113 protein-coding genes and 5 tRNA genes (2 of these 118 running past the window's edge) are annotated in these 110191 nt (G+C 67.1%); 81 read left to right on the forward strand and 37 right to left on the reverse strand.

The window, feature by feature from the left end:
* Positions 1-116: the 3' end of an NAD(P) transhydrogenase subunit alpha gene (locus IAE60_RS08160; RefSeq protein ID WP_187574494.1), read on the forward strand. 991 nt of this gene lie to the left of the window's left edge; 116 of the gene's 1107 nt are visible here — the last part of the coding sequence; its start codon lies off the left edge, out of view; its stop codon occupies positions 114-116.
* A 16-nt stretch (positions 117-132) separates the two neighbouring features.
* On the opposite strand, the gene IAE60_RS08165 is transcribed toward IAE60_RS08160, so the two are convergent.
* From IAE60_RS08165 to IAE60_RS08175, 3 genes are read right to left on the reverse strand one after another with little or no spacing between them, the layout of a single operon-like run.
* Positions 133-576, reverse strand: coding sequence for a DUF3106 domain-containing protein (locus IAE60_RS08165; protein WP_187574495.1), 444 nt, complete (start codon positions 574-576; stop codon positions 133-135).
* A gap of 3 nt (positions 577-579) precedes the next feature.
* A complete protein-coding gene (locus IAE60_RS08170) occupies positions 580-969 on the reverse strand; it encodes a hypothetical protein (protein ID WP_187574496.1) in 390 nt (129 codons plus the stop codon).
* Positions 966-1535 (reverse strand): RNA polymerase sigma factor, encoded by a 570-nt coding sequence (locus IAE60_RS08175; protein ID WP_187574497.1) that lies wholly within the window; start codon positions 1533-1535, stop codon positions 966-968. The genes IAE60_RS08170 and IAE60_RS08175 overlap by 4 nt, the downstream gene beginning before the upstream one ends.
* Before the next feature lie 245 nt (positions 1536-1780).
* Here IAE60_RS08175 and IAE60_RS08180 point away from each other — a divergent pair, with 245 nt between their 5' ends.
* Genes IAE60_RS08180 through IAE60_RS08190 form a run of 3 tightly spaced genes read left to right on the forward strand, consistent with a single transcriptional unit; the run spans position 1781 to position 3971 of the window.
* A complete protein-coding gene (locus IAE60_RS08180) occupies positions 1781-2077 on the forward strand; it encodes an NAD(P) transhydrogenase subunit alpha part 2 (protein WP_093296220.1) in 297 nt (98 codons plus the stop codon).
* Between the two features lie 14 nt (positions 2078-2091).
* Entirely contained in the window at positions 2092-2583 is a 492-nt protein-coding gene (locus IAE60_RS08185) for a hypothetical protein (RefSeq protein WP_187574498.1), read from the forward strand.
* On the forward strand, positions 2580-3971 hold the full coding sequence (locus IAE60_RS08190; protein ID WP_185895397.1) for an NAD(P)(+) transhydrogenase (Re/Si-specific) subunit beta: 1392 nt from the start codon (positions 2580-2582) through the stop codon (positions 3969-3971). The genes IAE60_RS08185 and IAE60_RS08190 overlap by 4 nt, the downstream gene beginning before the upstream one ends.
* A gap of 28 nt (positions 3972-3999) precedes the next feature.
* Here IAE60_RS08190 and IAE60_RS08195 read toward each other — a convergent pair whose 3' ends face one another.
* A complete protein-coding gene (locus IAE60_RS08195; protein ID WP_187574499.1) occupies positions 4000-4890 on the reverse strand; it encodes a helix-turn-helix domain-containing protein in 891 nt (296 codons plus the stop codon).
* A 382-nt stretch (positions 4891-5272) separates the two neighbouring features.
* A complete protein-coding gene (locus tag IAE60_RS08200) occupies positions 5273-8209 on the reverse strand; it encodes a TonB-dependent receptor plug domain-containing protein (RefSeq protein WP_187574500.1) in 2937 nt (978 codons plus the stop codon).
* Between the two features lie 247 nt (positions 8210-8456).
* Between IAE60_RS08200 and IAE60_RS08205 the strand changes: the two genes are divergently transcribed.
* Positions 8457-9242, forward strand: a complete 786-nt coding sequence (locus IAE60_RS08205; protein ID WP_187574501.1) for a DUF1223 domain-containing protein — start codon at positions 8457-8459, stop codon at positions 9240-9242.
* Between the two features lie 20 nt (positions 9243-9262).
* Here IAE60_RS08205 and IAE60_RS08210 read toward each other — a convergent pair whose 3' ends face one another.
* Together IAE60_RS08210 and IAE60_RS08215 are read right to left on the reverse strand one after the other, a co-directional pair.
* Positions 9263-9751: a hypothetical protein gene (locus tag IAE60_RS08210; protein WP_187574502.1), complete on the reverse strand. Its 489-nt coding sequence runs from the start codon at positions 9749-9751 to the stop codon at positions 9263-9265.
* Between the two features lie 103 nt (positions 9752-9854).
* On the reverse strand, positions 9855-10343 hold the full coding sequence (locus IAE60_RS08215) for a hypothetical protein (RefSeq protein ID WP_187574503.1): 489 nt from the start codon (positions 10341-10343) through the stop codon (positions 9855-9857).
* Between the two features lie 111 nt (positions 10344-10454).
* Between IAE60_RS08215 and pdxR the strand changes: the two genes are divergently transcribed.
* Complete coding sequence (gene pdxR, locus IAE60_RS08220) at positions 10455-11897, forward strand: MocR-like pyridoxine biosynthesis transcription factor PdxR (RefSeq protein WP_187574504.1); 1443 nt, start codon at positions 10455-10457, stop codon at positions 11895-11897.
* A 4-nt stretch (positions 11898-11901) separates the two neighbouring features.
* On the opposite strand, the gene IAE60_RS08225 is transcribed toward pdxR, so the two are convergent.
* Positions 11902-12315 (reverse strand): hypothetical protein, encoded by a 414-nt coding sequence (locus IAE60_RS08225; protein WP_187574505.1) that lies wholly within the window; start codon positions 12313-12315, stop codon positions 11902-11904.
* A gap of 109 nt (positions 12316-12424) precedes the next feature.
* On the opposite strand from IAE60_RS08225, the gene sufT reads away from it, so the two are divergent.
* From sufT to IAE60_RS08260, 7 genes are all read left to right on the forward strand, one after another.
* Positions 12425-12976: a putative Fe-S cluster assembly protein SufT gene (gene sufT, locus IAE60_RS08230; RefSeq protein WP_185895399.1), complete on the forward strand. Its 552-nt coding sequence runs from the start codon at positions 12425-12427 to the stop codon at positions 12974-12976.
* Between the two features lie 52 nt (positions 12977-13028).
* Entirely contained in the window at positions 13029-14126 is a 1098-nt protein-coding gene (locus tag IAE60_RS08235) for a branched-chain amino acid aminotransferase (protein WP_187574704.1), read from the forward strand.
* Positions 14127-15245: 1119 nt separating this feature from the next.
* Positions 15246-17039 carry a S8 family peptidase gene (locus IAE60_RS08240; protein ID WP_187574506.1) on the forward strand — a complete coding sequence of 598 codons (1794 nt, stop codon included), beginning with the start codon at positions 15246-15248 and terminating at the stop codon, positions 17037-17039.
* 209 nt (positions 17040-17248) lie between these two features.
* Entirely contained in the window at positions 17249-18271 is a 1023-nt protein-coding gene (locus IAE60_RS08245) for a hypothetical protein (protein WP_187574507.1), read from the forward strand.
* Entirely contained in the window at positions 18246-19628 is a 1383-nt protein-coding gene (locus IAE60_RS08250; protein WP_187574508.1) for a hypothetical protein, read from the forward strand. Before IAE60_RS08245 ends, IAE60_RS08250 begins: the two co-directional genes overlap by 26 nt.
* 46 nt (positions 19629-19674) lie before the next feature.
* Entirely contained in the window at positions 19675-20238 is a 564-nt protein-coding gene (locus IAE60_RS18770; RefSeq protein ID WP_244966683.1) for a hypothetical protein, read from the forward strand.
* A gap of 143 nt (positions 20239-20381) precedes the next feature.
* Positions 20382-20618 (forward strand): hypothetical protein, encoded by a 237-nt coding sequence (locus IAE60_RS08260; RefSeq protein ID WP_244966684.1) that lies wholly within the window; start codon positions 20382-20384, stop codon positions 20616-20618.
* 123 nt (positions 20619-20741) lie between these two features.
* On the opposite strand, the gene IAE60_RS08265 is transcribed toward IAE60_RS08260, so the two are convergent.
* Positions 20742-20969: a hypothetical protein gene (locus IAE60_RS08265; protein WP_187574509.1), complete on the reverse strand. Its 228-nt coding sequence runs from the start codon at positions 20967-20969 to the stop codon at positions 20742-20744.
* A gap of 204 nt (positions 20970-21173) precedes the next feature.
* Between IAE60_RS08265 and IAE60_RS08270 the strand changes: the two genes are divergently transcribed.
* The 3 genes from IAE60_RS08270 to IAE60_RS08280 all read left to right on the forward strand — a co-directional run bounded on the left by IAE60_RS08270 (position 21174) and on the right by IAE60_RS08280 (position 23791).
* Positions 21174-21389 (forward strand): DUF4287 domain-containing protein, encoded by a 216-nt coding sequence (locus IAE60_RS08270; protein WP_185895407.1) that lies wholly within the window; start codon positions 21174-21176, stop codon positions 21387-21389.
* A gap of 289 nt (positions 21390-21678) precedes the next feature.
* Positions 21679-22446: a 7-alpha-hydroxysteroid dehydrogenase gene (hdhA, locus tag IAE60_RS08275; RefSeq protein WP_187574510.1), complete on the forward strand. Its 768-nt coding sequence runs from the start codon at positions 21679-21681 to the stop codon at positions 22444-22446.
* Positions 22447-22456: 10 nt separating this feature from the next.
* A complete protein-coding gene (locus IAE60_RS08280) occupies positions 22457-23791 on the forward strand; it encodes a serine hydrolase domain-containing protein (protein WP_244966685.1) in 1335 nt (444 codons plus the stop codon).
* A gap of 157 nt (positions 23792-23948) precedes the next feature.
* Here IAE60_RS08280 and IAE60_RS08285 read toward each other — a convergent pair whose 3' ends face one another.
* On the reverse strand, positions 23949-24719 hold the full coding sequence (locus IAE60_RS08285) for an SDR family oxidoreductase (protein ID WP_187574511.1): 771 nt from the start codon (positions 24717-24719) through the stop codon (positions 23949-23951).
* A 451-nt stretch (positions 24720-25170) separates the two neighbouring features.
* Between IAE60_RS08285 and IAE60_RS08290 the strand changes: the two genes are divergently transcribed.
* A complete protein-coding gene (locus tag IAE60_RS08290) occupies positions 25171-25536 on the forward strand; it encodes a GNAT family N-acetyltransferase (protein WP_185895411.1) in 366 nt (121 codons plus the stop codon).
* 125 nt (positions 25537-25661) lie between these two features.
* On the opposite strand, the gene IAE60_RS08295 is transcribed toward IAE60_RS08290, so the two are convergent.
* The 4 genes from IAE60_RS08295 to wrbA are packed head-to-tail and all read right to left on the reverse strand — an operon-like array spanning position 25662 to position 27809.
* Positions 25662-26147, reverse strand: coding sequence for an asparaginase domain-containing protein (locus IAE60_RS08295; RefSeq protein WP_142125875.1), 486 nt, complete (start codon positions 26145-26147; stop codon positions 25662-25664).
* Positions 26148-26167: 20 nt separating this feature from the next.
* Positions 26168-26881, reverse strand: a complete 714-nt coding sequence (locus IAE60_RS08300; RefSeq protein ID WP_187574512.1) for a hypothetical protein — start codon at positions 26879-26881, stop codon at positions 26168-26170.
* Positions 26881-27213, reverse strand: coding sequence for a DUF2069 domain-containing protein (locus IAE60_RS08305; RefSeq protein WP_162110403.1), 333 nt, complete (start codon positions 27211-27213; stop codon positions 26881-26883). Before IAE60_RS08305 ends, IAE60_RS08300 begins: the two co-directional genes overlap by 1 nt.
* Complete coding sequence (gene wrbA, locus IAE60_RS08310; RefSeq protein WP_187574513.1) at positions 27213-27809, reverse strand: NAD(P)H:quinone oxidoreductase; 597 nt, start codon at positions 27807-27809, stop codon at positions 27213-27215. Before wrbA ends, IAE60_RS08305 begins: the two co-directional genes overlap by 1 nt.
* 76 nt (positions 27810-27885) lie before the next feature.
* Between wrbA and IAE60_RS08315 the strand changes: the two genes are divergently transcribed.
* The 3 genes from IAE60_RS08315 to IAE60_RS08325 are packed head-to-tail and all read left to right on the forward strand — an operon-like array spanning position 27886 to position 29998.
* Entirely contained in the window at positions 27886-29163 is a 1278-nt protein-coding gene (locus tag IAE60_RS08315; protein ID WP_187574514.1) for a YihY family inner membrane protein, read from the forward strand.
* Positions 29160-29732 carry a TlpA family protein disulfide reductase gene (locus IAE60_RS08320; protein WP_187574515.1) on the forward strand — a complete coding sequence of 191 codons (573 nt, stop codon included), beginning with the start codon at positions 29160-29162 and terminating at the stop codon, positions 29730-29732. Before IAE60_RS08315 ends, IAE60_RS08320 begins: the two co-directional genes overlap by 4 nt.
* A complete protein-coding gene (locus IAE60_RS08325; RefSeq protein ID WP_187574516.1) occupies positions 29732-29998 on the forward strand; it encodes an acylphosphatase in 267 nt (88 codons plus the stop codon). Before IAE60_RS08320 ends, IAE60_RS08325 begins: the two co-directional genes overlap by 1 nt.
* A gap of 4 nt (positions 29999-30002) precedes the next feature.
* Here the strand turns inward: IAE60_RS08325 and IAE60_RS08330 are convergent, their stop codons facing one another.
* The 7 genes from IAE60_RS08330 to hemA are packed head-to-tail and all read right to left on the reverse strand — an operon-like array spanning position 30003 to position 34904.
* Positions 30003-30401, reverse strand: coding sequence for a hypothetical protein (locus IAE60_RS08330; RefSeq protein ID WP_187574517.1), 399 nt, complete (start codon positions 30399-30401; stop codon positions 30003-30005).
* Positions 30402-30403: 2 nt separating this feature from the next.
* On the reverse strand, positions 30404-31183 hold the full coding sequence (ppk2, locus tag IAE60_RS08335) for a polyphosphate kinase 2 (protein ID WP_187574518.1): 780 nt from the start codon (positions 31181-31183) through the stop codon (positions 30404-30406).
* Between the two features lie 28 nt (positions 31184-31211).
* A complete protein-coding gene (locus IAE60_RS08340; RefSeq protein WP_162110397.1) occupies positions 31212-31550 on the reverse strand; it encodes a helix-turn-helix domain-containing protein in 339 nt (112 codons plus the stop codon).
* 16 nt (positions 31551-31566) lie between these two features.
* A complete protein-coding gene (gene moaB, locus IAE60_RS08345; RefSeq protein WP_187574519.1) occupies positions 31567-32085 on the reverse strand; it encodes a molybdenum cofactor biosynthesis protein B in 519 nt (172 codons plus the stop codon).
* Positions 32086-32111: 26 nt separating this feature from the next.
* Positions 32112-32564 (reverse strand): GNAT family N-acetyltransferase, encoded by a 453-nt coding sequence (locus tag IAE60_RS08350; RefSeq protein WP_187574520.1) that lies wholly within the window; start codon positions 32562-32564, stop codon positions 32112-32114.
* A complete protein-coding gene (gene prfA / locus IAE60_RS08355; RefSeq protein ID WP_187574521.1) occupies positions 32561-33646 on the reverse strand; it encodes a peptide chain release factor 1 in 1086 nt (361 codons plus the stop codon). Before prfA ends, IAE60_RS08350 begins: the two co-directional genes overlap by 4 nt.
* Positions 33624-34904, reverse strand: a complete 1281-nt coding sequence (gene hemA / locus IAE60_RS08360) for a glutamyl-tRNA reductase (protein ID WP_187574522.1) — start codon at positions 34902-34904, stop codon at positions 33624-33626. Before hemA ends, prfA begins: the two co-directional genes overlap by 23 nt.
* A gap of 66 nt (positions 34905-34970) precedes the next feature.
* Here hemA and IAE60_RS08365 point away from each other — a divergent pair, with 66 nt between their 5' ends.
* The 54 genes from IAE60_RS08365 to IAE60_RS08630 all read left to right on the forward strand — a co-directional run bounded on the left by IAE60_RS08365 (position 34971) and on the right by IAE60_RS08630 (position 77572).
* Complete coding sequence (locus IAE60_RS08365) at positions 34971-36662, forward strand: tetratricopeptide repeat protein (protein ID WP_187574523.1); 1692 nt, start codon at positions 34971-34973, stop codon at positions 36660-36662.
* Positions 36659-37309, forward strand: coding sequence for a lipoprotein insertase outer membrane protein LolB (gene lolB, locus IAE60_RS08370; RefSeq protein ID WP_187574524.1), 651 nt, complete (start codon positions 36659-36661; stop codon positions 37307-37309). Before IAE60_RS08365 ends, lolB begins: the two co-directional genes overlap by 4 nt.
* A gap of 2 nt (positions 37310-37311) precedes the next feature.
* Entirely contained in the window at positions 37312-38196 is an 885-nt protein-coding gene (gene ispE / locus IAE60_RS08375) for a 4-(cytidine 5'-diphospho)-2-C-methyl-D-erythritol kinase (protein ID WP_187574707.1), read from the forward strand.
* A tRNA-Gln gene (locus IAE60_RS08380) sits at positions 38195-38270 on the forward strand. The genes ispE and IAE60_RS08380 overlap by 2 nt, the downstream gene beginning before the upstream one ends.
* Before the next feature lie 32 nt (positions 38271-38302).
* A complete protein-coding gene (locus tag IAE60_RS08385) occupies positions 38303-39262 on the forward strand; it encodes a ribose-phosphate diphosphokinase (RefSeq protein ID WP_055940747.1) in 960 nt (319 codons plus the stop codon).
* Positions 39263-39375: 113 nt separating this feature from the next.
* Positions 39376-40029, forward strand: coding sequence for a 50S ribosomal protein L25/general stress protein Ctc (locus tag IAE60_RS08390; RefSeq protein ID WP_162110389.1), 654 nt, complete (start codon positions 39376-39378; stop codon positions 40027-40029).
* Positions 40030-40080: 51 nt separating this feature from the next.
* Positions 40081-40665: an aminoacyl-tRNA hydrolase gene (pth, locus tag IAE60_RS08395; RefSeq protein WP_187574525.1), complete on the forward strand. Its 585-nt coding sequence runs from the start codon at positions 40081-40083 to the stop codon at positions 40663-40665.
* A gap of 69 nt (positions 40666-40734) precedes the next feature.
* A complete protein-coding gene (ychF, locus tag IAE60_RS08400; RefSeq protein WP_187574526.1) occupies positions 40735-41826 on the forward strand; it encodes a redox-regulated ATPase YchF in 1092 nt (363 codons plus the stop codon).
* Between the two features lie 109 nt (positions 41827-41935).
* A tRNA-Tyr gene (locus IAE60_RS08405) sits at positions 41936-42021 on the forward strand.
* 39 nt (positions 42022-42060) lie between these two features.
* Positions 42061-42134: transfer RNA gene (locus IAE60_RS08410), tRNA-Gly, on the forward strand.
* A 54-nt stretch (positions 42135-42188) separates the two neighbouring features.
* Positions 42189-42264, forward strand: a tRNA-Thr gene (locus IAE60_RS08415).
* A 35-nt stretch (positions 42265-42299) separates the two neighbouring features.
* A complete protein-coding gene (tuf, locus tag IAE60_RS08420; protein ID WP_162109794.1) occupies positions 42300-43490 on the forward strand; it encodes an elongation factor Tu in 1191 nt (396 codons plus the stop codon).
* Between the two features lie 101 nt (positions 43491-43591).
* Positions 43592-43667, forward strand: a tRNA-Trp gene (locus IAE60_RS08425).
* A gap of 62 nt (positions 43668-43729) precedes the next feature.
* Complete coding sequence (gene secE, locus IAE60_RS08430) at positions 43730-44119, forward strand: preprotein translocase subunit SecE (RefSeq protein WP_162109801.1); 390 nt, start codon at positions 43730-43732, stop codon at positions 44117-44119.
* A gap of 13 nt (positions 44120-44132) precedes the next feature.
* Positions 44133-44690 (forward strand): transcription termination/antitermination protein NusG, encoded by a 558-nt coding sequence (gene nusG / locus IAE60_RS08435; RefSeq protein WP_162109800.1) that lies wholly within the window; start codon positions 44133-44135, stop codon positions 44688-44690.
* A gap of 197 nt (positions 44691-44887) precedes the next feature.
* Complete coding sequence (gene rplK, locus IAE60_RS08440; RefSeq protein ID WP_162109799.1) at positions 44888-45316, forward strand: 50S ribosomal protein L11; 429 nt, start codon at positions 44888-44890, stop codon at positions 45314-45316.
* Positions 45317-45319: 3 nt separating this feature from the next.
* A complete protein-coding gene (gene rplA, locus IAE60_RS08445) occupies positions 45320-46018 on the forward strand; it encodes a 50S ribosomal protein L1 (protein ID WP_162109798.1) in 699 nt (232 codons plus the stop codon).
* A gap of 473 nt (positions 46019-46491) precedes the next feature.
* Positions 46492-47028: a 50S ribosomal protein L10 gene (gene rplJ / locus IAE60_RS08450; protein ID WP_187574527.1), complete on the forward strand. Its 537-nt coding sequence runs from the start codon at positions 46492-46494 to the stop codon at positions 47026-47028.
* A gap of 60 nt (positions 47029-47088) precedes the next feature.
* Positions 47089-47460, forward strand: coding sequence for a 50S ribosomal protein L7/L12 (gene rplL / locus IAE60_RS08455; RefSeq protein ID WP_142126299.1), 372 nt, complete (start codon positions 47089-47091; stop codon positions 47458-47460).
* A 236-nt stretch (positions 47461-47696) separates the two neighbouring features.
* Positions 47697-51848: a DNA-directed RNA polymerase subunit beta gene (gene rpoB / locus IAE60_RS08460; protein WP_185895429.1), complete on the forward strand. Its 4152-nt coding sequence runs from the start codon at positions 47697-47699 to the stop codon at positions 51846-51848.
* A gap of 87 nt (positions 51849-51935) precedes the next feature.
* Complete coding sequence (gene rpoC / locus IAE60_RS08465; RefSeq protein WP_185895430.1) at positions 51936-56165, forward strand: DNA-directed RNA polymerase subunit beta'; 4230 nt, start codon at positions 51936-51938, stop codon at positions 56163-56165.
* Between the two features lie 235 nt (positions 56166-56400).
* Positions 56401-56775 (forward strand): 30S ribosomal protein S12, encoded by a 375-nt coding sequence (gene rpsL / locus IAE60_RS08470; protein WP_055945224.1) that lies wholly within the window; start codon positions 56401-56403, stop codon positions 56773-56775.
* Between the two features lie 13 nt (positions 56776-56788).
* The gene (gene rpsG, locus IAE60_RS08475; RefSeq protein ID WP_056879074.1) at positions 56789-57256 is read left to right on the forward strand and encodes a 30S ribosomal protein S7; all 468 of its coding nucleotides are present in this window, start codon (positions 56789-56791) and stop codon (positions 57254-57256) included.
* Between the two features lie 176 nt (positions 57257-57432).
* A complete protein-coding gene (gene fusA, locus IAE60_RS08480; protein WP_185895431.1) occupies positions 57433-59529 on the forward strand; it encodes an elongation factor G in 2097 nt (698 codons plus the stop codon).
* Positions 59530-59604: 75 nt separating this feature from the next.
* Positions 59605-60795 carry an elongation factor Tu gene (gene tuf, locus IAE60_RS08485; protein ID WP_162109794.1) on the forward strand — a complete coding sequence of 397 codons (1191 nt, stop codon included), beginning with the start codon at positions 59605-59607 and terminating at the stop codon, positions 60793-60795.
* Between the two features lie 517 nt (positions 60796-61312).
* Positions 61313-61624, forward strand: coding sequence for a 30S ribosomal protein S10 (gene rpsJ, locus IAE60_RS08490; protein ID WP_162109793.1), 312 nt, complete (start codon positions 61313-61315; stop codon positions 61622-61624).
* A gap of 11 nt (positions 61625-61635) precedes the next feature.
* Positions 61636-62289 carry a 50S ribosomal protein L3 gene (gene rplC, locus IAE60_RS08495; RefSeq protein WP_187574528.1) on the forward strand — a complete coding sequence of 218 codons (654 nt, stop codon included), beginning with the start codon at positions 61636-61638 and terminating at the stop codon, positions 62287-62289.
* An 11-nt stretch (positions 62290-62300) separates the two neighbouring features.
* Positions 62301-62906, forward strand: coding sequence for a 50S ribosomal protein L4 (gene rplD / locus IAE60_RS08500; protein WP_187574529.1), 606 nt, complete (start codon positions 62301-62303; stop codon positions 62904-62906).
* The gene (gene rplW / locus IAE60_RS08505; RefSeq protein WP_055941273.1) at positions 62903-63202 is read left to right on the forward strand and encodes a 50S ribosomal protein L23; all 300 of its coding nucleotides are present in this window, start codon (positions 62903-62905) and stop codon (positions 63200-63202) included. The genes rplD and rplW overlap by 4 nt, the downstream gene beginning before the upstream one ends.
* An 11-nt stretch (positions 63203-63213) precedes the next feature.
* On the forward strand, positions 63214-64041 hold the full coding sequence (gene rplB / locus IAE60_RS08510; RefSeq protein ID WP_185895434.1) for a 50S ribosomal protein L2: 828 nt from the start codon (positions 63214-63216) through the stop codon (positions 64039-64041).
* 6 nt (positions 64042-64047) lie between these two features.
* Entirely contained in the window at positions 64048-64323 is a 276-nt protein-coding gene (gene rpsS / locus IAE60_RS08515) for a 30S ribosomal protein S19 (protein ID WP_055941277.1), read from the forward strand.
* Positions 64324-64335: 12 nt separating this feature from the next.
* Positions 64336-64671 (forward strand): 50S ribosomal protein L22, encoded by a 336-nt coding sequence (gene rplV, locus IAE60_RS08520; RefSeq protein WP_055943295.1) that lies wholly within the window; start codon positions 64336-64338, stop codon positions 64669-64671.
* A 2-nt stretch (positions 64672-64673) separates the two neighbouring features.
* Positions 64674-65393, forward strand: a complete 720-nt coding sequence (rpsC, locus tag IAE60_RS08525) for a 30S ribosomal protein S3 (protein ID WP_056878821.1) — start codon at positions 64674-64676, stop codon at positions 65391-65393.
* Positions 65394-65399: 6 nt separating this feature from the next.
* Complete coding sequence (gene rplP / locus IAE60_RS08530; RefSeq protein ID WP_056878822.1) at positions 65400-65813, forward strand: 50S ribosomal protein L16; 414 nt, start codon at positions 65400-65402, stop codon at positions 65811-65813.
* On the forward strand, positions 65813-65998 hold the full coding sequence (gene rpmC, locus IAE60_RS08535) for a 50S ribosomal protein L29 (protein WP_055941284.1): 186 nt from the start codon (positions 65813-65815) through the stop codon (positions 65996-65998). Before rplP ends, rpmC begins: the two co-directional genes overlap by 1 nt.
* Before the next feature lie 12 nt (positions 65999-66010).
* On the forward strand, positions 66011-66277 hold the full coding sequence (gene rpsQ / locus IAE60_RS08540) for a 30S ribosomal protein S17 (RefSeq protein WP_056878823.1): 267 nt from the start codon (positions 66011-66013) through the stop codon (positions 66275-66277).
* A 16-nt stretch (positions 66278-66293) separates the two neighbouring features.
* The gene (gene rplN / locus IAE60_RS08545) at positions 66294-66662 is read left to right on the forward strand and encodes a 50S ribosomal protein L14 (protein ID WP_013535986.1); all 369 of its coding nucleotides are present in this window, start codon (positions 66294-66296) and stop codon (positions 66660-66662) included.
* A 15-nt stretch (positions 66663-66677) separates the two neighbouring features.
* On the forward strand, positions 66678-66995 hold the full coding sequence (gene rplX, locus IAE60_RS08550; protein WP_162109788.1) for a 50S ribosomal protein L24: 318 nt from the start codon (positions 66678-66680) through the stop codon (positions 66993-66995).
* A gap of 11 nt (positions 66996-67006) precedes the next feature.
* The gene (gene rplE, locus IAE60_RS08555) at positions 67007-67549 is read left to right on the forward strand and encodes a 50S ribosomal protein L5 (protein WP_162109787.1); all 543 of its coding nucleotides are present in this window, start codon (positions 67007-67009) and stop codon (positions 67547-67549) included.
* A gap of 20 nt (positions 67550-67569) precedes the next feature.
* Positions 67570-67875, forward strand: a complete 306-nt coding sequence (gene rpsN, locus IAE60_RS08560; protein WP_162109786.1) for a 30S ribosomal protein S14 — start codon at positions 67570-67572, stop codon at positions 67873-67875.
* A gap of 203 nt (positions 67876-68078) precedes the next feature.
* Positions 68079-68477 (forward strand): 30S ribosomal protein S8, encoded by a 399-nt coding sequence (rpsH, locus tag IAE60_RS08565; RefSeq protein WP_162109785.1) that lies wholly within the window; start codon positions 68079-68081, stop codon positions 68475-68477.
* A 17-nt stretch (positions 68478-68494) separates the two neighbouring features.
* Positions 68495-69022, forward strand: coding sequence for a 50S ribosomal protein L6 (gene rplF / locus IAE60_RS08570; RefSeq protein WP_162109784.1), 528 nt, complete (start codon positions 68495-68497; stop codon positions 69020-69022).
* A 29-nt stretch (positions 69023-69051) separates the two neighbouring features.
* Positions 69052-69408, forward strand: coding sequence for a 50S ribosomal protein L18 (rplR, locus tag IAE60_RS08575; RefSeq protein WP_185895435.1), 357 nt, complete (start codon positions 69052-69054; stop codon positions 69406-69408).
* Positions 69409-69564: 156 nt separating this feature from the next.
* Positions 69565-70107: a 30S ribosomal protein S5 gene (gene rpsE, locus IAE60_RS08580; RefSeq protein WP_055941300.1), complete on the forward strand. Its 543-nt coding sequence runs from the start codon at positions 69565-69567 to the stop codon at positions 70105-70107.
* The gene (rpmD, locus tag IAE60_RS08585) at positions 70100-70291 is read left to right on the forward strand and encodes a 50S ribosomal protein L30 (RefSeq protein ID WP_055941302.1); all 192 of its coding nucleotides are present in this window, start codon (positions 70100-70102) and stop codon (positions 70289-70291) included. The genes rpsE and rpmD overlap by 8 nt, the downstream gene beginning before the upstream one ends.
* On the forward strand, positions 70291-70734 hold the full coding sequence (gene rplO, locus IAE60_RS08590) for a 50S ribosomal protein L15 (RefSeq protein WP_082563251.1): 444 nt from the start codon (positions 70291-70293) through the stop codon (positions 70732-70734). Before rpmD ends, rplO begins: the two co-directional genes overlap by 1 nt.
* A 7-nt stretch (positions 70735-70741) precedes the next feature.
* The gene (gene secY, locus IAE60_RS08595) at positions 70742-72103 is read left to right on the forward strand and encodes a preprotein translocase subunit SecY (RefSeq protein ID WP_162109781.1); all 1362 of its coding nucleotides are present in this window, start codon (positions 70742-70744) and stop codon (positions 72101-72103) included.
* Positions 72104-72445: 342 nt separating this feature from the next.
* Complete coding sequence (gene rpsM / locus IAE60_RS08600; RefSeq protein WP_055943298.1) at positions 72446-72802, forward strand: 30S ribosomal protein S13; 357 nt, start codon at positions 72446-72448, stop codon at positions 72800-72802.
* A 12-nt stretch (positions 72803-72814) separates the two neighbouring features.
* Positions 72815-73207, forward strand: a complete 393-nt coding sequence (gene rpsK, locus IAE60_RS08605; RefSeq protein ID WP_055941307.1) for a 30S ribosomal protein S11 — start codon at positions 72815-72817, stop codon at positions 73205-73207.
* Between the two features lie 14 nt (positions 73208-73221).
* On the forward strand, positions 73222-73851 hold the full coding sequence (gene rpsD / locus IAE60_RS08610) for a 30S ribosomal protein S4 (protein WP_055941309.1): 630 nt from the start codon (positions 73222-73224) through the stop codon (positions 73849-73851).
* Positions 73852-73901: 50 nt separating this feature from the next.
* Entirely contained in the window at positions 73902-74900 is a 999-nt protein-coding gene (locus tag IAE60_RS08615; protein WP_185895436.1) for a DNA-directed RNA polymerase subunit alpha, read from the forward strand.
* Positions 74901-75084: 184 nt separating this feature from the next.
* Positions 75085-75459 (forward strand): 50S ribosomal protein L17, encoded by a 375-nt coding sequence (gene rplQ, locus IAE60_RS08620; RefSeq protein ID WP_142124587.1) that lies wholly within the window; start codon positions 75085-75087, stop codon positions 75457-75459.
* A gap of 151 nt (positions 75460-75610) precedes the next feature.
* The gene (locus IAE60_RS08625; protein WP_187574530.1) at positions 75611-76126 is read left to right on the forward strand and encodes a disulfide bond formation protein B; all 516 of its coding nucleotides are present in this window, start codon (positions 75611-75613) and stop codon (positions 76124-76126) included.
* Positions 76127-76177: 51 nt separating this feature from the next.
* Positions 76178-77572 (forward strand): class II 3-deoxy-7-phosphoheptulonate synthase, encoded by a 1395-nt coding sequence (locus IAE60_RS08630; protein ID WP_162109777.1) that lies wholly within the window; start codon positions 76178-76180, stop codon positions 77570-77572.
* 19 nt (positions 77573-77591) lie between these two features.
* Here IAE60_RS08630 and IAE60_RS08635 read toward each other — a convergent pair whose 3' ends face one another.
* From IAE60_RS08635 to typA, 4 genes are all read right to left on the reverse strand, one after another.
* On the reverse strand, positions 77592-81125 hold the full coding sequence (locus IAE60_RS08635; protein WP_187574531.1) for a bifunctional diguanylate cyclase/phosphodiesterase: 3534 nt from the start codon (positions 81123-81125) through the stop codon (positions 77592-77594).
* An 85-nt stretch (positions 81126-81210) separates the two neighbouring features.
* Complete coding sequence (locus IAE60_RS08640) at positions 81211-82812, reverse strand: amidase (RefSeq protein ID WP_185895440.1); 1602 nt, start codon at positions 82810-82812, stop codon at positions 81211-81213.
* Between the two features lie 53 nt (positions 82813-82865).
* Complete coding sequence (locus tag IAE60_RS08645) at positions 82866-83336, reverse strand: DUF2127 domain-containing protein (protein ID WP_187574532.1); 471 nt, start codon at positions 83334-83336, stop codon at positions 82866-82868.
* Between the two features lie 14 nt (positions 83337-83350).
* Positions 83351-85180: a translational GTPase TypA gene (gene typA / locus IAE60_RS08650; RefSeq protein WP_187574533.1), complete on the reverse strand. Its 1830-nt coding sequence runs from the start codon at positions 85178-85180 to the stop codon at positions 83351-83353.
* A 386-nt stretch (positions 85181-85566) separates the two neighbouring features.
* Here typA and IAE60_RS08655 point away from each other — a divergent pair, with 386 nt between their 5' ends.
* From IAE60_RS08655 to prpE, 4 genes are all read left to right on the forward strand, one after another.
* Positions 85567-86064, forward strand: coding sequence for a peptidylprolyl isomerase (locus tag IAE60_RS08655; RefSeq protein ID WP_187574534.1), 498 nt, complete (start codon positions 85567-85569; stop codon positions 86062-86064).
* Positions 86065-86204: 140 nt separating this feature from the next.
* On the forward strand, positions 86205-87407 hold the full coding sequence (locus IAE60_RS08660; protein WP_187574535.1) for a pyridoxal phosphate-dependent aminotransferase: 1203 nt from the start codon (positions 86205-86207) through the stop codon (positions 87405-87407).
* Between the two features lie 79 nt (positions 87408-87486).
* Positions 87487-88473 carry a malate dehydrogenase gene (locus tag IAE60_RS08665; RefSeq protein WP_185895445.1) on the forward strand — a complete coding sequence of 329 codons (987 nt, stop codon included), beginning with the start codon at positions 87487-87489 and terminating at the stop codon, positions 88471-88473.
* A 222-nt stretch (positions 88474-88695) separates the two neighbouring features.
* A complete protein-coding gene (gene prpE / locus IAE60_RS08670; RefSeq protein WP_187574536.1) occupies positions 88696-90597 on the forward strand; it encodes a propionate--CoA ligase in 1902 nt (633 codons plus the stop codon).
* A 3-nt stretch (positions 90598-90600) separates the two neighbouring features.
* On the opposite strand, the gene IAE60_RS08675 is transcribed toward prpE, so the two are convergent.
* Positions 90601-92001: a M14 family zinc carboxypeptidase gene (locus IAE60_RS08675; RefSeq protein WP_187574537.1), complete on the reverse strand. Its 1401-nt coding sequence runs from the start codon at positions 91999-92001 to the stop codon at positions 90601-90603.
* A gap of 73 nt (positions 92002-92074) precedes the next feature.
* Positions 92075-93292 (reverse strand): citrate synthase family protein, encoded by a 1218-nt coding sequence (locus tag IAE60_RS08680; protein WP_187574538.1) that lies wholly within the window; start codon positions 93290-93292, stop codon positions 92075-92077.
* A gap of 135 nt (positions 93293-93427) precedes the next feature.
* On the opposite strand from IAE60_RS08680, the gene prpB reads away from it, so the two are divergent.
* The 3 genes from prpB to IAE60_RS08695 all read left to right on the forward strand — a co-directional run bounded on the left by prpB (position 93428) and on the right by IAE60_RS08695 (position 96146).
* Positions 93428-94312 carry a methylisocitrate lyase gene (prpB, locus tag IAE60_RS08685; protein ID WP_187574539.1) on the forward strand — a complete coding sequence of 295 codons (885 nt, stop codon included), beginning with the start codon at positions 93428-93430 and terminating at the stop codon, positions 94310-94312.
* Positions 94313-94327: 15 nt separating this feature from the next.
* Positions 94328-95482, forward strand: a complete 1155-nt coding sequence (gene prpC, locus IAE60_RS08690; RefSeq protein ID WP_162109766.1) for a bifunctional 2-methylcitrate synthase/citrate synthase — start codon at positions 94328-94330, stop codon at positions 95480-95482.
* A 166-nt stretch (positions 95483-95648) separates the two neighbouring features.
* Complete coding sequence (locus IAE60_RS08695; RefSeq protein ID WP_187574540.1) at positions 95649-96146, forward strand: hypothetical protein; 498 nt, start codon at positions 95649-95651, stop codon at positions 96144-96146.
* 16 nt (positions 96147-96162) lie between these two features.
* Here IAE60_RS08695 and IAE60_RS08700 read toward each other — a convergent pair whose 3' ends face one another.
* The 10 genes from IAE60_RS08700 to IAE60_RS08745 form a co-directional block, all read right to left on the reverse strand.
* On the reverse strand, positions 96163-96774 hold the full coding sequence (locus IAE60_RS08700; RefSeq protein ID WP_187574541.1) for a glutathione S-transferase family protein: 612 nt from the start codon (positions 96772-96774) through the stop codon (positions 96163-96165).
* 230 nt (positions 96775-97004) lie between these two features.
* Positions 97005-97460 (reverse strand): cell wall hydrolase, encoded by a 456-nt coding sequence (locus IAE60_RS08705; RefSeq protein WP_162109763.1) that lies wholly within the window; start codon positions 97458-97460, stop codon positions 97005-97007.
* Positions 97461-97928: 468 nt separating this feature from the next.
* A complete protein-coding gene (locus IAE60_RS08710; protein ID WP_187574542.1) occupies positions 97929-99965 on the reverse strand; it encodes an NADPH-dependent 2,4-dienoyl-CoA reductase in 2037 nt (678 codons plus the stop codon).
* 87 nt (positions 99966-100052) lie between these two features.
* Positions 100053-101279: a Wadjet anti-phage system protein JetD domain-containing protein gene (locus tag IAE60_RS08715; protein WP_187574543.1), complete on the reverse strand. Its 1227-nt coding sequence runs from the start codon at positions 101277-101279 to the stop codon at positions 100053-100055.
* Positions 101276-104704, reverse strand: coding sequence for an SbcC/MukB-like Walker B domain-containing protein (locus IAE60_RS08720; protein WP_187574544.1), 3429 nt, complete (start codon positions 104702-104704; stop codon positions 101276-101278). Before IAE60_RS08720 ends, IAE60_RS08715 begins: the two co-directional genes overlap by 4 nt.
* Positions 104691-105332, reverse strand: coding sequence for a DUF4194 domain-containing protein (locus IAE60_RS08725; protein WP_187574545.1), 642 nt, complete (start codon positions 105330-105332; stop codon positions 104691-104693). The genes IAE60_RS08720 and IAE60_RS08725 overlap by 14 nt, the downstream gene beginning before the upstream one ends.
* Positions 105329-106774 (reverse strand): Wadjet anti-phage system protein JetA family protein, encoded by a 1446-nt coding sequence (locus IAE60_RS08730; RefSeq protein ID WP_187574546.1) that lies wholly within the window; start codon positions 106772-106774, stop codon positions 105329-105331. The genes IAE60_RS08725 and IAE60_RS08730 overlap by 4 nt, the downstream gene beginning before the upstream one ends.
* 210 nt (positions 106775-106984) lie before the next feature.
* Positions 106985-108001 (reverse strand): zinc-binding alcohol dehydrogenase family protein, encoded by a 1017-nt coding sequence (locus IAE60_RS08735; protein WP_187574547.1) that lies wholly within the window; start codon positions 107999-108001, stop codon positions 106985-106987.
* On the reverse strand, positions 107998-109062 hold the full coding sequence (locus IAE60_RS08740; protein WP_187574548.1) for an aldo/keto reductase: 1065 nt from the start codon (positions 109060-109062) through the stop codon (positions 107998-108000). Before IAE60_RS08740 ends, IAE60_RS08735 begins: the two co-directional genes overlap by 4 nt.
* Before the next feature lie 50 nt (positions 109063-109112).
* Positions 109113-110191: the 3' portion of an MFS transporter gene (locus IAE60_RS08745; RefSeq protein WP_187574549.1), read on the reverse strand. 148 nt of this gene lie beyond the right edge of the window; only the last 1079 of its 1227 coding nucleotides appear in the window; its start codon lies off the right edge, out of view; it ends in the stop codon at positions 109113-109115.

Consider the following 110191-nt stretch of genomic DNA (forward strand, 5'->3'; position numbering starts at 1 on the left):
TCAATTTCGTGTCCCTGTTCGTCAAGGACGGTGCGTTGCAGTTCGACTGGAACGACGAACTGCTGGCGAAGACCGTGTGGCCGGAACGGTCCGACGCGTCCGCGCAAGCGGCCTGACGCGGGCGAAACCGGATCAGCGCTCTTCCCGCGACGGGCGCCGCCGCGGTGCGTTCTCCTGCATCCACGCCTCGCGCTGCTCGGGCGTCATCTTCTTCCACTGGTCGCGCAGCGCGGCGCGCTGCTCGGGCGTGAGTTCCTTCATCCGGCCGTAGAGCGCGCGGGCCTGTCGGCGCTGTTCCGGACTCATGCCTTCGAAGCGCTTCATCCCGTGGCGTGCCTGTGCGCGCTGCTCGGGCGACAGGGCCTGCCAGCGCTGCGCGCGCTCCATCATGCGGGGACGGTCCTCGGGTTCGCGGTTCCAGCGGTCGCGCAGGGGAGCGATCAATGCCTCGCGCTGCTGCGGCGTAAGCTTTTCCCAGGCGGGCAGGGGCGCGGGCGGCGGCGACTGGGCGAACGCCTCGGCAGACGCGAGGGCCAGCAGGCCGAGGACGAAGAGGCGGGCGATACGGGTTGTCATGGGTCACTCCATCGCAAGGGGCTGTGCCTCGGCGGAAGCCAGCCACAGGTACAGGTCGGGGTCTTCTTCCAGCGTGCCAGCGGCGGTTTCGTCCAGCGTTTCGCCGTCGGTCGAGGCCAGCGGTGCGGGCGTCGTCACGCCGGGGGAGGAGGGGGTGGGCGCCTGCGGCAGGAACTGCAGGCCGACGCCGACCGCCAGCACGGCGGTGAACGCGGTCGCGGTGAGCCAGCGCCATGGGCGCGCGTCGCCGGACGCCGGCGCGGCGCGCTGGGCCTCATGGCGGGCGGCGCGCAGGCGCGCCATTGCCTGGGGCGACATCTGCGCCAGCGACGCGCGATGCAGGGTGCGGGCCTGCGCGTCGAAGCCGCCGTCGTCAGGGGTATACGGGTTCATCGGAATTCCTCCAGTTGCTTCTGCAGGGCGTCTCGCGCACGGGACAGGTGGGTCTTCACCGATCCCTCCGAGCAGCCCATGACGCGCGCGGTGTCCGCCACGTCAAGTTCTTCCAGCACGCGCAGCGTGAACGCTTCGCGCTGGCGTGCCGGCAGGCCGCGCAGCGCTCTCACCAGACGCGCGTAGGCCTCGCGCTGGTCGTGCGCCTGCGAGGGTCCCGCGCCCAGGTCGGGCGCCCAGTCCACCGGGCCTTCCTCGCCACGGTCGCCGGTGGGCAGCAGCCAGCGCAGCCGGAAGCTGGCGCGGCGCTGCAGGTCCACGATCCGCCGCCGCAGGATGCTCCAGAACAGCGGGGTCCATTCTTCGGCGGGGCGGTCTGCGTAGGCCAGCATCTTCATCATGGCGTCCTGCACCGCATCCAGCGCGTCCTCGCGCTGGCGCAGCCCGGCCTCGGCGAAACGGAACGCCCGCGGGCCGATGTCGGCCAGGAACCGTTCCAGCGTCGCCGCCGGTACGGGGGACGACACGGTGTCCGGCGACGGAGGGGGGGCGGTGCTCACCAACATAGCTTAGCGGCCGGTGCCGTGAATCAGCCGCGATCCGACCACGGGTGCGGGCGATGCGGATGCGCAGTGGCGGGGACGGGCGTCAAGGTCAATCCTCCGTGGATACCGCAGGCGGGAACGCGCCACGGCGCGTCCGGTTGACACGCCCCCGCTGGGGCCCCGGTGGATTCAGGTATGGTTATGATGCGGAACACGCCCCGCCCCTGCGCGGTGGTGCCGACAACGTGGACAGGATGGGGGAGCGGATGAGCGACGGGTTCGTGGCGCTGTACATCTTCATGCTGGCGGCCATCGCCGGGCACGTGATCATTTCGCGGGTGCCGGTGATCCTGCACACGCCGCTGATGTCGGGCTCCAACTTCATCCACGGCATCGTGCTGATCGGCGCGATGGTGGTGCTGGGCCACGCCGATACGACGCTGGAGAAGGCCATCGGCTTCATCGCCGTGCTGCTCGGGGCGGGCAACGCCGCGGGTGGCTACGTGGTCACCGAGCGGATGCTGGAGATGTTCAAGAGCAGCAAGCCCGCGGGTGGCAAGTGAGCAGCACGCCGATCATGCCCGCGCGCGCCGGCGCCACCGCGCGCGACCTCTTCCAGTGGTTGAGCTACCTGCAGTACCCGGCGTTGCTGGTGGCGCTGGGGTACGGGGCCAAAGCGGGCTGGTCGCTCGCGATGGCCGGCACAGACATCGGGGCGACGGTCTACGACGATTTCAACTATGTACTGCTGTACGCCGGCATCGGCATCGGCCTGTCCTCGCTGCAGGACCCCACCAGAACGCAGAACGACGTCTCCAGGCGCGTCTGGCAGGACCCGCGCAAGGGACGCTGGATGCTCCTCCTGCTGTCCTTCTACACGCTCACCTCCATGGTGGCCGGACTGGTCGGTGCGTATCTGGCCGATACGACAGTGGTGAACCAGTTGTCGTTGGGACTGGTGGCGTTCGGCCTGGGCATGGTGGGACTGCTGAAGACCGCCATCGAGATGCGTGAACACCATCGGCTGGACAAGCAGGTCGCGTCGTCTTCCGGGGGGAGCCAGGCATGATGAGTGCGTTGACGCTGGTGAAACTGAGTTACTTCGTGGCCGCCACGCTGTTCCTGCTGGGCCTGCAGCGCATGGCCAGCCCCAGGACCGCGCGCAGCGGCATCCAGTGGGCGGGCGTGGGCATGCTGATCGCCACCATCGCCACGTTCTTCCTGCCGGGCCTGCACAACATCGGCCTGATGGTCGCGGCCATCGTGATCGGCGTGGGCCTGAACTGGGTCTGGGGCAAGAAGGTCGCCATCACCGACATGCCGCAGATGGTCGCGCTGTTCAACGGCATGGGCGGCGGTTCCGCCGCGGCAATCGGCGCGGTGGAGCTGGTGCGCTATTCGGCCGGTGAGCCGGCACCGTCCACGTTCACCCTCTCGCTGGCGGTCATCGGCGCGCTGATCGGCGCGGTCTCGCTGACCGGCTCGGTGATCGCCTGGGCCAAGCTCGACGGGCGCATGGACAAGCGCTATACCTTCCCGGGACAGCAGTGGTTCAACGCGCTGGTGGCGCTGGCCGCCATCGCCTGCGGCGTGATGGCGCTGACCACGCTGGCGATGCCGTGGATCATCGCCTTCTTCGTGCTATCGCTGGCGCTGGGCGTGCTGATGACGCTGCCCATCGGTGGTGCCGACATGCCGGTGGTGATCTCGCTGTACAACGCCTTCACCGGCCTGGCGGTGGCGTTCGAAGGCTATGTGCTGGGCAACGAAGCGCTGATCATCGCCGGCACCATGGTGGGCGCGGCCGGCATGCTGCTGACGCGCCTCATGGCCAAGGCGATGAACCGCAAGATCAGCAACGTGCTGTTCTCCAACTTCGGCGGCGGCGGCGCGGCCATGCAGGAGATCGGCGGATCGATGAAGCCCATCGAGGCCGCCGACGTCGCCGCGATGATGGCCTATGCCGAACGCGTGGTGATCGTGCCCGGCTACGGCCTGGCGGTGGCGCAGGCACAGCACAAGATCTGGGAGCTGACGCAGAAGCTGATGGAGCGCGGGGTAAAGGTGAAGTTCGCCATCCACCCGGTCGCCGGCCGCATGCCGGGCCACATGAACGTGCTGCTGGCCGAAGCCGGCGTGCCCTACGACCTGATCGCCGACATGGACGACATCAACCCCGAGTTCGCCAACACCGACGTCTCCCTCGTGATTGGCGCCAACGACGTGGTCAACCCGGTGGCGAAGACCGACCCGGCCAGCCCCATCTACGGTATGCCGATCCTCGATGTGGTGAACAGCAAGAACACCATCGTCATCAAGCGCGGCAAGGGCACCGGTTTTGCCGGCATCGAGAATGCGCTGTTTTACGCTGACAACACCCGCATGCTGTACGGCGATGGTTCCGAGATGGCCAATGCGCTGGTCAGCGAACTGAAGGCGCTGGACGGCGGGCACTGAGCCCGCCGGCCCGCGCGCGTCCTGTTCGTCAGGCGGCCGCAGGCTGGGGCACTTCGTTGCCGTCCTCCTGTCGCAGGCGGCGGACTTCCGAAGTGGTGCGGCCGAAGGCGTTCTTGAACGCGCGGCAGAATGCGCTCTGGCTCTCGAACCCCAGCATCCCGGTGATCTCGCAGATCGGCAGACCCGTGCCGCTGACCATGTCCCACGCCTGGCGTTCCCGCAGGCGCGCGGCGTATTCGGTGGGTGTTTCCCCGAACACGCTGCGGTAGATGCGGATGAGGTGGCAGGGCGAGTAGTTCGCCATGCCGGACAGCGCATCCAGGTCCAGCCGCACGTCGGGGTTGCACTCGATCGCATGGCGCACGCGCAGCAGGCGCAGCAGCGTCTGCTGCCTCCGTGCCAAGGTGCGGCCGTTGCAGCGGGCCAGGCAGGCCTGTAGATCGATCTGCAGGTCGCCCAGCGCGGAATGCAGGGCTTCGAGCAGCGTGGCGGGGTCGCCCGGCGTGCGTGCATCGCCTGCGTGGCCGTCGCGGGCGATCCGTGCGAGCAGGCCCGCCGCGTCGCGGCTGGCGCGGCCGCGCCAGGGCAGCAGTCCGGTCGCCGGCTCGCGGGTCTGCCCCATGCGGTCCCATGCGGCCACGGACGCACAAAGCGCGAGCCATCCGCGCGGACCGAGTGCGCGGCAGCGCAGCGCGCCGTCACGCCACACCTGCATGTGGCGCGCGGGCAGGGTCCAGTGGCCGCTGGTGGCGGACAGTGCCAGTGGGCCTTGCAACGGCCACCACAGCGACATCCATCCGGCAGGTGTATCCACCTGGATGCCGCGGCCGCGCGCGTGCAGGACGTGGAAGGCATCGCCGGGAAGCCGGGAGAGATCGAGGCTGTCGCCGAATCTGAGGCTGTAGTGGAGCGTGCGCATCGTATTGGCCCTCTGCATGCATGCGCTGGAGGCATTGCATCAAGGCCACTCTAGGCGGCATTGGCGCGGGATTTGAGGGCCAATCCGCTGCCCTGCGCAGGAGCCAATGCGGCGCCCCGGCTCCTTTTTCTAGGTCGCAAAAAAGAACGCCCGGCCGGGCCGGGCATGTCCACCTGAAGGGCAGGACGTTCCTCTGCAGGGAACTGGCGCCCGGTCTGGCCGGGAGAGCGGTGCGGCGCTGTGGACGCATGCAGCATCGCGCAGTGCACGGGCGCGCATGGTGCAGGGGCAGCGCCCGCCATGGACCGCATGCGCGCGATGGATGTGCACGTGCTGCGCGCGCCGCGTCCGGCCCCAGGACGGGACCGGGCGCGGGCTTCACTCAAAAGCGCTGCAGATACTTCATGTAGAGAAAGCGGCCGATGTCGTACTGGCCGTGGTAGGACACGTTGGCGCTGGGCTGGCTGTAGAACTGCGGACCCTCGCGGTCGAACACGTTGTTGGCACCCACCGAGATCGTCGCATCCCACGGCGCAGTCCAGCGCAACTCGATGTCGTTGAACGTCACCGAGCCGCGCTTGTGCACCGCACGCGACTGCGCCGGGTTGGCGGCGACGAAGCCGGGATCGCTGCATTCGTCTGGGAACAGGGCTGCGGACAGGCAGGTCTCCTTCTGCGAGGAGTAGTAGCGGGCGCCCCAGGTGGCGCCGAAGCTGCCGAAGGTCCACGTCAGGTTAGCGTTGGAGCGGACGCGGAATGTCCCGATGAAACCGGGCGAGGTCGCGTAACCGACCAGCTGCTGCGGCAGGGTGGCGGGGTTGGTGTCGGTCTTGATCTCGTCGCGCGCGGTGTAGGTGGTCTGCCAGACCAACCGGAAATCGCCCGCCGCTTCGGTGGCAAGGCGGTAGCTCAGGTCCAGGTCGTAGCCTTCCGTTTCGCGGTAACCGGCGTTGATGCCGTTGAAGGTCAGGTTGTTGACGAAGCCGAGCACCGGATCGCGGGTGAAGGCGGCGCAGCGCGCGGCATCGTTCTGGATGTAGCAGTCATTGAGCATCTGCATGGGCGTGTCGGCCACGATCGTGTCTTCGATGCGGATGTTCCACCAGTCCAGGCTGACGTTCAGGCCGCTGGCGAATCCCGGGCTCCACACCACGCCCAGCGTCTTCGATTCGGACGATTCCGGCAGCAGGTCCGGGTTGGAACCGTTGAAGAACGCCACTGGTGTCTGCGAGTTGGGCGATCCGGCCGGGACGAAGCCCTGCGCGAGCTGGCGGTAGGTGTCGGCGTTGGCGATGTCCTGGGCGCAGCGTGCGCGGACCGCTGCGTTGCCCGCCGACGCCCCGAACAGCGTGTCGCAGGGATCGGTGAAGAAGCTGAAGGTCTGCGAACCCCCGCCGTACAGGTCGTTGATGGTCGGCGCGCGGAACCCTTCGGCGTAGGTGCCGCGCACGAGCACCGAGTCGACCGGCTTCCACTTGAAGCCGACCTTGCTGTTGGTGGTATCACCGAAGGTATCGTAGTCCGAATAGCGCGTGGCTACGCTGAAGCTCAACTCCTCGGCACCGGGCAGGTCGGCCAGCAGGGGGATCGACAGCTCGGCATTCAGCTCGTCCACGCGATAGCTGCCTCTGGTGGGGCCTGCGGACAGGGTGGTCGAGTTGCCCGTCACCGCCATCGCGTCGGGAATGAAACGGCCGGATTCCTTGCGGCTTTCCACGCCCACGGCGAAGCCCAGCTCGCCGCCGGGCAGCGCGAAGAGCGAGCCCGACAGGTTGGCGGTGAATGCTTCGGTCTCCGTCTCGCCGGTCGAGTTCAACGTCTGGAACAGGTAGTCGATCAGCGCCCGGTTGTCGGTCAGCCCGCCGTCACCGGCGCGGCCGAAGGGGATGAACGGGTTCCATGCTACGCAGTCGGTCAGCGGGATCGGGTTGGTCGGCGTGCCGCATTGCACCTGGCCGTTGGCGTTGAGGAACGACGGACCCACCGCCCGCGCCACGCGGGCCAGGTTGAGGTTGCCGTAGTTCTCCTGGTGGACCTTGTTGTTGTTGTACAGGTAGTTCACGTCCCAGTCGTAGAACCGTTCGCCCGCCTGGAAGCTGCCCTCCAGTCCCACAGTGAAACGCCAGGTGGTGGAGGTCGGCTTGTCCACGCGCGGGATCTCCCACGTGCGGCGCGCGAAGTTGACGGCCGTCGGTGCGGCGTAACCGTGGTGCGTGCCGACCGGGTTGTAGTAGCTGTCGGCCGACATCATCAGCCCGAACGACGCGCTCTGGAATGGATAGCCCGCAATCTGCCTTGCAGCCTCGCGCTGGCTATACAGCATGCTGCCGCGCAAGCGGATGTCCTCGGTGAGGTCGAAGCTGCCATCGACGAACAGCGAGCGGCTCTCGAGCGGCGTGCGCAGATGGGTCTGCTGGTTGGGGTTGCTCTTGTCGGCGGTGGAACCGGCCGGATCGGCCGCGCTGGTGCCGGTATTGGTGTTGAGCGCATGGAAGTTGCCGATGTCGCGCCAGTCGGCGCCGGCGTCGAGCACGCGATTGCCGCCGAGGGACGCGGGAAGATTGATCACGCCCCACTGGCTGACCGTCGTCCATCCGCGCGTGGGATGCCACTGGCCCTGCGGATAGGCCGAATACGGCCGGTCGCGGGCCATGACCTCCTCTTCCTTGCGGTACTCCACCGCGGTGGTCAGCGAGCCGCGGTCGCCGTTGAAACCCAGTACGAAGTCGGCGCGGGTGATCTTGCCGTCGCCCTCGTCGTACTGGCCGTGATAGAGCTGCGCCTGCGCGCCCTCCACGCCCGAGCGGGTGATGATGTTGACCACGCCGGCGATGGCGTCGGAGCCGTAGATCGAGGAGGCGCCGTCCTTCAGCACCTCGATGCGTTCGACGGCGGCGGTCGGGATCAGCGAGATGTCCTGCAGACCGCTGGTACTGGCGCCGATGCGCTGGCCGTTCACCAGCACCAGCGTGCGCGCGGTGCCGAGGTTGCGCATGTCGATGAACTGTCCACCCACATTCTCGCCGGACGACAACGGCATCGCGCGGCTGATCGCCGGAGCACCGGTGGCGGAGATGTTCTGCAGGATGTCGGCGATGGACTGGAAACCCTGTCGCTCGATGTCGTCCCGGCTGATGGTTAACACCGGCGCGGCGCTCTCCATGTCGACCTGGCGGATGCGGCTGCCGGTGACCTCGATACGGTCCAGCGTGGTGGGGTCCTGCGTGCTGTCCTGGGCGGCCGCGGCGCAGGTGTAGATTGCGGTGGCGGCGAGTGCCACGCGGATGGCCTCGCGCAGTGGGCTGTGCTGCAACGTCATGGGAAGCTCCGTGATGGGTGGAAGGCGCCCGCGCTGCGTCGGCGGACTTCCGTCAGCATCACGAGTTCTTAACCCCGGGATTGCGCGCACCACGACGAAAACGATATGCGCGGCTTGATCATCCGGACCGGCGCCTCCACGCGGCGCGTGCAGCGATATCCCGGGCCACGACTTGCGCAGCGCCTGCACAACGCTCACGGGGGCGCGCCGCTAGCGTCATGCCTTCCATTCACGCCTGGGAGTCGCCATGCTGCGTAGTGCATTGCGGGCCGTCTGCTGGATCACGGGCATTGCCGCCTGCATGGAAGCCGATGCGGCGTGTTCGATGACGAGCGGAAGCGGGCGTGCGCCGTTGGTCGAGCTGTACACCGCCGAAGGCTGCAGCGAATGCCCCGCAGCGGATCGATGGCTGTCGTCGCTGGCGACCCGGCCGCCAGACCAGCGGCCCGTGCTGTTGGCGCTGCACGTGGACTACTGGGACGATATTGGCTGGCCCGATCCGTTCGCCGCACCGCTGCATGGCAGGCGACAGGAGGCCCGCGTCCTGCTTGCCGGCAAGCGCGTGGTGGTAACGCCCCAGGTGATGATGGGTCGGCACGTGCCGGTCGACTGGCGTGATGCAGGCGCGTTCTCGAGGCTGCTGGCGGCGGAGCGTTCCCTGCCGCCGGACATCGATCTCTCCCTGGATGTCATGCGCGGGCAGGGCGAACTGCGGGTGACGATCGGCGCATACACGCGGAAGGCGACCGCCTCGTCACCGCTGCTGTGGCTGGCCCTCTATCAGGATGGCCTGAGTAGCCGGGTGACGGCCGGCGAGAACGCCGGCAGGCGGCTGCGGCACGACCGGGTGGTAAGACACCTGCAGGGGCCATGGCAGGTCCTCGGCGACACATATGCCAGCGAGGCCAGCGTGCCGCTGCCTGCGGATGCGGACATCGGCGCGATGGGCCTGGTGCTGTTTGCCGAGTCGTCCGTGACCGGCGAGGGACTGCAGGCGATGGAATTGCCGCTGTCGGCATGCGGGCCGGAATGAACGTGCACGCCCTCCCGTCGTCAGCCGGACGCCGGGCTGCGCAGCACGCGCGCGGCGGCGAATGCGCAGGGCGTGCCCACCAGCGCCATATGCGCAGCCAGGTGCGCCAGCTGGCTCCATTGCCACGCAGGCCATTGCCCGTTACCTGCGGCGGAGAGCGGCACCACCACGTAGGTCATCGCCAGATAGAGCGCTGCACCGTAGAGCGGTCCGAACAGCCAGGGGCGCCGGGCCAGTGCGGGCCAGATGCGCGCCACCCGATAACAGGCCCACGCCATCACCAGCACGATGCCGTAGTGCGACAGCGCGCCGAGCACGGCCGCAGGCGCGCCGACCGAATAGGCTTCGCGCCCCAGCCACCCCGAGGCGATGGATTGCAGGATGCGCACCGGTGGCACCCCTTGGGCACCCCAGAAGGTGAGGGCGTACAGCAGGTCGAGCGAGCCCGCGACGGCGGCGGCGAGGAACAGCGTGGGAGCGACGGCACGGCGGAAGCAGGAAGGTGTCATGTGCATGCGGATGGGGCATCTGGGCTGCGATTGGACGCATGGCGCGCGCGCATGCACAGATCCAATTGCGTCCCCGCCGCACGGGGCCATGCCGACGCGGATTTCAGCGACGCAGCACGCGTCCGCACGCCCAAGCGATCGGTACGCCGATCAGGCCGGCACACGCCAGCAGGCATACCAGCACCCCGTCGGGTCGGGACGGTGCGCCGCCCTCCACCGCCAGCAAAGGGACGGCCACATGGAACACCGCCACGTACATCGACGCGCCGAACAGGGCGCCGACGCGCAACGGGTGTCGGCGCAGCGCCGCATGACGCCTGAACGCGGCCAGGTACAGATGCGCCAGCAGCCACACCAGCGCCGTGTAGGCCAGCACCCCGAACAGGGCGGTGGAGGTGTCGCCGTCGTAGGCGGCACGGCCGAGGAACCAGGCGGCGATGGACTGCGGGATGCGCAGCGGGTCCACGCCCTCGGCCGCCCAGAACAGGACCGCCACGCCGAGGTCCAGCACCGCGCCAGTGACCGCCGCGAGCAGCACCCAGGGCGTCCGGAGATGAGGGCGTTCGACGCCGTGGGCGAGCAAGACGGGCATGGCGGGACACCTCCGGCAGGGGAATTGGCTCTATCAACGCGCTTGGAAGTGGCACTATCAAGGTCCAATTCAATCGCTTTGAATAGGGCCAATCCACGCAGGGAGTTCTTCGTGCACGTGAACATGGATGGCCAGGGGCCGCTGCATGCCCAACTGACGCGGGCGCTCAAGGCGGCCATGTTCGCCGGCCGCCTGGGCGAAGGTGGCCGCCTTCCGGCCACGCGCCAGCTGGCGCGCGAGCTGGGTTTGTCGCGCAACACCGTCCTGGCCGCCTACGAGCAGCTGCGGGCGGAGGGCTTCGTCCGTGGCCAGGTGGGGTCGGGCAGTTTCGTCACGCCGCCGGTCAAGCCCGAGGCACTGCCGTCGCCCGCCCAGGTCGAGCACCCCCCGCAGTCCGCCTTCGCCCGGCGCGGCCGCCGTTTCCACGATCACGCCAGCATGCCCGGGCGGGCAACGCCCGGCATGCGTTACGCCTTCTCCTACGGCGTGCCGTACACCAACCCCGCGCTCACCACCGCCTGGGCGCGCGAACTGGGCCGCGCCGCCGCGTACACGCCCCCCAGCTACCCGATGACCCAGGGCCTGCCGGCCCTGCGCGAAGCGGTGTGCGACTACCTGGCGCGCCGTCGCGGCGTGCAGGCCGCCCCCGCGGACGTGCTCATCGTCGCCGGTACCCAGCAGGCCATGGCGCTGACCGCACGCGTGCTGCTGGACGTGGGCGAAAGCGCCGTGCTGGAGGAACCGCACTACACGGCGATGCGCGAAGTGCTGCAGATCCATGGTGCGCAGGTGGAGGCCGTGGAGGTGGATGCGCACGGCCTGCGCCTGGACCGATTGCCTGCCGCGCCACCCAAGCTGGTGTGCGTGACGCCGTCGCACCAGTTCCCTTCCGGCGTGGTGATGTCGCTGGAGCGCCGGCTGGAACTGCTGGCTTATGCCAGCCGGCACGACTGCTGGATCTTCGAGGACGACTACGACGGCGAATTCCGCTACGACGCCCAGCCGCTGGCTGCGCTGCGCTCGCTGGATCGCGACGGCCGCGTGGTCTACGTGGGCACGTTCTCAAAGGCGCTGTTCCCCTCGCTGCGGCTGGGTTACCTGGTGATGCCGCCCGGCCTGCAGCGCGATTACCTCAACGCCAAGTGGCAGGACGACTTCGGCAGTTCCGCCATCGAGCAGGCCGCGCTGGCCAACTTCATGGCCGATGGCGGCTTCGAGCGCCACCTGCGCCGCGCCGGGCGCGCGCTGCTGGAGCGACGTGGCGCGCTGCTGGCCGCGCTGTCGCGGGAACTGGGCGATGCGCTGCATGTGGCCGACTCGCGCGCCGGCATGCACCTCGTCGCGTGGCTGCGCAGGGCCGACCCGGAACAGGGGAACGCGTTGATCCTCGCCGCGCGCGAGAAAGGGCTGGACCTGTACTCCATCGCGCCGTACTACCAGCGTCCTCCCCCGCAGGCCGGGCTGCTGATGGGATTCGCCAGCATGTCCGTGGCCGAGATCGAACAGGCCGTGCAGGTGTTCGCCACCTGCATGCGCGAGCAGCGACTAGCCTGAGCGGTCAGCGTGCGCCCCAAGCAGCAACCGGCGGGGCGAGCGCCAGCGCGATCCAGTCCAGCGGCGTCATTGCCAGCATCAGCAGTGTCCAGCCATGGTGCAGGCCCAGCTTCAGTGCCGAATCCCACGGCGTGAGCCCCAGCGCGAAGCCCAGCTGCGTCGCCACGATGCCCCACAGCGACATCCCGCAGATCACCGCCGTCGCCACCAGCGCCAGCGCGGCCCGCGGCGCGCCCGCCGGCATGCCGGCCAGGCGCAGCACCACGATCACGTCCAGGGCCGCGAGCAAGGCCATCCAGCCCGCCTGCCGGTGCAGGTAGAGGGCGGCCGTCACCCAGATCAGGACCAGGCTGGCGCCGCCGAGCAGCAACATCAGGGGGACCAGCCAGCGGGAAGGGCGACGCGTCGCGGGGGGCATGGGAACTCCGGCAGGGCCGCCAAGGATAAGGCTTCGACCCGGTTCCCGGGGGTGGGGGCTACAATAGGCCGCCTTGCAGCGCCCCACGCGCGCCCCCATCTGGTCCGGCATGTATTCCCGCAGCAGCGAACCCGTCCAATTCTCCCGCGATTGCGCGGCCGTGCTGGTGCCTCAGGGCGAACTCGTCACCCTGCCGGCCGGCAGTTACGGCTACATCACCCAGGCGCTCGGCGGCAGCTACACCGTCTTCGTGGAAGGCAACCTGTTCCGCATCGCCGGCAAGGACGGCGACGCCATCGGCAAGGAACCCACAGAACCGCTGTCGCTGCCCGAGAACGCCAGCGACGACGAGGTCGAAGCACTGGTCTGGAACCAGCTGCGCACCTGCTTCGATCCGGAAATCCCCTTCAACATCGTCGACCTGGGCCTGGTGTACGAAGCCAACCTCAGCACCCGCGAGGATGGCCAGCGCGGCGTCGAAGTGAAGATGACGCTGACCGCCCCCGGCTGCGGCATGGGCGAGATCTTGGTCGACGACGTGCGCAGCAAGCTGGAAATGATTCCCACCGTGGCCGAGGCCGATGTCGAACTGGTGTTCGACCCGCCGTGGGGCCGCCACATGATGTCCGAAGCCGCCAAGCTGGAAACCGGCATGCTCTGAGCCCCCCGGCTCGCCCTCTGCAGAACCCGTCAGGAAGGAAGAGATGAACGTGATGAACGCCGCCCCGTTGACCTACCGCGTGACCCGCAACGAGAAGGCCCGCACGGCCGCCGAGCGCGACGCCATCCTCGCCAACCCCGGGTTCGGCCTGCACTTCACCGACCACATGGTCGAGATCACCTGGGACAAGGCGCAGGGCTGGCACGATGCGCAGGTGCGTGCCTACGGCCCCCTGTCGCTGGACCCGGCCGCCTCCGTGCTGCACTACGGCCAGGAGATCTTCGAAGGCATCAAGGCCTACCGCCACGCCGACGGGTCCATCTGGACCTTCCGCCCCGACGCCAACGGCGCCCGCCTGCAGCGCTCGGCCGCGCGCCTGGCGCTGCCACAGCTGCCGGTGAACGAATTCGTCGAATCGCTGCGCCAGCTGGTCGCCATCGATGGCGACTGGGTGCCGTCTGCGCCGGAGACCAGCCTGTACTTCCGTCCCTTCATGATCGCCACCGAGGCCTTCCTCGGCGTGCGCGCCGCGCAGAAGGCCGGCTATTACGTCATCGCCAGCCCGGCGGGCGCGTACTTCGCCAAGGGCGTGGCGCCGGTCTCGATCTGGCTGTCCGAGGACTATGCACGCGCCGCCAAGGGTGGCACCGGCGCGGCGAAGTGCGGCGGCAACTACGCCGCCTCGCTGCTGCCGCAGCAGGAAGCGCAGGCGCAGGGCTGCTCGCAGGTGCTGTTCCTCGATCCGGTGGAAGGCAAGTACCTGGAAGAGCTGGGCGGCATGAACGTCTTCCTCGTCTACAAGGACGGCCGCATCGTCACCCCGGAACTCTCGGGCAGCATTCTGGAAGGCATCACCCGTGACAGCATCCTGCAGATCGCGCGCGACCGCGGCCACGCCGTCGAAGAGCGCAAGGTCTCCATCGATGAGTGGAAGCAGGGCGTGACCTCCGGCGACATCGTCGAAGTCTTCGCCTGCGGTACCGCCGCCGTGATCACTCCGATCGGCCAGCTGAAGGGCAAGGACTTCGCCGTCGGCGACCTCAACGCACCGGCCGGCGAAGTGACGATGGGCATCCGCAAGGAACTGACCGACATCCAGTACGGCCGCCTGCCGGATCGCCATGGCTGGTTGGTGAAGCTGCGCGACTGAGGCGGTAGTTCGATCGATACGGGCTGATGATGGTCGGTCCGTATCGCGTTTCCTGGCTGGTGGCAGGGCGGATATCGGACTTGACCGAGCCGCACCGGAAGTAGGTTGAGGCGTTGCCAGCTCTAGCAGGCGATTCCCATCTGAGCTTCCCGTCGTGCAACGAAAGTCGCGATACCGCGCGATCCTCGCTGGCTCTCTCATCTGGCAAGGCATCAATGCCGAGCCGCGCGTCGACACGCCACGTGCCGCCGCCTTCGGGATCGACGCGCTCTAACACATGGAAATCCCCTTCACCGTACTCGGCGAATACGTGAATCAGGTCGGGAGTCACCACCAAACTACCGACAAGCGCCATGACGGCTTCATCATGTCCCTCCTTGGCGCCCGATAGCGTGCGATACCTCTGGCAGCTTGCCGCGCCTTCCGTGTCGTCGGGATACCAAACGCCGGTCAGCGCTTCCGGAAGACGGGCTGGAACGGCACTCTCTTCTCGCGCCGCGACCTGGTTGCTGTCGGGCTCCCCGGTTGATGCGCGGCACCCGGTGGTTGCTGCCACCAGGGCCACAAGCAGGCATGCCGGTTTGCATCCCTTCACTCGCTGTCTCCTTGACAGATCCTTTGATCGTGTATGCCATCAATACATGCTCAGTCACGCGATGGCGAGTCACAAATACGTAGGTCATTGTGTTGTTCCTATACCTCGGCCGGTTTATGCACGGGGAAGGGCAGGGTTACATCGCCGGCGACTGCGCCGACGGGCGAGGTGATGAGTGGCATTTTCGAGCGGACATTTTGCGTACGAAAACGATGCGCGTACGAATAAAAAATTCGTGCTGTTCACGCATGCAGCACGTAAATGAATCTACAAAGCGCTGTCCACCGGTGGCTTCCGCTTCATGCGTGTATCCCGGCGATTACGTTTGAAACACCGTGCAATGAAGTGTGGCTTTCATCGCTGATTCATGTGGTCGCGCTCCGCTAGCGTCGTCGTGCGCCATGCAATGCACGGCGTGTCGCCCGGTCGAACGCGGCAGTCCGCTACGCCCTCCCGTGCCAGTCCCCGCGCCCCGACCGGGCTCTTGCCGCATTCGCGGCTTTCAACCTTTGAGGGAGAGTCTGATGTCTGGAATTGCAAAGCGTGGTTCGCGTGTGCGCCTGCTGTGCCTGTCGTCGGCGGTGCTGATGTCCCTGTACGCGTTGCCGGCGATGGCCGGCCGCGTGGACATGAGCGGCCTGCAGGCGGAAGAACCGGGTGGCTACGACCGCTTCATCGTGAAGTACCGCGACGGCAGTACCGAAAGCACCAACGCGACGCAGCTGCAACGCTCGCTCAGTACGGCCGCCAGCACCGGTGTGGCCAAGCGCGGTGGCCGCGCGCTGGGCCTGCAGAAGCTGCGCCGGCTGGCCGCCAGCGGTGCGGATGTCGTGCGCGCCGACCGCAAGCTGGACCGGGTGGAAGCCGAATCGCTGATGCGTCAGCTGGCCGCCGATCCCAACGTCGACTACGTGGAAGTGGACCAGCGCATGTACGCGGTGCTGACGCCCAACGACACGCGCTTCTCCGAACAATGGGGCTTCGGCACCACGGCGGCGGGCATCAACGTGCGCCCGGCGTGGGACAAGTCCACTGGTGCGGGCGTGGTGGTGGCGGTCATCGACACCGGCATCACCAACCATGCCGACCTCAACGCCAACCTCCTGCCGGGCTACGACTTCATCAGCGACACGTTCGTCTCGCGCGACGGCAACGGCCGCGATGCCAACCCCAACGACGAGGGCGACTGGAACCCGGTGGCGGGCGAGTGCTACAGCGGTTCGCCGGTGACCAATTCCAGCTGGCACGGCACCCATGTGGCCGGCACGGTGGCGGCGGTGACCAACAACGCCAGTGGCGTGGCCGGTACCGCGTTCGGTGCCAAGGTGGTGCCGGTGCGCGTGCTGGGCCGCTGCGGCGGCTACACCTCGGACATCGCCGACGCGATCACCTGGGCCTCCGGCGGGACGGTCAGCGGCGTGCCCGCCAACGCCAACCCGGCCGAAGTGATCAACCTGTCGCTGGGTGGCGGCGGCACTTGTTCCAGCACCTATCAGACCGCGATCAATGGCGCCGTCGGTCGCGGCACCACGGTGGTGGTGGCGGCCGGCAACAGCAACACCAACGTGTCCAGTTCGGTTCCCGCCAACTGCCCCAACGTCATCGCCGTGGCGGCGACGACCTCGGCCGGTTCGCGTGCCAGCTTCTCCAACTACGGCACGGGCATCGACATCTCCGCACCGGGGCAGAGCATCCTGTCCACGCTCAACACCGGCACCACCACGCCGGGCAGTGCCAGCTATGCCTCGTACAACGGCACCTCGATGGCGGCGCCGCACGTGGCCGGCGTGGTCGCGCTGATGCAGGCCGCGGCGGACTCGCCGCTGACGCCGGCCGAGGTGGAAAGCACGCTGAAGAGCACGGCACGTCCGTTGCCCGGCACGTGCTCGGGCGGGTGCGGCGCCGGCATCGCCAATGCGGACGGCGCGGTGACGGCGGTGCAGGGCGGCGGTCCCGATCCGGATCCGGGCACGCAGACCTACACAAACGGCGCCGACGTGAGCATTCCGGACAACAACAGCACCGGCGTGACCAGCACCATCGCCGTGTCGGGACGCACCGGCAATGCGCCCAGCAACGCGCAGGTGGCGGTGAACATCGTGCACACCTACATCGGCGACCTGATCGTGGACCTGATCGCGCCCGATGGCTCGGTGTATGTGCTGCACAACCGTAGCGGCGGCAGTGCCGACAACATCAACCAGACCTACACGGTCAACCTGTCCAGCGAAGCGCTCAACGGCAGCTGGCGCCTGCGTGCCCGCGATCGCGCCAGCGTGGACACCGGTTACATCAACAGCTGGAGCATCACCTTCTAAGGATTCCCCCGAGGGGACGCACAGGGAGGTGCAGGAGGAACCCCGGCCTTGGCCGGGGTTCTTTTTTGATATGTGACAAAGGATAACGAAGACGCAGGCAAGCGGGAGCGTGCGTCGATCGGAAAATTGGTGTATCTAAAGAGGGGGCGATGAGTACACGCCTGCCCCTGGATGCTGTGCGGGAAGGTTGCTCGACAGGAGGTCGCAACATGCTGCTCAACCCGTTTCTTGCACTGACAGCGATGACCATAGTGCTGTCGATCGCGAGCTGCATATCCCCGGCTTCGCCTGATTCAAGTTTTCTCGCATCGCGGGCGAGAGAGGGTGAGGGTCGCGGCGAATCCAAGGTCAATGCCATGGAAAGAGACGCAGACTGTGGGACTAGCGCGATCACCGACCCACCGCTTGCTGACATGGCCTGCGCAGGTCATTTGCCGGAGCACCTTGTCGAGTTCCTAAGGAGCATGCCTGATACGCATCTTTTCCTTAACGCTTCGGAACGGGAAGAGATCGCCGGGTCACCCCAAAGCTTCAAGGTGGTTAGCGGGTTAGGTGAGCGCCCGGATGTGGTCGCCGTGATCTCACATTCCAGCCTTTTCTGGATTCGTTCTTTTGAAGGGCCGGACCCGAACGTAACTGTCTACATGGTGTACGGCCCTGATTGCGACGCTTCGTCGGCTTTCGGTGGATTTCCCGCTAAGCGTAAATGTCGTTCCGAGGATAGCTATCTCCGTGATTTCACTTTGTACCTTGTCAGCAAAGGGCGGCCTCCAGAGGATGTGACTAGCACGCTGATGCCTCCGTTGCCGCGTATGAGCAGGAAGGAACAGCTCAGGTATGGTGTGTATCTACGGCCAGAGGGTGAAGCGAGTGAGGCGGACATCAAGCTGGATGTGAGTAGGCTTGTACGCACTCCGGTGCTTCGCTGGGTGATGCGACCAGTTCAAGAGGGCGACTACGAGCCGCCCGACATGCCTGCATCGGATCCACGGGCATTCATTGACTACTACTGGGGCAACAGGAACGTTGCCCACTTTGGCTTCTTGGTATGGAACGGGAGGCGCATGGAGTTGCGCGAGACCGTGTCGGAAGCGTTGTGGCCCTGCCGTGTCAGTGGTCCCCAGTCGCGTAACTGCGACGCGGGGTATGACGGCAGCGCCGACCGGTATCTAACTCGCGTAGCCACAGAACGGCCAGGAGGGCCAGATGACGAATCCACATCCCACCATTGAGACGGACATCGACATCCGCATGGCGGCGGATAGGGTGATCGAGCATCTTCGACAAGGACGGTATGAGGCGGCATTTCAAGTTCTCGATAGGGAGCGCGCGGATGAGCGGCGAGTGGTGCAGGAGTCGCTGGATCGCTACGTTGTAGCGGGGGCGCGAACTGAGCTCGATCAAGCGCGTCGTGTCGCCGCGCCGGAAGCGATACCAGTGCTCGAACGCCTGCATCAGGCGGCCGGTCCGCCTCGTATGCCTGAGTACAACCACAGGGATGCGAATTCACCGAATGAGCTGGTTGGATTGACGCAGGAGCAGAAGTACGACGTCTATGCCTCCATCGTCGAGACGCGCGGCAATCAGGCAGCATTCAATGCTCTGCGAAACGAGCAGAGCGTGATACTTGGGCTCAGGAAGGAAACCTCAACTGTGAGGTCTATGGATGATCCCCGCATTCCTGGCGTCGAGGATCGTGAGTTGCGGCGCGGTACGGGCGTGTATGACGACCATATCGTGGTGCTGCGAAAAGACAGGGACGGGAATCGCCATTGGTTTCTTGCCGATCGCGCCAGTACGGAGCCGACAGCGCAGTACGATGCACATGCGCGCCCTGTACCGGGTCGAGAAAGTACGCCTTATGCTGACGTTCAATGGAGGCGCCCTCAGGGAGAGCGGGCCGATGGCGACGCGATTCCGGACCTGGGGCGACTAGCGGAGGGTTCCATTGAGATGCTGCGGGCCACGCATGCTGCCAGGGGCAACGCCAATGATTTTTCACTCAGGCCTACGCCCGAGCAAGTGAGAGAGCCACGAAGCGACAATCTTGTACAGCGAGACACCAACGGGGATGGGTGGTTCACGCAAGATGACATCGGCGGTGTTCAACAGCTGAATAATTCCTTCAAGATTCACGCGGGATCGCTCTACAACACAGACTCGGCCGGTTGCCAGACGATCCACCCTGGGGAGTACGACGAATTCATTGCCGCTGTTCAAGCGAATCGCCAACAAACCCGCTGGCAATACGTCCTCACGTCGACAGAAGGCGGCTTGTTTCACGACGTCAACCGGGGCGACGAGCGAGGGGCCGAGCCAGGGGAACGGGGACCCCACCAGAGGCCTGAGGCTCCCGCTGAGCATGGGCAACGCCAACGGCCTCCCCAGGCGATTCATCTAGGCGATCCAGCAGTGGATGACTACCTTGCCGCCATCCTGTCGGGTGATCCCGCCGCGGCCGATCGTGCCGCCACCGAGTTTGCGCGCTCCGCCGAAGGCAGGCACATGGAGACACAGGGAAACCAATGGCTTGCCCAGCATCAAGCTGCCGAGCAGGCCCAGTCACAGGAGCGCCAGATGGCGCGCTGACTGTTGAGGTCCCCTCCACACGGAAGTAGAAAACCAAGGAGTAGCCATGGAAGACAGGATCGCAGTGTCCACCCCCACAATGCCGCCCGATGCCATCAAGGCATTAATGATGCTGCATGCCGACATGATCCAGCGCGAGACGCGCATGAGCGCAGCGATCAATGAGCAAGTGCAGTCACTGCGGCAGGAGGCGGGCCAGTTCCGTCGTGATCTGATCGCTATGGTGGAAGCAGCCGGTACGCGGATTGCGCAAGATGCCCGTGAAGCGGTTTCCCCCATCACCGCCGAGTACGCCCATGCCTTATCCGCCACGTCGGCGCAATTGCATGGCGTCGGAAGGACGGTGGGGTTGTGGTTTGCCGCTATCGGCACGACCCTGTTACTGGTGCTGTGGGTGGCCTGGACAGTCCTGGGCTACTACAGCCGTGAATTGGCCGCAACGAAGGAAGAGCTTCAACGCTATGAAGATGCCGTACCTGTCGTGCAGGCCTTCTACGCTTCCGATGCGGTGATATGCGGCGGTGTCATCTGCACCCATGCCGATCCGGGCGGAATGCGAGTCGGTGACAAGGGCCAATATCGTGCGGCCAAGCCCAGGAGAACACCCTGAGCGTGCCGCACGGCTGTGGAGAGGATCGCGTCGCGATGAGCGGTAAGGTCCTGGCTGAGACTGGGGTTTTCTTCGTGCGGCGCCTGTCGGAGAAACGCGCGCAGGGGTGTACGGTCCAGTCTAGGAGCCGAGAGGCATTTAACATGTCCGCATTCGGCACCGTGCTGATGCACGCGGCCTGGCGCAGCAAACCCAGCTGGGCCGTGATCGCCACCGAAGACAAGGCCTTCGACCAGGCCATGCTGATCCACATGGCCGAGCGCATCAACGCGCGCATCACGAAAGTGTCCGCCAGCCACGCGGTCTTCATGACGCAGCCCATGGTGGTCGCCGACACGATCGACCGTGCGGCGCGGGAAGCGGGCCAGACGGCGAAGTGACCGCGCCGCGACTGACAGCCCTGCGATGCAAGGGCCGGATGTGAGCAGAGCGCGAATCCGGAATCGGGTGGCAGGTGTTTGGATCCCGTCAACGGCACGTGCCGGTCGAGGCGGGATCCAAACCTAAGCGATGCCCCAGCCCTGCCGCCGCGTGATAGTGAGGATCTCATCCTCGGCGGCCGCGGGCGTGGCGTGTAGCTCGCGGGTCACGACATGGATGGTGCAGGGTGCTTTCGCGCTCCTGAAGTTCGCTCTCGCCTGCACGTAACCCGTGCCGAGGGCGGTCCGGCGTTCGGCAAATTCGATGCGCAGCACGATGCCTGCTTCGCAAGCTTCTTTCGGTTCCATCATGGGCGCTCGTAGGCGCCGAGAGTGTGCGCGCAACCCTCCTACGCCCTTTCATGGGGCATGGCAAGGACAGAAAAAGGCGCCGAACTCTGATTGCAGACCGCGTGTCCGCATGTCGATCCCGGGCACGCAGTTTCGTCGAACAGGCTAGGGCGGTATCCCGGCAGCCAGTGGGGCGGCCGCGCCACGGCACGATGAGAGGCGACGATGACGACGAACGAAAAAGTGAAAGGCCCGGCTTCCTACTTCCCCTCGATAGAGAAGCAGTACGGCAAGCCGGTGGAACACTGGTTCAAGGTGCTGGACGCCATCAGCGACCGCAAGCACATGGAGCAGGTGGCCGTGCTGAAGTCGGAACACAAGATGGGTCACGGGCATGCGAATGCGCTGGTGGCGTATCACAAGGCAAAGCGTGGGAGTTAGATGACGCTGTCCGCCCATGTCTGGCCTGTGCGGCAACGGCCCGGTTTGTCACCAGCCTGCAGACACGCTCAGGATGCCGGCCAAGCCAGGGTTGGAGTAGGCGACGCCGCGAGAGAAGCGACTACTCGGCCGGCGGTGCCACATGGGCGAGCATCGCATTCCGATAGCGCTTAGAGAGTATCTGGCCGCCGATGGGGAGGCTCTCAGACGGCAGGTGGTTGCGCAGCATGTGAAGCCGGTGGAGTCGGCGTACAGTGGCTGCACGTCATGATGGGTTCGGGAGCGCGCCATGTTCGATCCTGCGGATTTCAGGCTGGACGGCCAGGTGGCCGTGGTCACGGGGGCCGGCGCGGGCATCGGCCGCGCGATCGCCGAGACGTTCGCCGCCGCCGGCGCGGGCGTGATGGCCAGCGACCTCGACGCAGGCGCGGCGCGGGCGGTTGCCGACGGCATCGTGGCGCGTGGTGGCCAGGCGCTGGGCATGGCCTGCGACGTGACCCGCGAGGACGCACTGGAGGCACTGGTGCGGGAGACCGTCGCCCGCTTCGGCAAGCTCACGGTGCTGGTCAGCAATGCCGGCGGCGGCGGGCCGAAGCCCTTCGACATGCCCATGGCCGACTTCCGCCGTGCGTTCGACCTCAACGTGTTCTCCCTGTTCCGGCTGGCCCAGCTGGCGGCGCCGGAAATGCAGAAAGCCGGCGGCGGCGCGATGCTGGCGATCACCTCGATGGCGGGCGAGAACCGAAACAAGCGCATGGCCGCTTACGGGGCCTCCAAGGCCGCCACCAACCACCTGATCCGCAATCTTGCCTTCGACCTCGGCCCCCTGGGGGTGCGCATCAACGGCATCGCACCCGGCGCCACCCGTACCGCGGCGCTGGCGTCGGTACTCAACCACGACATCGAGCAGCGGATGCTCGCGCACACGCCCATCCACCGGCTGGGCGAACCGCAGGACATGGCCAATGCCGCGCTGTACCTGTGCTCGCCCGCGGCAGCGTGGGTCAGCGGACAGATCCTCACCGTCTCGGGCGGCGGGGTCCAGGAACTCGACTGAGGAACAGGCCATGACACATGCATTCGCTGCCACCGCGCTCGCACTCGTGATGCTGGGCATGTCCGGGCCGTCACGCGCAGCCGATACGGCCCCGCCGAACGCTGCGCCCGATGCCGAGGCATCCGACCCCCGCGCCCTGGGCTGGATGCAGGGCTTTCCGCCGCCGCCCGACAAGCGCCTGAGCGCGGCCGATGGGTCGTTCTTCCGCTTTCCCGCGCTGCGCTGGAGCGTGGTGCACATGCGGGAGTTCCTGCCCACGGTGGAGGTGTCGCGCGGGCTGGGTGCGCCGGTGCCGCTGCCGGTGGCGCTGGACGGCTCGATCGATGCGATCCGCTTCACGCCCACCGGGGCACGCGCGCCGATGACCTGGAAGGCATCGCTGGCGGCCAACTACACCGACGGTCTGGTGGTGCTGCATCGCGGCCGCCTGGTGTACGAGTTCTATGCCGGCGAGCTGCGCGAGGACCGCAGCCATGCCGCGATGTCGGTGACCAAGTCGTTGACCGGTACCCTGGCCGCGATGCTGGCCGCCGAGGGCGTGATCGACCCGGCGGCGCCCGTGACGCGCTACGTGCCGGAGCTCGCGGGGTCGGCGTTCGCGGATGTGCGCGTCCGCGACGTGATGGACATGACCACCTGCCTGCGTTACAGCGAGGATTACGCCGATCCGGAAGCGGAAATCTGGGAGTACGCCAAGGCCAGCAATCCATTGCCGCAGCCTGGTGCGGAGGTGGTGGGAACGACGGCCTACCTGCGCACGCTGCAGCCCGAGCCCGGATGCCGGGTGGGTGAGGCGTTCGCCTACAAGACGCCGAATGCCGACGTGCTGGGCTGGATCGTCGCGCGCGCGTCCGGCAAGTCGGTCGCAACCCTGCTGTCGGAACGCATCTGGCGCCGCATGGGGATGGAGCAGGCCGGCTACTTCCAGGTGGACGCGACCGGCATGCCGGTGGCCGGAGGTGGCTTCAGCGCCGGCTTGCGCGACATGGCGCGCTTCGGCCAGCTGCTGCTCGACGGCGGGAGCTGGCAGGGCGAGCAGCTGATCCCGCGCGCGGTAGTGGAGGACATCCGCAAGGGAGGGAGTCGCGCGGCATTCGCGCGTTCCGGGCATCCGGGCCTGGTCGGCTGGTCGTATCGCGACATGTGGTGGGTCACCCACAACGCCCATGGCGCATTCGCGGCGCGTGGCGTCCACGGCCAGACCGTCTACATCGATCCGAAGGCGGAGATGGTGATCGTGCGCTTCGCGTCGCACCCGCAGGCGGCCAACGCCGCCAACGATGCGACGTCCCTTCCCGCCTATCAGGCATTGGCCGATCACCTGCTGTCCCGCGACGGGAAGTAGGCGGCGCCTGCGCCCATCGATGCAGTGTGACGCGTGGGGGCGCCGCATCCTCGGCTGACGGGCCGGCGAACCCCCGTCTCACGGGGGCCGTAGGGGGCCGATAGCCGACAGACACGTCGGATGCCGGATGCCGACCCGAAGCGGACATCCTTCCATGTCAGGTGCGGGCGATGGACACGCCACCGTCGACCAGGAAGGCCGTGCCGGTGATGAAACTCGATGCGTCCGATGCCAGATGCAGGACGGAGCATGCGATCTCTTCGGGCAAGGCCATGCGCTTCAACGCATGGATGCCCTCCACGAAGGCCTGTACTTCCGGCGTGGCGTCCGGCGCATGGGTGAGGCTGGCGGGCGTGTCGGTGCCTCCGGGGAGGACGGCGTTGACCCGGATACCCTTCGCGCCGTATTCGGCCGCCAGCGCCTTGACCAGGCCGATCTGTCCCGCCTTGCTGGCGGCATACGCCGCCATGCCGGGAAGGCCGGCCGTGTAGCCGACGAAGGAAGACGTGAAGATGAGTGAGCCGCCGCCGCGCGCCAGCATGGCCGGCACCTGGTACTTGGCGCCCAGGAACGCGCTGGCAAGGTTCGTATCGAGCATCTCGTGCCATGCGTCGAGCGACATATCCGTGATGGGCTTGATCTCTCCCACCATCCCTGCATTGTTGAACGCAACATCAAGGCCACCGAAGCGGTCGACGGCCGTGTCGACCAAGGCCTTGGCTACCTGCTCGTGCTTGATGTCGCCCGGCACCGCGATCGCTTGCCCGCCCTCCGCTTCGATGTCGCTGACAAGCGCGTCGAGTTCGGCGGAACGACGTCCACTCACGACCACACGCGCCCCTTCTCTGGCGAACAGCCTGGCCGTCGCACGTCCGATGCCGGAGCTGGCCCCGGTGACGATGGCCACTTTCTTTGCCAGTACATCCATCTGCAACTCCCGTCTTGTTGTGTCGGGAGAATCTATCGGCCCGTGCCACCCGCCGATATCCGCTTCTTGCGCTCGCAACAAGCATGCCGATACGCCTGCTGATGTGGCATGCCGTGTCGACATGCACGGGCAGGCCTTCGGGTCCACGCGGGCCAATCCGGTCTGGCGGTTGCTTCGGTCCCGCGCGTCGCCACTGGCCGATGGCAGGCATCCGTTGAAGATGGGGCTGCGGGCGCGAATCTCCGCGATGCAGGGCGACGTGTTCGATGCCCCCCATCTCCCATTGCGACAAGGCCTTCATGGGTGACCTGCGCGTGGCGGGTCGGCTGCGTGGCGATTCAGCTCGCGACAGGTATGCTGCCTTCCCTTCCGGCCTGTTTGCCCTTTGCCCAGGCCGCGACACGGCCCGGCGTGACCCGGTGTTCGGCCATCGCAGCCCAGTGGACCCTCGTTGAAAGCAAGCCCTCTCCAATGGAAAACAGACTGGTGCTTCGAGCAGAGCCAGCAGCGACGGCACTATGTCATTGAGCCATGGCTCGATGGCCGCCGCGTGGGTCGTGCCCATGGGTGGTTCGAGTCGGGCGAGCGCTTTGTGCTGGAGAAGATCGAGATCGATTCCAGACAACGCTCTCGCGGCTATGGCAGTACGGTGATTGAACGGCTGCGACAGAAGGCGCGTGACGAGGGATGTCGCGAGCTTGTGATCAACAATGTGCGCGCCAGCAACCACCGGGCCATCTCGCTCTATGAGGCCCTGGGTGCGAAGGCCGTCCCGCTGTCGTCAAGCCTCTGCGCATTCGCCATTTCACCGCCGTAGGCCCATGCCGACACGGGGTCGGAGCAGGTTTTCAGCGTAGGCGTCGGAGAACGATCCCCTCCCCGTGAAAGCACAAGGCCCGCTTCAGCGGGCCTCGTTGCGGCTCCTGCGTCCGGCGGTCGGTATCACACCGCCTCGAACCGGTTCGCCGCCACGTTCTTCCTGACCTTCGCCGGGTCCCAGATGCGGCCGTTCATGGCGATGTAGACGCCCGTCGGCAGCGACTGCACCGCGCCGATGGCGCAGCCGATGTTGAACTCCGCGTCCGAGCCTCGGAAGCGGGCCGGGCTGAGGGCGCCGGTCATCACGATGGTCTTGTCCGGGATGGAGGCCAGCACATGGCCCGTCTGCACCATGCTGTCGGTGCCGTGCGTCACCAGCACGTGCTTCGTCGGCTGCGCGGCGATGGTGGCGCGGATCAGCTCACGATCCTCGTCGGTGATGTGCAGCGAATCCTTGCGCAGGATCGGGATGACCGTGAAGCGGAACGTCACCCCCAGCTCGCGCAGGATCATGCCGATCTGCGGGTCGCCGATCTGGTAATCGGACTTGTCGTCGAAGTAGATCTTGTCGATCGTGCCACCGGTGGTGACGATCAGCAGCTCGTCCATCTCTGTGCTCCTGCCGGCGCTCACGGCGCGCCTGGCGTTGTGTCCGGGGGTGTCAGGCGGTACACCTCGCCGTAGTGCCGGCAGATCATTTCTTCCAGTCCCGGCGAAGGCGGTGCGACCACCACGCGATTATCGCCGCTTTCCCGCAGGAACGTGCATTGCGCGTCCCCGCGACCGTCTTCGTCGTACGTGGCGCCACTGCCGTCCACCTGCGCCCGCAGGTCCTGGTTGCCGTCGCCGAGCGGCAGCGACAGCACGGCATCCAGCTTCCACATCAGATAGTTCCAGCTGCAGCAGCTGCTGCGCCCGGCCTGCACCAGCCACCCGTCGATGAACTGCAGCTCGTAATAGCCACCGCTGAAGAAGTGCTGCAGCGTCCGCGTGGCCGGGTCGACCCGGTAGACATCGCCCTCGCAGTTCGGCCCCGCACCGCACGCGCCGAGGATCTCGATCTCATGCAGGCCGTCACCGTCCAGATCCACCAGACTGGCATTGCCCATCGGGGTGTACGTCGTTTCCTGATCGATCTCCAGGCGGTCGCAGGTACGTCCGGCGTCGCACGCGAGCTCGACGATGTGGCGACGCAGCGCTGGCGAAGGGCATTCCGTCCGAACGGTCATCACGCTGCCGTCCCGGTTTTCCACACGTGCCGGTTCGACGGGTTCGCACACCGCCTCCTGCGCCCATGCGCACGGTGCCAGCGCCCAGAAGAACAGCGCCACGACGCAGCGCATCATCCCTTCCTGCCGAACCGCTTGGCGAACGCCGGCCAGCTGGTGGCCAGCACGATGCCGACCGACAGCACGATGCCCGCCCAGGCGAAGGGCGCCTTCACCGGATCGGCCCAGGCCACCATCACCGCGTGTGAGAACCAGAACAGCGCGAACACGCCGGCCCAGAATGCCGCCGTGCGTCGGCGCGCCATCACGCCGATCATCAGCAGGATCGGCGGCAGCGCGAACACCAGCAGCGCCAGCGTGTACTGGCGGTCGCCGTAGAACCACACCGCGTACAGGACGGCCAGCAGCTGCAGCAGGCCGGCCAGGACCAGGCGCGAGCGTTCCATCAGCGCACCTCCAGCCGACGCGCGATGTCGGCCACGCGCCGGCCGAGCGCGCGCGCCAGCGCGGCTTCCTCGTCGCTGGGCTGCGGATCGTCCTCGCCACCGGCCACATGGCTGGCGCCGTACGGCGTGCCGCCGGTGCGCGTGCTGCTCAGCTGCGGCTCGGTGAACGGAATGCCGACGATCACGCAGCCGTGATGCAGCAGCGGCACCTGCATGGACAGCAGCGTGGATTCCTGACCGCCGTGCTGGGTGGCGGTGGAGGTGAACACCGCCGCCGGCTTGCCCACCAGCGTACCGCTGGCCCACTCCGCGCCCAGCCCGTCGATGAAGTGCTTCACCGGCGCGGCCATGTTGCCGAAGCGGGTGGGGCTGCCGACGATCAGGCCCGCGCACTCGGCCAGGTCCCGCCGGTCCACGTACGGCGCGCCGTCCTCGGGGACGGGCGGCGCCGCCTGCTGGGTCACCGCGGCCACAGGCGGCACGCTGCGCAGGCGCGCGGACATGCCGTCGACTTCGCCCACGCCGCGTGCGATCTGCCGCGCCAGCCTGGCCACGGAACCGCCGCGGCTGTAGTAGAGCACCAGGATCTCGGGCATGGGCCGTCTTCGTCGTTCGGAGAGCGCCTAGTATCGACGATGTCGCCTCCATGACGCATCGGTTACCCTTCCGTCCATGGAGCCCCTGGACTCGTTGAACCGCTGGACCGAACGCGTGCGCGACCGTGCGCGCATGGGCACGTTCTTCCGCTTCCTGGCCAAGCGCTTCCTCGACGACCGCCTGTTCCAGGCGGCCGGCTCACTGGCCTACACCACGCTGTTCGCGCTGGTGCCGCTGGCGATGGTGGTGTTCGGCGTGCTGTCGGCGTTCTCCACGTTCCAGGAATGGAGCGACCAGCTGCGCGACTACATCTTCGCCAACTTCCTGCCGGGCGCGGCGGCAAGCCTGAAGGTGAAGCTGGACGGCTTCCTGGCCAACACCGGCAAGCTGACGGCGGTGGGCGTGATCGCCCTGGTGGTGTCGCTGCTGATCACGCTCAACAGCATCGAGGCCACCTTCAACCGCATCTGGCGCGTACGCAGTGCGCGGCCGAAGCTGTCGCGCTTCCTGGTGTACTGGACGGTGCTGACGCTGGGCGCGCTGATGGCGGCGGCCTCGCTGGCGCTGTCGGCGCGCTTCTACGCGCTGCCGGTGTTCGCCACCAGTGGCGGCAAGTGGCTGCAGGCGCTGTCGCTGAGCGTGGCGCCGGTGCTGATCGAACTGGCGGCCATCGTGGTGATCTATCGCGTGGTGCCGCACCGGACCATCAAGTGGCGCTACGCCGTGGCCGGCGCGCTGCTGGCCACCGTGTTGCTGGAACTGGCCAAGTGGGGCCTGGGCCTCTATCTGGGCAGTTTCAACACCTACCAGAAGATCTACGGCGCGGTGGCGGCCGCGCCCATCCTGCTGCTGTGGATTTTCCTGTGCTGGGTGGCGGTGCTGCTGGGTGCGTCGCTGGCGTCGGGCATGGCGGCGTTCCGCTACCAGCCGGTCGCGCTGCGCCTGCCGCTGGGCTACGAAATCTACGGCCTGCTGCGCATGCTGGGCCGCTTCGCGCAGGCGCGTGCGCAGGGCAGGGGGCTGCACAGCGACCAGATCCTGGCGATGGAGCCGATGCTGACCGATTCGCTGATCCAGCAGATGCTGGGCCAGTTGGCCGAAATCAACCTGCTGCGTCGCGACGAGGAAGGCGAGTGGCTGCTGGCGCGCGACCTGGACGACCTGACGCTGTGCGACCTGTACGAAGCCTGCCAGCTGCGCATTCCCGTCGCCGAAGCGCACCTTCCTTTCCATGACGATGCGCTGGGATGCGCGGCGCGGCGCGCGCTGGACGACCTGCGCGTGCCCCTGCGCGAACTGCTGAAGAAGCGCGTCAGCGACCTGTACGTCGAATCCTCCCAGGAGCCTGCATGAAGTCCGTTCCCTCCCTGTCGCTGGCGGTCCTGCTGTCGCTCGCCGCCTGCAATGCCGGCTCCGCGCCCTCGGAAGCGGCACAACCGGCCATCGAGGCCCACGTGCAGGACGTCGATCCCGACGCGGAGAAACCCGCCGAGCGGACAGCCGAGACGCCGACCCTGCAGGTGAAGACGCTGGAGGGCGCCGACTACTCATTGGCCGCGCATCGTGGCAAATGGGTGGTGGTGAACTTCTGGGCCACCTGGTGCGCGCCGTGCCTGAAGGAAATGCCGGACCTGTCGGCGCTGGACAAGGACAACGACCATATCGAGGTGATCGGCCTGGCCTACGAGGAAATCGAGGCGGACGAACTGAAGGCATTCCTGGAGGAGCGCCCGGTCGTCTACCCGATCGCGATCCTCGACGTGTACAACCCGCCCGCGGACTTCGCCACGCCGCGCGGCCTGCCGCTGACCTACCTGATCGCGCCGGACGGCAAGGTGGCCAAGCAGTTCCTCGGTCCGGTGACGGGCAGGGAGATCGAAGCGGCCATCGCCGCGTCGGGCGGGCCGAAGGCCGGGGCCTGATGCCCGCTGCGCGCTTTCTGGTAACCGGCAAGGTGCAGGGCGTGTTTTTCCGCGCCTCCACGCGCGAGCGCGCACTGGACCTGGGCTTGCGTGGCCGGGCCACCAATCTTGCCGACGGCGGCGTGGAAGTGATCGTCGAAGGCGATGCCGCGGCGCTGGACGCGTTGGCAGCGTGGCTTTACCACGGGCCACCCGCTGCGCGCGTCGAATCGGTGGCGCGCGATGCGTGGACGGGACCGGTAAACGACGGCTTCGTCACCGGCTGAGGCTTCATTCCCCCGCTTCGTGCAGTCGCAGCGCGCGTGCGGTCTGGACTTCATCCAGCGGCGGCGGTCGCGCGACCACCGCCTGCCTGGGTTCCTTCCAGCCGGGGATCTTGCGTGCGCCGGCCTGGATGCCCTTGGCGGCCAGGCCGGCGAGCACCGGCACGATGCCCCCGTTCTTGCCCAACTGCTCAAGGCTGGTCGGTTCGCGCCAGCTGCGTTCGAACGTGCCGGGTTCGACCTCGATGGGATTGCGGAAGCGGTACAGGTCCACGACTTCCTCCGGCTCGGGCCGGACGGTCAGCGTTTCCAGGGTGGTCGCCGACGGGTCTTCCGCGCCGGTGGGGTCTTGCGCCAGCGCAGGCGTCGCCGCCAGCCACACCGCGGCCATGAAGGGCAGGCGCATCGTCAGCCGCCGCGCTGCGGCTTGATCGGCTTGAGCACACCGTAGCGCTCCTTGTGCAGCTTGCCGCGCAGCGGCGGCAGGCCCAGCGGTTCCACCGGTACACGGGTGTCGGGCAGGCGGTCCAGCAGGTCGCGGATCATCGTGAGGCGACCGACGCGCTGGTCGTTGAAGTCCACCAGCGTCCACGGGGCGTTGGCCGTGTGCGTGGCCTTGAGCATCGCCTCGCGCGCCGCCGTGTAGTCGGCGTACTTCTCGCGCGCCTTCAGGTCGATCGGCGACAGCTTCCAGCTTTTCAGGGGTTCGTCCGCACGCTCGGCGAAGCGCTCTTCCTGCTGGGCCTGGTCCACGCACAACCAGTACTTGAACAGCAGGATGCCATCGTCGGTGATGCCGCGTTCGAATACCGGTGCCTGCTGCAGGAAGCGCTGGTACTGCTCGTCAGTGCAGTAGCCCATCACCTTCTCGACGCCGGCGCGGTTGTACCAGCTGCGGTCGAACAGCACGATCTCGCCCGCGGCCGGCAGGTGCGCGATGTAGCGCTGGAAATACCACTGCGTGGCTTCGCGTTCGCTGGGCTTGGGTAACGCCACCACGCGGCATTGGCGCGGGTTGAGGTGTTCGGTGATGGCGCCGATGGCGCCGCCCTTGCCGGCGGTGTCGCGCCCTTCCACCACCACCACGATGCGCGCGCCGCAATGCGAGGCCCAGCGGGCCATCGCCGCCAGTTCCAGCTGCAGGGGTTTCAGGCGGGCTTCGTAGTCCTTGCGCTTGAGCGGTTTCATCGCGTCGTCCTGTGCGGCGGTGGGAGGTTCAGCGTTTGCGGCGCGCGGCCTGGCCGGCCATGCCGCGGGCGACTTCCAGCAACGCGCCCTGCTGGCGGGTGTTCAGGGCGCGATAGGCGGCGAGCAGGTCGTGCTCGCCCTGCGTGCGCGCCGGGTCCAGCGTGGAGGCCAGTTCCGACAGCAGTGCGCCGGCCGGCACGCCGAACGCGCGGGCGAGGGCGTTGAGCTGCTCGCTGCCGGGCATTTTTTCGCCGGCCAGCCAGGCCTTGACGGTGGATACGCCGGCCCGCGGGATGGCGGCGGCCAGGTCGGCGGCGGTCAGGCCGCTGGCCTTGGTGAGCAGACGCAGGGTGGCATCGAGCGACATGTGGAGCTCTCCTGGCTCATTCCTTCAGGCGGGGACGCAGCGTGGCGAGGTTGCAGGGCCGGGTGCGCGCGTCGAGCTGCGCGCGGATGATCTTTTCCCACGCCGTGCGGCAGGCCGAGGTGGAGCCGGGCAGGCAGAACAGGAAGGTCTGGTTGGCCAGCCCGGCGAAGGCGCGAGACTGCAGCGAGGAGGTACCGATCTCGTCGAAGCTGATCTGCCGGAACAGTTCGCCGAAGCCCGGCATGTCCTTGTCCAGCAACGGCAGCAGCGCTTCGGGCGTGGAATCGCGACCCGTGAAGCCGGTGCCGCCGGTCACCAGGATGCCGTCCACGGCTGGATCGGCGATCCACTGCGAGACCTGCGCACGCAGGCGGTAGCGGTCGTCGGGCAGCAGGGCGCGGGCATGCAGGTGGTGGCCTTCGTGGGCGAGTGCTTCGGCCAGGTAGTCGCCGGAACGGTCTTCGGCCAGGGTGCGGCTGTCGGAAACGGTCAGCACGCAGAGGTGCAACGGGATCAGGTCGTCGGCATGGCTCATGCCGCGCAGCGTAGCGCAATCGTGCGTCAGCGGAGCGGCAGGCGGTAGCGCAGTGTGCCGTCGTACAGCGTCCAGCCCATGTCACGGTACAGAGCCTGCGCGCCGTGGTTGTCGTGGTCGGTTTCCAGTTCCAGCCGCAGTGCGCCGTCGTCGCGGGCGAAGTCGGCGGCGGCGGACAGCAGGGCACGCGCCACGCCCAGCCGGCGGGCTTCGGGCACCACCAGCAGATCGTTGAGGATCCACGTGCGGGACGCACTGACCGAAGAGAACGCAGGGTACAGCTGGACGAAGCCGACGGCCTGCTCGTCGCGCCAGGCCAGCAGGACCACCGATTCGTCGCGTTCCATCCTGGCCCGGATGAACGCGCGCGCCAGCGATGGATCGCTCGACTGGCCATAGAACATCCGGTACAGGTCGAACAGGTGCGCGACGACGTCCAGGTGGTTCAGGCCCGCGCGGCGGACAACGGTGAGCGTCATGCGGGCTCCGTCAGGCGGGCCAGCTCGTCGGCGAGATGCTCGCGGGCAAGGCGGTCGATCAGTGCGTCCAGGTCGCCCTGGATGACGTTGGGCAGGTCGTACAGGGTGAGCCCTTCCACGCGGTGATCGGTGATGCGGCCCTGCGGGAAGTTGTAGGTGCGGATGCGCTGGCTGCGATCGCCACTGCCCACCTGCAGCTTGCGCGATTCGGCCTGCGCGGCCTGCTGCCTGCTGCGCTCGGCGTCGAGCAGCTGCGCCTTCAGCCGCTTCATCGCCTTGTCGCGGTTGGCGTGCTGGCTGCGCTCGGTCTGGCACTCCACCACCACGCCGGTCGGCACGTGGGTGATGCGGATGGCCGACTCGGTCTTGTTGACGTGCTGGCCACCGGCGCCGGAGGAACGGAAGGTGTCGACCTTCAGGTCGGCCGGGTTGATGACGATCTCGTCCACGTCGTCCACGTCCGGGATGATCGCCACCGTGGCGGCCGAGGTGTGGATGCGGCCCTGCGATTCGGTCTCCGGCACGCGCTGCACGCGGTGGGTGCCCGACTCGAACTTCAGCTTCGAGTACGCACCGCGGCCGACGATGCGGGCGACGATTTCCTTGTAGCCGCCGTGCTCGCCGGGGCTGTCGGATTCGATCTCCACCTTCCAGCCCTGGCGTTCGGCATAGCGCGCATACATGCGGAACAGGTCGCCGGCGAAGATCGCCGCTTCGTCGCCACCCGTGCCGGCGCGCACTTCGAGGAACAGGTTGCCCTCGTCGCGGCTGTCCTTGGGCAGCAGCAACAGCATCAGCTGTTCGTCCAGCTGCGCCAGCCGCTGTTGCGCGGCGGTGATCTCCTCGTCGGCCAGTTCGGCCAGCTCGGGGTCGTCGCGCATCGCCTGCGCCGCGGTCAGGTCGGCCCGGGCACGCTTTTCCTCCGCCATCGCGGTGGCGAGCGGTTCCAGTTGGGCGAACTCGCGCGAAAACGCGCGGAAGCGGTCGCCATCGCCGATCACGTCCGGGTCGGCGAGCAGGCGTTCGAGTTCTTCCCGGCGTTCGGCCAGCGCTTCCAGCTTACGGCGCAGCGTTGGCGTCATCGTCTTTCTTCAGGTGGGAATAGGGCGGCTGGGCCGGGAACAGGCGGTCGGCGGCGCGGGCGAGGTCGGCGTCGCCGTTCAGCGCGGCCTCGCGCAGGGCGGCCGTCGGTGGGTGCAGCAGCCGGTTGGTCAGCGTGTGGGCCAGGAAGTCGAGCACCTGTTCCGGTTCACGCCCATTCGCCAGTTGCTGGCGTGCCTTGGCCAGCACGTCCTCGCGCGTCGCCTCGCCCAGGGCGCGCAGGCGCTTGAGCGGCTCGGTGCGCGCGCCGGCGCGCAGGCTTTCCATGAACCGGCCCACCTGCACGTCGATGATGGCTTCGGCCGCATCGGCGGCTTCGCGCCGGCTGCGCCGGTTGTCCTCGACCGCGCGCTCCAGGTCGTCGACGGTGTACAGGTAGGCATCGCGCAGGTCCGCCACCGAGGCGTCGATATCGCGCGGCACGGCCAGGTCGAACAGCAGCATCGGCTTGTGCCTGCGCGCGGCGAGCGCAGCGGCGACCTGCGCGTGGCGCACCACCGGCTCGCGCGCGGCGGTGGCGGAGAACACCACGTCGGCCTCGGCCAGGTGGCGGTCCAGTTCGGCCAGCGGCAGGGCATAGCCGCCGTGGCGGCTGGCCAGTTCCTGCGCATGCGCGAGCGTGCGGTTGGCCACCAGCAGCCGGCGCACGCGTCCTTCGCTGAGATGCTTGGCGGCCAGTTCGATGGTTTCCCCGGCGCCGACCAGCAGCACCGTGGATTCGCTGAGGCGGGCGAAGGAGTTCTGCGCCAGGCGCACGGCGGTGGAGGCGACCGAGACCGGGTTCGCGCCCACCCGCGTATCGGTGCGCGCACGCTTGGCCACGGCGAAGGTCTGCTGGAACAGCCGGTCCAGACGGTTGCCGAGCGCGCCGTGCTCGCGCGCCGTGGCCCAGGCGTCCTTCACCTGGCCGAGGATCTGCGGTTCGCCCAGCACCATCGAATCCAGGCCGGTGGCCACCCGGAACAGGTGGCGCACCGCATCGGCGTCGCGATGCCGGTACAGATAGCCTTCCAGGCCTTCGGCATGGGTGGCCAGCCAGCTGGACAGCACGTCGCCATCCTCGGCCACGGCGTAGAGTTCGGTGCGGTTGCAGGTGGACAGCAGGGCGGCCTCGGCCACGTCCGGCAATGCGCGCAGCGACGACAACGCATGCGGCACCGTGCCGGCGTCGAACGCCACCCGTTCGCGCAGGTCGACCGGCGCGGTCTGGTGGTTCAATCCGAGGACCCACAACGTCATCGTTCAGGTGCTTGCAGTAAGCTGCTGGCTCATCAGGGCCGCCATTTTACGGCCCACGTGAGTTTCATGCCCGAAATGATTGGTACCCGTCTGGCGATACTGGCGCTGGTGGCCCTGGCACCTGTGGCGCTGGCCGCCCCGTCCACGCGTCCCGTCGATCCGAAGGACGATGCGCTGACCACGGTCATGGCTGGCGAGTTCGCCCTGCAGGCCGGCCAGTTGCCCGATGCGGCGCGCTGGTACCTGGATGCGGCCCGGCGGGACGACGATGCCGGCCTCGCCGAGCGCGCCACACGCATCGCCCTGCTGGCGAAGGACGATGCGCGCGCTGCCGAGGCACTGAAGCTGTGGCGGGCCAGATCGCCGCGCACGCTGGCCCTGCGGGGCGCCGAAGCCACGCTGGCCCTGCGCCAGGGGCAGGGCCGCCAGGCCCGCCGGGAGCTGGCCGGTCTGATGCAGGATCCGGACGAACTGGGCTGGCGGTATGCGCTCACCGCGCTGGCCAGCGGAGGCAAGGATCCGGAACTGCCGCCGCGGTTGCTGCGGGAGCTGGTCGACCAGGGCGCCATCCCCGACACCCTGCAGGCCTGGCTGGCGTTTACCGGGCTGGCCCAGCAGATGGACCAGCCGGTGCTGGCCGAGCGCATGGTGGCCAACGTGGTGAAGCGCTTCTCCGGTGAGCCGCAGGTGGCCCTGCTGCAGGCCAGCCAGTTGCAGCAGGCCGGCCGCAAGGACGAAGCGAAAACGGTGCTGGACGGTCTGCTGCCGAAGGCGGCGGGCGATGCGGCGCTGCGCCTCAAGCTGGCGGAAGAGTACGACCGGCTGGGTGACCCGGCGGCGGCCTCGCGGGCCATGGGGCAGGGTCCGCAGGACACCCTGACCTACGGCCTGCGGGCGCAGCTGCTGGCCAAGGCCGACGACAAGCAGGCACTGGATGCGTTGTATGAAGAGTTGAAGCGGGCGTCCACCGGGAAGGACCCGGCGACGGCCTACAGCCCGGAACGTCGCCTGCTGCTGGGCCAGATGGCCGAGTTCCTCGAGCGGCGCGAGGAAGCGCTGACGTGGTACCGCAGCGTGCCTGCCGGCGAACAGCGCGCCGAGGCGCGCCTGAGGGCGATCAAGACTCTGTTCGACCTGGAGCGCAAGGACGAAGCCTTCGCCGAGGCGCGACGGCTCCAGGCCGATGCCGAGGTCGGCGACGGGACCCGTCGCGACGCCTATCTGATGGAAGCCGAGCTGCGCCACGAGGACCGGCAGGACGCGGGCGAACTGGAGGTCTTCGCGCGTGGGCTGGCCGCCTATCCCGACGATCTGGCGCTGCTGTATTCGCGCGGCCTGGCGTGGGAGCGCCGCGACCGCATCGACCATGCCGAAGCCGATTTCCGCCGGATACTGGTGATCGAGCCGGACAACGTCGCCGCGCTCAATGCATTGGGCTATACGCTGGCCGACCGCACCACGCGCTACCAGGAGGCGCTGGAGCTGATCGATCGCGCCCGCGCCGCCGCGCCCGAGGATGCGGCGATCATCGACAGCTACGGCTGGGTCCTCTATCGATTGGGGCGCAACGCCGAGGCGCTGGTGGAACTGCGCCGGGCTTTCACCCTGCAGAAGGACGCCGAGATCGCCGCGCATGTCGCGGAGGTACTGTGGGTGATGGGGCAGAAGGATGAGGCGCGCCGGTTCTTCGAGGAGGCGCGCAAGATCGATCCCGACAACCGCTCGCTGCAGCGGGCGCTGGAGAAGACGGGCGCATGAAGGTTTCAGGAATGCTGTGGGCGGGGCTTGTGGCCCTGTCGTTGGCAGGCTGCGCCACGCGCGGACCGGCCGTGGACTCGCCGGTCCTGCGCGATCCGGAAGCGCTCGCGGCCGCGCAGGCGTCGCAGGCCACACGGGCGGCATGGCTGGCTTCGCAGGCGGACTGGTCGTTCTCCGGGCGGGTGGCCGTCAGCGCCAACGGCAAGGGCGGCAGCGGCCGCATCGATTGGGAGCAGGCCGACGCCCGCTACGAGGTTGCCCTCAGTGCGCCGGTCACCCGCCAGAGCTGGCGCCTGGCCGGCGATCTGCAGACCGGTGCGGGCCGTCTGGAAGGGCTGGAGGGCGGAACCCGTGAAGGCAGCAACGCGGCGGACCTGTTGAGGCAGGCTACCGGCTGGGATATCCCCGTGGCCTCGATGGTGCACTGGGCGCGCGGCCTGGCCGACCCAGCCGCGGGCGTGGAAGGGCTGGAGTACGACACCGAGGGCCGCCTGCGCGCCCTGTCGCAGCATGGCTGGCGCGTCGACTACCTTGACTGGTTTCCGGCCGAGGGCGCGCGCCCCGTCCTGCCTCGCCGGGTGGAGGCGCGTCGCGACGGCGCGGCGGTGAAGCTTGCCGTCGATCAGTGGCAGATGGCGCCGCAGTGAGCCTGTTTCCCGCCGAAGAAGGCTGGTCCACGTGGCCGGCCCCTGCCAAGCTCAACCTCGCGCTTCAGATCACCGGCCGGCGGGCCGATGGCTACCACCTGTTGCAGACCGTGTTCCGGCTGCTGGCGTGGGGTGACCACATCCACCTGCGTCCCCGTCCCGACGGGGCGATCCGACGGGTCGGAGCCTCAGTCCCCGGTGTGGCCGAGGATGACGATCTGGTCATCAAGGCTGCCAAACTTCTGCAAAAAGTCGCCAAAGCGGATCAAGGTGCGGATATCGGCGTCGAAAAACGCATTCCGGCCGGGGGCGGCTTCGGTGGCGGATCATCCGACGCCGCGACGGTGCTGGTGGCGCTGGATCATCTGTGGGGCTGCGGGCTGGGCCCGGACCGGCTGGCAGGGCTGGGCCTGCAGCTCGGGGCGGACGTTCCGGTCTTCGTCCGCGGCCAGAATGCCTGGGCGGAAGGCGTGGGCGAGGTCCTGACCCCGCTGGACCTGCCCCCGGCGTGGTACCTGCTGGTCGATCCGGACGTCCACGTGCCCACCGCAGCGCTGTTCGCGTCCCCGGATTTGACGCGTGATGCTGCACCCGCGAAAATATCGGACTTCGTTTCGGGATCACTGCTCGGCAACGCGTTCGAGCCGGTCGTGCGTCGCCGGGAGCCTGCCATCGAGGCGGTCTTCCAGGCCCTTTCGCACATCGGTACGCCACGCTTGACCGGTTCCGGCGGCGGCTGCTTCGTGGAGTTCGCCGACCGGGCCGCCGCCGAGGCTGCGCTGGCGCTCCTGCCGGCCGGGCTGCGTGCCTGGGTGGTGGAGGGCGCGGCGCGCTCGCCGCTGCTGGATGCGCTGGCGCAGGTCCGCGGAACGGAGAAAAACGCCTAGGGGCGTCGCCAAGTGGTTAAGGCACCGGGTTTTGATCCCGGCATTCGTAGGTTCGAATCCTTCCGCCCCTGCCAATCCAGTCCTGCCGCATCCGCCGAGACGACCCATGCAAGACGAACGTAACCTGCTTGTGTTCTCCGGCAACGCCAACAAGCCGTTGGCCAACAGCATCTGTCGCGAACTGGGTGTGCGTCCCGGCAAGGCGCTGGTGTCCCGGTTCTCCGACGGAGAAGTGCAGGTCGAGATCCAGGAGAACGTCCGCCGGCAGGAAGTGTTCGTCGTGCAGCCGACCTGCGCGCCGAGCGCCGAGAACCTGGTGGAACTGCTGGTGCTGATCGACGCGCTGAAGCGTGCATCGGCCAGCAGCGTCACCGCGGTGGTGCCGTATTTCGGCTACGCCCGCCAGGATCGCCGCATGCGCTCCTCGCGCGTTCCGATCACGGCGAAGGTGGCGGCGAAGATGTTCGGCGCGGTGAGCGCCGACCGCGTGCTGACGGTCGATCTGCACGCCGACCAGATCCAGGGTTTCTTCGACATCCCGGTCGACAACGTGTACGCCTCCCCGCTGCTGCTGGCCGACATTTGGCGCGCCTACGGCACGGAAAACCTGCTGGTCGTGTCGCCCGACGTGGGTGGCGTGGTGCGCGCCCGCGCGGTCGCCAAGCGCCTGGATGACGCCGACCTGGCGATCATCGACAAGCGCCGTCCGCGCGCCAACGTGGCCACGGTGATGAACATCATCGGCGACGTGGAAGGCAAGGACTGCGTGCTGGTGGACGACATCGTCGACACCGCCGGCACCCTCTGCGCCGCCGCCGCGGCGCTGAAGCAGCACGGCGCCAACAAGGTGGCGGCGTACTGCACCCATCCCGTGCTCTCGGGCCCGGCGGTGGACAACCTGAACAACTCGGTGCTCGACGAGCTCGTCGTCACCGACACCATCCCGCTCTCGCCGCAGGCGCAGGGCTGCAGCAAGATCCGCCAGCTGTCGGTGGCGGAACTGCTGGCGGAAACGATCCGCCGCATCGCCTTCGGCGAATCGGTCAGTTCGCTGTACGTGGATTGAGTCTCCGCCGCGCGCCGGCTCATCGGGGCGTGGCTTTTCTGGTTCATCTGGTCGCGGATGAGCCTTCATCGGGCCGCCGCAAGGCGATCCAACAACCTGGGTAGTGAAGAAACATGGCAAACACGCATGAAATCAAGGTGCAGCGCCGCGAGGACGAGGGTAAGGGTGCGAGCCGCCGCCTCCGTCACGCCGGCCAGGTGCCCGCCATCGTCTACGGTGGCGAACTCAATCCGGTCAGCATCCAGCTGAACCACAACGAAGTGTGGCTGGCCAGCCAGAACGACTGGTTCTACTCGTCCATCCTGGACCTGAGCCTCAATGGCGACATCCAGAAGGTGCTGCTGCGTGACATGCAGCGCCACCCGTTCAAGCAGCAGATCATGCACCTGGACTTCCAGCGCGTGAACGAGAACGAGACGCTGCGCACCGCGGTGCCGCTGCACTTCCTCAACGAGGACAAGTCGCCGGCCGGCAAGTCCGCCGAGGTCGTGGTCACCCACGAGCTGAACGAAGTCGTCGTCGAATGCCTGCCGAAGGACCTGCCGGAGTTCATCGAGATCGACCTGGCCGACCTGGCCATCGGTGCGGTGGTCCACCTGTCAGACATCAAGCTGCCGGCCGGTGTCGTCATTCCCGAGCTGAAGCTGGGCAAGGAACACGACGTCGCCGTCGTGATCGCCAAGCACGGCAAGGAAGAGGCCGAGGAAGCTCCGGTGGAGTCGGCCGAAGTGCCGGCGGCCAAGGTCGCCAAGAAGGACGACAAGTAATCGCGTGAGCCTTCGCCCGCTCCGGCGGGCGAGGGTGCGCGATGCGTCCCCATGGCAGGCCTGCGCCTCATCGTCGGACTGGGTAATCCCGGTGCCGAACATGCCCGAACCCGGCACAACGCCGGGTTCCATTTTGTCGACGCCCTGGCGGAACGGCAGGGTGAGCGCTTCGGCCTGGACAGCAAGCTGTTCGGCGAGACCGCCAAGGTCGTCGTAGCCGGGCAGCCGGTGTGGCTGCTGAAGCCGGCCACTTACATGAACCTGAGCGGCAAGTCGGTCGTGGCGGCGCTGCGGTTCTGGAAGATCGCGCCGGAAGAGGCGCTGCTGGCGCATGATGAGCTGGATCTGGCGCCCGGTGTAGCCAGGCTGAAGTTCGACGGCGGCCATGGCGGCCAGAACGGGTTGCGCGACACCATCCAGCACCTGGGTCATGGCAAGTTCCACCGGCTGCGCATCGGCATCGGCCATCCCGGCCACAAGGACCGGGTGACCAGCTGGGTGCTGGGCAAGCCGGGCAAGGACGACGAGATCCTGATCGCGCGGGCCATCGACGATGCGCTGGACGTGCTGCCGCTGGCGGTGTCGGGCAATTTCATGGATGCGATGACGCGGTTGCATACCCCAAGGCAGGGCTGAGTGGAGAGCAGTGAGGAGTGAGGGCGCCAGTGCGCTCACTCCTGACTTCTCACGACTCACTACTCGAATATGGGCATCAAATGCGGCATCGTCGGCCTGCCGAACGTCGGCAAGTCGACCCTGTTCAACGCGCTGACCAAGGCGGGCATCGCCGCGGCCAACTTCCCGTTCTGCACCATCGAGCCCAATGTGGGCGTGGTGCCGGTGCCGGACCCGCGCCTCAACCAGCTGGCCGAGATCATCAACCCGCAGAAGGTCATCCCGACCGCGGTCGAGTTCGTCGACATCGCCGGCCTGGTGGCGGGTGCGGCCAGCGGTGAGGGGCTGGGCAACAAGTTCCTGGCCCACATCCGCGAGGTCGATGCCATCACCCACGTGGTGCGCTGCTTCGAGAACGACGACGTCATCCACGTCAACAACCGGATCGACCCGATCTCGGACATCGACACCATCGACACCGAGCTGGCGCTGGCCGACCTGGAGAGCGTGGAAAAGGCGCTCAACCGCGCCGAGCGTTCGGCCAAGGCGGGGGAAAAGGACGCCATCGCCCGCAAGCCCGTGCTGCAGAAGCTGCAGGCCGGCCTGAACGACGGCAAGCCGGGGCGCGCGCTGGGGCTGGACGAAGAGGAGAAGGCGCTGGTCCGCGACCTGTTCCTGCTGACCCTCAAGCCGGTCATGTACGTGGCCAACGTGCTGGAGGACGGGTTCGAGAACAATCCGCACTTGGAGGCCGTGCGTGCCCGCGCCGCGACCGAGGGGGCTCAGGTGGTGCCGGTGTCGGCCGCCATCGAGGAAGAGCTGTCCCAGCTGGACGACGCCGACCGGGACGCCTTCCTGGCCGATCTGGGGCTGGACGAGCCGGGCCTGAACCGGGTGATCCGGGCCGCCTACGCCCTGCTGGGCCTGCAGACCTACTTCACCGCCGGCGTGAAGGAAGTCCGGGCCTGGACCGTCCGGGCGGGCTCCACCGCGCCGCAGGCGGCGGCCGTGATCCATACCGATTTCGAAAAGGGCTTCATCCGCGCCGAAACCATCGCCTTCGACGACTTCATCAAGTACCGGGGCGAAGCGGGAGCCCGCGATGCCGGCCGCCTGCGGCTGGAGGGCAAGGAGTATCGGGTCCAGGAGGGGGACGTTCTGCACTTCCGGTTCAACGTCTGAGAAAAAAATGTGTCGGGCGCGTTGACAGACGCATCCGCACACGCCAAAATCTCGGGCTGTTTCACCCTGGTTTGATTTGGCCGCCAGGCCTGGTCAGTCCGGTGATACCGGAGGGATACCCAAGCGGCCAACGGGGGCAGACTGTAAATCTGCTGGCTTACGCCTTCGGTGGTTCGAATCCACCTCCCTCCACCAGTTTTCCGTTGTTGTTTCGAGTTGTAGTGGTCTCCCGGTGCGGGAGTAGTTCAATGGTAGAACTGTAGCCTTCCAAGCTACTAGTGCGGGTTCGATTCCCGTCTCCCGCTCCACTGAACGCCCGTACAGGGTCTGCAGCAAGTTCAGGCAACACGAACAGGTTTCACGCTCACGTAGCTCAGTCGGTAGAGCACCTCCTTGGTAAGGAGGAGGTCGATGGTTCGATTCCATTCGTGAGCACCACTTCCCATTGACGATTCACGCGAGAACTAGCAGCCATGGCAAAGGGTAAATTCGAACGCACCAAGCCGCACGTGAACGTGGGCACGATTGGCCACGTTGACCACGGCAAGACGACGCTGACGGCGGCGCTGACGAAGATCGGCGCGGAGCGTTTCGGTGGCGAGTTCAAGGCGTACGACGCGATCGACGCGGCGCCGGAAGAGAAGGCGCGCGGCATCACGATTTCGACGGCGCACGTGGAATACGAATCGGCCACGCGCCACTACGCGCACGTGGACTGCCCGGGCCACGCCGACTACGTGAAGAACATGATCACCGGTGCGGCGCAGATGGACGGCGCGATCCTGGTGTGCTCGGCCGCCGACGGCCCGATGCCGCAGACGCGTGAGCACATCCTGCTGTCGCGCCAGGTGGGCGTGCCGTACATCGTCGTGTTCCTGAACAAGGCCGACATGGTGGACGACGCCGAGCTGCTGGAGCTGGTGGAGATGGAAGTCCGCGAACTGCTGAGCAAGTACGAGTTCCCGGGCGACGACACCCCGATCATCTCGGGCTCGGCCCGTCTGGCGCTGGAAGGCGACCAGAGCGAGATCGGCGTGCCGGCGATCCTGAAGCTGGTGGACGCGCTGGATACCTGGATCCCGACCCCGGAGCGTGACGTCGACAAGCCGTTCCTGATGCCGGTGGAAGACGTGTTCTCGATTTCCGGCCGCGGCACCGTGGTGACCGGTCGTATCGAGCGCGGCATCATCAAGGTGGGCGACGAAATCGAAATCGTCGGTATCCGTCCGACCCAGAAGACCACGGTCACGGGCGTGGAAATGTTCCGCAAGCTGCTGGACCAGGGTCAGGCGGGCGACAACGCCGGTCTGCTGCTGCGCGGCACCAAGCGTGACGACGTGGAGCGTGGCCAGGTGCTGGCCAAGCCGGGTTCGATCACCCCGCACACCGAGTTCGAAGCCGAAGTCTACGTGCTGAGCAAGGACGAAGGCGGCCGTCACACCCCGTTCTTCAAGGGCTACCGCCCGCAGTTCTACTTCCGCACCACCGACATCACCGGTGCGGTGCAGCTGCCGGAAGGCGTGGAGATGGTGATGCCGGGCGACAACGTGAAGATGGTGGTCACGCTGATCAACCCGGTGGCGATGGACGAAGGCCTGCGCTTCGCGATCCGCGAGGGCGGCCGTACGGTCGGCGCCGGCGTGGTGGCCAAGATCATCAAGTAAGGCCCCGGCGGTCCCGGCGACGGGTTCGCCGGACAGCGCGAAGGGCGGGCCGGAACCTCGGTCCGCCTTCGCCGTCTAAGGGAAGGTTGTAGCAAATCGATACGCCAGTAGCTCAATTGGCAGAGCAGCGGTCTCCAAAACCGCAGGTTGGGGGTTCGAGTCCCTCCTGGCGTGCCACTTCCTTCCCTGCGGAGTCCGGGTCTGCCGTGCTCCCCTCGAGCTAAAGAGCGACAACTGACTTGAACAGCAAGGTCGAACAATCCAAAGCCGGCACGCCCGCGGCCGACATCGCCAAGTACGTCCTGGCGCTCGCGCTGGTCGTGGGTGGTCTGGTCGCGTGGTGGTGGTTCAACGGTCAATGGGCCACGCCGCTGCGTTCGCTGGCGGTGGTCGCGGGCCTGGTGCTGGGTGCGCTGGTGTTCCTGCAGACCGGCAAGGGGCGCGATACCCGCGAATTCCTCGCCGAGTCGCGTTTCGAGCTGCGCAAGGTGGTGTGGCCGACGCGCGAGGAAGCCACCCGGACGACCTGGGTGGTCATCGCCGTGGTGATCGTGCTCAGCCTGATCCTGGCCGGTTTCGACTTCGCCATCCAGGCGTTGATCGAGTGGTTCCTGAATTTTGGCCGTTGAGGAGAGTCGCTCAGTGAAGCGCTGGTATGTCGTCCATGCTTATTCCGGGTTCGAGAAGTCGGTGGCGCAGGCGTTGCGCGACCGCATCGTCCGCGATGGCATGCAGGAGAAGTTCGGCGATGTGCTGGTCCCGACCGAAGAGGTCGTGGAGATGCGCTCCGGCCAGAAGCGCCGTTCCGAGCGCAAGTTCTTCCCGGGTTACGTGCTGGTCCAGATCGAAACCCATGACGAGGGTGGCATCCCGCGCATGGACAACGAGAGCTGGCACCTGGTGAAGGACACCTCCAAGGTGCTCGGCTTCATCGGCGGTACCGCCGATCGTCCGCTGCCGATCCGCGACGAAGAAGCGGCGGCCATCCTGGATCGCGTCCAGGAAGGCGTCGAGAAGCCCAAGCCCAAGGTCCTGTTCGAGCCGGGCGAGATGGTCCGCGTCACCGACGGCCCGTTCAACGACTTCAACGGCGTGGTCGAGGAAGTCAACTACGAAAAGAGCCGCCTGCGCGTGGCGGTGCTGATTTTCGGCCGCTCCACCCCGGTGGAGCTGGAGTTCGGCCAGGTCGAGAAGGCCTGAGTCGGTCGGCAGGGGCGCCCAGGCGGCCTTGCCGAAAGCCTGATATACTGCGCGGCTCCCTGAACGGCTGAGTCGGCGGGGGCCGTGGCCGCCTTCGGGCGGCCGTCGGCGCATTCGAGATACGCGATGCCGGGACGCGTGATTTTCCCGGTCCGATGGGGAGCCTTCACAGGCGCTAGCACCCGGAGAGTACTCAGATGGCAAAGAAAGTTGTCGGTTACATCAAGCTGCAGGTGAAGGCCGGTCAGGCCAACCCCTCGCCGCCGGTCGGTCCTGCGCTGGGGCAGCGCGGCCTGAACATCATGGAGTTCTGCAAGGCGTTCAACGCCGCCACGCAGAAACTGGAGCCGGGCCTGCCGATTCCGGTGGTCATCACGGCCTATTCCGACCGTACGTTCACCTTCATCACCAAGACGCCGCCGGCGACGATCCTGCTGAAGAAGGCCGTCGGCATCACGTCCGGCTCCAAGCGCCCGAACACCGAGAAGGTGGGCAAGGTCACCCGCAAGCAGCTCGAGGACATCGCCAAGGCGAAGGAACCCGACCTGACCGCGGCCGACCTGGACGCGGCGGTGCGTACGATCGCGGGTTCGGCCCGCTCCATGGGCCTGACGGTAGAGGGTTAAGAGATGGCACAGAACAAGCGACAGAAGGCCATCCTGGCCGCCGTGACCCCCGGCAAGGCGTACGCCATTGACGAGGCCCTGAAGATCGTCAAGACCGCGGTCAAGGCCAAGTTCGTCGAGTCCGTCGACGTGGCCGTGCGCCTGGGCGTGGATGCCAAGAAGTCCGACCAGCAGGTGCGCGGTTCCACCGTGCTGCCGGCCGGTACCGGCAAGTCGGTCCGCGTGGCGGTGTTCGCCCCGGCCGGCGCCAAGGCCGACGAAGCCGCCGCCGCTGGCGCCGAAGCCGTCGGCATGGACGACCTGGCCGAGAAGATGCTGGCCGGCGACATCAACTATGACGTGGTCATCGCCACGCCGGACGCGATGCGCGTGGTCGGCAAGCTGGGTACGGTCCTGGGTCCGCGCGGCCTGATGCCGAACCCGAAGGTCGGCACCGTGTCGCCGAACCCGGCCGAGGCGGTGAAGAACGCCAAGTCGGGCCAGGTGCGCTACCGCACCGACAAGGCCGGCATCATCCACTGCACCATCGGCAAGGCCAGCTTCGACGACGAAGCGCTGAAGTCGAACCTGCAGGCGCTGCTGATCGACCTGGTGAAGGCCAAGCCGGCCACCTCGAAGGGCCAGTACCTGCAGAAGATCTCGGTCAGCTCGACCATGGGCCCCGGCGTCACCGTCGACCAGTCCTCGCTGTCCCTGAAGTGACGCGCCGGCCGCTCGCGCATCGCGCGAGCGCCTTTGCCGGCGTGTCATCCCCGCGAAGGCGGGGATCCAGTGACTCGAAGTCTGAGTCAACTGGAAGAAAGCAAAGTCGCTGGGTTCCCGCCTTCGCGGGAACGACGGCAAAAATTTTGAGGGCAGTCGCCCAGGCCGGGATGCCGGTGCAAGCGACAGCCGTCAAAGACCGCAGGTGCGGTCAGCGCGCAACGACGACGGGCAGGGAAGCTCGTGCTGGCAGGGAATCGCCGTCGTGGCTAGCGGGATCGCTTAATCCATTCCCCCGGGAATGCGCCTGCGCAGATGGTGCCGCCTTCTGGAAGTTTTCTGGAGCACGACCGCAAGGTCGCCAGTCAGACAGGCCACCGACGGGACCTCCGTGTCCCCGGTACCCACGGAGGGGTGCCGTCCAGGACCGCAAGCGGCAGGAGTCGCGAGCGGAGTCAATAAGTGAGGAGTGTATGGCTCTCAATCTGTCCCAGAAGCAAGAAGTAGTCGCCGAGCTGGCAGACGTCGCCGCCAAGGCGCACTCCCTGGTCGCCGCCGAATACGCAGGCACCACGGTCAGTCAGATGACCGCGATGCGCAAGAAGGCCCGCGAGACCGGCGTGTACTTGAAGGTTGTCAAGAACACGCTGGCCGTGCGTGCCGTGGTCGGTACCGAGTTCGAGATTGTCCAGGACAAGCTCGTCGGTCCGCTGCTGTATGCGTTTTCGACCGAGGAGCCCGGCGCTGCCGGTCGCCTGATCAAGGAATTCGCCAAGGGTAACGACAAGCTGCAGCCGAAGGTCGTCTCCGTGGGTGGCCAGCTGTATCCGGCCAGCCATGTGGAAGTCCTGGCGTCGCTGCCGACCCGCGACCAGGCCCTGGCCATGCTGGCCCGTGTGCTGGCCGAACCGGCCTCGATGTTCGCCCGCGCCGTCAAGGCCGTGGCCGACAAGCAGGGTGGTGGCGAAGCGCCGGCGGAAGCCGCCGCCGAAGCCCCGGCCGAAGCCTGATCCGACGTCTTCTACGGTTCTACGAACCCTAATCCCAGATAATTTCCAAAGGTAAACACAATGTCCCTTTCCAACGAACAGATCGTCGACGCCATCGCCGGCAAGACCCTGATGGAAGTGATGGAGCTGGTCAAGGCCATCGAAGAGAAGTTCGGCGTCTCCGCCGCCGCCCCGGTCGTCGCCGCTGCCGGTCCGGCCGCTGCCGCCGCCCCGGTCGAAGAGCAGACCGAGTTCACCATCGTCCTGAAGGACGCCGGTGCGAAGAAGGTCGACGTCATCAAGGCCGTCCGCGCCATCACGGGCCTGGGCCTGAAGGAAGCCAAGGACCTCACCGAGGCCGGCGGCGTCCTGAAGGAAGGCGTGTCGAAGGAAGATGCCGAGAAGTTCAAGAAGGACCTCGAAGCCGCTGGTGCGAGCGTCGAAGTCAAGTAAGCCGTATCCGTCGCCGGTCCACTCAGGCGACAACCCGAGGCCGGGGGCGAAAGCCCCTGGCCTTCGGTCGTTTCAAGACGTAGCGATGTAAACGCGAGTTTGTAGTTGGAAGTAGCAGCAGAGGGCGTGCTGGTGCCGGCAATACCAGCGACTTCCAACTGAAAATTCCCCCGTTCGAAAGAATGTCCCCCGTGCGGTCGCGGACGCGCGCCCCACGCTGCCAAAGGCACAGTCACATGACGACATATTCGTTCACCGAAAAGAAGCGCATCCGCAAGGACTTCGGCAAGCAGCGCTCGATCCTCGAGGTCCCGTTCCTGCTGGCCATCCAGGTCGACTCCTACCGCGAATTCCTGCAGGAGCATGCCGATCCCGCCAAGCGCGAGGACCGTGGCCTGCACGCCGCGCTGAAGTCGGTCTTCCCGATCGCCAGCTACAGCGGCAACGCCGCGCTGGAATACGTCGGCTACAAGCTGGGCGAGCCGGTGTTCGACGAGCGCGAGTGCCGCAACCGCGGCCTGAGCTACGGCGCCCCGCTGCGCGTGACCGTGCGCCTGGTGATCTACGACCGCGAGTCGTCCACCAAGGCCATCAAGTACGTGAAGGAGCAGGAGGTCTACCTGGGCGAGATTCCGCTCATGACCGACAACGGCACCTTCATCGTCAACGGCACCGAGCGCGTCATCGTCTCGCAGCTGCACCGTTCGCCGGGCGTGTTCTTCGACCACGACCGCGGCAAGACGCACAGTTCGGGCAAGCTGCTGTACAGCGCCCGCATCATTCCCTACCGCGGCTCGTGGCTGGACTTCGAGTTCGACCCGAAGGATGCGCTGTTCACCCGTATCGACCGCCGCCGCAAGCTGCCGGTCTCGATCCTGCTGCGCGCCCTGGGCTACTCCAACGAGGAGATGCTCAACGAGTTCTTCGACGTCAACACGTTCCACATCCTGCCCGAAGGCGTACAGCTTGAACTGGTCGCCGAGCGCCTGCGCGGCGAGACGCTGAACTTCGACCTGGCCGACGGCGACAAGGTCATCGTGGAAGCCGGCAAGCGCATCACCGCGCGCCACGTGAAGCAGCTGGAGCAGTCGGGCATCGCCGCCCTGGCCGTGCCGGACGAATACCTGGTGGGCCGCATCCTGTCGCACGACGTGATCGACGCCAACACCGGCGAGCTGCTGGCCGCCGCCAACGACGAGATCACCGACGACCAGCTGGCCAAGTTCCGCAAGGCCGGCGTGGATGCCGTGGGCACGCTGTGGGTCAACGACCTGGACCGCGGTCCGTACCTGTCCAACACCCTGCGCATCGACCCGACCAAGACGCAGCTGGAAGCGCTGGTCGAGATCTACCGCATGATGCGTCCCGGCGAGCCGCCGACCAAGGACGCTGCGCAGAACCTGTTCCACAACCTGTTCTTCACCTTCGAGCGCTACGACCTGTCGAACGTCGGTCGCATGAAGTTCAACCGTCGCGTGGGCCGCAAGGAAACCACCGGCGAAGCCGTGCTGTACGACAAGAAGTACTTCGGCGCGCGCAACGATGAAGAAGCCAAGCGTCTGGTCGCCAGCCTGGGCGAGACCTCGGACATCCTGGACGTCATCAAGGTCCTGACCGAGATCCGCAACGGCCGCGGCACCGTCGACGACATCGACCACCTGGGCAACCGCCGCGTGCGTTCGGTCGGCGAAATGGCCGAGAACGTCTTCCGCGTGGGCCTGGTCCGCGTCGAGCGTGCCGTGAAGGAGCGCCTGTCGATGGCCGAGTCCGAGGGCCTGACCCCGCAGGAACTGATCAACGCCAAGCCGGTGGCGGCCGCGATCAAGGAGTTCTTCGGCTCCTCGCAGCTGTCCCAGTTCATGGACCAGAACAACCCGCTGTCGGAAGTCACACACAAGCGTCGCGTCTCGGCCCTCGGCCCGGGCGGCCTGACCCGCGAGCGTGCCGGCTTCGAAGTGCGCGACGTGCACCCGACCCATTACGGCCGCGTCTGCACCATCGAGACGCCGGAAGGCCCGAACATCGGCCTGATCAACTCGCTGGCCGTGTATGCGCGCACCAACAGCTACGGCTTCCTTGAGACGCCGTACCGCAAGGTCGTGGACGGCGTGATCACCGACGAGATCGAGTACCTGTCGGCGATCGAGGAGAACGAGTACGTCATCGCGCAGGCCAACGCGCTGCACGACGCCAAGAGCCGCCTGACCGAACAGTTCGTGCCGTGCCGCTACCAGGGCGAATCGCTGCTGAAGCCGCCGAGCGAAGTGCACTACATGGACGTCTCGCCGATGCAGACCGTGTCGGTCGCGGCGGCGCTGGTGCCGTTCCTGGAGCACGACGACGCCAACCGCGCACTGATGGGCGCCAACATGCAGCGCCAGGCCGTGCCGACGCTGCGTGCGCAGAAGCCGCTGGTCGGTACCGGCATCGAGCGCGCCGTGGCGCGCGACTCGGGCGTGACCGTGAACGCCCGTCGTGGCGGCGTGGTCGAGCAGATCGACGCCGGCCGCATCGTGGTGAAGGTCAACGAGAGCGAGATCTCCGGCGAAACCGACGCCGGCGTCGACATCTACTCGTTGATCAAGTACACGCGCTCCAACCAGAACACCTGCATCAACCAGCGTCCGCTGGTGAACGTGGGCGACGTGGTGGCGCGCGGCGACGTGCTGGCCGACGGTCCGTCGACCGACATCGGCGAGCTGGCGCTGGGCCAGAACATGCTGATCGCGTTCATGCCGTGGAACGGCTACAACTTCGAAGACTCCATCCTGCTCTCCGAGCGCGTGGTGGAAGAGGATCGCTACACCACGATCCACATCGAAGAGCTGACCTGCGTCGCGCGCGACACCAAGCTGGGACCGGAGGAAATCTCCGCCGACATCCCGAACGTCTCCGAGCAGGCGCTGAACCGCCTGGACGAGAGCGGCGTGGTGTACATCGGCGCCGAAGTGCGCGCCGGCGACATCATGGTGGGCAAGGTCACGCCGAAGGGCGAAAGCCAGCTGACCCCGGAAGAGAAGCTGCTGCGCGCGATCTTCGGCGAGAAGGCCTCGGACGTGAAGGACAGCTCGCTGCGCGTGCCCCCGGGCATGGACGGCACCGTCATCGACGTGCAGGTCTTCACCCGCGACGGCATCGAGAAGGACAAGCGCGCGCGCCAGATCGAGGAGAACGAGATCAAGCGCGTCAAGAAGGACTTCGACGACCAGTTCCGCATCCTGGAAGGCGCCATCTACGCCCGCCTGCGTTCGCAGCTGGTCGGCAAGGTGGCCAACGGCGGTCCGGCCGGCCTGAAGAAGGGCGACGCGATCACCGACGCGTACCTGGACGGGCTGAAGAAGTCCGAGTGGTTCACCCTGCGCATGAAGGACGATGACGCCTCCGACGCCATCGAGCGCGCCCAGATGCAGATCCAGGCGCACGAGAAGGAGTTCGAGCGCCGCTTCGCCGACAAGCGCGGCAAGATCACCGCCGGCGACGACCTGGCCCCGGGCGTGCTGAAGATGGTCAAGGTGTACCTGGCCGTGAAGCGCCGTATCCAGCCGGGCGACAAGATGGCCGGCCGTCATGGCAACAAGGGCGTCGTGTCGACCATCGTGCCGGTCGAGGACATGCCGTACATGGCCAACGGCGAGACGGTGGACATCGTGCTGAACCCGCTGGGCGTGCCGTCGCGTATGAACATCGGCCAGGTACTGGAAGTGCACCTGGGCTGGGCCGCGAAGGGACTGGGCAAGAAGATCCAGAACATGCTGGAAGCCCAGGCCAAGGTCGCCGACCTGCGCAAGTTCCTGACCCAGATCTACAACCACGACCAGAAGCTGGGCGAGGACCGCGTGGACCTGGACCAGTTCAGCGATGCCGAACTGATCGCGCTGGCCAAAAACCTGACCGACGGCGTGCCGATGGCCACCCCGGTGTTCGACGGCGCGGCGGAGACCGAGATCAAGCACATGCTCGAACTCGCGGACCTGCCGATCAGCGGCCAGACCCAGCTGTACGACGGCCGCACCGGCGAGGCGTTCGACCGCCACACCACGGTCGGCTACATGCACATGCTGAAGCTGAACCACCTGGTGGACGACAAGATGCACGCCCGTTCCACCGGTCCGTACTCGCTCGTCACCCAGCAGCCGCTGGGCGGCAAGGCGCAGTTCGGCGGCCAGCGCTTCGGTGAAATGGAAGTCTGGGCGCTGGAAGCCTACGGCGCGGCGCACACCCTGCAGGAAATGCTGACGGTCAAGTCGGACGACGTGCAGGGCCGCAACCAGATGTACAAGAACATCGTCGATGGCGCCCACGAGATGGTCGCGGGCATGCCGGAATCCTTCAACGTGCTGGTGAAGGAAATCCGCTCGCTCGCCATCAACATGGAACTGGAAGACTGATCGCGACGCGCGGGCGCTTCCCTGCGCCCGCGTTGCGAAGCACGTCATCCCGCCCCCGACAAAGATTCCTCCTGACGGAGAAACAAAATGAAAGACCTGCTCAACCTCTTCAACCAGCAGCGCCAGACGCTGGACTTCGACGCGATCAAGATCGCGCTGGCTTCGCCGGACCTGATCCGTTCGTGGTCCTTCGGCGAAGTGAAGAAGCCGGAAACCATCAACTACCGGACGTTCAAGCCCGAGCGCGACGGCCTGTTCTGCTCGGCCATCTTCGGCCCGATCAAGGACTACGAGTGCCTGTGCGGCAAGTACAAGCGCATGAAGCACCGCGGCGTGGTCTGCGAGAAGTGCGGTACGGAAGTGACGCTGGCCAAGGTGCGCCGTGAGCGCATGGGCCACATCGACCTGGCCAGCCCGGTCGCGCACATCTGGTTCCTGAAGTCGCTGCCGTCGCGCATCGGCCTGATGCTGGACATGACCCTGCGCGACATCGAGCGCGTGCTGTACTTCGAAGCCTATGTCGTCACCGAGCCGGGCCTGACCTCGCTCGAACGCCGCCAGCTGCTGACCGAAGAGCAGTTCATGCAGGCGCGCCAGGAACATGGCGACGACTTCGACGCCGCCATGGGCGCCGAGGCCGTCTACGACCTGCTGCGCACCATCGACCTGCAGGCCGAGATGGTGAACCTGCGCGAGGAAATCGCCAGCACCAACTCCGAGACCAAGCTCAAGCGCCTCACCAAGCGCATCAAGCTGATCGAGGCGTTCCTGGAGTCGGGCAACCGTCCTGAATGGATGGTCATGACCGTGCTGCCCGTGCTGCCGCCGGACCTGCGTCCGCTGGTGCCGCTGGATGGCGGCCGCTTCGCGACCTCCGACCTGAACGACCTGTACCGCCGCGTCATCAACCGCAACAACCGCCTGCGCCGCCTGCTGGAGCTCAACGCGCCCGACATCATCGTGCGCAACGAGAAGCGCATGCTGCAGGAGTCGGTGGACGCCCTGATGGACAACGGTCGCCGCGGCCGCGCCATCACCGGCACCAACAAGCGCCCGCTGAAGTCGCTGGCCGACATGATCAAGGGCAAGCAGGGCCGCTTCCGCCAGAACCTGCTGGGCAAGCGCGTCGACTACTCCGGCCGTTCGGTCATCGTGGTCGGCCCGACCCTGCGCCTGCACGAATGCGGCCTGCCGAAGAAGATGGCGCTGGAGCTGTTCAAGCCGTTCGTGTTCGCCAAGCTGCAGCGCCGCGGCCTGGCCACCACCATCAAGGCCGCCAAGAAGCTGGTCGAGCGCGAAGAAGCCGACGTCTGGGACATCCTGGAAGAGGTCATCCGCGAGCACCCGGTGCTGCTGAACCGCGCGCCGACGCTGCACCGTCTGGGCATCCAGGCGTTCGAGCCGGTGCTGATCGAAGGCAAGGCCATCCAGCTGCATCCGCTGGTCTGTACGGCGTTCAACGCCGACTTCGACGGTGACCAGATGGCCGTGCACGTGCCGCTCTCGCTGGAAGCCCAGCTGGAAGCGCGCGCGCTGATGATGTCGTCCAACAATATCCTGTCGCCCGCCAACGGCGAGCCGATCATCGTGCCGTCGCAGGACGTCGTGCTGGGCCTGTACTACATGACCCGCGCGCTGGAGAACAAGAAGGGCGAGGGCATGGCGTTCGCCAATATCGCCGAGGTCAAGCGCGCCTACGACAACCGCGCCGTCGAGCTGCACGCCAAGGTCAAGGTCCGCATCAGCGGCACCGTGATCGACGAGGAAGGCGGCCGCAGCAAGCAGACCAGCATCGTGGACACCACGATCGGTCGCGCGCTGCTGGCCGAGATCCTGCCGGAAGGCCTGCCGTTCGCCCTAGTGAACACCGAACTGAACAAGAAGGCCATCAGCCGCCTGATCAACTCCAGCTACCGCATGCTGGGCCTGAAGGACACGGTCGTGTTCGCCGACAAGCTGATGTACACCGGCTTCGCGTACGCCACGCGCGCCGGCGTCTCCATCGGTATCGACGACATGCTGATCCCGGCCGAGAAGAAGGGCATCCTGGGCGAAGCCGAGCAGGAAGTGCTGGAGATCCAGGAGCAGTACCAGAGCGGTCTGGTCACCGCCGGCGAGCGCTACAACAAGGTGGTCGACATCTGGTCGCGCACCAACGAGCGCATCGCCAAGGCGATGATGGACACCATCGGCACCGACAAGGTGAAGAACGCCAAGGGCGAGACCATCAACGAGAAGTCGATGAACTCGCTCTACATCATGGCCGACTCCGGCGCCCGTGGTAGCCAGGCCCAGATCCGCCAGCTGGCCGGCATGCGCGGCCTGATGGCCCGCCCCGACGGCTCGATTATCGAGACGCCCATCAAGGCGAACTTCCGCGAAGGCTTGAACGTGCAGGAGTACTTCAACTCCACGCACGGTGCCCGCAAGGGCCTGGCCGATACCGCGCTGAAGACCGCGAACTCCGGTTACCTGACCCGTCGCCTGGTCGACGTGGCGCAGGACGTGGTGATCACCGAGGTCGACTGCGGCACGTCGGAAGGCCTGATGATGACCCCGATCGTGGAAGGCGGCGACGTGGTCGAGCCGCTGCGTGACCGCGTGCTGGGCCGCATCGTGGCCGAGGATGTGTTCCTGCCGGGCAACGACGAGGATCCGATCGTCACCCGCAACACGCTGCTGGACGAAGCCTGGGTGCAGAAGCTGGAAGACGCCGGCGTGCAGGCGCTGAAGGTGCGCTCCACCATCACCTGCGAGTCCGATTTCGGCGTCTGCGCCCACTGCTATGGCCGCGACCTGGCCCGTGGCCACATCGTCAACATCGGCGAAGCGGTCGGCGTCATCGCCGCGCAGTCGATCGGCGAGCCCGGCACCCAGCTGACCATGCGTACGTTCCACATCGGTGGTGCGGCATCGCGTGCGGCGGCGGTCGACAACATCACCGTCAAGACCACCGGCTCGATCAAGTTCAACAACCTGAAGTTCGTCGAACACGCCAACGGCAGCCTGGTCGCCGTCTCGCGTTCGGGCGAACTGTCGGTGCTCGACGGCCACGGCCGTGAGCGCGAGCGCTACAAGCTGCCCTACGGCGCCACCATCAACGTCAAGGACGGCGACCAGATCACCGCCGGCCAGGCCGTGGCGAACTGGGATCCGCACAACCACCCGATCGTGTCGGAAGTGGCCGGTTTCGTGCGCTTCGTCGACTTCGTCGACGGCGTCACCGTCATCGAGAAGACCGACGAACTGACCGGTCTGGCCTCGCGCGAGATCACCGATCCGAAGCGTCGCGGTTCGCAGGGCAAGGACCTGCGTCCGATCGTCCGCATCGTGGACAAGGACGGCAAGGACCTGAGCATTCCGGGGACCGACCTGCCGGCGCAGTACCTGCTGCCGCCGCGCTCGATCGTCAACCTGCAGGACGGTGCGCCCGTCGGCGTGGGCGACGTGGTCACCAAGGTGCCGCAGGAAGCGTCCAAGACGCGCGACATCACCGGCGGTCTGCCGCGCGTGGCCGACCTGTTCGAAGCCCGCAAGCCGAAGGACCCGGCCATCCTGGCCGAGCGTTCCGGCATCATCAGCTTCGGCAAGGACACCAAGGGCAAGCAGCGCCTGATCATCAAGGACACCGACGGTTCCGAGCACGAGGAGCTGATCCCGAAGTTCCGCCAGATCATCGTGTTCGAAGGCGAACACGTGGCCAAGGGCGAAACCATCGTGGACGGCGAGCCGAGCCCGCAGGACATCCTGCGCCTGCTGGGCGTCGAGCCGCTGGCCGCCTACCTGGTGAAGGAAATCCAGGACGTGTACCGCCTGCAGGGCGTGAAGATCAACGACAAGCACATCGAGGTGATCACCCGCCAGATGCTGCGCAAGGTCGAGATCACCGATGCCGGCAACAGCAAGTTCCTGGCGGGCGAGCAGGTCGAGAAGCAGCGCGTGATCGAGGAGAACGCCAAGCTGGCCGCGCGTAACGAGCTGCCCGCCAAGTACGATCCCGTGCTGCTGGGCATCACCAAGGCGTCGCTGGCGACCGAATCGTTCATCTCCGCGGCCTCCTTCCAGGAGACCACCCGCGTGCTGACCGAGGCGGCTGTCCGTGGTACGCGCGATACCCTGCGTGGCCTGAAGGAGAACGTCATCGTCGGTCGCCTGATCCCGGCCGGCACCGGTCTGGCGTACCACAACCAGCGCCGCCGCAATGCCTCCGGTCTGACCGAGGCCGAGGTCGACGCCCTGTCCGGCGTCGTCAGTGAGCCGGTCGCCCCGGCGGCCGTGGCCTCGGACGAGGCGGGCGAGGAGTCCAGCGCCAGCTAAATCCGTACCACCCGACGGCCCCCGGGCCGTCCCAGACCACGAAAAGAGGCGCAGGACGCGCCTCGTTTTCGGCCCAGGAAGGGCGGGATCGCAGTCAGTTGGCAGGCACCCACCCCCGTCGCGTTGACGGTAGGGCGGGTGGCCGGCTATACTTTTCCGTCTAGGTGGGCCGTCTTGCGGCCTGCCTTCGTTTTCATGTCAAACAAGGCTCCGGCCTTCACACGAAGAATCCACTATGGCAACCGTCAATCAGCTGGTCCGCAAGCCGCGGCAGGCCCCCACGTACAAGAGCCAGTCGCCCGCGCTGGACAACTGCCCGCAGCGTCGCGGCGTGTGCACCCGTGTCTATACGACCACCCCGAAGAAGCCGAACTCGGCCCTGCGCAAGGTCGCCAAGGTGCGCCTGACCAACCAGGAAGAGATCATCAGCTACATCGGCGGCGAAGGCCACAACCTGCAGGAGCACTCCGTGGTGCTCGTGCGCGGCGGTCGCGTGAAGGACCTGCCGGGCGTGCGTTACCACACCGTGCGCGGCTCGCTGGACGCCTCGGGCGTCGCCAAGCGCCGTCAGGGCCGTTCCAAGTACGGCGCCAAGCGTCCCAAGGCTTAAGGAATAAACGAACATGTCGCGCAAAGGCTCTGCCCCCCAACGTGAAATCCTGCCGGACCCCAAGCACGGCAGCCAGACGATCGCCCGCTTCATCAATATGGTGATGCTGAGCGGCAAGAAGTCCGTCGCCGAGAAGATCGTCTACGGCGCCATGGACGTGATCGGCGAGAAGAACCCGAACGCCCTGGAACTGGTCGAGAAGGCGCTGGACAACGTCTCTCCGGCCGTCGAGGTGAAGTCCCGCCGCGTCGGCGGCGCCACCTACCAGGTGCCGGTCGAAGTGCGTTCCTCGCGTCGCATGGCGCTGGCGATGCGCTGGCTGATCGAGTCCGCCCGCAAGCGCGGCGAGAACTCCATGCCGCGCAAGCTGGCCGCCGAACTGCTGGATGCCTCCGAGAACCGCGGCGGCGCCATCAAGAAGCGTGAAGAGACCCACCGCATGGCGGAAGCGAACAAGGCGTTCGCGCACTACCGCTGGTAACGGCCTGCGGGCCCTTGCGATCAAGGGCCCTCGGCACCATCTAGGTGCCCCTGGGACGCGCTCCGGCGTCCCGATCCCGAAGGCCGCCGAAAGGCGGCATTCGGCCATCTGAAGATCCGCCCTCCACGGAAGGCCACGGCATCCCGCCGGCCCTCCATCAGAAAAGAGAGACTGTCGTGGCTCGCACCACTCCCATCGAGCGTTACCGCAACTTCGGCATCATGGCGCACATCGACGCCGGCAAGACCACCACGTCCGAGCGCATCCTGTTCTACACCGGCAAGAGCCACAAGATCGGTGAAGTGCACGACGGTGCCGCGACCATGGACTGGATGGAGCAGGAGCAGGAGCGTGGCATCACGATCCAGTCCGCCGCCACCACCGCGTTCTGGAAGGGTATGGACAAGTCCATGCCGGAGCATCGCTTCAACATCATCGACACCCCCGGGCACGTCGACTTCACCATCGAAGTGGAGCGCTCGCTGCGCGTGCTCGACGGCGCGGTGTTCGTGCTGTGCGCCGTGGGCGGCGTGCAGCCGCAGTCCGAGACCGTGTGGCGCCAGGCCAACAAGTACCACGTTCCGCGCATCGCGTTCGTCAACAAGATGGACCGGACGGGCGCCAACTTCTTCAAGGTCCGTGACCAGCTGAAGTCGCGTCTGGGCGCCTCGCCGGTGCCGATGCAGGTGCCGATCGGTGCCGAGGATGGTTTTGTCGGCGTGGTCGACCTGGTCAAGATGAAGGCCATCGCGTGGGACGACAAGACCCAGGGCATGACCTTCGAGTACCGCGACATCCCGGCTGACCTGCAGTCCGTGGCGGAGGAGGCTCGTGCGTTCATGGTCGAGTCGGCCGCCGAGGCCAATGAGGAGCTGATGGACAAGTACCTGGGTGGCGAGGAGCTGACCGAGGACGAGATCTATTCCGCGCTGCGTGCCCGTACGCTGAAGACCGAGATCGTGCCGATGTTCTGCGGCTCGGCATTCAAGAACAAGGGCGTGCAGGCCATGCTGGACGGCGTGGTCAAGCTGCTGCCGTCGCCGGTGGACGTGCCGGCGGTGAAGGGCACCGACGTGGATGACGAATCCAAGGAGCTGACCCGCGATTCCAGCGACAAGGCGCCGTTCTCGGCGTTGGCCTTCAAGATCATGACCGATCCGTTCGTAGGCTCGCTCACCTTCTTCCGCGTGTATTCGGGAACGCTGAATGCCGGCGATCAGGTTTTCAACTCGGTCAAGGGCAAGAAGGAGCGCATCGGTCGTCTGTTGCAGATGCACTCCAACAACCGTGACGAGATCAAGGAAGTGCTGGCCGGCGATATCGCGGCGGCCGTGGGCCTGAAGGACGTCACCACCGGTGACACCCTGTGTGCGCAGGACGCCCCGATCATCCTCGAGCGCATGAGCTTCCCGGAGCCGGTCATCTCGATGGCCGTCGAACCGAAGACCAAGTCCGACCAGGAGAAGATGGGTTTGGCGCTGGGCCGCCTGGCGCAGGAAGATCCCTCGTTCCGCGTCCGTACCGACGAGGAATCGGGTCAGACCATCATCTCGGGCATGGGCGAGCTGCACCTGGACATCATCGTTGACCGCATGAAGCGCGAGTTCAACGTGGAGGCCAACGTCGGCAAGCCGCAGGTGGCCTATCGCGAGACGATCCGCAAGGCGATCAAGCAGGAAGGCAAGTTCGTGCGCCAGTCGGGCGGTCGCGGCCAGTACGGCCACATCGTCATCGAGATGTCGCCGGTCGAGCGCGGCGTGGGTTTCTCGTACGAGAGCGCCATCGTCGGCGGTGTCGTGCCGAAGGAATACGTCGCGGCGGCAGGCAAGGGCATCGAAGAGGCCATGAAGAGCGGTCCGCTGGCCGGCTTCCCGGTCGTCGACATCGCCATCAAGGCCGTGGACGGCTCCTTCCATGACGTCGACTCCAACGAAATGGCGTTCAAGGTCGCCGGCTCGATGGCGTTCAAGGAAGCCTTCAGCAAGGCCCAGCCGGTCCTGCTGGAGCCGATCATGAAGGTCGAGATCGTCACCCCGGAAGACTATCTGGGCGACGTGATGGGCGACGTGAGCCGTCGTCGCGGCATCCTGCAGGGTCAGGACGACAGTCCGTCCGGCAAGGTGATCAACGCGATGGTGCCGCTGGGCGAAATGTTCGGCTACGCCACCACGCTGCGTTCGATGTCGCAGGGTCGCGCCACGTTCTCGATGGAATTCGACCATTACGCGGAGGCGCCGGCCAACATCGCCGACGCGGTCGTCAAGAAGAACTAAGAGTTGGGGGCCGGGCATCGCGGATGCGATGCCCGGCGCTCCTGTCATGAATCACGCATAACAAGGTAGAAGACAATGGCAAAGGGTAAATTCGAACGCACCAAGCCGCACGTGAACGTGGGCACGATTGGCCACGTTGACCACGGCAAGACGACGCTGACGGCGGCGCTGACGAAGATCGGCGCGGAGCGTTTCGGTGGCGAGTTCAAGGCGTACGACGCGATCGACGCGGCGCCGGAAGAGAAGGCGCGCGGCATCACGATTTCGACGGCGCACGTGGAATACGAATCGGCCACGCGCCACTACGCGCACGTGGACTGCCCGGGCCACGCCGACTACGTGAAGAACATGATCACCGGTGCGGCGCAGATGGACGGCGCGATCCTGGTGTGCTCGGCCGCCGACGGCCCGATGCCGCAGACGCGTGAGCACATCCTGCTGTCGCGCCAGGTGGGCGTGCCGTACATCGTCGTGTTCCTGAACAAGGCCGACATGGTGGACGACGCCGAGCTGCTGGAGCTGGTGGAGATGGAAGTCCGCGAACTGCTGAGCAAGTACGAGTTCCCGGGCGACGACACCCCGATCATCTCGGGCTCGGCCCGTCTGGCGCTGGAAGGCGACCAGAGCGAGATCGGCGTGCCGGCGATCCTGAAGCTGGTGGACGCGCTGGATACCTGGATCCCGACCCCGGAGCGTGACGTCGACAAGCCGTTCCTGATGCCGGTGGAAGACGTGTTCTCGATTTCCGGCCGCGGCACCGTGGTGACCGGTCGTATCGAGCGCGGCATCATCAAGGTGGGCGACGAAATCGAAATCGTCGGTATCCGTCCGACCCAGAAGACCACGGTCACGGGCGTGGAAATGTTCCGCAAGCTGCTGGACCAGGGTCAGGCGGGCGACAACGCCGGTCTGCTGCTGCGCGGCACCAAGCGTGACGACGTGGAGCGTGGCCAGGTGCTGGCCAAGCCGGGTTCGATCACCCCGCACACCGAGTTCGAAGCCGAAGTCTACGTGCTGAGCAAGGACGAAGGCGGCCGTCACACCCCGTTCTTCAAGGGCTACCGCCCGCAGTTCTACTTCCGCACCACCGACATCACCGGTGCGGTGCAGCTGCCGGAAGGCGTGGAGATGGTGATGCCGGGCGACAACGTGAAGATGGTGGTCACGCTGATCAACCCGGTGGCGATGGACGAAGGCCTGCGCTTCGCGATCCGCGAGGGCGGCCGTACGGTCGGCGCCGGCGTGGTGGCCAAGATCATCAAGTAAGGCCCCGGCGGTCCCGCGTGTCGCGCCTCCGGGCGCGCCCCGCAACCCGGGAGGGCCGGTAACGCCGGCCTTCCTTCTGGGTGCATCCGCTGAAGGCGCGAAACGCTTGCGGCAAGAGTGTTGAACGGCTACAATGCCGGCCCCCGAATGGCGACCCGCTATTCAGGATCGCAATAACTGCCGGCGCCCCCTGGGAGGAGGCCGGCCTACCGCGAAAAGAGGTGCAGGATGCGCCTCGTGTTCGCCAGACACGGAGTGTCGCGTGCCATCCTGCAGGCTTCGGCCGGGCAGGGCGCCCTGGTGGTTGACGGGGTGTGTCACGCGTCCTATACTTTCATGTCTGGGCGGGCCGGTTTACCGGCCTGCCTTGTTTTTCAGGAAGAATCCCCAGCCGATTCAGGTGCTTTCCGCTCGTGGAGTCCTCGCGGGCGGTGGGGAAATGGATCAGCTTGGACTAACCGGGGCAAGGCATCCCAGAGGCCGCGCCCGTCGCTCTTTAACGAAGGAAATTTCCGTCATGGCGGACCAAAAGATCCGAATCCGGCTCAAGGCGTACGATCATCGTCTGATCGACCGCTCGGCCAGCGAGATCGTTGAGACGGCCAAGCGGACCGGCGCGCAGGTGCGCGGCCCGATCCCGCTGCCGACCAAGATCGAACGTTTCACCATCCTGGTATCCCCGCACGTCGACAAGGACGCGCGCGACCAGTATGAGACCCGCACGCACAAGCGCGTGCTCGACATCGTCGACCCCAACGACAAGACCGTGGACGCGCTGATGAAGCTCGAACTGGCTGCCGGCGTCGACGTTCAGATCAAGCTGACCTGAGGCCAACGACCATGACCGCGAAGAAGTATTCGTTGGGTCTCGTTGGCCGCAAGGCCGGCATGACCCGTGTGTTCACCGAAGATGGCAAGTCCATTCCGGTGACGCTGATCGAAGCAACCCCGAACCGTATCACTCAGATCAAGACCCCGGAAACCGACGGCTACAGCGCCGTGCAGGTCGCCGTGGGCAGCCGTCGCGCCTCGCTCGTCACCAAGCCGGTCGCCGGTCACCTGGCCAAGGCCAAGGTCGAAGCCGGTCGTGGCCTGTGGGAGCTGCGTATCGAAGCCGACAAGCTGGGCGACTTCGCCGTCGGCGGCGAGATCAAGGCCGACATCTTTGAAGTGGGCCAGAAGGTCGACGTCCAGGGCATCACCAAGGGCAAGGGCTTCCAGGGCACCATCAAGCGCTGGAACTTCCGCATGGGCGACGCCACCCACGGTAACTCGCTGTCGCATCGCGCGCCGGGTTCGCTGGGTCAGCGCCAGACGCCGGGTCGCGTGTTCCCGGGCAAGAAGATGTCCGGCCACATGGGCGCCGTGCAGCAGAGCACGCAGAACCTGGAAATCGTCCGCGTGGACGCCGAGCGCGGCCTGATCGCCGTTCGCGGCGCCGTGCCGGGTGCGCCGGGTGGCGACGTGATCGTGCGTCCGGCAAGCAAGGGTTGAGGAGAACGACCATGGAACTAGCCATTACAGGTAGCGCCAACAAGCTGTCGGTCTCCGACGACGTGTTCGGCCGCGAATTCAGCGAGGATCTGGTCCATCAGGTCGTCGTTGCCTACCGCAACGCCGGTCGTTCCGGCACCAAGGCGCAGAAGACTCGCGCCGAAGTGAACGGCACCACCAAGAAGTCCAAGAAGCAGAAGGGCGGCGGCGCCCGTCACGGCGCCCTGACCGCGCCGATCTTCGTCGGCGGCGGCGTGACCTTCGCGGCCAAGCCGCGCAGCTTCGCGCAGAAGGTGAACCGCAAGATGTACCGCGCGGCCATCAGCTCGATCCTGTCGGAGCTGAACCGCCAGAACCGCCTGAAGGTCGTGGAAGCGTTCGATGTGGACGCCACCAAGACCAGCGCCCTGGTCGAGAAGCTGAAGGGCCTGGATCTGGGCAAGCGTCCGCTGATCGTCACCGAGGATGCCTCCGAGCACCTGTACCTGTCCGCCCGCAATCTTCCCTACGTGGAAGTGCGCGACGTGCAGGGCCTGGATCCGGCGGCGCTGGTCGGTGCCGACTCCGTGCTGATCACGGCCGACGCCATCAAGAAGATCGAGGAGTGGCTGGCATGATCAGCAACGAAAAGATTTTTGCCGTGCTGCGCGCTCCGCGTGTCTCCGAAAAGACCGTGCGCCTGCAGGAACTCTCCAACCAATACGTCTTCGAAGTCTCGAACGATGCCACCAAGGCCGATGTCAAGGCCGCGGTCGAGCAGCTGTTCGACGTCAAGGTCGAGACGGTCAACGTGGTGAACGTGAAGGGCAAGAACAAGTCCTTCCGCAACCGCGCCGGCCGCCGCGGCGACTGGCGCAAGGCGTACGTGCGTCTGGCCGATGGCCAGGCCATCGACGTGTCGGCCAAGGCCTGAGGTAGACCCACATGCCATTGATGAAGTTCAAACCCACCTCCGCCGGCCGCCGTTCCGCCGTCCGCGTGGTGACACCCGACCTGCACAAGGGAGCGCCGCATGCGCCGCTCCTCGAGAAGCAGAGCAAGACCGGTGGTCGTAACCACCACGGTCGCATCACCACCCGCCACATCGGTGGTGGCCACAAGCAGCACTACCGCCTCATCGACTTCAAGCGCGACAAGGAAGGCATTCCGGCGCGCGTGGAGCGGATCGAATACGATCCCAACCGCACCGCGCACATCGCGCTGCTGTGCTATGTCGATGGCGAGCGCCGCTACATCATCGCCCCCAAGGGCCTGAAGGCCGGCGACCAGGTCATCGCCGGTAGCGATGCGCCGATCAAGGCCGGCAACACGCTGCCGCTGCGCAACATCCCGGTCGGTACGACGATCCACGGCATCGAGCTGAAGCCGGGCAAGGGCGCGCAGATCGCCCGCGCCGCCGGCGCCGCCGTGCAGTTGGTCGCCCGCGAGCAGGGTTTTGCCACGCTGCGCCTCCGCTCCGGCGAGATGCGCAAGGTGCAGGTCGAGTGCCGCGCCACCGTTGGCGAAGTGGGCAACGACGAGCACAGCCTGGAGAAGTTGGGCAAGGCCGGCGCCAAGCGCTGGCGCGGTGTCAAGCCGACCGTCCGCGGTGCGGCCATGAACCCCGTCGACCACCCGCACGGTGGTGGTGAGGCCAAGGCCGGCCAGGGCAACCCGCACCCGGTCACCCCGTGGGGTGTGCCGACCAAGGGTTACAAGACGCGCAAGAACAAGCGCACGCAGCAATTCATCGTCCGCGATCGTAGGGGCTAATCGACCATGGCACGTTCACTCAAGAAGGGCCCGTTCGTCGATCACCACCTCGTCAAGAAGGTGGAGGCCGCGGGCGGCAGCAAGAAGCCGATCAAGACCTGGTCGCGCCGTTCGATGATCCTGCCGGAAATGGTGGGTTTCACGATCGCCATCCACAATGGCAAGAACCACGTTCCGGTGCTGGTCAACGAGAACATGGTCGGCCACAAGCTCGGCGAGTTTGCCGTCACCCGTACCTTCAAGGGTCACGGTGGCGACAAGAAAGCCGGCGGCAAGAAGTAAGGAGAGATGACCATGGAAGCGAAAGCCATCCTGCGCACCGCGCGCATCTCCCCCCAGAAGGCCCGCCTGGTCGCCGATCAGGTGCGCGGGCTGCCGGCCGAGCGCGCCGTCAACCTGCTGAAGTTCTCGGACAAGAAGGCTGCCCACCTGATCAAGAAGGTCGTGGAGTCCGCCATCGCCAACGCCGAGAACAACCAGGGCGCCGACGTCGACGAGCTGAAGGTCAAGACCATCATGGTCGACGAAGGTCCGATGCTGAAGCGTTTCATGGCCCGCGCCAAGGGCCGTGGCACCCGCATTCTGAAGCGCACCAGCCACATCACCGTGGTCGTGGGCGAGGGCAAATAAGTATGGGTCACAAAGTTCATCCGACCGGTATCCGCCTGGGCATCGCCAAGGACTGGAATTCCAAGTGGTTCGCCAACAAGCGCGACTACGCCGACTATCTGGCCGCGGACCTCAAGGTGCGCGAGATGCTTCGCAAGAAGCTGGCCCAGGCCGGCATTTCCAAGATCCTGATCGAGCGTCCGGCCAAGACCGCCCGCGTGACCATCCACACCGCCCGTCCGGGCGTGGTGATCGGCAAGCGCGGTGAGGACATCGAGAAGCTGCGCAAGGAAGTGAGTGACCTGATGGGCGTCCCGGCGCACATCAACGTCACCGAAGTGCGCAAGCCCGAGCTGGACGCCCAGCTGGTGGCCGAATCGATCGCGCAGCAGCTGGAGCGCCGCATCATGTTCCGCCGCGCCATGAAGCGCGCCGTGGGCAACGCGATGCGCCTGGGTGCCCTGGGCATCAAGGTCAACGTGGCAGGCCGCTTGAACGGTGCGGAAATCGCCCGTTCCGAGTGGTACCGCGAAGGCCGCGTGCCGCTGCACACGCTGCGTGCCGACATCGATTACGGTTTTGCCGAGGCGAAGACCACCTACGGCATCATCGGCATCAAGGTGTGGGTCTACAAGGGCGAAATCTTCGATTTCAGCCAGGTGGGTCAGGAGAAGCAGGACGACGCGCGCCCCGAGCGTAGCGAGCGTCCTTCGCGCCCGGCTCGTGACCGCGACGCGAGGTAATCAGTCATGTTGCAACCCAAGCGAACCAAATACCGCAAGATGCACAAGGGCCGGAACGAAGGCCTGAGCTGGAACGGTAACCTCGTCAGTTTCGGCGAGTACGGCCTGAAGGCCACGGCGCACGGTCAGCTGACCGCGCGCCAGATCGAAGCGGCCCGCCGCTCGATCAGCCGCTACGTCAAGCGCGGCGGCAAGATGTGGATCCGCGTGTTCCCCGACAAGCCGATTACCAAGAAGCCCATCGAAGTCCGAATGGGTTCGGGTAAGGGTAACGTCGAGTACTGGGTCGCCCAGATCCAGCCGGGCCGCATGATCTATGAAATCGAAGGCGTCAGCGAGGACATCGCGCGCGAGGCGTTCCGCCTGGCCGCGGCCAAGCTGTCGGTCACCACCACTTTCGTGACCCGGACGGTGCGCTAATGGAACTCAAGCAACTCCGCGAGAAATCGGCTGACGAGCTGAAGGCCCACCTGACCGAGTTGCGCAAGGAGCAGTTCTCCCTGCGCATGCAGAAGGTGACCGGCCAGCTGCCGAAGACGCATGAAACCCGCCGGGTCCGTCGCGAGATCGCTCGCGTCAAGACCCTGCTGGGCAGCCAGAAGTAAGGAGCGACCAAGATGAGCGATAACAAAGACAAAGCGCAACGCACCATCGAAGGCCGCGTCGTCAGCAACAAGATGGACAAGACGGTCACCGTCCTGGTGGAGCGTCAGGTCAAGCACGCCCTGTACGGCAAGTACATCAAGCGTTCCACCAAGCTGCACGCGCACGACGCGGACAACAGCTGCAAGGAAGGCGACGTGGTGCGCGTGACCGAGATCGCCCCGATGTCCAAGACCAAGAACTGGCGCGTGGTGGAAATCATCACCCGCGCGGCCGAATAAAGAGGAGATCTGAATCATGATCCAGATGCAGAGCTACCTTGACGCGGCCGACAACTCCGGCGCCAAGGAACTGATGTGCATCAAGGTGCTGGGCGGCTCCAAGCGCCGTTACGCCGGCATCGGCGACATCATCAAGGTGACCGTTAAGGACGCCATTCCGCGCGGCAAGGTCAAGAAGGGCGAAGTCTACGACGCCGTGGTCGTGCGTACCCGCAAGGGCGTCCGCCGCCCGGACGGTTCGCTGATCCGCTTCGACGGCAACGCAGCCGTGCTGCTCAACAACAAGCAGGAGCCGATCGGCACCCGCATCTTCGGGCCCGTGACCCGCGAGCTGCGTTCCGAGAAGTTCATGAAGATCGTTTCGCTCGCGCCTGAAGTGCTCTGAGCGGAGGACATAGAAATGGCTAACCGTATCAAGAAGGGCGACCAGGTCGTCGTCATCACCGGCAAGGACAAGGGCAAGAAGGGCGACGTTGTGCGCGTGGACGGCGACCGCGTGGTCGTCTCCAACGTGAATGTCGTCAAGCGCCACACCAAGCCGAACCCGCAGGCCGGCATCGCGGGTGGCGTGGTGGAAAGCGAGCGCTCGATCCACATTTCCAATGTCGCGCTGTTCAACCCGGCGACGGGTAAGGGCGAGCGTATCGGTTTCAAGGTGCTGGAGGATGGACGCAAACTGCGCGTGTTCCGCTCCAGCGGTGAGGCGCTCGACGCCTGAGGAATGAGGTCATGACCACCCGTCTCGAAAAAATGTACAAGGAAGAAGTGGCGCCGGCTCTGATGAAGAAGTTCGGCTACACCAATCCGATGGAAGTGCCGAAGATCACCAAGATCACCATCAACATGGGTGTGGGTGAAGCGGCGACCAATAAGAAGATCCTGGAAAACGCCGTGGCCGACCTGGCCAAGATCACCGGCCAGAAGCCGATCACGACCAAGTCCCGCGTGTCGGTGGCTTCGTTCAAGATCCGCGACGGTTGGCCGATCGGCTGCAAGGTCACCCTGCGTCGCGCCAAGATGTACGAGTTCCTGGACCGCCTGATCAGCATCTCGCTGCCGCGCGTCCGCGACTTCCGTGGCGTGTCCGGCCGTTCCTTCGACGGTCGCGGCAACTACAACATGGGCGTGAAGGAACAGATCATCTTCCCGGAAATCGACTTCGACGCCGTCGACGCGATCCGCGGCATGGATATCGCCATCACCACGACCGCCAAGAACGACGCCGAAGCCAAGGCGCTGCTCGAAGCGTTCAAGTTCCCGTTCCGCAACTGATTCGCTAGGAAGAAGACATCATGGCAAAGACCTCGATGGTCAACCGCGACATCAAGCGGGAAAAGCTGGCCAAGCAGTACGCCGCCAAGCGCGATGCGCTGAAGAAGATCATCTCGAGTACGACTGCGTCGTACGAAGAGAAGATCGAGGCGGTCACCAAGTTGCAGAAGCTGCCGCGCGACTCCTCGCCGAGCCGCCAGCGCAACCGCTGCGAGCTGTCCGGTCGTTCGCGTGGCGTGTACCGCAAGTTCGGCCTGGGCCGCAACATGCTGCGCAAGGCCACCATGAACGGCGACGTGCCCGGCCTGCGCAAGGCCAGCTGGTAACAGTCTCCCGCGCCGCCCGCGAGGGCGGTCGCACGGAGTGAAGCGACAAGTCCGGCACAGGCCGGACTTGTTGTTGTACAATGTTCGGCTCCCGTGGCCTGGCCGGGGAGTGCCGGTCCGCCGGCGGCCCGCCTGGGGGTTCCAGGGACAACACAAGATTTTCGCGAAAGCGGATATCGGTGCTACTCATAAGGCAGACTCTAATGAGCATGACTGATCCCATCGCCGACATGCTGGTGCGCATTCGCAATGCCGCCGCTGTGGGCAAGCCGACGGTGAAGATGCCGTCCTCCAAGATCAAGACCTCGATCGCCAACGTGCTGAAGGCCGAAGGCTATATCGGCGACGTCCGCGTGACGAAGACCGAGAACAACAAGGCCGAGCTCGAGATCGTCCTGAAGTACTTCGAAGGCAAGCCGGTCATCGAGAAGCTGAGCCGCGTGTCCCGTTCGGGCCTGCGCCAGTACCGTGGCAAGGCCGAGCTGCCCAAGGTCCTCGGTGGCCTGGGCGTCGCCATCATCTCCACTTCCAAGGGCATCATGACCGATGCGCAGGCCCGTGCGGCCGGCGTGGGTGGTGAAGTCCTGTGCTTCGTGGCCTAAGCGAAGGAGCCCAGAACATGTCCCGCGTAGCCAAGAAGCCGATCAATCTCCCCAAGGGCGTCGAACTGAGCACCCAGGGCGAGACCCTCAACGTCAAGGGCCCGAAGGGCACCCTGTCCATCGCCAAGCCGGCCGGCGTCGACGTGAATGTCGACAACGGCGTGGCCAACCTGTCGCCCGCCACCCCGGCCGACGACGCCATCACCGGCACCATCCGCGCGATCCTGGCCAACATGGTCAAGGGCGTGTCGGAAGGCTTCGAGCGCAAGCTCGAGCTGGTGGGCGTGGGCTACCGTGCCGCGATGCAGGGCAAGGACCTGAACCTGTCGCTGGGTTTCTCCCACCCGATCCTGTTCAAGACGCCGGAAGGCATCACCATCGCCACCCCGACCCAGACCGAAATCCTGGTGCAGGGCGCCGACAAGCAGCGCGTGGGTGAAGTCGCCGCCAAGATCCGCGGTTTCCGTCCGCCGGAGCCCTACAAGGGCAAGGGCGTGAAGTACTCCGACGAAACCATCATCCGCAAGGAAGCGAAGAAGGCCTAACCGGGCTTTCGGCTTCGAGGAACCAGATCATGAGCATCAAGAACACCGCCCGCCTGCGTCGCGCCAAGTCGACCCGTGCGCACATCCGCGAGCTCGGCGTGCCGCGCCTGTCGGTGCTGCGCACCGGCCAGCACATCTACGCCCAGCTGTTCACCGCCGACGGCGCCAAGGTCATCGCCTCCGCCAACACCCTGCAGGCCGACGTCAAGGATGGCCTGAAGAACGGCAAGAACAGCGACGCCGCCGCCCGCGTGGGTCAGGTCATCGCCGAGCGCGCCAAGGCCGCGGGCATCGAGAAGATCGCGTTCGATCGCTCGGGCTACCGTTACCACGGCCGCATCAAGGCCCTGGCCGACGCGGCCCGCGAAGGCGGCCTGCAGTTCTAATCCTGAAAGGCATGGGGGCGACCCCATGCCTTGTCCTGCCGGCGCGGGCTGCGCCGGGCGCGGTCGCTCTTCTGCAGCGGCCGATGCGTCACCGCTCCACACCACAACCATAAGCGGCCAAGCCGTACATACCTCATCAACCAAGGAATTCAAGCAATGGCAGAAGAACGTCAGCCGCGGGGTCGCGATCGCGATCGCAACCGCGAAGAGAAAGTCGACGACGGCATGATCGAGAAGCTGGTCGCGGTCAACCGCGTCAGCAAGACCGTCAAGGGCGGTCGCCAGTTCACCTTCACCGCACTGACGGTGGTGGGCGACGGCAACGGCAAGATCGGTTTCGGTTACGGCAAGGCGCGTGAAGTGCCGGTCGCCATCCAGAAGTCGATGGAGTACGCCCGCAAGGGCATGCTGAACGTCGACCTGAACAACGGCACGCTGTGGCACCCGGTGAAGGCCGGTCACGGTGCGGCGCGCGTGTTCATGCAGCCGGCCTCGGAAGGTACGGGCGTGATCGCCGGCGGTGCCATGCGCGCCGTGCTGGAAGCGGTGGGCGTGAAGAACGTGCTGGCCAAGGCCGTCGGTTCGCGCAACCCGATCAACCTGGTCCGCGCCACGCTGAAGGGCCTGAGCGACATGCAGTCGCCGACCCGCATCGCGGCCAAGCGCGGCAAGAAGGTGGAGGAACTCCTCAATGGCTAACGAGTCCAACAAGACCGTCAAGGTGCGCCTGGTGCGCGGCCTGCGTGGTTCCCAGTCGCGTCACCGCCTGTCGGTGAAGGCGCTGGGCCTGAACAAGCTCAACGACGTGCGTGAACTGAAGGACAGCCCGCAGGTGCGCGGCCTGATCGCCAAGGTCCACTACCTCGTCAAGGTCGAGGAGTAATCAACATGCGTCTCAACACACTGAAGCCCGCCGACGGCGCCCGTACCGAACGCACCCGCGTCGGCCGTGGTATCGGTTCCGGCCTGGGCAAGACCGCGGGTCGCGGCCACAAGGGCTCGTTCGCGCGCGCCGGCAAGGGCAAGATCAAGGCGAAGTTCGAAGGCGGCCAGATGCCGCTGATCAAGCGCCTGCCGAAGGTCGGTTTCCGCTCCAAGCTGAAGCTGGATTGCGCGGAAGTGCTGTCCTACCAGCTGGAAAAGCTGGAAGCCGGCGAGATCGACTTCGCCGCGCTGCGTGCCGCCAAGCTGGTGCCCAGCACCGCCAAGCGCGCCAAGATCGTGAAGAAGGGCGAACTGACCAAGAAGTTCGTGCTGAAGGGCGTGGCCGCCACGGCCGGTGCCAAGGCCGCCATCGAGGCTGCCGGCGGCAGCGTGCAGGAGTAACGGACGCATGGCGCAGGGTAATGCCGCCGGTGCGCTGGCAGGCGCAGGCAAGTTCACCGAACTCCGCCAGCGCCTGCTGTTCGTGCTGGGTGCGCTGATCGTCTACCGGATCGGCTGCTTCATTCCGGTCCCGGGCGTCAATCCCGATGCCATGCTTGCGATGATGCAGGCGCAGGGCGGCGGCATCGTGGACATGTTTAACATGTTCTCGGGCGGCGCCCTGCACCGTTTCAGCATCTTCGCGCTGAACGTCATGCCCTACATCTCGGCGTCGATCGTGATGCAGCTGGGCGTGCACATCTTCCCCAGCCTCAAGGCGCTGCAGAAGGAAGGCGAGTCCGGTCGCCGCAAGATCACCCAGTACTCGCGCATCGGCGCCGTGCTGCTGGCGGTCGTGCAGGGCGGCAGCATCGCCACCGCGCTGCAGAACCAGGTCGCGCCGGGCGGCATGCCGGTGGTGTACGCGCCGGGCATGGGTTTCGTGCTGACCGCGGTGGTCGCACTGACCGCCGGCACCATCTTCCTGATGTGGCTGGGCGAGCAGGTGACGGAGCGCGGCATCGGCAACGGCGTCTCGCTGATCATCTTCGCCGGCATCGTGGCCGGCCTGCCGGGTGCGGTCATCCAGACGGTGGGCGCGTTCCGTGACGGCACGCTGAGCTTCATTTCGCTGCTGGTCATCGCGGTGGTGGTGCTGGGCTTCACGTTCCTGGTCGTCTTCGTGGAGCGCGGGCAGCGACGGATCACGGTGAACTACGCGCGCCGCCAGGGCGGTCGCAACGCGTACATGAACCAGACCTCGTTCCTGCCGCTGAAGCTCAACATGGCCGGTGTCATCCCGCCGATCTTCGCGTCCAGCATCCTGGCCTTCCCGGCCACGCTGGCGATGTGGTCCGGCGAGAACAGCGGTGCCACCACCTGGCTGCAGCGCATCTCCAATGCCCTGGCCCCGGGCGAGCCGCTGCACATGATCGTGTTCGCAGCGATGATCATCGGCTTCGCGTTCTTCTACACGGCGCTGGTGTTCAACTCGCAGGAAACCGCCGAGAACCTGAAGAAGTCGGGCGCGCTGATCCCGGGCATCCGCCCCGGCAAGGCCACCGCCGACTACGTCGACGGCGTGCTGACCCGCCTGACGGCCATCGGTTCGCTGTACCTGGTGGCGGTCTGCCTGCTGCCGGAAGTGATGCGCACCCAGCTGGGCACCTCGTTCTACTTCGGCGGCACCTCGCTGCTGATCGTGGTGGTGGTGGTGATGGACTTCATCGCGCAGATCCAGGCGCACCTGATGTCCCACCAGTACGAGAGCCTGCTGAAGAAGGCCAATCTGAAAGGCGGCTCGCGGGGCGGTCTTGCCCCCCGCGGCTGAGGTATAATCGCGGGCTTCCCGCACCAGTCCGGCCCTCATGGCCGGCTGACTTAGATGGGCGGCCCCCGCAGCGATCCGGTGCGGGGGTGAGAACCGGCCAGTCCCTGCGCCAGAGTAGCGCGGGCGGGGTGGGCAGGGGGAAACCCCGGTCCCGCACCAGGCAGGTTCCGGCGCCGGAGCATGGGCACACTCCCCATGCCGGGTCTGCGGCCGGCTTTGCCGGCACGGACTTCCAAGGAACACCGGATCGGGCTATACTTTCCAGTTCACTCCGCCTGTCTGCGCGAATCCCGCCCGGGACGACCGTACACGGGCCAATACTCACAGTTGGAGAACCGCGTCATGGCGCGTATTGCAGGTGTCAACCTGCCTGCCCAGAAGCATGTCTGGGTCGGTTTGCAAAGCATCTACGGCATCGGCCGTACCCGTTCCAAGAAGGTCTGCGAAGCCGCCGGCGTCGCCTCGACCACCAAGATCCGCGACCTGTCGGAGCCGGAAGTCGAGCGCCTGCGCGCCGAAGTCGGCAAGTACGTGGTCGAAGGCGACCTGCGCCGTGAAGTCGGCATCGCCATCAAGCGCCTGATGGACCTGGGCTGCTACCGCGGCCTGCGCCATCGTCGCGGCCTGCCGCTGCGTGGCCAGCGCACCCGCACCAACGCCCGCACCCGCAAGGGTCCGCGCAAAGCCATCAAGAAGTAAGGGGCGACCATCATGGCCAAGCCAGCTGCTGCCAAAGTCAAGAAGAAGATCAAGCGCGTCATCACCGACGGCGTCGCCCACGTCCACGCTTCTTTCAACAACACCATCGTCACCATCACCGACCGCCAGGGCAATGCGCTTTCCTGGGCGACCTCGGGTGGTGCCGGTTTCCGCGGTTCCCGCAAGTCCACGCCGTTCGCGGCGCAGGTCGCCGCCGAGAAGGCCGGCCGTGCCGCACTGGACTACGGCGTGAAGTCGCTGGAAGTCCGCATCAAGGGCCCGGGTCCGGGTCGTGAGTCGGCCGTGCGTTCGTTGAACAACGTGGGCTACAAGATCACCAACATCATCGACGTGACGCCGATCCCGCACAACGGGTGCCGTCCGCCGAAAAAGCGTCGCGTCTAAGGGGGCGATAAGAAATGGCTCGTTATATCGGTCCTACCTGTAAGCTCGCGCGCCGCGAAGGCGCCGACCTGTCGCTCAAGAGCCCGGCCCGTGCGCTGGACTCCAAGTGCAAGCTGGAGCAGAAGCCCGGCCAGCACGGCGCCACCGCCCGCAAGGGCAAGCTGTCCGACTACGCCACCCAGCTGCGCGAGAAGCAGAAGGTCAAGCGTATCTATGGCCTGCTCGAGCGCCAGTTCCGCAACTACTACAAGAAGGCCTCGACCAAGAAGGGCAACACCGGCGAGAACCTGCTGCAGCTGCTGGAAACCCGCCTGGACAACGTCATCTACCGCATGGGATTCGCCGTGACCCGTCCGGCCGCGCGCCAGCTGGTCTCGCACCGCGGCGTGCTGGTCAACGGCAAGCCGGTCAACCTGCCTTCCTACCAGGTCAAGGCCGGTGACGCGATCGCGCTGTCGGAGAAGGCCCAGAAGCAGCTCCGCGTGCAGGAGTCGCTGACGGTCGCCGAGCAGCTCGACCTGAACCCGTCGTGGGTCGAAGTCGATGCGAAGAAGTTCAGCGGCGTGTTCAAGGCGGTTCCGGCGCGTTCGGACCTGCCCGCCGACATCAACGAAGCGCTGATCGTCGAGTTGTACTCGAAGTAATTCATTCACGCACCCCCGGGCGACCGGGGGACCGCAGGAGACAAAGCAACATGACGGGTATTACTCAGCAAGTGCTGCGCCCCCGCGGCCCGCAGATCGAGCGCCTGACCGGCAACCGTGCGAAGGTGGTCATCGAACCGCTGGAGCGTGGTTACGGCCATACGCTCGGCAATGCGTTGCGCCGCGTGCTGCTGTCGTCGATCCCCGGCTTCGCGATCACCGAAGTCGAGATCGATGGCGTGCTGCACGAATACAGCACCATCGAAGGCATGCAGGAAGACGTGCTGGAAGTGCTGTTGAACCTGAAGGATGTGGCCATCCGCATCCACTCCGGCGACTCGTCCACGCTGAGCCTGGCCAAGCAGGGCCCGGGCGTGGTGACCGCCGGCGACATCAAGACCGACCACAACGTCGAGATCCTGAATCCGGAACTGGTCATCTGCAACCTGACCAAGGACACGGCGCTGAACATGCGCCTGAAGATCGAGCGCGGTTTCGGCTACCAGCCGGCCGCTGCCCGCCGCCGTCCGGACGAAGAGACCCGTGCGATCGGTCGCCTGGTGCTGGACGCCTCGTTCTCGCCGGTCCGTCGCGTCGCGTACGCGGTGGAATCCGCGCGCGTCGAGCAGCGCACCGACCTGGACAAGCTGGTCCTGGACATCGAGACCAACGGCACCATCGACGCCGAGGAAGCCGTGCGCACCGCCGCCGACATCCTCAGCGACCAGCTGTCGGTGTTCGGTGACTTCACGCATCGCGACCGCGGCGCGCCGAAGCAGGCTGCCAGCGGTGTTGATCCGGTGCTGCTGCGCCCGATCGACGACCTGGAGCTGACGGTGCGTTCGGCCAACTGCCTGAAGGCCGAGAGCATCTACTACATCGGCGACCTGATCCAGAAGACGGAAGTCGAACTGCTCAAGACCCCGAACCTCGGCAAGAAGTCGCTGACCGAGATCAAGGAAGTCCTGGCGCAGCGCGGCCTGTCCCTGGGCATGAAGCTGGAGAACTGGCCGCCGGCCGGTGTCGCCCAGCACGGCATGCTCGGCTGATGATGCAACACGAAGCTCCCGCCATCGCGCGGGAGCTTCGCTGCAACACCCTCGTCGACGGACCTGAAGGCCCGCGACGCTCCGGTCAGGGATGGCCGGTACGGACCACCCGCAGTCCACTGTTTCAGCGCCTGGAAGGCGACAGCGAAGTACAACGACCCACCATTCAACAGGAATCACACCCATGCGCCACCAGAAAGCCGGTCGCAAGTTCAACCGCACCAGCGCCCATCGCGAAGCGATGTTCCGCAACATGGCCGCCTCGCTGATCAAGCACGGCCTGATCAAGACCACCCTGCCGAAGGCCAAGGAACTGCGCCGCGTCGCGGAACCGCTGATCACCCTCGGCAAGATCGATGGCGTCGCCAATCGTCGTCTCGCCTTCTCGCGCCTGCGCGACAAGGAAGCCGTCGGTACGCTGTTCACCACCCTCGGCCCGCGCTACCAGTCGCGTCCGGGTGGCTACCTGCGCATCCTGAAGTGCGGCTTCCGCGCCGGCGATAACGCCCCGATGGCGTACGTCGAGCTGGTCGACCGTCCGGAAGCGGCGGCCGAGTAAGCGCCGCGTTGCCGCGCGACCCCAGAAACCCCGGCCGATGCCGGGGTTTTTGTTTTTTCGGTGATCGAGGAGGCGCGGCAGACCGCCTCAGGGTGACGTCCGCCCTGTCGCGCATGGATAATGCGGGCAAGACCTCATGCCACCGGTGCCAATGAATCCTCTTCGCTGGAGTTTCCGTGCGCAGTGTTTCCTGGGCTTCGCGATCTGCGCGGGCCTGCTGGGCTATGCACTGTACGTGCAGTTCGTGCAGCAGCTGGAACCCTGTCCGTTCTGCATCTTCCAGCGGCTGGCCTTCGCCGCGACCGGGGTGTTCTTCCTGCTCGGCGCACTGCATGGACCGCGCCGGCCCGGTGGTCGCAAGGGGTACGGCGTACTGGCGTTCCTCGGCGCGGCGACCGGCATCGGCATCGCGGGCAGGCACGTGTGGGTCCAGCTGTACCCGCCGCTGATGCCCAGCTGCGGCCCCGGATGGGATTACATGATCGAGACCAACACCTGGCTGGGCGTGGTGCAGAAGGTGCTGACCGCCAAGGGCGACTGCAGCACCATCGACTGGAGCTTCCTGGGCCTGACCATGCCGATGTGGAGCCTGGTGTGGTTCGCGCTGCTGGCGGTCTGGGCGCTCTGGATCGGCTTCCGCGCCCGCAGGACCTCGACCTTCCGCTGATTTGACGCGGCGCACCAATCTGGCAGGATGGTGGGCCCCCAGGAGTCCACCATGAATCCGTCCGACCGCAACCTACGCGCCGTCACCCTGCCGCCGAACTGGGCGCCGGAAAGCTGGCGCTCGCGTCCGGCGGTGCAGATGCCCACGTACCCGGATGCGGCGGCGCTGGAGTCCGCACTCGGCGAACTGCGCCAGCTGCCGCCCCTGGTCACGTCGTGGGAGATCTTCTCGCTGAAGAAGCAACTGGCGGAGGCCCAGGAAGGCAAGCGCTTCCTGCTGCAGGGGGGCGACTGCGCCGAGAGCTTCAGCGACTGCGAGTCCGGGCTGATCTCGAACCGGCTGAAAGTGCTCCTGCAGATGAGCCTGGTGCTGGTGCATGGCCTGCGGCTGCCGGTGGTGCGCGTGGGGCGTTTCGCAGGGCAGTACGCCAAACCGCGCTCGGCGGACATGGAAACGCGCGACGGCGTCACGCTGCCCAGCTATCGCGGCGACCTGGTCAATGCGCCCGAGTTCACGCCCGAAGCCCGCGTGCCCGACCCGCGGCGCATGATCAAGGCGCACGCGCGCTCGGCGATGACGATGAATTTCGTGCGTGCGCTGATCGACGGCGGCTTCGCGGACCTGCACCACCCCGAATACTGGAACCTCAACTGGGTAGGCTATTCGCCGCTGGCGAACGAGTACCAGCACATGGTCACCTCGATCGGCGATGCGGTGAGGTTCATGGAGACCCTGTCGGGCTCCGAGGTGCACAACCTCAACCGGATCGACTTCTACACCTCGCACGAAGCGCTGCTGCTGCCGTACGAGGAGGCGCTGACGCGCGAGGTGCCGCGCCAGTGGGGCTGGTTCAACCTCAGCACCCACTACCCGTGGATCGGCATGCGCACCGCGGCGGTGGACGGCGCGCACGTGGAGTACCTGCGCGGCGTGCGCAATCCCATCGCCATCAAGGTGGGACCCTCGGTTACGCCCGACCAGCTGCTGCGGCTGATCGACGTACTGAATCCCGAAGATGAAGCAGGCCGCCTGACCTTCATCCATCGCATGGGGGCGACGCAGATCGCGGACAAGCTGCCGCCGCTGCTGGATGCGGTCCGTCGGGACGGTCGTCGCGTGCTGTGGGTGTGCGACCCGATGCACGGCAATACCGAAAGCACGAGCAACGGGTTCAAGACCCGCCGCTTCGACAACGTGCGCGGGGAGGTCGAGCAATCCTTCGACCTGCATGCGGCGGCCGGTACGCGCCTGGGTGGGGTGCATCTGGAGCTGACGGGCGAGGACGTCACCGAATGCACCGGGGGCGCGCGGGAACTTACGGACCTGGATCTGGAGCGCGCTTATCGTTCCACCGTCGATCCGCGGCTGAACTACGAGCAGTCGCTGGAGATCGCCATGTGCATCGTGCGCAAGCAGAACCAGCTGGCCACGCCGGCCACGCGTTGACGGCGGCACCAGGCCGGCGTCACGAGCCGTGCGCGTGCGCGGCTGACGCGTTCGGTGGGAGGTGCCAGGTCTTCCCGCGCGCATACAGGCGCGCGAACTCCGTGGCCGGCACCGGCAGGCTGAAGTAGTTGCCCTGCAGCTCGTCGCAACCGTTGGCGACGAGCCAGGCTGCCTGCGCGGCCGTTTCGACGCCCTCGGCGATCGTGCGGCACTGCAATTGTGCCGCCAGGCCGATGATGGCGCGCGTGATGGCGGCCTGGTTCGGCTCGCCGACGTCCCGCACGAACGTCTGGTCGATCTTGAGCACGTTGAAGCCGTAGTTGCCCAGATAGCTGAGGCTGGAGAAGCCGGTGCCGAAGTCGTCGATGGCGATGCGCACGCCCAGGGCCTTCAGGGCGCGCAACGTGCGGTCGGTCCGTTGCACGTCGCGCATCAGCGTGGTCTCGGTGACTTCCAGTTCCAGGAACTCGGCGGGCAGCCCGCTGTCCTGCAGCGCTTCGACCACCGTGTCGACCAGGTCGTCGGTGTCGAAGTTGGCGGCGGCGATGTTGACCGACACCCGGATCGGCGGCAGTCCCGCCTGCTGCCAGATGCGGTTCTGCCTGCACGCTGCGCGGATGGCCCACTGGTCGATGTCGACGATCAGGCGCGTTTCTTCGGCGATGGGCAGGAATTCGCCCGGCAGTACCAGCCGGTCGCCACGTTGCCAGCGGGCCAGGCCCTCTACGCCGACGATCCGCCCGCTCAGACTGTCGATCTGCGGCTGGTAGTGCAGGACGAGGTCGCCGTTGCGCAGGCTGCGGCGCAGGCTGTTCTCCAGTTCGATGCGCGCGTCCACGCTGGACGCCAGCTCGCGCGTGTAGAAGCGGCTGGCGTTGCGGCCGTTGCGCTTGGCCAGATACATGGCGGCGTCGGCACGCATCATCAGTGTGCCGGCATCGTAGCCGTCGTCGGGGAACAGGCTGATGCCGATGCTGAAGGCCTGGTGCAGTTCGTGCGAGGCCACGGTATACGGCGTGCCGCACAGGGCGAGTAGGCGGTCCGCGACCTGCAGCACGCTGTCGCGCCTCACCACATTGGGCAGCAGCACCACGAATTCGTCGCCGCCGGTGCGGTAGACCGTCCCCAGGTTGCCCACGTTGCGCTGCAGGCGGCGCGCCACCTGCTGCAGCAGTTCATCTCCCGTGTGATGCCCCAGCGCATCGTTGACGTGCTTGAACAGATCCAGGTCGAGGAACAGCACGGCGATGCCGTTGCCATGGTTGGTGGCGTGGGTGATGGCCTGGCCGAGGCGTTCGTTGAGCTGAAGGCGATTCGGCAGGCCGGTCAGCACATCGTGGTGGGCCAGGAACGTCATGCGCGAACTCAACGCGCGCGATTCGGTGATGTCGCGCAGCACCATCACCGCGCCCACCAGGCGATCGTCGCGGTCGTGGATGGACGACAGCGAGCGCTCCACCAGCATGTACGAGCCGTCCTTCCGCTCCAGCCGCAGGTCGCCCGGCTGGCCCGCCGAGTGCGACACGTCGTCCTCATCCTGCGCCTCGACCCTCGCCAGCGGCGCGACGCGGTCCAGCGCTTCGCCCAGGGCCTGTTCCAGGCTCCAGCCGCAAAGTGCCTCGGCCGCGGGATTCAGGTAGGTCACCCGTCCCTCGGTGTCGACGGTGATGACAGCTTCGCGGATGGAGGTCAGCGTGACTTCGGCCAGTTCGTTCGCCTCGTGCAGTGCATGTTCCAGGCGGGCCTTCTCGGTGATGTCGATCGCCATGACGAAGAATCCACCGATCCTGCCGGTCTCGTCGATGTCGGGCGTGTAGAAGCTGTGCAGGCTGCGTATGCCGTCCACCGTGGCGAGGCTGCTCTCGAACTCGCCCTCGCGCCCCTGCAGGGCCGCTTCGATCTGCGGCAATCGACGCAGGTAGGCGTCCTCGCCGAACAGCTCGCGCATGTGCCGACCCGCCTGCGGCGTCACGCGCCAGCGGACCTGTTCGGCGAACGCGCGATTGTGGAAAACCAGCCGGTGCTCGACGTCGAACTGGGCGATCAGCGCGGGCAGGCGATCGGTGACGCGCTTGAGGTGGTCGCGTGCCAGCGCCAGCTCGCGATGGGTGCGCCGCTGTTCGCTGATGTCGTTGCCCATCAGGTACCAGCCGGCGATCCGCCGGCCCGGCTCGACGTCGGGCACGAGGTACAGGTGGACGGCACGTGGGGGCTGCCCAAGTTCGGCGTCCCACGCGATCCAGCGGTCCGGCGTACAGTCGCGCATGGCCCGCTTGAGCGAGGCCAGGAACGCCGGCGCACCCGCATGCACCTCGTCCACGTGCCGCTCGCGCCATTCCTCTTCCGTTCCCGACCACTCCCGGCAGGCGCGGTTGGCGAACCCGTAGCGACCGCCCGCATCGACATAGGCGATCAGGGCGGGCAGGTGGTCGGCGACCGCGTCCAGCAGGGCACGGCTGCGGTGCTCGGTGCGTGCCAGGTTGCGCAGCAACAAGAACAGCAGCCCTCCCAGCCCGATGCCGGAGAGCGTCAGCGAGACGATGGTGGTCAGCCCGGACAGGGCATCGCGCAGGGGCGGAGACTGCAGGACGAGCTGCCATTCGCTGCCCAGCAGGCGGATGTTGCGCTGGGCCGTGAAGGCCGGTCGCCAGCCTTCTCCGTGGCGATCCTGCAGTGCGCGGATCTGAAAGATCGGTTCATCGCCGAAGTCGCGCGCGCGCAGTTGCAGGTCGAACTCGTCGCCGGCGCTCCTGCCGATGGCGTCCTCCATGACCCGCTGCCAGCCGAAGCCGGCCGTGGCGAATCCACGCAGCAGGCGCCGCCGGTCGTCCACGCCGGCGCGTGCCGCGACGGAATCGGCGTAGACCGGCGCGTACAGCAGGAAGCCCGGCAGACCGGTGCTGCCCCGGGTGGCGTCGCCCAGTGCGACCAGCGGCGCGGCCGCAAGTTCGCCGCTGTCGCGCGCGGATTCGAGCGCGCCGCGACGCACGGTTTCCGCCATGACGTCCTTCCCCAGCAGGGGGCGCATGCCCGGGGCATCCGGATACAGCAGGTCCACGACCACGTATTCGCTGCGGTCGCCAGCGGGATGGATGGTGAACGCATCCCCGTAGCGCGCGCGCTGGGAGGCGACATAGGCGTCGCGGTCCTCGTGGCGCGCATGGCGCGCGAACCCTAGCCCGTGCACGCCGGATCGGCGAGTGGGCACCTGCAGCTTCTCGACGAAGGCGTAGAAGCTGTCCTGCTCGATGTCCTGCCGCCCTTCCAGCACCGCGGCGGCCGCGCGCACGGTGTCCTCGTAGGCGTTCATGTGAGTGGAGACGGCAGTGGCGATGGCGTCGGCGCGGGCGTCGAACTGGGCGCGCGCATGATCGCGGGCCTGCCGCCAGGCGGTGGCACCGGTCCACAGCGACAGCAGGCAGGCGGCGACCAGCACGCCCCACGCCAGCGAGTTCAGGTTCCGCTGACGTCGTCGTGCCGTGGAGACCGATCCACTCAACGCACGCAGTTCCGATGCCCGGTCCGCGCCTGACTCCACGCGTGCGATCCCCACCTGCCGTTTGTAGGCTATGACGCCACGAACACGGCGCGGCTGCAAGCGGCGCGGCCCGCGGAACGGGCCGGTGTCGGCCTGGATCTCAGCGCCGAGCGGCGCGCGGCGGCAATGTGGGCCAGTACTCGGGCGGCTTGCGTGCCCGCGTCCGCTGCTCGTAGTCGTAGCCGAGCGCGATCAGCCGGGCTTCGCTCCATGCCGGCCCCATGAACACGATGCCCAGCGGCAGTCCGTCGCTGTGGCCTGCCGGCACGGTGAGGCTGGGGTAGCCGGCCACGGCGGCCGCGCCGTAACCGGCGCCAGGGAAGTGGTCGCCGGCCTTGTGGTCGGTCAGCCAGGCGGGCCCCGTGGTGGGGGCGATCAGGACATCCAGCTGCTGCGCCTTCAGTGCGGCGTCGATGCCCTCGGGCCCCGCCAGGCGGCGGGCGCGACTGCGGGCGGCGATGTAGGCCGATTCGCCCAGTCCGCCCTTGGCGTTGGCCCGTTCGAACAGATCCTGGCCGAAATGCGGCATCTCCGACAGGCGGTACTGTTCGTTGTAGCCGATCAGCTGCGTCAACGTGGTCAGCGGGGCGTTGCGCTCGGCGAGGTAGCGCTCCAGGCCATGCTTGAACTCGTACAGCATCAGCTCCAGTTCGTCGGCGCTCCACTGGCCGTCGGTGGGGATCTCCGCATCCACCACGATCGCGCCGGCTTCGCGCATCACCTGGATCGCACCCTCCAGCGCCGCGGCCGCGTCGGGGTGGATGGCCGCCTTGCTGCGCAGCACGCCGATGCGGGCGCCCTTGAGCGCTCCCGGCGTCAGGCGGGCGCCATAGTCCAGGGTGGTGTTCCAGGCCGCGTTGGTCGTGGCGGCGTCGGCCGGGTCCCGCCCCGCCAGCACACCCAGCAGCAGCGCGGCATCGGCGACCGTGCGCGCGATGGGGCCTGCCGTGTCCTGGCTGTGCGAGATCGGCAGGATGCCCTGCCGGCTGACCAGGCCCACGGTGGGCTTCAGTCCGACCACCCCATTGATCGCCGCCGGGCAAAGGATGCTGCCGTCGGTCTCGGTGCCCACGCTGACGGCCGCCAGGTTGGCGGATACCGCCACCGCGCTGCCCGAGCTGGAGCCGCAGGGATTGCGGTCCAGTGCGTAGGGGTTGCGGGTCTGCCCGCCGCGTCCGCTCCAGCCCGAGGTCGAATGCGACGAACGGAAGTTGGCCCACTCGCTCAGGTTGGCCTTGCCGAGGATCACCGCGCCGGCCTCGCGCAGGCGCCGTACCAGGAACGCGTCCCGGCCGGGCCGGAAATCCTTCAGCGCCAGCGAGCCCGCGGAAGTGGCCATGGGTACGGCGTCGATGTTGTCCTTCAGCAGTACCGGGATGCCGTGCAGCGGGCCGCGCACCGCATTGGCGCGGCGTTCCACGTCGCGCAGCGCTGCTTCCTTCAGCGCGTCCGGGTTGAGTTCGATGACGGCGTTGAGCTGGGGCCCGGCCTTGTCGACCGCAGCGATCCGGTCCAGGTAAGCCTGTGTCAGCCGCCGGCTGTCCAGTTCTCCCGCCTGCATGCGCGCCTGCAGGTCGGCGATGTCGAGTTCGGCATAGATGAAGTCGGTCGGGGCTGCGGGCGCGGTGGCATTCGGCGGCGATGCCGGCTGGCAGGCTGCCAGGGCGAGCATCAGGCCGAGCGGCAGCAGGGATCGACGCATGCGGACACCTTTGTCACATCAGTGTGCAGGCTACGCAGCCCCCGCACCGCGCGTCAAATCGACCGGCGACGACGGATATCGCGCCACAGCACCCACACGATCACCAGGTTGACGACGAGCAGGGCCCAGGTATGCCAGCCCGGGTGGTGGTACAGCGCGTACACGTCCAGGGGCAGGTAGGCGGCCGAGCCGATGCAGCCCAGCCACGAGGCCCAGGCGCGTGCGCGCCACAGGCCCCAGGCTTCCAGCAGGCGCATGCCTGCATACACGGCGATGATGAGTACGGCCACGTGGACCGATTCGGGATTGATGCGCGCCATCCACTGGCTCACCACGCCGGGACCGGCGTCGGGGATGAAGCGGATGAGGATCGCCTGCACGCTCTCGCGCAGGCGGTCCGGGCCGAACGCCAGCAGGCCGCCGGCGAAGGCCAGGGCCAGCACGCCCTTGGCGCCCTCGAACAGGGCGATGGCGTGCAGGCCGGGGTGCGCCTTGGGATCCGGGTTGTAGGCGGCGTCGTCCAAAGCGCGGGCGGCGGTTACGCCGCGCGCGAGGCGCGCTTGCGGTCGCTCTCGGTCAGCAGCTTCTTGCGCAGGCGGATTTCCTTCGGCGTGATCTCCACCAGCTCGTCGTCGTCGATGAAGTCCAGCGCCTGCTCCAGCGAGAACTTGATCGCCGGGGTCAGCTGGATGGCGTCGTCCTTGCCCGAGGCGCGCATGTTGGTCAGCGGCTTGGTCTTGATCGCGTTGACGGTCAGGTCGTTGTCCTTGGAGTGGATGCCGACCAGCTGGCCTTCGTACACGTTGTCGCCTTCGGCGGCGAACAGCTTGCCGCGCTCCTGCAGCGGGCCCAGCGCGTACGCCGGCGTGGCGCCCGGCGCATTGGCGATCATCACACCGTTCAGACGCTTGGCGATGGCGCCCTGTTCCTTCGGGCCATAGTGGTCGAACACGTGGAACAGCAGGCCCGAACCCTGGGTCAGCGTCTTGAACTCGTTCTGGAAGCCGATCAGGCCACGCGCCGGGATTTCATAGTCCAGGCGCACGCGGCCCTTGCCGTCGGGTTCCATGTTCTTCAGCTGGCCCTTGCGGGTGCCCAGCTTCTCCATCACGCCGCCCTGGTGAGCTTCCTCCACGTCGACGACGAGCTGCTCGATCGGCTCCATCAGCTGGCCGTCGATCTCCTTGATGATGACCTCGGGGCGCGACACGGCCAGCTCGTAGCCTTCGCGGCGCATGTTCTCGATCAGCACCGACAGGTGCAGCTCGCCACGGCCGGAGACCAGGAACTTGTCCGCGTCATCCAACTGCTCGACCTTCAGCGCCACGTTGTGCACGGTCTCGCGCTCCAGGCGTTCCTTCAGCTGGCGGCTGGTCAGGAACTTGCCACCGGACAGGTCCTTGTGCCCGGCGAACGGCGAGTTGTTCACCTGGAAGGTCATGCTGATGGTCGGCTCGTCCACCGTCAGCGCCGGCAGCGCCTCCGGAACGTCCAGCGCGCAGACCGTATCGGAGATCGTCAGGTCCTGGATGCCGGAAATGGCCACGATGTCGCCGGCCTCGGCCGATTCCTGCTCGATGCGCTCCAGGCCCAGGAAGCCGAGCACCTGCAGCACCTTGCCCTGGCGCTTCTTGCCTTCGCGGTCGATCACGGCGACCGGCATGTTCTTCTTCAGCGTGCCGCGCTGGATGCGGCCGATGCCGATGACGCCGACGAAGTTGTTGTAGTCCAGCTGGCTGATGCGCATCTGGAAGGCGCCTTCCGGGTCGACGTCGGGCTTCGGCGCGTGCTGCATGATCGCTTCGTACAGCGGGGTCATGTCGCCGGAGCGGACCTCCGGGTCCAGGCTGGCGTAGCCGTTCAGCGCCGAGGCGTAGACGATCGGGAAATCCATCTGCTCGGCGGTGGCGCCCAGGCGGTCGAACAGGTCCCACACCTGCTCGACGACCCACTCCGGGCGCGCGCCCGGGCGGTCGATCTTGTTCACCACCACGATCGGCTTGAAGCCCATCGCGAAGGCCTTCTGGGTGACGAAGCGGGTCTGCGGCATCGGGCCGTCCATCGCATCGACCAGGATCAGCACGGTGTCCACCATCGACAGCACGCGCTCGACCTCGCCGCCGAAGTCGGCGTGTCCGGGAGTGTCGACGATGTTGATGCGGTTCTCGCGCCAGGTGATGGCGGTGTTCTTGGCCAGGATGGTGATGCCGCGCTCTTTTTCCTGGTCGTTGCTGTCCATCACGCGTTCGGCCAGCACGGTGCGCTCGGAGAGGGTGCCGGACTGCTTCAGCAGCTGGTCGACGAGGGTGGTCTTGCCATGGTCGACGTGCGCGACGATCGCGATATTGCGGAGGTTTTGGATGGACATGGATTCTGGGATCGGAAAAACGCACCCGGATACCCCCTTCGAAGGGGCAGGGCGCGAGGACGGGGAGGAAAGAAGGCGGCGTATTATAGCGGGCTATCGAGCCCTAAGCACCTGATTTGCCGGAGAACACTGAACGAACACCGCCGACGACGGTCTTCCCTTGAAATCCCGGGCTGGCGCCGTGATCTCGCAAAGGGTAGGCCCGCATCCCCGGCCTTGACCTGTCGCCGCTCCCCCAACCGGCCACGTGTTGGGCGGGGAGGGGGCGTCTGGCGCGTCCATGGTCTCGTGGCCAACCCGATGTCGGGCTTGGCCGCACCCGGGTAGCCACTGCCGGCGCGGTACGCCACCATCCGTTTCCCTTTTTCACCCCGGAGAACCACCCCATGAGTCAGCTGACCGCCACCTTCGATACTTCGCGCGGCCCCATCAAGATCGAGCTGTACCCCGACAAGGCGCCGCTGACGGTGGCCAATTTCGTCAACCTGGCCAAGCGTGGCTTCTACGACGGCCTGAACTTCCACCGCGTGATCGCCGACTTCATGATCCAGGGCGGCTGCCCGGAAGGCTCCGGACGTGGCGGCCCGGGCTACCGCTTCGAGGACGAGACCACCAATGGCGTGCGCCACGAGCGTGGCGTGCTGTCCATGGCCAATGCCGGCCCGAACACCAACGGCAGCCAGTTCTTCATCACCCACGTGCCCACGCCGTGGCTGGACGGCAAGCACACCGTGTTCGGCAAGGTCACCGAAGGCCTGGACGTGGTCGATGCCGTCAAGCAGGGCGACCTGATCACCAAGGTCACCATCGAAGGCGATGCCGACGCCGTGCTGGCCGCCAAGGCCGAGCGCGTGGCGGAGTGGAACCGCTTCCTGAGCGCCTGATCCTGGGCTCCGTCCGGGCGGCGGCACCCGCCGCCTTGGACCTTTGGCGCATCCGGTCGCGGCGGGAGGCCGTGATACCATTTTGCGCCGCAAAAAAGACGGCGGCGACCCTCCCTGACCTTTCCACGTGAGGTTGTGCAATGCCCCTGCTTGCCCGGCGCATCGGTCGCGCCAAGCCAAGTGCGATCATGGCGGTGGCCGAAAAGGCCAAGAAGCTGAAGGCCGAAGGCCGCGACATCATCAGCTTTTCGATCGGCGTCCCCAATTTCCTGCCTGGCGACCACGTCTACCAGGCCGCGCGCGACGCGTTGGCGAAGGACTCCGGCCAGTACGGCAGCAACCGCGGCACCGACGCGCTGCTGGACGCGTTCCTGCAGCACATCGAGGCGCTGGGCCTGACCGGGTACACGCGTGCCAACGTGTCCACCGGCATCGGCGCCAAGCACATCCTGTACAACCTGGCCGAGTCGTTGCTGGACGAGGGCGACACCATCGTCTATCCGTCGCCGTACTGGACCACCTACGCCGACATCGCCGACATCGTCAACGCGAAGGCGGTGCCGCTGCCGTGTCCGGCCAGCCAGGACTACAAGCTGACGCCGGCGCAGCTGGACCAAGCGCTGGCGACGCACAAGCCGAAGGTCTTCCTGTTCAACAACCCGTCCAACCCGACGGGCATGGTCTACACGCGCGAGGAAGTCGCCGCGCTGGCCGACGTGCTGGTGAAGCATCCGGAGACCTGGATCGTCACCGACGACATCTACAACCGCATGCTGTTCGACGGACTGGCCTACACCAACTTCGTGCAGGCGCGGCCGGAACTGCGTGATCGCACGGTCTTCGTCGATTCGCTGTCCAAGACCTACGGCATGCCGGGCTGGCGCGTGGGCTTCATGGCCGGCCCCGAGGTGGTCGCCAAGGCGCTGACTACGATGAACTCCAACCACATCACCAACGTGCCGGAAGTCGTCACCGCTGCGGCGATCGCCGCGCTGACCGGTCCGCAGGACGTGCCGGCCGCGAAGAACGCCGAGTTCCAGGCCAAGCGCGACCAGGTGCTGGCCGCGATGAATGCGATTCCCGGCGTGGTCTGCCCGCGTCCGCAGGGCGCGTTCTACGTGTTCCCGGACATCAGCTGCGCCTTCGGCAAGTCGCACAACGGCGTGAAGATCGAAAACGATGTCGACTTCTGCAATGCGCTGCTCGACGCCAAGGGCGTGGCCTGCGTGCCGGGTTCGGCATTCGGCGAGCCGCGCGCGCTGCGCATCAGCTACACCTGCCCGACGCCGCAACTGGCGCCGGGGCTGCAACGCTTCCAGGAATTCTTTGCCGAGTTGAAGTAACCGTTGCGTGGGCCTTGGCCCACCCTTTCCCCACGCGGCGGGCCTGGGCCCGCCCTACGTAACCCCGAGGATCCGCACCATGAAAACCCCCGTCCGTGTTGCCGTCACCGGCGCTGCTGGCCAGATCGGCTATGCGCTGCTGTTCCGCATCGCCTCCGGCGAAATGCTGGGCAAGGACCAGCCGGTCATCCTGCAACTGCTCGAGCTGCCGCTGGAGAAGGCCCAGGCCGCGCTGAAGGGCGTGATCATGGAGCTGGAAGACTGCGCGTTCCCGCTGCTGGCCGGTATCGTCGGCACCGACGATCCGGAAGTCGCGTTCAAGGACGCCGACGTGGCCCTGCTGGTCGGCGCGCGTCCGCGCGGCCCGGGCATGGAGCGCAAGGACCTGCTGCTGGAGAACGCCAAGATCTTCACCGCCCAGGGCGCGGCGCTGAACAAGGTCGCCAGCCGCAACGTCAAGGTGCTGGTGGTCGGCAACCCGGCCAACACCAATGCCTACATCGCGATGAAGTCCGCACCGGACCTGCCGTCGAAGAACTTCACCGCCATGCTGCGCCTGGACCACAACCGCGCGCTGTCGCAGCTGGCCAACAAGGCCGGCGTCGCCGTGGGCGACATCGAGAAGCTGGTCGTGTGGGGCAACCACAGCCCGACCATGTACCCGGACTACCGCTTCGCCACGGTCAACGGCCAGTCGCTGAAGGACAAGATCAACGACGCCGACTGGAACGCCAATACCTTCATCCCGCAGGTCGGCAAGCGCGGCGCCGCGATCATCGAGGCACGTGGCCTGTCCTCGGCCGCCTCGGCCGCCAACGCCGCCATCGACCACGTGCGCGACTGGGTGCTGGGCAGCAACGGCAAGTGGGTGACGATGGGCATCCCGTCCGACGGCAGCTACGGCATCCCGGAAGGCGTGATGTTCGGCTTCGCCGTCACCACCGAGAACGGCGAGTACACGATGGTCAGGGACCTGCCGATCGACGACTTCAGCCAGGCCGCCATCGACAAGACCCTGGGCGAACTGGAAGAAGAGCGCAGCGGCGTGGCGCACCTGCTGGGTTGATCGCCGCCTGCAATGAGTGCGAAGAACGCCGGGCTTATGCCCGGCGTTCTTTTTGCGGCATCGCGCATCGCCACTCCGATGGTTCACCATCCGGGCGCGTTGCGACGCGTGACGAGCGACGTGCGTGGATGCCTCCAGGGGGCGCCATGCGACCAAGGTAGGAAGGTGGCCGCGACGGGGCAGGTCTATGCTGGTGCCGGCTGTCGGATCTGGGAGGATCGCATGGCATACGAAGACGTCTACCGGCGCTCGATCGAGCAGCCCGAGGCCTTCTGGGGCGAGGAGGCGAAGGCCATCCACTGGCATGTGCCGCCGCAGCAGGTGCTGGACTATTCCAATCCCCCGTTCCGCCGCTGGTTCGTCGGCGGGCACACCAATCTCTGCTACAACGCGGTGGATCGCCACCTTGCCGAACGCGGCGATCAGCTGGCGCTGGTGGCGGTGTCCACCGAGACCGATGTCACCCGCGAGCTGACCTACCGGGACCTCTACCGCGAAGTGAACGCCTTCGCCGCGGTGCTGAAGAAGCTCGATGTCGGCCGCGGCGACCGCGTGGTCATCTACATGCCCAACATGGCCGAGGCCGTGTTCGCGATGCTGGCGTGCGCGCGCATCGGCGCGGTGCATTCGGTGGTGTTCGGAGGCTTCGCCGCGCACAACCTGGCGCTGCGCATCGACGACGCGCAGCCGAAGCTGTTGATCGCCGCCGATGCGGGAAGCCGCGGCGGCAAGGTGATCCCGTACAAGCCGCTGGTGGACGAGGCCTGCGCGAAGGCCGCCACGCCGCCGGCCAGGGTGCTGATCGTCTCGCGCGGGCTGGATGCGGCCGAGCCGAAGGTGGCGGGCCGCGATGAGGACTACGCCACGTTGCGCGCCGCCGTCGGCGACGCCGAGGTGCCGGTCGAATGGCTCGAGTCGAACGAGCCCAGCTATCTGCTCTACACCTCCGGCACCACGGGCAAGCCCAAGGGCGTGCAGCGGGATGTCGGCGGCTATGCCGTGGCTATGGCGCTGTCGATGCGCACGGTGTTCGACGTGGGGCCCGGGCAGGTGATGTTCTCCACCTCGGACGTGGGCTGGGCGGTGGGTCATTCCTACAACGTGTACGGCCCGCTGATCGTCGGCGCGACCTCGGTGCTCTACGAGGGCCTGCCGACCCATCCGGATGCCGGCATCTGGTGGGCGCTGTGCGAGCAGTACGGCGTGCGCACGATGTTCTCCTCGCCGACGGCGGTGCGCGTACTCAAGAAGCATGACATCGACTTCATCAAGCGCCACGACCTGTCCGAGCTGAAATACCTGTTCCTCGCGGGCGAGCCGCTCGACGAGCCGACGGCGCACTGGATCACCGATGCCTTGGGCAAGCCGGTGATCGACAACTACTGGCAGACCGAGACCGGTTGGCCCGCGTTGACGTTGCTGCCGGGCCTGGACATGAAGCCGGTGCGCTTCGGCTCGCCCGGCTTCCCGAATCTCGGCTACAGGATGAAGGTGATCGACGAAAGCACCGGCGAGGACGTCGGGCCCGGCCAGAAGGGCGTGCTGGTCATGCAGCCGCCGCTGCCGCCGGGGTGCATGACGACGATCTGGAACGACGACGCACGCTTTCTCTCCAGCTATTTCAGCCATTTCAAGGAACTGCTGTACAGCTCGCTGGACTGGGCGATCCGCGACGAGGACGGCTACACCTTCATCCTCGGCCGCACCGACGACGTCATCAACGTCGCCGGGCATCGCCTGGGCACGCGCGAGATCGAGGAATCCGTCTCCGGCTTCCCGGCCGTGGCGGAAGCCGCCGTGATCGGCGTGGCCGACGAACTGAAAGGGCAGGTGCCGGTGGTATTCGCGACGCTGCGCCAGGCCACCGACGAACCGCATGAGCGCGTGCAGGCCGCCGATGGCATGCGGCGCACGGTGGAGCAGAGCCTGGGCGCGGTCGCGCGGCCGGCGCGCGTCTACATCGTCAATGCGCTACCGAAGACGCGCTCCGGCAAGCTGCTGCGGCGCTCGCTGCAGGCGCTGGCGCAGGGCGCCGATCCCGGCGACCTGTCCACGTTGGACGATCCCAACGCGCTGGAGGAAGTGAAGCGCGCGCTGCAGCGCGGGCCGGAAGTCGGTAGCTGAAGATCAGCGCGCGGGTGGCGAGGGCGCCGCCGGATCCACGCTGCCGTCCAGCGTCCACACCACGTCGCGGCCCTGCGGATCGCGGCTGAGCACAAAGTGCGCGCTCGCGCCCGGCGTGAGCGGCAGAGGCGAGGGCGGCTCGTCGTTGTCGCCGTCGTCGTTGGCTTCGATCAGCGTGCGTTCGCCCGCATGTCCAGGGATCGGCACGATGAACAGGTCGCGTGCGTTGATGGTGCGGCGCGCCTTCTTTCTGCCGAGATCGCCGACATCGGCGATTGCACCGTCGGTTTCCATCAATGGGTTGCGGAAGTTGACCAGCAGGTCGGCCTTCATCGGCGGCCGGCCGGGCACGGCCAGCGTGCCGCCGCGCACCAGCAGGTCGGGCCACACGTCGCCGTTCTCCGGCAGTTCGCGGTAGAGCGCAGGCGATACACCCTGGTGGCTGCCCGTCGCGATGCTGTCCAGCGCCGCCACCAGGCCGAGGAAGTAGAGCTTGCGCAGGCGCTGCTTCTGCACGTCGCCCTCGATGCCGCCGGCCTCGATCAGCACGGTGCTGGCGCCCCATTGCGTGGTGAGGTCGCCGAACGCGCGCGGGTCGAAGGTTTCGTCCCAGCGCGCGATATGGCCGGCCAGGTAAGGTTCCAGCGCCGTGCGGATCACGCCCGCCACTTCGATGGCGCGCGTGCGCACATCGTTGACGTCGGCGGCGTGGTTGTACGGCGGCGACAACAATGCGATGGCGGTGCCGCGGTCGGAGTCGCCGGCGCGGTAGCCGACGCGCTGGTCGTGCAGGTTGAAGCCGTACATCGGCTTCACCTTGTCGTACAGCGCCTTCAGCGTGCGCGCTTCAGGCGTCGCCAGCATGCGCGCATCGCGGTTGATGTCGATGCCCTGTACGTTGCGACGCTGAAAACGCGCGGCGCCGTCGGGATTGAGGATAGGCAGGAAGTGCAGCGTGGTGTTCTCGCGCAGCGCCTTCACCTGCGGATCGTCCGGGTGTTCGCCGAGGAAGCGGAACAGGTCCGACAGCACCATCGAGGCCGTGCTCTCGTCGCCGTGCATCTGCGACCAGAGCAGTACCTGCGTCCTGCCTTCGCCCCAGCGCACGTGGCGCAGCGGACGGTTCTCCACGCTGCGGCCGATTTCTTCCACATGGAAACCGCGCGTGCGCTCCAGCAGCGGCGTGGTCACGGTCCACCAGTGCTCAGCGGTGAACACACGGTCGTCGAGCCCGGCAGCACGCAACTCGGCGTCGTAGCGCGCCTCCAGGCCGGGCAACCAGGCAGGCGGGGGCGGCACCGGCGTGGAGGCCGCGGTCGGTGCGTGAGGATTGTCGGCATTCCGGGCGATGGTGGTGGGCGTCATCATCGTCAACAGCAGGCACAGGAGGAGGGCAGGGCGCATTGCAGGCGACACGGTGGACGGACATCCGCAGGGTCCCCGCATGCGTCCGCGATGTCAAACTCGCGCGCGGGCATCACGCCGCCGGCGTGATGCCCGTGTAGCGGGCGCGTGGACGGATCAGGCGACCCTGCGCCTGCTGTTCCAGCGCATGCGCCAGCCAGCCGGCCAGGCGTCCTGCGGCGAACATCACCAGCGCCGGCGTCGCCGGCAGTCGGTTGAGATGGCAGATCGCGGCGAGCATGAAATCGATGTTTGGTCGCAGGCCGCTGATGTCTTCGGTAGCGGCGATCAGCGTTTCCAGTGCGGCCATCTCGCGCTCGCCCGCATGGCGTTCGCGTGCGCGTGCCAGCAGTTCGGCGCCCCGCGGATCGCCCTGCGGATACAGCGCGTGGCCGAAGCCGGGAAGATCGTCGCCGCGCTGCCAGCGTTCACTGATGAAGCGGCGCGCATGCCCGGCCTCGCGCGCGTCCGCGATCAGCGCGTACGCGCGTGCCGTGGCGCCGCCGTGGCGTGGCCCCGACAGCGCGGCGAGGCCGCTGCAGACGGTGGCGTGCAGGTGCGCACCGGTGGAGGCGACCACGCGCGCGGCGAACGCGGAGACATTCAATTCGTGATCGGCGCAGACCACCAGCGCGGCGCGCACGAGGTCGGCGAAGCCGTCGTCGCCCGGATGCCAGGCCTGCGCGAGCACACGGTGCACCGGCGCACCGGACGGCGGCTGGGCCACCAGCAGTGCGGCGTTGTGGCGCAGCAGCCCCGCGGCGATCTCGTGGCGCACGCGGGGCGCCGAATTGAAGGAGTGGCGCACGTCCAGTGCCAACAGCGGGATGGTCGCCATCGCGCGCTCCAACGGCGGCAGCGAGGCATCGGTGGCCAGTGACGCGACCACCGCCGGCCATTGGGTCGGCGAAGGCGCGGTGAACGGGTCGTCCTCCCCGCAATCCCAGAGTTGCCGCGCGACGTCTTCCAGCGTGGCGCCGTCGTGGACCATGCCGATCGCCGACCGGCCCCGGTAGTACGGGCCATCCGGCCGGATCAGGGAGATCTGCGTCTCCAGCACCGGCAGGCCCCGGTCCAGGCTCTGCGCCGCGCCCCGGGCCGCGCCACGCCCCACCTGCTTGCGCTGGGCCAGCCGCTCCACGTCCTGGCGCAGATACAGGCGGCTGCGGTGGTCCTTGCCCGGGCGCGACTCCAGCAGGCCGCGGCTGACGTACGCGTACAGCGTGGCCTGGCTGATACCCAGTAGCCGGCAGGTGTCGCGGGCGGACAGGAGGTCGGTCGCAGAGGCCATGTGGAAATATTGATTCGTTCGATCAAGATTGATCAACCCTGCGGATGGTGCCAGATTTGCTTCCCGAAGAGGGGCGTACCCTTCACGCACCTCCGGCGGCCGGCACATGCGGGCGCCAGATCGAGAGGAGTTCCCATGAGTTCCGTTTCCGCTGGCGCGAAATTCCGCACCGCGCTCGCCGCCGAATCGCCGCTGCAGGTGATCGGCGCCATCAACGCCAACCACGCCCTGCTGGCCAAGCGCGCCGGCTACCGGGCGATCTATCTGTCCGGTGGCGGCGTCGCCGCAGGATCGCTCGGCCTGCCCGATCTGGGTATCAATACGCTCGAAGACGTGCTGATCGACGTGCGCCGCATCACCGACGTCTGCGACCTGCCGCTGATGGTCGACATCGACACCGGCTTCGGTCCCAGCGCGTTCAACATCGAGCGCACGGTGAAGTCGCTGATCAAGGCCGGCGCGGCGGCCTGCCACATCGAGGACCAGGTCGGCGCCAAGCGTTGCGGCCATCGCCCGGGCAAGGAAATCGTGTCGGCCGGCGAGATGGTCGACCGCGTGAAGGCGGCCGCCGATGCGAGGACCGATCCGGATTTCTTCCTGATCGCGCGCACCGACGCCATCCAGGTCGAAGGCGTGGACGCCGCCATCGAGCGCGCCATCGCCTGCGTCGAGGCAGGTGCCGACGGTATCTTCGCCGAGGCCGCCTACGACCTGCCCACCTATCAGCGTTTCGTCGATGCGGTGAAGGTGCCGGTATTGGCCAACATCACCGAGTTCGGCAAGACGCCGCTGTTCACCCGCGAGGAACTGGCCTCGGTCGGCGTGGCGATCCAGCTGTATCCGCTGTCGGCGTTCCGCGCGATGAACAAGGCCGCCGAGACCGTGTACGAAGCGATCCGCCGCGACGGCCACCAGAAGAACGTGGTCGACAGCATGCAGACCCGCGAGGAACTGTACGACCGCATCGGTTACCACGCCTTCGAGCAGAAGCTCGATACCCTGTTTTCCGCAAAGAAGTGACGTAGGGAGTCCATCATGAGCGAAACCACACCCGCACCCGGCTTCAAGCCGAAGAAGTCCGTCGCCCTGTCCGGCACCGCCGCGGGAAATACCGCGCTGTGCACGGTCGGCCGCAGCGGCAACGACCTGCACTACCGCGGCTACGACATCCTCGACATCGCCACGACCAGCGAGTTCGAGGAGATCGCCCACCTGCTGGTGCATGGCAAGTTGCCCAACCGCGCCGAACTGGCGGCCTACAAGGCCAAGCTGAAGGCGCTGCGCGGCATCCCGGCGGCGGTGAAGGCCGCGCTGGAGGAACTGCCGCCGTCCGCGCACCCGATGGACGTGATGCGCACCGGCGTGTCCGTGCTGGGCTGCGTGTCGCCGGAGAAGGACGACCACAATCATCCGGGCGCGCGCGATATCGCCGACAAGCTGATGGCCTCGCTCGGCTCGATGCTGCTGTACTGGTACCACTGGAGCCACAACGGCCGCGCCATCGACGTGGAAACCGACGACGACTCCATCGGCGGCCACTTCCTGCACCTGCTGCATGGCGAGAAGCCGCGCGAGTCCTGGGTGCGCGCGATGCACACTTCGCTGATCCTGTACGCCGAGCACGAATTCAACGCCTCCACCTTCACCTGCCGTGTCATCGCCGGCACCGGCAGCGACATGTATTCGGCCATCGCCGGTGGCATCGGCGCGCTGCGCGGCCCGAAGCACGGTGGTGCGAACGAAGTGGCCTTCGAAGTGCAGAAGCGCTACGAGTCGCCCGACGAAGCGGAAGCCGACATCAAGGCGCGCGTGGAGCGCAAGGAAGTTGTGATCGGCTTCGGTCATCCGGTCTATACCGTCGGCGACCCGCGCAACGAAGTCATCAAGCAGGTGGCGAAGGACCTGTCGGCCGAGCAGTCGAACATGAAGATGTACGACATCGCCGAACGGCTGGAGTCGGTGATGTGGGACATCAAGAAGATGTTCCCCAACCTGGACTGGTTCAGTGCGGTCAGCTACCACATGATGGGCGTGCCGACGGCGATGTTCACGCCGCTGTTCGTGATCGCGCGCACCAGCGGCTGGAGCGCGCACGTCATCGAGCAGCGCATCGACGGCAAGATCATCCGCCCCAGCGCCAACTACACGGGTCCCGAGGATCTGGAATTCGTTCCGTTGGACCAGCGCTGAGGTCCGCGCCGCCGAACCGCGGGGCCGTTTCGACCAAGGTCGGGCGGCCCCGTGTCGTTTGTGTGACCCGTGTGGCAGCCCCGGGCGGCCACGCCGCGGTACTACTGGCGGACAGGGGAACGCCGTAGCCGTGGGAGGGGCCCACCGCGCGGCGTGGGGGGATGCCATGCAGACCAGATGGAGCAAGACCGAGGCTGGACGCAACGAGATCCAGCAGCGCACGCGCAAGCTGCCGGCGGGACTGCGTTCGATCCTGTTGCTGGTCGACGGCCAGCGCAGCGACGACGAACTGCAGGCCATGATGAGCGGCCTGCATGCGCCCGACGATGCGCTCAGCCAGCTGGCGGCGGATGGCCTGATCGAACGCCGCTCCGGTGCCGCCTCGATGCTGGCCGCGGTGGCCGCCACGAAACCGAACGATGGCGCGTCCGCGTCGGCCATGACCCCCGCCGAGCGCTACAACCTGCTGTATTCGCGCATCACCGACGACATCCGCGCGCACATCGGCCTGAAGGGCTACTTCCTGCAGCTCAAGGTCGAGCGCTGCGCCAGCGCGGACGACCTGGAAGCCCTGCTGCCCGACATCGCCACCGCGATGACGAAGGCGCGCGACCACACCTTCGCCACCCGCTGGCTGGAGGACGTGCGCGCGTCGGTGGCCTGATGCGCGCCGTCCGCGATCAGGCCAGGCCTTCGGCCTTCAACGCAGCCTGCACGCCGGCATCGGCCTCCATGCGCTGCTTGAACGCGGCAATGTTCGGCAGACCCGACAGGTCCACGCCCGTGCGGTCTGCCCAGCGCAGCGTGATGTAGAAATACGGGTCGGCGAAGCTGCGGAAACCGGCCAGCCAATCGCGACCTTCGAGCTGCTTCTCGGCGGTTTCGTACATGCCGCGCAGACGCCGGCGCGCCGCATCCTTCACCGCCTCGAACTGCGCTTCGTCGCCGATGAAGCGCGCCGGCCCGAACAGCGGGTGGAACGCCGGGTGCAGGTCCGAATTGACGAAGGCCAGCCACTTCGCTGCCTGCGCGCGCTGCTGCGGCGAACCGTCGCCGGCCAGGTGCGCCTGAGGATACGTATCGGCGATGTAGCCCATGATCGCGGCGTTCTGGGTCAGCACGAAATCGCCATCGACGATGGCGGGCACCGCCCCGGTGGGATTGATCGCCAGGTACGCCGGCTCCTTCATCTCGGCGGTCGTCATCACCTGCACGTCGAACGGCTGACCCGTCCACTGCAGCGCGATGTGGTCGGCGGTCGAGCACGCGCCGGGCTTGGTATAGAGCTTCATGGTGTCCCCTTGGGAAAAAGAAAGGCCCGCGATTATCGCGGGCCTTCAATGATTGCAGCGTCATGCGGGGTGCAACGGATCGTCGCGTTCAGTGCGATGTGCTCGGTTGCATCGCGGCTGTCGGCCCTCACCCCTTGCCCTCTCCCGCAGGGGCGCCCCCCTGAAGGAATGGCTATGGTGAATTCAAACGCGTCGCAACGCGCCCGGATAGAGAAGGGCTTGGGTTACTTTCAGGAGCGGGGCTTGAGCTTCTGCACGCGCAGGAAGGTGTGATCGCCAATCGTCGCCACGTGGTATGCGTTGCGCCAGCTGGGATTGGCGATCTGATGCGCCATGAAGTGGCTGGCGCCCGGCACGATCTCCTTGCGCTGGCCGGGCGGCAGGGCCCAGTTGCGCTCGGCGTTGAGCGCCACGCTGACCGACTTGGCCCAGGCGTCGGAGTTCCTGAGGCGGGTATTGGGGCCGACGATGGTCGGGGCGAACTGCTTGCGGGCGGTGACCACGGAGCAGACGGAATCGCCCCAGAGGCCGCTGTCGCGGCGGCGCAGGGCCACCTCGGCGACGGCCTGCTGGCCGCGCAGGGTCTGGTCGCGGGCTTCCAGGTACACGGTGGTGCTGAGGCAAAGCGAATCGGCGGCCGGCTGCGGCAACATCTGCGACAGCCATAGGATCCAGGCCAGTTTCATGGGAACTCCTTGCTCCGTCTTTCCCGCACCCCTGCCTCTCCCGTCACGCTGGGAGCGGCAAACCTGGGACATGCGGCAGGGCGTCATGGGGAGGCAGCCTTCACACGGGCTGCCCGGGGACCGGCAAGGCCTGACCCCGAGGGGGTCCGAGCGCCGGGCTCAGCCCGCCTGAACTGGGCGGCGGGCCGGAAAGTGCGCGCAAGGTAGGGGGGGGCGTCCCAACTTGGCCTGAACGGGCAGGCTTGACGGCGGGGGGCTTGATCTGGCTGGAAAGTGTGAGCGGTGTCGCACCTGTACTACCCGCGACGGATGCGACAAGCGCGAAGCCGCGTTGCCTGACAGTGCCGTCTACCCCCTGTAGGAGCGCCCCATGGGCGCGATGCCGTTGCTCAGGGTACGCGAAGAGCATCGCGCCCAAGGGGCGCTCCTACAGAGCGGGTGTGCCGGCTGCCTGGTAGGCCGAGTGCCTTACAGGCGGGCGGCCAGCCGGCTGCCCTGGTCGATGGCGCGCTTGGCGTCGAGCTCGGCGGCGACATCGGCGCCGCCGATCAGGTGGGGTGTCTTGCCCGCCGCGATCAGGTCGGCCTGCAGCTCGCGGCGCGGTTCCTGGCCGGCGCAGACCACCACGTGGTCGACCGGCAGCAGATGCTCCGCGCCGTCCACCTTGATCCGCAGGCCGGCGTCGTCCACGCCCAGGTACTCCACGCCACCCAGCATCTTCACCTGCTTGGCCTTCAGCGTGGCCCGGTGCACCCAGCCGCTGGTCTTGCCCAGGCGGGCGCCCGGCTTGCCGGGACTGCGCTGCAGCAGCCAGACCTCGCGGGCCGGCGGTTCCGGCTGCGGCCTCACCAGACTGCCGCGGGTCTCGAAGGTTGGGTCCACGCCCCATTCGGCCATCCAGCGGGCCGGGTCCAGCGAGGGGGAATGGCCCTCATGGGTCAGGTATTCGGCCACGTCGAAGCCGATGCCGCCGGCCCCGATCAGCGCGGCGCGGGCGCCCACCGTCACCCGGCCCGACAGCACGTCCACGTAGCTGACGACCTTGGCGTGGTCAGCGCCGGGGAAGGCGACCCTGCGCGGGGTGATGCCGGTGGCCAGCACGACTTCGTCGAAGCCGGTCAGGTCGGCCGCAGTCACTGGGGTCGACAACTTTACGTCTACCCGGGTTTCCTCCAGCCGGTGGCGGAAGTAGCGCAGCGTCTCGTGGAATTCCTCCTTGCCGGGAATCCGCTTGGCGTAGTTGAACTGCCCGCCGATCTCGTCGGCCGCATCGAACAGGGTCACGCGGTGGCCGCGCTCTGCGGCGACCGTCGCGCAGGCCAGTCCCGCCGGGCCCGCGCCGACCACGGCGACGGTCTTCGGCGCGAACGTTTTCCTGTAGGTGAGGTCCGTCTCGTGGCAGGCGCGCGGATTGACCAGGCAGCTGGCCAGCTTGTTTTCGAACACGTGGTCCAGGCAGGCCTGGTTGCAGGCGATGCAGGTGTTGATGGCCTGGGGCGTGCCGGCGCGCGCCTTGGCCGCCCACTGCGGATCGGCCAGCAGCGGACGCGCCAGCGAGACCATGTCCGCCTTGCCGGCGGCGAGGATGCCCTCGGCCACCTCCGGCATGTTGATCCGGTTGGTCGCCACCAGCGGCACCCGCACGTGCGGCTTGAGCTTGGCGGTCACGTCCACGAAAGCCGCGCGCGGCACCGAGGTGACGATGGTCGGCACGCGCGCCTCGTGCCAGCCGATGCCGGAGTTGATGATCGTGGCACCGGCGGCTTCCACGGCCTTGGCCTGCTGGACGATCTCGTCCCACTGGTTGCCGTCCTCCACCAGGTCCAGCAGCGACAGGCGGTAGATGATGATGAAGTCCGGGCCCACCGCCTCGCGCACACGACGCACGATCTCCACCGCGAAGCGCATGCGCTTCTCCGGCGTGCCGCCCCAGGCGTCGTCGCGCTTGTTGGTGCGCGGCGCGGTGAATTCGTTGATGAAATAGCCTTCCGAACCCATGATTTCCACGCCGTCGTAGCCAGCGTCGCGCGCCAGCTTCGCGGCGTTGGCGTAGGCGCTGATCTGGCGTTCGATGCCGCGAGCCGACAACGCGCGCGGGGTGAACGGATTGATGGGCGCCTTCAGCTTCGATGGTGCGACCGTCAGCGGGTGATAGCCGTAGCGACCCGCATGCAGCAACTGGGCGCAGATCTTGGCGCCGTGCTCATGGACCGCCTTGGTCACGAACTTGTGCGGCCGGGCCTCCCACGGCCACGACAGCTTGCCGCCGAACGGCTTCAGCCAGCCCACGAGGTTGGGCGAGAAGCCGCCGGTGACGATCAGGCCCACGCCGCCGGCCGCCCGCTCGGCGAAGTACGCCGCCAGGCGCGGGAAATCCTTCGCCCGGTCCTCCAGCCCCGTGTGCATCGAGCCCATCAGCACCCGGTTGCGGATCATGGTGAAGCCCAGGTCCAGCGGTGTGAACAGGTGGGGGTAGGGCGGGGATTCGATGGTGGTCGACGTCATGCGGGCGATGGATACGCTTGCGTATGGAAGGGCGCACGATGCCGCGAATCGCGGGGGCACGCAAGCGCCCGCATGCGCGGAGGTGGGTCATGGTGCGTGGTGGGCGTGGGGCAGTTCGGCGGGTAGGGCTTCCTGTTCCAGGCACAGCGGATGCGAACGCAGTTCGGCGGCGATGCCGTCCCAGCCCGCGCGCTCGGCCCATCGGCACATGGCGCCCAGGACAGCCGCGTCCGGCACGTATACCCCGGGAAGCGCCGAACGCGCGAGTGCGGCAGGTGACATGCGCCAGGGCTGCAACCGGTGCCCGGTGGCGGACAGCGTGTCCGCCAGCACAGCGGCGATCCGGAAGCCGCCCCCGTCGATGTCGCCCCAATGCCACACCGGCATGTCCGGGGGCAGCGAACGCAGCAGTCGGACATAGGCGCGCCGCCAGGCCGGGGACGGCATGCCGCCGGTGTAGACCACCAGCACGCGGTCGGCACCCGCCGCGCGGGCGGCGTCATGGAAGCTGGCGAGGTTCTCCACGCTCAGGACGCAAGCGGCGTCCGTCCGCACCCCCCGCACGGCGTCGAGCGGTACGCCGAGGAAGGTCGTGGCGAGCGGCAGCGCCACGTCGCTGTCCATCAGCAGAGTGCCTGGGCCTGCGACCAGCAGCGGCTGTGGCTCGCGCCTCAGGCCCAGCGCGGCCCAGACGTGTTCCTTCTCGATCGGACCGTCGGCGACCAGCTGGCCACTCGCCAGCAGGTCCAGCCAGGGGGTGAGCTGCTCCAACCGTTTGCTCGCGAGCGGACGGCCGGCGAACAGGCGCGCGCTCTCGCGGCGGAGGATGCGTTCGTGGGACTCGTCGGCGAGACGGGCGTGCACCGCCAGTGCGGCGTCGGCCAGATCGGGTGCCGCTTCCGGACCGTGGCCGCGCACCTTGCGATCGGCCCGCCATGCGGCCAGCACGTCGTCCAGCACGGGGAAGTGCGGCCGCCATGGCGACAGGACCCTGGCGGCTTCGCGGACGCGGGCGTCCAGAAGGGGCACACCCAGGTGGCTGGCGAGTGCGTCGAGATCGACCACGGTGAGCCGTAGCAGGCGGTCGCCGTCGCCGCGATGCCGGTCGCGTTGCGCGGCGATGGCTCCCGCGTGTTCGGCGACGGAGATCTGCGCGTGGAAGGTCTCGCGTTCGGCCAGGGTGCGCAGCGACAGGTAGTCGCGCGCGCTGGCTTCGGTGGTCATCGGCAGCGAGGCGGGAGTGGCATCGCCACGCAGCCGGGCGCGTTCGCCCTTGCGCAGCAGCCGCTCCAGCACGCGCCGGGCGTCGCTCACGCAGGCGCCTGCTGCCTTTCGATGCGGGCGGTCTCCTCGGCCAGCAGTTCCGGATGCAGGTCGAACTGGTCGGACAGCAGGAGTGCGCGCGCCGCGGCCTGCACTTCGATGCGCTCGGCCTGCAGCAGGTCGCCGTCGCGGAACAGTTCGATGTAGCTGTCCAGCACGCCGCTCAGCGTGCCCTGCGCCGTGTCGGGTGCGGCCAGTACCAGCTGCAGCCCCAGCGAGCGCAGGTAGTTGGTGGTGGCGCGCGCGTTCTGCGCGTCGATCTTGTCGCCGAATTCGTCCAGCAGGATCAGCCCCAGGCCGCCCGGATGCGCCTCACTCTTGCCGTAGGCCGCCGCCAGCGCGGCACCGGCGATCACGTACAGCGGCGCGCGGTGCTCACCACCGGAACCGGAGCGCATGCGCTCGCTGAGCGTGCCGATCACGGTGTCGTCCTGGCGGATCTGCACCTCGAAGCGGAAGAAACGGCGGTAGTCGTCCAGCGGCGAGGTGGCGGTACGCGCGGCAGCTCCGTCCTCGATCAGGTCGCGGAACGCCGCCGGTACTTCCCCGGCCGTGCCGAACAGGGTGTCCTCGCCGCCGACATCCACGGCGCGCCGGATGAAGCGCTCCAGTTCACGGAACTCCGGCACCACGTCGTAATGGAACTGGTAGCGCTCGTTGTTGGAGAACGGCGGGCTGCTGCGCAACGTCCGGTTGAGCGTGGCGATCTGCTGGCGCAGGCGGATGAAGTTGTCGTTGAGCGCGGCGGCGACGCCGGCGCGGAAGGTGTCCACGGCGGTGTCGTAGGCCTGGCGCGCCTCGCCTTCGTAGCGCACCAGGTCGGTGTCGCGCAGCTGGGCCAGTTCGCGCTGCAGCAGCGCCAGCGCCGGCCGCCAGGCGTTGGCGTCGAAGTCGACGTCCAGGCTGTGGTCGCGCGCATACTGCGCCAGCGCGCTCCAGGCTTCCGGCAGCAGCTTGGCGAGCTGCCGGTCACTCTCGTCGGCGCGTCGTTCGCAGGTGGCCCCGCGCTCCTCCAGCGACTCGACCTTCGCGTCCAGTTCGTCGCGGTGGCGTTCGATCAGGTTGGGGTCGACATCGGGATCCTTGAAGGCATCCACGGCGCGGCGGGCGACCCGTTGCTCCTGCTCACGCAGGCCCGCGAGCAGGCGGCGGCTGCGGTCCAGGTCGGCCACGGCCACGGCTTCCTGTCCGACCAGCGCGTCGGTACGTGTCTCGCACTCGCCCAGTTGCGCGGCGAGCGTGCGCACTGCGTCGGACAGGCGTAGCAGGTCCGGATCCAGCGCGGCGAGGCGGCTTTCCTGCGCGGTGCGGTAGCGTCCTGCGACCTGGCGGTGCTCGATCGCGCGCTCGTGCAGCGCCTGCGCCACCACATCGGCATCGGCCAGCCGCGCCAGGCTGCGCTGGCTGTCGTCGGCGCGGCGCAGGAGGGGCTCGATCTCGCGCACCTCGCGTTCCGCCTTTTCGATCTCTTCGTGCAGCACGCGCAAACGGGCCCGATTGTCGGATGCGCCGATGCGCAGCTCGCCGGCGGCAGGCAGGCGCAGCCGCTCGATGCTGCCGCCGCGCGCCAGCAGGCCATCGCGGGTCAGGCCCTGACGACTCCGCACCAGCTCGGCTTCGGTGTCCACGCAGCGCAGTTCGCCGAGTTGCCGGCGCAGGAACGCCAGGGCGTCGGCGTTGACGCCGTCCAGCAGCGCGGCAACGCTGCCGGCCGCTGCCTCCTTGCCGCGCACATCGCGCGCCTGACTGGACAAGGCCAGTTTCACGCCATAGACCGAGCGCCCGCCGGACAGGCTGCGATACAGCTTGACCGCGCGCTCCTCATCCGCGGCGGGAATCAGCAGCGCCTCGACGTTGCTGCGCAGGTAGGCTTCGATGGCGGGCTGCCAGGCGGCATCGGCGACCCGCACCAGGTCGCAGACCGGGCGGGCATCGATGCCGGCCTCGCGCAGATAGCTCATCAACCGCACGGTGTCGGCGTGCAGCTCCGCCTGGCCGGCGGCCAGTCGCTTCTGGTTCTGCCGCGCGGCCAGCAGTGCATCGCGTGCCTTGTCGTGGGCGGCATGCAGGTGGCGGGCATGCTGGTCGACCTTCTCGCGCAAGGGTTCTGCCGCGCGCAGCGCCTGGCGTGCGCGCGCGAACAGGTCTTCCGGCGTCCACGGCAGGGCATCGCCGTCCGCGAGCGCCGACAGCGCCGTGTGCCAGGCATCCCAGTCCGCGCGCGCGGCATCCACGGCACCCGCCTCGATACCGCCGAGTGCGAGCGCGTCGAGCTGGCGGAAGGTGTCGCGCACGAATCCGATCTCGCGCAGCAGTTCCTTGTTCAACTGCGCCAGGCGTTCGCGGTCGCGGCCGGCCAGTTCGTCCAGCTGCGCCTGTTCGCCATAGCCGCTGTTCCCCTGCAGGCGGGCGTTGGCACGTGCCTGCTCATCGCGCAGGGTGTCGCGCTCGGCGCGCGCATCGACCAGGCGGCGGCGGGTGTCCGCCAGGGCGTCTTCCGCTGTGGTGACCGCGCCTTCGGCCCGTTCCAGTTGTTCGCCGTACAGATCCCGCGCGTACTCGGCCGCCAGGGCGCGGTAGGACGCGGCACGTACAGCCTGGGTGGCGATGCGGTCGTACTGCCGCTCCACGCCTTCGGCGGCTTCGATGCGCTGGCGCACCTGTTCGATGCGGTCGCGGATCTGGCGGAAGCTCTCCAGCAGGGCGCGGAAGCGGGCGATGTCGGTGGGCCGATCCTCGGCGACCAGCGTGCGCACGAACAGGTCCACGTCCTCCACGCGCTGCAGGTTGAGCGCGTTGAGGAAGGCCTTGCGGTAGGCGTTGATGTCGGGGCTGGCGGTAGGCGAAGCGCGCAGGCGCAGCAGCAGATCCTTGACGAAGCGCTCGGCGACGGTGTGCAACTCGGGCGCGCCGCCGGCCACCTTGCAGCGGCGCAGCGCCATCTCGCGGAAGGTCGCCCAGGCCAGCGGCAGTTCCTTGCCCTTGACCTGTTCCACGTGGTCGGCCAGGTCCAGCGCCACGCCCGGCAGCAGGTACAGCCCGTGCAGCCGATGGTCGGGTTCGTCCACCGAGGCGCCCAGGGCGATACCAGCGGTCAGTGCTTCGCCGGTGTCGGTGTCGCGGAACACCAGCGAGATGTAGGTGGTGGCGGTGCGCCGCTTGCGTCCTTCGTCGCCGCTGCGGAACACGCCCAGGCAGTAGTCGCGGATGGTGCGCGCGCGATGGCTGCCGCCGGCCTGCGCGTTGAACCGGATGCGGCTGCGGTCGCCGCCCAGCAGCACGATCTGCAGCGCATCGAGCAAGGCGCTCTTGCCCGCGCCGTTGGGCGCGATGATGGCGGTGGTGGCGTCCAGTTCCAGGGTCTGCGCCTCGAACAGGAAGAACTGCACCAGGTGCACGCGCTCAAGCTGCTGCATCGCCGTCCTCCATGACGTCGTCATTGTCGGCCGCGTCGGCATCGTCGTCGCGGTTGTGCTGGTCCAGCCGTTGCAGCCACTGTTCGCCGACGATCTCGACGATGGCGGGCCGCACCTGCAGGTGGAACGGCTGGGGATCGTCCGGTTCCGACTCCACCAGCCGGCACGTGCCCCAGCGCTTCAGCGTGCGGGCCAGTTCGCGAAGGGTGCCGACATCGGGCATCGGCCGTCCCGCCAGGGCCTGGTAGGCCTCCTGCAGCTCCGGGAGTTCGATGGTGACGACGCCTTCGTCCTCCACCATCCCCTGCCGCATCGCTTCGTCGTAGCGCTGGCGCAGCACCAGCAGCAACAGGGTTTCGGCCAGGGTCACGGGCACACCCTCGGCGTGGGCGGGCAGCGCCACCACGTAGCGGTAGTGCGCGTTGCGTTCCAGGCGGATGCCGAGCGGTGCCAGCACGGCGATGAAATCGTCGAAGTGGTCTTCCACCAGGTGGTAGGCCAGCCGCGTGCCGCGGTCGCTCGCATACAGCACCTGTTCTACCACCAGCCGGTAGGCGGCGCGTTCGAAGTCCTGCACGGCGTAGACGCCGTTGGAGAGTTGGCTGAGCGTGTTCCAGGTGCGTTTCATGCGGTTTTCCGTGAGGGCGTACCGATGCGGCGCACGACGAAGCGTGGCGCGCGCAGGTAGCCGTTATCGTCGTGCCCGCCGGCGTCGAGCAGTTCGACGCGGTAGTCGCGCAGCAGGCGGCCCAGCGGGTCTTCGCGCCGCAGGCCGCCTGCGCGGTGGCTGCGCAGCGCGAGCGTGAGCAGGGTCTGGTAGGCGCGCAGCTCCTCGATGCTGGCGATGGAGAACGCGCCCGATTCGACGGCGTCCGTCGTCTCCAGGTGCGGGCCGACGTAGCGGGCCATGTCCTCGGCGGTGACCAGCCGTGCGCGCTTCATCCGCCGCAGCAGGCTGAGCCGGGCCAGTTGTTCCGGCGTTGGCGGCTGCGTGGCGTTGGCGCTGCGCGGGATGGGTTGCGGCTTCTGCCGCGGCGGGCGCAGGCGGCTGGTATCCATCAGCGCGCCCGGCGCCACCGGCAGGCGCAGTTCGCCTTCCGGCGCGTGCTGCACGCCACGGCAGGCACGGCGCAGCAGGATGTCCAGCTTGTCGGGCGCACGCAGGCGATAGTCGAGGAAGGCCAGCGCGCGACGGTTGGCCTGGCGGATGTCGTCGTCCAGCCGGCCCAGGTATTCGTCGATGCGGTCGAGTTCGCGCAGGCGCCGCAGGCTGCGCGCGAAGCGCTGGCTGCCGCGCCCGGCGTCGCCGCCGCCGACATGCTCGCGGTACCAGGCCAGCAGCGCCGTGCGGCGCTCGCCGGTCTCGATCTGCTGCGCCATCGACAGGATCGCGCTGCGCCGCGCCAGCGGGTGATCGCCGGTGTGCAGCTCGGCGTAGTCGCCGATGAAGAATTCGCTCACGTAGCGCTCGAACCACTGGCGCGCGAACTGCGCGGTGGATTCGGCCTTGCTCAGCTCCGGCATCAGGTCGCGGACCTGCAGGCTCATCGAGGACAGCGACACCAGCAGCCGACGCGCCTGGTCGGCGGCCTCGTCCAGGGCGTCGCCGGCGGCCTTGCCCTCCGCCACCTGCTGCAGCTGGTGTTCGATCGAGCGCATCTTCGCCGAGACGAAGGTCGGGCCATGCTCGGCGAACTCGACCAGCAGCGAGAGGAACTGGTGCACGACCGGCGGCATGGTGACCATCTCGCGCGCGCCGACCCGTTCCTGCCGCAGCCAGCCCGCGCCACGGAAACGGTCGTAGATGTTGTTGACCCTGACCGGCAGTGGCGTGTCCGGGGTATCGCCGTCCTCGTCTTCCCAGGGGTCATCGGCGAGCAGATAGCGCTCCAGCGCCGCGGTGATCTCGCGGCGCTGGAAACCCATGCTGGGTGGCACCGGCGCGTCCGGCCCGAAGAACTCATCGAACAGCCGGCACAGCAGCAGCCAGTAGTGTTCCCGGTTGGGCGACGCCAGGGGGCCGAACAGGCCGCTGGGCAGCAACGGGAACAGGGCGGGCGCCTGCGTCATGGCCGCACGCACCGCCGCGGTGGGCTGGCATTGTGATGTGGCGGGCGCGGCAGCGCCGGGGAAAAGGGCATGGCGGGATCGGAAAGGCGGGCGGATCGCGCCGGAGCGCGCTGCGGCCAGCCACGATATCGCAAGTCGCCGGGGCGCCGGTAGCTGTTCCCACCCGGCCGCCGGCGCCCTTTCCGTCCCCCATGCCCGACGGCGGCAGCTCTACCAGCCGGCGAGCACGAGCTTGCCGATGGTGGTGCCGGATTCCAGCCGGCGATGGGCTTCGCGCAGGTTCGCCGCATTGATCGGCGACAGCGTGCCAGTCAGCGTGCCGCGTACATCGCCGGCGTCTATCAGGTCCGCCACGCGGTCCAGCAGTGCGCCCTGTTCGCCCATGTCGGCGGTACGGAAGCGCGGGCGGGCGAACATCATTTCCCAGTGGATGCCGATGCTCTTGGCCTTGTAGGGGTCGCCGATCCGCAGTTCGCCCTTGGGTTCGACGATCAGGCCGACGTGGCCCAGCGGCGCCAGCAGGTCGCCCAGTTCGGTCCAGTAGCGGTCGGTATCGGCCAGGTTCAGGGCGGCATCGATGTTGTCGAAGCCCAGCGCCTTCAGCTGCGGACCCAGCGCCTGGCGATGGTTGATCACATGGTCCGCTCCCAGCGACATGCACCAGTCGATGGTGTCCTGCCGCGAGGCGGTGGCGATCACGGTGAAGCCGGCGCGCTTCGCCAGCTGGATCGCGATCGAGCCCACGCCACCCGCGCCGGCGATGACGAGCAGCGACTTGCCGGCACCGCCGCCCTCGAGGGCGTAAGGCATGCGGTCGAACAGCAGCTCCCATGCCGTGATGGTCGTCAGCGGCAAGGCAGCGGCCTGCGCGAAGTCCAGAGACGCGGGCTTGCGGCCGACGATGCGTTCGTCGACCAGCTGGAACTGCGCATTGCTGCCGGGGCGGGTGATGTCGCCCGCGTAGTAGACCGCGTCGCCGGGCTTGAAGCGCGTCACCGCCTCGCCGACGGCTTCCACCACGCCGGCGGCGTCGTAGCCGAGCACCTTAGGTTGCGCCTCGATCTGCGGCTTCGGCGCGCGCACCTTCGTGTCGACCGGGTTCACCGACACGGCTTCCACGCGCACGAGGATGTCGTGACCGGTGGCGATGGGCGTTCCGAGTTCGACATCCAGCAGTGATTGCGGATCGTCGATGGGCAGGTAGCGGGTAAGTGCAACGGCTTTCATGGGGCGGCTCCGGCATGTGGGGGAAAGGCCTGGACAGGCAGCGGACTGCGTTCGGAGAACTGCCCGCGCCAGTAGGGATAGTAGGGATACGGGGCTTCCATCGCGCTGGCCGCATCCAGGCGCGCGATCTGGTCGGCCGTCAGCTGCCAGCCGATGGCACCCAGGTTCTGTCGCAGCTGTTCCTCGTTGCGCGCGCCGATCAGGACGGTCGAAACGGTGGGGCGCTGCAGCAACCAGTTGATGGCGATCTGCGGTATCGACTTGCCGGTTTCCTCTGCGACGATATCCAGCGCATCGATGACGCGGAACAGGCACTGCTCGTCCACTGGCGGGCCGATGTCAGCGGTGTCGTGCAGTCGACTGCCGGCGGGAAAGGGCTGGTCGCGTCGCAGCTTGCCGGTCAGACGGCCCCAGCCCAGCGGGCTCCACACGACCGCACCCACGCCCTGGTCGATGCCCAGCGGCATCAGTTCCCATTCGTAGTCGCGACCGATCAACGAGTAGTAGGTCTGGTTGGCGACGTAGCGCGACCAGCCGTGACGATCGGCGATGCCCAGCGACTTCATCAACTGCCATCCGGAGAAGTTGGAAACGCCCAGGTACCGCACCTTGCCGGCGCGGACCAGGTGGTCCAGTGTGGAGAGTGTTTCCTCGATGGGCGTCATCGCGTCGAAGGCGTGGAGCTGCAGCAGGTCCAGGTAGTCGGTGCCGAGACGCTTCAGCGAGGCGTCCACCGCCTTGAGCAGGCGCAAGCGCGAGGTCCCCGCGTCGTTGGCGCCTTCGCCCAGGCGCAATCCTGTCTTGCTGGAGAGGATCACCCGGTCGCGGCGCCCGCGCAGTGCTTCGCCGAGGATGGATTCCGACGCGCCATCGGAATACACGTCGGCGGTGTCGAAGAAGGTAAGGCCGGCGTCAAGACTGAGGTCGATCATCCGGCGCGCTTCGGTCACATCGGTATTGCCCCAGGCGCTGAACAGCGGGCCTTTGCCGCCAAACGTGCCGGCGCCGAAGCCCAGCGCAGAGACCTTCAGGCCGGAGCGGCCGAGAAAACGGGTTTCCATGGATGCCTCCGAGAGGCGTGGGGAGAGAAGGGAGACGAGGATCCGGTTGCTCAGGCGCATTCGCCTGCATGCTGCGAGTCCTGCGCCGTGGATGCGCGATCGCGATCACGGTCGCGGTCGAGTGCGAGGCTCCACAGCGCCACCATGAAGGCGGAGGCCGGCACCAGCGCGGCCACCCACGGCAATGCCGACAGGCCGAGGCCGTGCGAGATCACCGCGCCGCCCAGCCACGCGCCGAGCGCGTTGCCGAGGTTGAAGGCGCCGATGTTCAGGCTGGACGCCAGGCTTTGCGCATCGCGGGCTTTCTGCAGCACCCACAGCTGCAGCGGCGAGACGGTCGCGAACGCGGCGGCGCCCAGCAGGCCGGTGAAGAGGACCATCGCCCAGCGGCTGTGCAGGGCGAAGCCCATCGCGCCCATTACCAGCACCAGCAGGGCCAGTGTGCCGAGCAGGGCCGTGGCCAGTCGGCGATCGGCGAAGCGTCCGCCCAGCAGGTTGCCGATGATCATGCCCACGCCGAACACCAGCAGGATCGGCGAGACGGCCGCGTCGGCGAAGCCGGTCACCTGGGTCAGCAGTGGCTGGATGTAGGTATAGACAGTGAACATGCCGCCGAAGCCGAGCACCGTCATCAACAGGCCCAGCAGCACCTGCGGACGACCGACCACCCGCAGCTCATCGCGGAACGACAGTGGCGCGGGCGCGCTGCGGTCGGCCGGCACCAGCGTGGCGATGATGACGGTGGCGAACACGCCGATGGCGGTCACGGCCCAGAAGGTGGCGCGCCAGCCGTATTCCAGCCCCAGCCAGGCACCGGCCGGTACGCCGAGCAGCGTGGCGACGGTCAGGCCGGTGAACATGACGGAAATCGCCGAGGCCTTGCGGTCCTCGCTGACCAGGCCGGTGGCGACCACGGCGCCGACGCCGAAGAAGGTGCCGTGCGCCAGCGACGTGATCACGCGCGCGGTCATCAGCAGTTCGTAGTTCGGCGCGAGTGCGCAGGCCAGGTTGCCGAGTGTGAACACGATCATCAGCGCGACCAGCACCGCCTTGCGCGGCATCCGTTGGGTAGCGGCCGTCAGCAGGGGGGCGCCGACGAATACGCCCAGCGCGTAGCCGGAGATCAGCA

Source organism: Pseudoxanthomonas mexicana, from assembly GCF_014397415.1.
In the GTDB taxonomy this organism is placed as follows: Bacteria; Pseudomonadota; Gammaproteobacteria; order Xanthomonadales; family Xanthomonadaceae; genus Pseudoxanthomonas_A; species Pseudoxanthomonas_A mexicana.

Excerpts from the sequence above, each read along its gene's own strand:
- IAE60_RS08165 (WP_187574495.1), bottom strand. The coding sequence starts at position 576 with ATGACAACCCGTATCGCCCGCCTCTTCGTCCTCGGCCTGCTGGCCCTC.
- IAE60_RS08170 (WP_187574496.1), bottom strand. The coding sequence starts at position 969 with ATGAACCCGTATACCCCTGACGACGGCGGCTTCGACGCGCAGGCCCGC.
- IAE60_RS08175 (WP_187574497.1), bottom strand. The coding sequence starts at position 1,535 with ATGTTGGTGAGCACCGCCCCCCCTCCGTCGCCGGACACCGTGTCGTCC.
- IAE60_RS08180 (WP_093296220.1), top strand. The coding sequence starts at position 1,781 with ATGAGCGACGGGTTCGTGGCGCTGTACATCTTCATGCTGGCGGCCATC.
- IAE60_RS08185 (WP_187574498.1), top strand. The coding sequence starts at position 2,092 with ATGCCCGCGCGCGCCGGCGCCACCGCGCGCGACCTCTTCCAGTGGTTG.
- IAE60_RS08190 (WP_185895397.1), top strand. The coding sequence starts at position 2,580 with ATGATGAGTGCGTTGACGCTGGTGAAACTGAGTTACTTCGTGGCCGCC.
- IAE60_RS08195 (WP_187574499.1), bottom strand. The coding sequence starts at position 4,890 with ATGCGCACGCTCCACTACAGCCTCAGATTCGGCGACAGCCTCGATCTC.
- IAE60_RS08200 (WP_187574500.1), bottom strand. The coding sequence starts at position 8,209 with ATGACGTTGCAGCACAGCCCACTGCGCGAGGCCATCCGCGTGGCACTC.
- IAE60_RS08205 (WP_187574501.1), top strand. The coding sequence starts at position 8,457 with ATGCTGCGTAGTGCATTGCGGGCCGTCTGCTGGATCACGGGCATTGCC.
- IAE60_RS08210 (WP_187574502.1), bottom strand. The coding sequence starts at position 9,751 with ATGACACCTTCCTGCTTCCGCCGTGCCGTCGCTCCCACGCTGTTCCTC.
- IAE60_RS08215 (WP_187574503.1), bottom strand. The coding sequence starts at position 10,343 with ATGCCCGTCTTGCTCGCCCACGGCGTCGAACGCCCTCATCTCCGGACG.
- IAE60_RS08225 (WP_187574505.1), bottom strand. The coding sequence starts at position 12,315 with ATGCCCCCCGCGACGCGTCGCCCTTCCCGCTGGCTGGTCCCCCTGATG.
- sufT (WP_185895399.1), top strand. The coding sequence starts at position 12,425 with ATGTATTCCCGCAGCAGCGAACCCGTCCAATTCTCCCGCGATTGCGCG.
- IAE60_RS08235 (WP_187574704.1), top strand. The coding sequence starts at position 13,029 with ATGAACGCCGCCCCGTTGACCTACCGCGTGACCCGCAACGAGAAGGCC.
- IAE60_RS08240 (WP_187574506.1), top strand. The coding sequence starts at position 15,246 with ATGTCTGGAATTGCAAAGCGTGGTTCGCGTGTGCGCCTGCTGTGCCTG.
- IAE60_RS08245 (WP_187574507.1), top strand. The coding sequence starts at position 17,249 with ATGCTGCTCAACCCGTTTCTTGCACTGACAGCGATGACCATAGTGCTG.
- IAE60_RS08250 (WP_187574508.1), top strand. The coding sequence starts at position 18,246 with ATGACGAATCCACATCCCACCATTGAGACGGACATCGACATCCGCATG.
- IAE60_RS18770 (WP_244966683.1), top strand. The coding sequence starts at position 19,675 with ATGGAAGACAGGATCGCAGTGTCCACCCCCACAATGCCGCCCGATGCC.
- IAE60_RS08260 (WP_244966684.1), top strand. The coding sequence starts at position 20,382 with ATGTCCGCATTCGGCACCGTGCTGATGCACGCGGCCTGGCGCAGCAAA.
- IAE60_RS08265 (WP_187574509.1), bottom strand. The coding sequence starts at position 20,969 with ATGATGGAACCGAAAGAAGCTTGCGAAGCAGGCATCGTGCTGCGCATC.
- IAE60_RS08270 (WP_185895407.1), top strand. The coding sequence starts at position 21,174 with ATGACGACGAACGAAAAAGTGAAAGGCCCGGCTTCCTACTTCCCCTCG.
- hdhA (WP_187574510.1), top strand. The coding sequence starts at position 21,679 with ATGTTCGATCCTGCGGATTTCAGGCTGGACGGCCAGGTGGCCGTGGTC.
- IAE60_RS08280 (WP_244966685.1), top strand. The coding sequence starts at position 22,457 with ATGACACATGCATTCGCTGCCACCGCGCTCGCACTCGTGATGCTGGGC.
- IAE60_RS08285 (WP_187574511.1), bottom strand. The coding sequence starts at position 24,719 with ATGGATGTACTGGCAAAGAAAGTGGCCATCGTCACCGGGGCCAGCTCC.
- IAE60_RS08295 (WP_142125875.1), bottom strand. The coding sequence starts at position 26,147 with ATGGACGAGCTGCTGATCGTCACCACCGGTGGCACGATCGACAAGATC.
- IAE60_RS08300 (WP_187574512.1), bottom strand. The coding sequence starts at position 26,881 with ATGCGCTGCGTCGTGGCGCTGTTCTTCTGGGCGCTGGCACCGTGCGCA.
- IAE60_RS08305 (WP_162110403.1), bottom strand. The coding sequence starts at position 27,213 with ATGGAACGCTCGCGCCTGGTCCTGGCCGGCCTGCTGCAGCTGCTGGCC.
- wrbA (WP_187574513.1), bottom strand. The coding sequence starts at position 27,809 with ATGCCCGAGATCCTGGTGCTCTACTACAGCCGCGGCGGTTCCGTGGCC.
- IAE60_RS08315 (WP_187574514.1), top strand. The coding sequence starts at position 27,886 with ATGGAGCCCCTGGACTCGTTGAACCGCTGGACCGAACGCGTGCGCGAC.
- IAE60_RS08320 (WP_187574515.1), top strand. The coding sequence starts at position 29,160 with ATGAAGTCCGTTCCCTCCCTGTCGCTGGCGGTCCTGCTGTCGCTCGCC.
- IAE60_RS08325 (WP_187574516.1), top strand. The coding sequence starts at position 29,732 with ATGCCCGCTGCGCGCTTTCTGGTAACCGGCAAGGTGCAGGGCGTGTTT.
- IAE60_RS08330 (WP_187574517.1), bottom strand. The coding sequence starts at position 30,401 with ATGCGCCTGCCCTTCATGGCCGCGGTGTGGCTGGCGGCGACGCCTGCG.
- ppk2 (WP_187574518.1), bottom strand. The coding sequence starts at position 31,183 with ATGAAACCGCTCAAGCGCAAGGACTACGAAGCCCGCCTGAAACCCCTG.
- IAE60_RS08340 (WP_162110397.1), bottom strand. The coding sequence starts at position 31,550 with ATGTCGCTCGATGCCACCCTGCGTCTGCTCACCAAGGCCAGCGGCCTG.
- moaB (WP_187574519.1), bottom strand. The coding sequence starts at position 32,085 with ATGAGCCATGCCGACGACCTGATCCCGTTGCACCTCTGCGTGCTGACC.
- IAE60_RS08350 (WP_187574520.1), bottom strand. The coding sequence starts at position 32,564 with ATGACGCTCACCGTTGTCCGCCGCGCGGGCCTGAACCACCTGGACGTC.
- prfA (WP_187574521.1), bottom strand. The coding sequence starts at position 33,646 with ATGACGCCAACGCTGCGCCGTAAGCTGGAAGCGCTGGCCGAACGCCGG.
- hemA (WP_187574522.1), bottom strand. The coding sequence starts at position 34,904 with ATGACGTTGTGGGTCCTCGGATTGAACCACCAGACCGCGCCGGTCGAC.
- IAE60_RS08365 (WP_187574523.1), top strand. The coding sequence starts at position 34,971 with ATGCCCGAAATGATTGGTACCCGTCTGGCGATACTGGCGCTGGTGGCC.
- lolB (WP_187574524.1), top strand. The coding sequence starts at position 36,659 with ATGAAGGTTTCAGGAATGCTGTGGGCGGGGCTTGTGGCCCTGTCGTTG.
- IAE60_RS08385 (WP_055940747.1), top strand. The coding sequence starts at position 38,303 with ATGCAAGACGAACGTAACCTGCTTGTGTTCTCCGGCAACGCCAACAAG.
- IAE60_RS08390 (WP_162110389.1), top strand. The coding sequence starts at position 39,376 with ATGGCAAACACGCATGAAATCAAGGTGCAGCGCCGCGAGGACGAGGGT.
- pth (WP_187574525.1), top strand. The coding sequence starts at position 40,081 with ATGGCAGGCCTGCGCCTCATCGTCGGACTGGGTAATCCCGGTGCCGAA.
- ychF (WP_187574526.1), top strand. The coding sequence starts at position 40,735 with ATGGGCATCAAATGCGGCATCGTCGGCCTGCCGAACGTCGGCAAGTCG.
- tuf (WP_162109794.1), top strand. The coding sequence starts at position 42,300 with ATGGCAAAGGGTAAATTCGAACGCACCAAGCCGCACGTGAACGTGGGC.
- rplK (WP_162109799.1), top strand. The coding sequence starts at position 44,888 with ATGGCAAAGAAAGTTGTCGGTTACATCAAGCTGCAGGTGAAGGCCGGT.
- rplA (WP_162109798.1), top strand. The coding sequence starts at position 45,320 with ATGGCACAGAACAAGCGACAGAAGGCCATCCTGGCCGCCGTGACCCCC.
- rplJ (WP_187574527.1), top strand. The coding sequence starts at position 46,492 with ATGGCTCTCAATCTGTCCCAGAAGCAAGAAGTAGTCGCCGAGCTGGCA.
- rplL (WP_142126299.1), top strand. The coding sequence starts at position 47,089 with ATGTCCCTTTCCAACGAACAGATCGTCGACGCCATCGCCGGCAAGACC.
- rpoB (WP_185895429.1), top strand. The coding sequence starts at position 47,697 with ATGACGACATATTCGTTCACCGAAAAGAAGCGCATCCGCAAGGACTTC.
- rpoC (WP_185895430.1), top strand. The coding sequence starts at position 51,936 with ATGAAAGACCTGCTCAACCTCTTCAACCAGCAGCGCCAGACGCTGGAC.
- rpsL (WP_055945224.1), top strand. The coding sequence starts at position 56,401 with ATGGCAACCGTCAATCAGCTGGTCCGCAAGCCGCGGCAGGCCCCCACG.
- rpsG (WP_056879074.1), top strand. The coding sequence starts at position 56,789 with ATGTCGCGCAAAGGCTCTGCCCCCCAACGTGAAATCCTGCCGGACCCC.
- tuf (WP_162109794.1), top strand. The coding sequence starts at position 59,605 with ATGGCAAAGGGTAAATTCGAACGCACCAAGCCGCACGTGAACGTGGGC.
- rpsJ (WP_162109793.1), top strand. The coding sequence starts at position 61,313 with ATGGCGGACCAAAAGATCCGAATCCGGCTCAAGGCGTACGATCATCGT.
- rplC (WP_187574528.1), top strand. The coding sequence starts at position 61,636 with ATGACCGCGAAGAAGTATTCGTTGGGTCTCGTTGGCCGCAAGGCCGGC.
- rplD (WP_187574529.1), top strand. The coding sequence starts at position 62,301 with ATGGAACTAGCCATTACAGGTAGCGCCAACAAGCTGTCGGTCTCCGAC.
- rplW (WP_055941273.1), top strand. The coding sequence starts at position 62,903 with ATGATCAGCAACGAAAAGATTTTTGCCGTGCTGCGCGCTCCGCGTGTC.
- rplB (WP_185895434.1), top strand. The coding sequence starts at position 63,214 with ATGCCATTGATGAAGTTCAAACCCACCTCCGCCGGCCGCCGTTCCGCC.
- rpsS (WP_055941277.1), top strand. The coding sequence starts at position 64,048 with ATGGCACGTTCACTCAAGAAGGGCCCGTTCGTCGATCACCACCTCGTC.
- rplV (WP_055943295.1), top strand. The coding sequence starts at position 64,336 with ATGGAAGCGAAAGCCATCCTGCGCACCGCGCGCATCTCCCCCCAGAAG.
- rpsC (WP_056878821.1), top strand. The coding sequence starts at position 64,674 with ATGGGTCACAAAGTTCATCCGACCGGTATCCGCCTGGGCATCGCCAAG.
- rplP (WP_056878822.1), top strand. The coding sequence starts at position 65,400 with ATGTTGCAACCCAAGCGAACCAAATACCGCAAGATGCACAAGGGCCGG.
- rpmC (WP_055941284.1), top strand. The coding sequence starts at position 65,813 with ATGGAACTCAAGCAACTCCGCGAGAAATCGGCTGACGAGCTGAAGGCC.
- rpsQ (WP_056878823.1), top strand. The coding sequence starts at position 66,011 with ATGAGCGATAACAAAGACAAAGCGCAACGCACCATCGAAGGCCGCGTC.
- rplN (WP_013535986.1), top strand. The coding sequence starts at position 66,294 with ATGATCCAGATGCAGAGCTACCTTGACGCGGCCGACAACTCCGGCGCC.
- rplX (WP_162109788.1), top strand. The coding sequence starts at position 66,678 with ATGGCTAACCGTATCAAGAAGGGCGACCAGGTCGTCGTCATCACCGGC.
- rplE (WP_162109787.1), top strand. The coding sequence starts at position 67,007 with ATGACCACCCGTCTCGAAAAAATGTACAAGGAAGAAGTGGCGCCGGCT.
- rpsN (WP_162109786.1), top strand. The coding sequence starts at position 67,570 with ATGGCAAAGACCTCGATGGTCAACCGCGACATCAAGCGGGAAAAGCTG.
- rpsH (WP_162109785.1), top strand. The coding sequence starts at position 68,079 with ATGAGCATGACTGATCCCATCGCCGACATGCTGGTGCGCATTCGCAAT.
- rplF (WP_162109784.1), top strand. The coding sequence starts at position 68,495 with ATGTCCCGCGTAGCCAAGAAGCCGATCAATCTCCCCAAGGGCGTCGAA.
- rplR (WP_185895435.1), top strand. The coding sequence starts at position 69,052 with ATGAGCATCAAGAACACCGCCCGCCTGCGTCGCGCCAAGTCGACCCGT.
- rpsE (WP_055941300.1), top strand. The coding sequence starts at position 69,565 with ATGGCAGAAGAACGTCAGCCGCGGGGTCGCGATCGCGATCGCAACCGC.
- rpmD (WP_055941302.1), top strand. The coding sequence starts at position 70,100 with ATGGCTAACGAGTCCAACAAGACCGTCAAGGTGCGCCTGGTGCGCGGC.
- secY (WP_162109781.1), top strand. The coding sequence starts at position 70,742 with ATGGCGCAGGGTAATGCCGCCGGTGCGCTGGCAGGCGCAGGCAAGTTC.
- rpsM (WP_055943298.1), top strand. The coding sequence starts at position 72,446 with ATGGCGCGTATTGCAGGTGTCAACCTGCCTGCCCAGAAGCATGTCTGG.
- rpsK (WP_055941307.1), top strand. The coding sequence starts at position 72,815 with ATGGCCAAGCCAGCTGCTGCCAAAGTCAAGAAGAAGATCAAGCGCGTC.
- rpsD (WP_055941309.1), top strand. The coding sequence starts at position 73,222 with ATGGCTCGTTATATCGGTCCTACCTGTAAGCTCGCGCGCCGCGAAGGC.
- IAE60_RS08615 (WP_185895436.1), top strand. The coding sequence starts at position 73,902 with ATGACGGGTATTACTCAGCAAGTGCTGCGCCCCCGCGGCCCGCAGATC.
- rplQ (WP_142124587.1), top strand. The coding sequence starts at position 75,085 with ATGCGCCACCAGAAAGCCGGTCGCAAGTTCAACCGCACCAGCGCCCAT.
- IAE60_RS08625 (WP_187574530.1), top strand. The coding sequence starts at position 75,611 with ATGAATCCTCTTCGCTGGAGTTTCCGTGCGCAGTGTTTCCTGGGCTTC.
- IAE60_RS08630 (WP_162109777.1), top strand. The coding sequence starts at position 76,178 with ATGAATCCGTCCGACCGCAACCTACGCGCCGTCACCCTGCCGCCGAAC.
- IAE60_RS08640 (WP_185895440.1), bottom strand. The coding sequence starts at position 82,812 with ATGCGTCGATCCCTGCTGCCGCTCGGCCTGATGCTCGCCCTGGCAGCC.
- typA (WP_187574533.1), bottom strand. The coding sequence starts at position 85,180 with ATGTCCATCCAAAACCTCCGCAATATCGCGATCGTCGCGCACGTCGAC.
- IAE60_RS08655 (WP_187574534.1), top strand. The coding sequence starts at position 85,567 with ATGAGTCAGCTGACCGCCACCTTCGATACTTCGCGCGGCCCCATCAAG.
- IAE60_RS08660 (WP_187574535.1), top strand. The coding sequence starts at position 86,205 with ATGCCCCTGCTTGCCCGGCGCATCGGTCGCGCCAAGCCAAGTGCGATC.
- IAE60_RS08665 (WP_185895445.1), top strand. The coding sequence starts at position 87,487 with ATGAAAACCCCCGTCCGTGTTGCCGTCACCGGCGCTGCTGGCCAGATC.
- prpE (WP_187574536.1), top strand. The coding sequence starts at position 88,696 with ATGGCATACGAAGACGTCTACCGGCGCTCGATCGAGCAGCCCGAGGCC.
- IAE60_RS08675 (WP_187574537.1), bottom strand. The coding sequence starts at position 92,001 with ATGCGCCCTGCCCTCCTCCTGTGCCTGCTGTTGACGATGATGACGCCC.
- IAE60_RS08680 (WP_187574538.1), bottom strand. The coding sequence starts at position 93,292 with ATGGCCTCTGCGACCGACCTCCTGTCCGCCCGCGACACCTGCCGGCTA.
- prpB (WP_187574539.1), top strand. The coding sequence starts at position 93,428 with ATGAGTTCCGTTTCCGCTGGCGCGAAATTCCGCACCGCGCTCGCCGCC.
- prpC (WP_162109766.1), top strand. The coding sequence starts at position 94,328 with ATGAGCGAAACCACACCCGCACCCGGCTTCAAGCCGAAGAAGTCCGTC.
- IAE60_RS08695 (WP_187574540.1), top strand. The coding sequence starts at position 95,649 with ATGCAGACCAGATGGAGCAAGACCGAGGCTGGACGCAACGAGATCCAG.
- IAE60_RS08700 (WP_187574541.1), bottom strand. The coding sequence starts at position 96,774 with ATGAAGCTCTATACCAAGCCCGGCGCGTGCTCGACCGCCGACCACATC.
- IAE60_RS08705 (WP_162109763.1), bottom strand. The coding sequence starts at position 97,460 with ATGAAACTGGCCTGGATCCTATGGCTGTCGCAGATGTTGCCGCAGCCG.
- IAE60_RS08710 (WP_187574542.1), bottom strand. The coding sequence starts at position 99,965 with ATGACGTCGACCACCATCGAATCCCCGCCCTACCCCCACCTGTTCACA.
- IAE60_RS08720 (WP_187574544.1), bottom strand. The coding sequence starts at position 104,704 with ATGCAGCAGCTTGAGCGCGTGCACCTGGTGCAGTTCTTCCTGTTCGAG.
- IAE60_RS08725 (WP_187574545.1), bottom strand. The coding sequence starts at position 105,332 with ATGAAACGCACCTGGAACACGCTCAGCCAACTCTCCAACGGCGTCTAC.
- IAE60_RS08730 (WP_187574546.1), bottom strand. The coding sequence starts at position 106,774 with ATGACGCAGGCGCCCGCCCTGTTCCCGTTGCTGCCCAGCGGCCTGTTC.
- IAE60_RS08735 (WP_187574547.1), bottom strand. The coding sequence starts at position 108,001 with ATGAAAGCCGTTGCACTTACCCGCTACCTGCCCATCGACGATCCGCAA.
- IAE60_RS08740 (WP_187574548.1), bottom strand. The coding sequence starts at position 109,062 with ATGGAAACCCGTTTTCTCGGCCGCTCCGGCCTGAAGGTCTCTGCGCTG.